Origin of the sequence: Arthrobacter sp. YAF17 (genome assembly GCF_052113365.1) — a bacterium.
GTDB lineage: Bacteria > Actinomycetota > Actinomycetes > Actinomycetales > Micrococcaceae > Arthrobacter.
In genome coordinates, this window is the sequence record NZ_JBFRDB010000006.1 from 57,672 (window position 1) to 149,159 (window position 91,488).

Genomic DNA, 91,488 nt, shown 5'->3' on the forward strand with positions numbered 1-91,488 from the left:
GGATCCGAATTCTCAGGCCCGGTTCGCCGCGGACTTCGTACGTCGCCACCGTTGCGCCGGCCAGGTCCGGACGGTCCGCAAGGGCGGCCCGGAGGGCCTGCTCGGCCACGCCGCTTCCGATCCTGACGTTTCCCGGGACGTCGCCCGGGTCCTCCTCGGACACCAGCAGGTTGGCACGGCCCTTGCCCTGCTGGGCGACCCACGCCACCATGGCGCCAATCACCAGGAGCAGTACCAGGACCACCGCGATCCAGAGCCAGCTCTCCGACCGCCCGGGGAAGCGCGTGCGTTCGAAGAGATCACGCCAGATGCTCCAGACGCCGGCGGACCAGTCCTGCCACCACACCCCGACCGCCGGCACAGTGGCAAGCAGGATCAGCATGGCACCGATGGCGAGGAGCTTGATGCCGAGGACGCCGATCAGTACCCGGTTGAGGATCCTGGGGGTGCCGTTCATGCCCCGACCACCCCGGTCGGCGCCACATTGATGCGCACATCCGGCGACGGGGATAGCGCCATGTCCCGGAGCTCCTCCTGCACGGCGGCGAGGACGGCATCCGGGCGCAGCGGCACGCCGGAGGTCGGCCGGACGTTGACCTGCACCTGCTGCCGGGACACCGTCACCATCACCTGTTCCTGGCTTACGTTGGCGGCCACCCGCGCCCGGCGTGCCAGGGCGGAGGCAATCACTTCGTCGTCCACGACGACGGCGGCGCGGCGGTCCCGCAAAATGTGGCGGGCGCGGCGTCCGGGCAGCACCGCGTTCAGGAAGAAGAACAGCCCTGCCATCACGACCACCGCGCCGGTGACGCCGAGAAGGAGCGGCGGCACCCCGGCCGGGAGCGCCACCGCACGCTCTGCCGCGGTCTGCGGATCCACGAGCCAGGGCGGCTGTCCGACGGCCCGGACCGCGGTTTCCAGGAGCGCATAACCGCACAGCCCCACCACGAGTACGGCGGCGATAATGGAGGCGACGGCCCGTGAAGAGTGGGTCTCTCGTTTGAGGATCTGCTCCATGCCGGCAGCGCCGCCCCCGGCAGGGGCTTCATTGCCGGCCGAAGGCGCGGCACTGGGAGCTGGCGGGGCGTAGCTTCCAGGGCTGGAATCGTGCTCGGTGTTGTGGCTCAATGGACGCGCCCTCCTTCACTCATGCTGGCGCCGCCAATCCGGATGTCCACCCTGCTCAGCCGGGCACCGCTCAGCTCGGTCACGCGGCGCAGGATGACCGCCTTGGCGGCCACTGCCCGGTCCCAGATGGAGCCGCCGAGGCCCGCGACCCGTCCGGCGTCCCGCACGACCGTGGTCAGCGGCGGCACGGTGATGGGCGCGACAAGGGACAAAGCCAGCAGCCCGTCGTCGTCGGACCATTCTGCCCGGACCTCCTGCGGCGGAACACCGAGGGCTTCTGCCGCGGCCGCCTGCGCCACGCTGGTCAGCGCCTGGGTGCTGACCCGGGTGTGTCCGGCCATCGCGGCGGCGTGGGCAGCACCTGCCGGGCCGCTCATGAGGAGGAACGCCGGCCCGTGAGGGCGTCAAGCACACTGCGCAGGTCCAGTTTCCCTTCCGCGGCGCGCCCCAGCAGGGCTCCGATCCCCATGAACAGCAGGGCGCCGAGGAATCCCCAGACGCCGAACTGGAACGACATAAACGCCACGAAGGCGCCCACTGCGATCCCCACCACGGTCAGGTTCACTGGATTGCCTCCCTCGCGGGCCGGGCCTCGGCCGCGGTACCGGGCTTCGCCGGGCCGGGGACGTAGACATCGTTGATCTCAATGTTGACTTCGATGACCTGGAGGCCGACGAGCTCCTCGACTGCCGCATACACGGCGGCACGAATCTGGTCTGCCAGGGCGTGAAGGGGTGTGCCGTAGAGCGCCACCAGGTCAATGTCGACGGCGACCTGCGTTTCACCGACCTCGGCCCGGACGCCGGCGGCGTGGTCCGAGCTGCCCACCGCATCACGGAACGCGCCGAGAGCGCGGGACGGGCCCGATCCCAGGGAGTAGACGCCGGGGACCGAACGGGCAGCGATGCCCGCAACCTTCGCGACGGCGTTTTCGGAAATGACGGTGCGGCCGCCGCCGGGCACGGGCAAAGCTGTGGCGGGCTCGGGCACCTGGGCCGCTCCGGGCTGAGGATCCTGGTATTCCATGAGGCTCTCCCCCTTCTCTTTGTGACCACCCTAGTACCTGTGCCGGGCAAGGTGGCCGCTTGGCCCGGGAAGGCCGTGCCCTGTCAGGGAAATTGCGCCGGCACCCGGCCCGCCTAGGCTATCTTCCGGGGAAGCGGGCTGAACGGGCCCGCTATCCGCAGTTGGTGGCGAGCCAGGTCTGCACCGGAGCCATGGCGTCCTGGAGTTTTCCGCTGGAGAAGACCGTCTGGTCCTTGATGCCGGCGATGGCCACCTGGCTGAGGGTGGTGAAGTCTGCCTTGACGCTGTCCGGGGCGCGTTCCGCCGTGCGGGTCAGCTCGGCCTTGGTCTGCTCCAATTCGGCCGCCGATCCCTTCGCCGCCGAGAGGGGAAGCAGGGTGGAACCGGTGGCCTGTTCGGAAATCGTGGTGCAGGCCTCCGCAGCCGTGGCGAAGTCACCCCACGGGCCGGAAGATTTGCTGGGACTCGCGGTCGCGGACGACGGCGCGGGGCTGGCTGCCGCGGACGACGGCGCGCTGCCGGCTTCCGGTGCGGAGCAGGCGGTGAGTGCAAGGGCCGCCAGAAGGGCGCTTACGGTCAGCGGACGCGCAACATTCTTCAAAATCACGTTCTTGGAATCACTTTTCGGTTGAGATTGCACCGTCGGCCCGACACGCTGCCGGCGGTCTTGGCGTTCTTTCCCCAGCGTGTGAGTCTAGCCCGGCCGGTTGGCCAGCCCCCAAAACGACCGCCGCCGTCGAACCTTCCATCGGCTGCTCCGTACCCGCCCTTTTGGCCGCCTGAAGGGCAACTACGGAGCAGCCGATGGGGTTAAAAGAAGAAAAGCACCAGTTCCGAAGAACTGATGCTTCCCAGTGGTGGCTCCGACCGGCGTCGATCCGGTGACCTTTCGATTTTCAGTCGAACGCTCTACCAACTGAGCTACAGAGCCTAGGTGACATGTCACCATGAGAGCCGGAATTTCTTCTGGCAATCAGAGCGACCCTGACGGGACTTGAACCCGCGACCTCCGCCGTGACAGGGCGGCGCGCTAACCAACTGCGCTACAGGGCCTTGCTATTTATTTCTTGTCTGCAGTATCGCTACCGCAATTTTTCAAGGCCTTTAGCCTACCAGACTTTCACACCCGGTTTGACCAGTTCCTTGCGTACCCCCAACGGGATTCGAACCCGTGCCGCCGCCGTGAAAGGGCGGTGTCCTAGGCCGCTAGACGATGGGGGCCAGGATGCCATCCGGTTGAACAAAGGCAAAAATTAAGGGCCGAGGCCTTCCGTTTTTGTCCTTTCGGGTTCCTCCGAACTGGACTATAAAACTATAAGGGCAGATTCCGGATTATCCAAAATCAGCGGCTGCCGCCCATTTGGCGGCGACTAGCCCCGCCGGGCGGCGTCCTGCCGGGCCCGCTCCACATCGGCCGCCGACTCCAGGTCTCCCCTGGCCCGCAAACCCGCGATGACGCCGTCAATGTCGGCAGCCGACCGGTTCTGGCTGAGCTTGCGTTTCGCCTCGACCCTCGTGATGACAAGCTCGACGCCGACAATCGCCCGGAGCTGTCCGGCGATGAAACGCGCAGGCGCGTCGTCCACGGCCCAGGGCCGTTCCCAGGCTGCTTCGTGCTGTGTGGTCAGCCGCCGGACCAGGTATTCAACCCAGGCCGGGTCGTCGTGGATGACCAGCCTGCCGTAGGCGTGGGCCGTGGTGTAGTTCCACGTCGGCACCACCCGGCCGTGTTCGGCCTTGGTGGGGTACCAGTTCGGGGAGATGTAGGCATCGGAGCGCTGGATGATGGCCAGGGATTCACCCAGCGCCGGCAGCCGCCACTGATCGTTGTTGCGGGCAACGTGGCCCAGCAGCGCGCCATGCTCGCCAGCCTCCGGGTCATAGACGAACGGCAGCAGGGTGGCGAGCAGGCCCTGCGCCGTCGCCGTCACCAGGTTGGCCGCCCCGGGGTTCTCGAGCAGGTCCCTGACGGCGTCCGGGTCAGCGGCGAAATGCGAGGGAATGTACATGGACGGTTCCTTTGTCGGGTGTGTATCGCGCGATGAACGGGGCAGCTGACCCTCTCAGGCTACGAGCATGACAGCCAGGGTGACCATGACCAAGGCGATGCCGGCGTCGAGCACGCGCCAACTGCCCGGGCGGGCGAACAACGGGGCAAGGTACCGGGCGCCGGTGCCCAGGGCGGCGAACCACGCCACGCTGCCCAGCCCGGCTCCGGCGGCAAACCACCACCGCCCGTCCGCGCCGTGGGCGCCGGCCAGGGACCCCAGCAGCAGCACGGTGTCGAGGTAGACGTGCGGGTTCAGCCAGGTCAGCGCCAGGCAGGTTCCCAGGGCGGCTGCCCACGTTCCCTTGTGACCGGCCGCCGGCTGGGATGCCTGCGTGCCGCGGATGGCCCGCACCGCAGCCATTGCCCCGTACGCCAGGAGGAAGGCAGCACCCGCCCAGCGCACCACCTCGAGGACCTCTGGCGCCCGCTCGATGAGGACGCCCACGCCGGCCACCCCCAGCACAATCAGTACCAGGTCCGAGACGGCGCACACCGCAACAACCAGAAGGACATGCGAGCGCTGGACGCCCTGGCGGAGCACAAAGGCGTTCTGCGCACCGATGGCGACGATGAGGGCCAGCCCGCTGGCCAGACCGGAGACGAGGGAAGGGATCACGGGATCCACGGTACGGGCGACCAGAACATGAAACCAGTTAACAAATGTTGGCCAACATAAGATGAGCTAATGATTGATATTCAGCCGGACCAGGCCCGGACCCTGGCCGCCATCGTGGCGCACGGAAGCTTCGAGGCCGCCGCCAGCCACCTCCGGGTCACGGCGTCGGCGGTGAGCCAGCGTGTCCGCGCCCTTGAGGTGGCGGTCGGCCGGCCGGTGCTGACACGGACCCGGCCCGTCGGGCTCACGCCGTCCGGGCAGGCGGTGGTGCGCTTCGCCCGGCAACTGGAAATGCTCTCCGCCGATCTGGCCGAAGAGTTGCAGCCCGGCACGCAGCCCGCCAGCATCCGGCTGACCCTCGTGATCAACAGCGACTCCCTGCACACCTGGGCCCTGCCCGGACTGGCCTCGGTGGCGGACAAGGTCCAGTTGGAGATCCTGCGCGAGGACCAGGACTATTCGCTGGAACTCCTCCGCAGCGGCGCTGCAGCCGCTGCCATCACCACCACGGCCAAGGCGGCGCCGGGCTGCTCGTCCCGGCGCCTGGGCGTCATGCGCTACCTGCCGGTCTGCACGCCGGACTTCGCCGCACGGTGGTTTCCCGTCGGCGCGACGGCGGACGCGCTCGCCGTCGCGCCCGTCATCGTCTTCGACCGCAAGGACGACCTGCAGGACCGCTACCTGCGCGGCGTGAGCCGCAAGACCCTCCAGCCGCCACGGCACTATGTCCCGGCCGCCCATGAGTTCGGGGAAGCCATCCGCTGGGGCATGGGGTGGGGACTCCTCCCCGAAATCGAGGTCTCGGAGGAGCTGAAGCGCCAAACCTTGGCGTCCATGGACGCCGCCGCGCACGTGGATGTGCCGCTCCACTGGCAGCAGTGGCGGCACGGCTCGGCGGCCCTCGACGAGGTTGCGGCGGCCATCCAGGCGGCCGCCCGCCCGCTGCGGTGAACCCTCCTTAGACGGCAGCCCCGCTGTTGGCAGGAACTCGCCTAGACGTGACCGATTTCCGCCAGTCACCGGGCCCCTGCACCGGCTAGATTGGCAGCATGGCAACAACCGCCCAGACGGGCTCCCCCCAACCGGACAGCGCGCGCCCGGACGGCACCCACGAAGTGCCGCCGCACGCGCCCGCCTCCCAGCCCGCCCACCCGGCGGACCCCGCAAACCCCGCAAACTCCGCGAAGCAGCTCCTCCCGCCGGGCCAGATCAGCAGGCTCGGCATCGCCGCCGTCGTGGTCACCGTGGTGTTGTGGGCCTCCGCTTTCGTGGGCATCCGGGCCGTGGGACCCAGCTTCTCCCCCGGCTCCCTGACCCTCGGCCGGCTGGCGATCGCCGCCGTCGTCCTGGGCCTGGTGGTGCTGCCGCAACTGCTGAAGAACCCCAACCTCCCCCGGGGCCGCGAGTGGTGGCCCATCCTGGCTTACGGCGTGATGTGGTTCGGCGGCTACAACCTCGCCCTGAACGCCGCCGAACACCTCCTCGACGCCGGCACGGCCGCGCTGCTGATCAACGTCAACCCGATCCTGGTGGCCATCATGGCCGGGGTGATCCTCAAGGAGGGCTTCCCCCGCTGGCTGATCATCGGCAGCCTCGTCGCGTTCGGCGGCGTCGCGGTGATAGCGCTGGGGTCCGGGCAGCGGTCCACGGCCGACGTCGCCGGGGTGCTGTTGTGCCTGCTGGCGGCGGCTCTCGCCGCGGTCAGTGTGATCGTGCAAAAACCGGTCCTCCGGAAGTTGCCCGCGGCCCAGGCCACCTGGTTCGGGATCCTGGTCGGCGCGGTCTGCTGCCTCCCCTTCAGCGGCCAGCTGATCGCCGAACTGCAGGCGGCCCCGCTGCCGGCGACGCTGGGGCTGGTCTATCTCGGCATCTTCCCCACCGCAATCGCGTTCACCACCTGGGCCTATGCGTTGTCCCTGATCGACGCCGGCCGGCTCGCGGCCACCACCTACCTCGTGCCCGGCACCACGATCCTGATCTCCTGGCTGGTGCTCGGCGAGATCCCCACGGTCTGGGGCCTGGTGGGAGGCGTCATCTGCCTCGTGGGGGTGGGGCTGACCCGGCGCCGGTCCCGCTGATTCGGCGCTAGAGTTTCAGCTATGCCCGCTTCCCTGCCGCCCGGCCTGCCAATCGTTCCGGACGGCCCGGAGAACCCCGAGAACCCCGACGACGGCGGGAACGGCGCCAACCACGATCACGCCCCGTTCCCGATGTCCCAAGACGACTTCGAAGCCGCCGTGAGCGACGCCCTGGACCAGATCCCGCCGGAGCTGGCGAAGACCATGAACAACGTGGCCATCTTCATCGAGGACGACTACACCCCGCAGCCGGGCGAGGATCCTGACACCGTGCTGCTGGGCCTTTACGAGGGTGTGCCGCTCACCGAACGGGACTCCTGGTGGGACGCCGGTTCCCTGCCGGACCGCATCACCATCTACCGGCAGCCGATCCTCGAGATCTGCGAGTCGCGTGAGGACGTGATCGAGGAAGTGACGGTCACCGTGGTCCATGAGATCGCGCACCACTTCGGCATCAGCGACGAGCGCCTGCACGAGCTCGGCTGGGGCTAGCCTTGTAGGCATGGGACACGACCACAGCCACACACACGGGATTAGGGCCTCTGGCACAGGCACAGCCAAGCACCGGAAGCGCCTGGTCGCCGTCCTGGCCATCACCCTCGCCGTCGTCCTGATCCAGATCGCCGGCGCGCTGATTTCCGGCTCGCTCGCCCTGCTGGCCGACGCCGGCCACATGCTTTCCGACGCGGCCGGCGTCTCCATCGCCCTCCTGGCCGCCTGGATCGCCGGCCGGCCGGCCAGCGACCAGCGTACCTACGGCTACCAGCGCGCCGAGGTGCTGGCCGCCCTGGCCAACGCGCTGGTGCTGATCGTCATCTCGGTGGTCATCTTCACGGAGGCGATTCGCCGCTTCGGCTCCACCCCCGAGGTGCAGACCGACGTCATGCTTTACGCGGCCGTCCTGGGCGCCGTCGCCAACCTCGTCTCCCTGCTGATCCTCCGCGGCGCCCAGAAGGAGAGCCTCAACGTCCGGGGCGCCTACCTCGAGGTCCTGGGCGACCTGCTGGGCTCCTTCGCCGTCATCGCCGCCGCCGTGGTCATTATGGTCACGGGATACCAGGCGGCGGACACCATCGCCTCGATCGTCATTGCGTTGATGATTCTGCCGCGGGCCTGGCACCTGCTCCGCGATGTGGTGGATGTGCTGCTGGAGGCGACCCCCAAGGGCGTGGACGTGCAGCTGATCCGCGAGCACATCCTCTCCGTGGAGGGTGTGGTGTCCGTGCACGACATCCACATCTGGACCATCACCTCCGGTGTGCCGGTGTTTTCCGCCCACGTGGTGGTGGAGGACGCGGCACTGGGAGCCCGCGGCGCGGACCAGGTCCTGGACAAGCTGGTCAGCTGCCTGGGCTCGCACTTCGACACCGAGCACTGCACCTTCCAGCTGGAACCGGCCTCCCACGCGGAGCACGAATCCCACCAGCACGCCTAAGTCCGGAATTCAAAGCACCGGGCGGCGGCACCCTCCGACACGCTCTGCCCAAATGTGACCAAATGACATAGTTGTTGTTTATGTTATTGATGTGACCCGTGTTGCCAAAGTGGCCATTGGCACGTAGCCTCGACCGTGCTGGGGGATCAGCCGGGCGTTTCTCGCGCCGGAATCCGCGCTCGCCCGCTCCAGCCCGACACTGCAGCGAGGTTTGCCCATGACTTGGACCGGTTCCGGCCGAAAGACGGCCGCGCTATGCGCCGCCGTCGCACTCCTGGGAACGCTTGCGATTCCCGCACACGCCGCACCGCCCGCATCTGTCCAGATTCCGGCTGTCCAGATTCCGGCTGTCCAGATTCCGGCTGCGCCGGAGATCCCATCGCCGGATGAGATTGCCGCGGCCAAGGCCAGTGAAAGTGCGACGGCGGCACAGGTCGCCACGATCGACCGGCTCCTGGCGGACGCCTCCACGGCGCAGGACGCCAGCCTCGAAGCCTCCCTGCAGGCCAATAACGCCTATGGCGAAGCGCTCGTGGAACTGCAGCTCCGGCGCGACGCCGCCGCGGTTGCCGCCGCCAGGGCCTCGGCAGCCGGCGAGGAGCAGGCGAAGACGCGCAAGCAGATCGGCCAGCTCGCCGGCGATCTCTACCGCAGCGGCGGGCTGAATCCGGCTCTGAGCAGCTTTGTCACCGGGACCGGCAACGCCCTGCAGCAGGCCGCCACCCTTGAGGCAGTGACGGCCGGCCGCACCCGGGCCTTCCAATCGGCGGAAACCGCGGCCGTCGCCGCCGAATCGCTGACGGCTGCCGCCGCCGACGCCAACCGTGCCGCCGACGAGGCGGCCCGGACGGCGGAGGCCCGCAAGCTCGACGCCGAACGTGCCAGCGACGCCCAGCGCCAGGCCGTGTCCGAGGCCAGCGCACAGCGGACCGTCCTGGTGGACCAGCTCGCGAACCTCAGGGACACGACCGTTGCACTGGAATCAGAGCGCGTGGATGCCCTGGAACGGCAGCGCCAGCAGGACCGGCTGGCCGCAGTGACCGGTACCGCCGGGCAGGGCCAGGGGACCGGTGCCGATAGCGGCTCCGGCAACCCGGCTCCGGTGCTTCCGGGTCCGCAGGCACCGGCCGCACCCGCCCCGGGTTCACAGGCACCAGCCGCACCCGCGCCGGTTCCACCGGCACCGTCCACGCCGGCCCTACCCGTTCCGGCACCGCCGGCTCCGGCGTTGCCTGCGCCCGCGCCGGTTTTGCCACCCGCGCCTGCACCCGCGCCTCCGCCGGCGCCGGCGCCGGGCGGTTCCAACCAGACGGCGATCTCGGTGGCTCTCGGCAAGGTCGGCGCGCCCTATTTCTACCAGTACGGCGGAACCGGCGCCCACGGGTTCGACTGCTCCGGCCTCGTGCAGAACGCGTTCGCCGCGGCCGGAAAGTACCTGCCCCGCACGGCGTCCCAGCAGTTCGCCCAGGCCCCCGTCCATGTTCCGCTCGCCCAGGCCCAGCCGGGCGACCTGCTGGTCTGGGGTTCGGCACCGGGTTTCTACCATGTGGCGATCTACCTCGGCGGCGGGCGGGTGGTCCAGGCGCTGAACGAGGACGCCGGGATTACCGTGACGGACCTGGCCTCCATGTCCGGGATGCAGCTCCACCCCGTGGCCGCCCGGTACTGAGGTTTCCCGCCGCCGTCGGGATCCTGCCGGATCCGGACGTTAGGAGAGCACGTCCTTTGTGATGAACCTGCCGTAGGCGAGCGCACCGAAAACGGCGACGTAGCCGCCCTGCAGCAACGCGTTTGTGAGGAAGGAATCCCAGGCGACGGGCTGGCGGAGCAGGTCCGCGAAGTCCAGCCAGTAGTGGCTGAAGAGCCACGGGTGCAGCCATTCCAGCTGCGGCAGCGCGTCGAGGACCTGTGAGACGACCGACAGCACGACGGTGGATGCCATCGCACCCACGGGCACGTCCGTGAGCGTGGACATAAAGAGACCGATCGCCGAGAGGCCCATCAGCGAGACGGCAAGGTAGGCGGCGATCAGCAGCAGCCGCCGCATTGCCTCGGCGGCGCCGATGGCATCCCCGGACAGCAGCGTGACCGGCCCCACCGGGAAGAGAGCCGCTCCGATTCCGGCACCGACCAGGGCCACCACGAGCGGCGCCGCGACGGCGAAGACCACTGCCCCGGCGTATTTCACCAGCAGCAGCCGGACGCGGCCCGCGGGCGCCACCAGCAGGTACCGCAGTGTCCCCAGCCCGGCCTCTCCGGCGACGGTGTCCCCCGCCACCACGCCCACGGTCAGCGGCAGGAACAGCGGAACGGACACGAGCATCGCGGTCACGCCAACGAACAGACCGTTCTGGGAAATCCGGTCCAGGAACGCCGGACCCCGGCCGGCCGGCACCGCGGAGGACACGCGGACCGCCACGGCGATCAGGATCGGAATGGCCGCCAGCGCACAGAGCATGGCCCAGGTACGGCGCCGGCGGAAGAGGACCCCGAGTTCGGAGGCGAGCAGGCCGCTGCCCCGGTTGCCCTGTTGTCGCCGCCGGGTGGTCACCGCGGCCGGGCCGGGGCGGGCTCCTTCACTGGAACGAAGATCTTCACTGGACAACGTCGAAGCCCTCCCCCGTCAGCGCCACGAAGCGATCTTCCAGGCTGACCTGTTCGGTCGCGAAGCCCCGGACCCGGACTCCGGCCGCCACCAGGGCGGCCACCACGGCCTCGGGTGCCACTGCGCCATCGCCCGCCGCACCGGGGAGCGGGGCGTAGAGCACGCCGCCGTCACTGTTGGATTCGGTCCTGCCCGGGCCCGCACTGAGGCTGGCCCTGCCCGGTGTCTCACCGGCGCCCGGCCCGTCCACGGCCGCGCTCAGGCCCAGCCGGGCCAGCACGTCGGCCGCAGCCCCCGTATCCGGCGTGAGTACGCGGATCCGGGCCTGCCCGCCCTGGCGCAGCTCGGCGAGGGTCCCCTGTGCCACCAGCCGGCCCGCGCTCATGATGGCCGCGTGCGTGCAGATCTGTTCCACCTCGGCGAGCAGATGGCTGGAGACGAACACGGTGGCGCCGTCCGCGGCGAGCGAGCGCACCAGGCTGCGGACCTCCCTGGTACCCTGCGGATCGAGCCCATTGGTGGGTTCGTCCAGGACCAGGAGTTCCCGGGGCGCCAGCAGGGCGTTGGCGATCCCCAGCCTCTGCTTCATGCCCAGCGAATAGGCCCGGACCTTCTTGTCCGCGGCATGCGTCAGCCCCACCCGCTCCAGCGCCGACTGGACCCGGGCTTTCCGGGTGGCGGCGGGAACATGCGGGTCCGCGGCGTCGAACCGGTGCAAGTTGGCCGCGCCGGAGAGGAAGGGGTAGAAGGCGGGCCCCTCGACCAGGGCACCTACTCGGGGCAGCACCTCGCGCAGTTGCCCCGGCATCTCCTGGCCGAGGAGCCGGACGGAGCCGCTGCTGGCCGCGGCGAGGCCCAGCATGAGCCGGATGGTGGTGGTCTTGCCGGAGCCGTTGGGCCCCAAGAAGCCGAACACCGAGCCTTTCGGCACGGCCAGGTCGACGCCGTCGACGGCCAGCTGGCGGCCAAAGCGCTTGCTGAGGCCGGCGGTCTCGATGCTCAGTTCCGTACCGTAGGGTTCCGTCGCCGGCCCGACGGCGGTCACGCGGCGGTCACCGGGCGGTCACCGCTGAGTGGCGGCAGCCTGCAGCCGCTCCAACGGCACGGAACCGGCGAGGATACGCCCGTCGTCGAGGATCAGTACATTCACCAGCGATGTGGACACCAGCCGGCCGCCCGGAACGGCTACCGCGGCCTGCTCCAGCACCGCGGCGGCGCCGGACCGGCTTCCCTCCGGGGCTGCGGGGTCAGGCCGGAGCGGGTTGGCGGTGGCGGGGTCCGGCGCTCCGGCCTGGGGCGGGGTCCCGCCCGGAAGAGCGATGGCTCCGGCGGGGAATTCGAGCACCGATTCCCAGCCGGTTCCGGTGACGGCAGGCCGCTTCGCAGCCTTCGCTTGGGCGGGGTCCGACGGCGGAGTGGCGGCGCTGGCGTTGTGGTCCGGCAGAGGGATCTCTTTGACGGTGGCCCCTGGCGGCGGGGTGAACGTGAAGACGGAGGAATCCGGAGAGTCAAGATTGAGGCTCGTGAAGGCGACGCTGAACGCCGGCTCCGCCTGTCCCCGCGCCCGGAGTTCGACGCCCAGCGGGAGTCCGGTTCCGCCGTCGACCGCAATGGCGATGGACCCCACCAGGGTGGCGCCCGACTGCGGCGTGAGCACGAGGTTGTAGGCTGCCCGTCCGGCAACTTGGGTATCCGGGCCCACGGTCACGTCGGTGCTTGCATCGACTTTGGCGAGCAGTTTGTCAGCCAGTTCCGCCGGGGTCGGCACGGTTCCGGGCTGGGCGCTGTGGCGGCTGGCCGCATCGGCAGGGAGCTGGGCGTGGGCGGCCGTGTTGTCCTTGGAGTTATAGAACCAGAGTTCCGTGCCGTTCTTGATCGCGTCGCGCTCCGCCATCCGGTCCATGATTTGCACGCGGGCTTTCTCCGGCCCGTCGAGGTAGACCCGCGCGGTGTGGGGTCCGGTCAGCAGCTCCAGCCACGCCGTCTCCGGGGAGCCCGCGCCGGGACCGGATTTCGGAAGTTCCGGCAGACCGATCGCGGAGGTTTGTTCCAGCGTCCCGGACAGGGATTTCTCGTCATGCTGGGCGATCATGAGCAGCACCTGCTGCGGCGTTTTCTCCGGCAGGGGGTCTCCGGCGCTCGCGGGAAGGGATCCGGACAGGACGCCGGCGGCGATCACGGCAGGCACCGCCACTGCGGGCATCCAACGCAGCCATTTGCGCGTCATTGTGACCGCGCTCCAACCTTGCAGCTCATGATTCAACAGTACGCCTGGAAGTGGCCGACTTCACCCTCTCCGGCGGACGTCGCAAGCAGGGGCATCCGGGCCGCCGGGGACGCGGCCCGGTGGAGGGCTAAGCAAAAACATTCAGCGTCATTTCGACCGCCCCGAGCAGGAGCGCGAGCACCGACGTGCCCAGCCCGGCGACGAGCAGCAGCCCCGGGTGGGCGAGCCCGATGACGACGCGACGGAGCCGCGGCCTACCGCGCAGAAATTTCTTCGGCAAGCGGGCCCGCACGGGGTCCTGTTTCCAGCCGCGGAGCCGGCGCAGGAACCACGCGCACCGGATGATGAAGGCCAGCCAAAGCACGGACACCACGAGGGGAACCGCAGCCAGCAGGAGGTTGAACCCCAGGGCAGTGACCTCTCGCTCCGAAGCGCCGACGAGGGACTGGATGGTGGTGGAGATCGAGGCGCTCATGACCACCGAGACACCCCACACGAGGAACGCGGCCGTCAGGGCGAGGAAGCGGACGAAAAAGTGGCCCAGCACGGAGTCCTTCCGCGGCTTGAGGTGCCGGCGGGGAGTGGCCTGCAGCAGTGCGATGGTGGCCAGCAGGGTGGGCAGGGCGGCCATCCCGACCATCACGTACCAGGACCATCCCGCGAAGTCGAAGAAATCGTCTGCGACGATCAGGGCGGCCCAGAACCCCGTCCAGGCCCAGCCGGTGGTGAGCGGACGGCTGACCAGCCATGCGGGGAGCCAGGGATCGTCGACGCCGGCCGCTGCCGATTGGGGCTCCGCCGATTGGGTCTTCGACGATTGGGTCTCCGCCGACTGGGGCTCCGCCGGGTGTTCGGCCGCCGGCCCGTCGCCCGTCACCGGCATCGGACCCGGCACGTCACTCATGGGCCGGCTGCTGCTGCGGCCCCGAAGCCCCGGCGTCCAGCACCACGGTGCCGGCGGCGCCGTCGACCGTGATGCTGTGCCCGGTGGCGATCAGCGAGGTGGCGTCGGGGACTCCGACCACGGCGGGAATCCCGTACTCCCGGGCGACGACGGCGCCGTGCGAGTTGGGTCCGCCCATTTCCATCACCAGAGCGCCGGCGGTGAGGAACAAGGGCGTCCAGCCCGGATCTGTGGAGGGCGCCACCAGGATCTCGCCGGGTTCCAGCCGCGCTCCGTGCGGGTCCAGGATGACGCGGGCCGTGGCGGTAACGGTGCCTGCCGACGCGGGAGTTCCCGTCAGGAGTCCCGGGGTTCCGGCCTTCGCCCCCGCATCGCCGGTCTGGAGCGCTTCGGGTTCCGTCCCGTCCGAGAGCAGCACCCGCGGGATGTGCCGCCGGCCCAGTTCCTGCTCGTAGTCCTCGCGGCGCTGCGCCACAAGGTGCTGCAGCGGCCTCCCGGCGAGACCTTCGCGGACCTCGGCCAGGTCCAGGAAGAAGACGTCGTCTGCCTCGCCGATGCGGCCGGCGGAGGCCAGTTCCGTCCCGATGGCCTGGAGCTGCCTCCGCACCGCGGCCAGGGCTTCGACGATGTGGTACTTCGGCAGTTCGCGCAGGCCGGCAAACATCCGGGTGCGTTTCAGCGCCGCCCGCACCAGCGCCGCGTGCAGTCTGCTCCGCTCCCCCGCGGCGGCGGCAAGCCGTTCCACCTGCGCCTCGGCCTCCCGAGCCGCCTTGCTGAACTGCCGGTCCGGCGCCTGGCCGGGGTCCTCCAGCCGCAGGTAGTTGGCCAGGACCCCGAGGATGTGGGACGGGTCGTCGGCCCAGCGGGGCATGCCAAGGTCGATTTCCGCCACTGCCCGGTGCCCGTAGCGGCCCAGGAAGCCGGCGAGACCGGACTGCACGACGGCGGGAAGCTCGCGGGCACGGTAGCGGCGGACCAGCTCCGGCACCCCAGCGCCGTCGAACGCAGCGTCATCGAACACCGCTACCGCTGCGGCGTCGGCCCGGATAGCTGCGGCGAGCTGCCAGAGGGCCAGGTCCATCTCGGTGGTGACGTTGTTGGGGAGTCCCCGCAGCACCGGTTGCAAGGCCCCCTGCCCGGCGTCGTCTCCCAGCAGCCTCCCGGCGGCCGCCAGCGAGGCAAAGCCAAGGGCCGGCAGCGGCAGGATGTTCGGCACCACCGGGAAGAGCTCGTGCCCCAGGATGCGCTCCACGTGGTCCAACCGCTGCACGGGGGTGGACCCGGCCGGGACCACCAGGGCGGCCCGGAACCGTTCACCGAACCGCTCCGCCCGGCGCAGCGCGGCCTCGGGCCGGAACAGTGCGCGCAGCAGCGTCTCCGGAACCCTTGCGCGGGCCGCCACAGGGCCGACGTGGCGCAGCACCCGCCAGGGGGACCTGCTGGTGACGGAAAAGCGGGGGTCCGTGAACAGCCGCCGCAGCACGGCCGCGGAGCGGGACTCCATGACGTCGAACACCCGCGGCACGATGGCCCGTCCAACGGCGCTGCGCACTACCGGGGTCAGGTCGAAGAAGAGGCGCTGGCCGGCCTGGACGTAGGGCGTGGGCCCGTCGTGTGGCTCCGGGACGTCGAACTGCGCCGCGCGCGCCACGGAAGAGGCAATCAGCCGGAAGCCTGCCAGTCCCATTGGGGTCAGCGGGCGGGTCAGGCCCTGGGCCAGGCTGAAGCACAGGTAGACCCGTGTACCCTCCCGGACGCGCCGCCGCTCCGGCAAGGGGTAGAGGGTGGTGACGGGCCGCGACTGCGTCAGCCACAGCACGCCGCCGCCGTCGATGGCCCATTCGAGGTCCTGCGGCGCGCCGAAGTGCAGCTCCGCGCGGCGGCCAAGGCGCTCCAGGGCCAGCAGCTGGGCGTCGTCGACGCAGGGCTGCGAGCCGGCGTCGGACTGTTCTACCCGTTCAGTTCCGCCGCCCGGCAGCGGCCGGATGGCCACACCCTTGCTCCCGATCCGGCGCTCCAGAATTTTCTGCGTGGCGCTGTCGACGACGAAGTGGTCCGGGTTGACCGCCCCGGAAACCACCGCCTCGCCGAGGCCAGGGCTGGCGTCAATGACCGCCTCGTGCCGCCTTCCGGTCACGGGGTTCGCGGTGAACAGGACCCCGGCCACGGCCGCGTCCACCATCCGCTGGACCACGACGGCGAGCGACACCGTCGAGGGGCTGATCCCGTGGGTGGCGCGGTAGCTCACCGCCCGGTCGGTCCAGAGGGAGGCCCAGCATTGCCGGACCGCCGTGAGGACCGCATCGACGCCGACGACGTTCAGGAGGGTGTCCTGCTGGCCGGCGAAGCTGGCGAACGGCAGGTCCTCGGCGGTGGCGGAGGACCGGACCGCCACGGCCGCGTCCGTGCCCAGCGCCGCATAGGCGGCCCGGACGGCGTCGGCAATGTCGGCAGGGATGTCCACGGCCAGGACCAGCCTGCGGGCGTCGGCGGCCAGCCGGGCGAGTCCCGGCAGGTCGTCCGGGGCGGTCGCGGCAAGAGCTGCGTGGACGTCGTCGAGCCCGGCGGGCGACGTGGCCCGCCGGTAGGCCTCCGTGGTCAGGCAGAACCCGGCCGGAACCGGCAGCCCCGACCGCATCAGTTCACCGAGGTTGGCCGCCTTGCCGCCGACGTCGGGAAGCAGCCCGGCGCTGACCCGCTCAAGCGCGAGCACCAGCCCGTGCAGCGGTTCCTGTTGGTCCTGCGCAGGCGCACCTGCGCCGGGGAGCTGCTCCACCCGGCCTCCCTTCAACGCCCGCCCGGGTCCGGTCCGGGCTACGAATCGCCGAGCATGGGCCCGAAGTTCACCCGGTCCGCCAGCCGGGGATCGTCCCGGTCCGGGACCACCATGACGGGTCCCTTGGCGTGGTGCAGGATGCCGTCCGAGGTGGACCCGAGCAGCATCCCGGCGAAGCCGCCGCGGCCGCGGGTGCCGACGACCACCAGTTCCACGTGCCGGCTGGCCCCGACGAGGATGTCCACGGGCGAGCCGTCCACGAGCTCGGTCTCCACCGTGAGGCGGGGAAAGTGGCTCCGGATCCAGGCGGAGCCGGCGTCGAGCTGGGTCCTGATGTCTGCGAAGAGCGCCTCACGGTCCATCGGCGCGGGAACCCAGGCCAGCGAGCCGTTGTACTGCGGGACGGCGCAGACCACCCGCAGCGGCGCCGAGAGCCGCTCGGCCTGGGCCGCCGCTTCCAGTACCGCCACACGGGCCTGTTCGGAGCCGTCGACGCCTACCACCACAACGTTTTCGACCGGGACGTGCCCGGACTTCGCCCGTTCCGCCAGGACGTGCTTGTCGTCGGTGGTTTCGCCCAGCCGGTCCGAGCAGATCAGGGGGACGGTGACTGTGGGGCATTTGGCGTGCGCGGGGAGAGCGCTGCTGACGGAGCCGAGCAGCCGGCCGACGAAGCCGCCCCGGCCCCGGGTGCCGAAGACCAGCAGTTCGGCGGTTTCGGACATTTCCAGCAGGACGCCGGAGGCGTCGCCGTTCTCGACGGAGGCGTCGACGTCAATCAGGTACCCGGCGACCTTGTTCACGGCCTGCTTAAGGATGGCTTCCGCGCCTTCGCGGATCACCGAGTCGTCAACGGTGGCGTACCCGCCGTCGAGCCCTGACGCAGCGAAGATCGGAACGGAGTAGGCGGTGACAACGTGCAGCGGACGACGGCGGCGCTCGGCTTCGCGGGCGGCCCACACCAGGGCGCACTTGCTGTGGTCTGAACCATCGACGCCGACCACGATCCCCCGGGGAGCTGCGGAGCCGGCCGGGACATCCCCTGCCGGATCCGGATGCACCTGTTCTCGGCCCATGGGGTCCGCCTCCTCGCGATTCTTGCCTGATGTTGCGGCTATTCTGCCAGACGTGCCCGCGTGCAGCGTCCATTGGCGACGCGGCCGAACAATCTGCGGCCGGAACCCCTGGTTTTCCCAACTATTCTCGGTTTGGCGGGAACAAGCAAGCACATCGGACGAAGGCCCGGACGGCGGACTTCATCCATGTTTTACGCAGTGTTTACACAACAACCCGCGGCCCGGGATGACGGCGGATCGGGACTGGCGTTCCGCCCAAAAGCCCGGGAAATCCCGGGATCTCCCAATGTTTCACCTGCTCTATCCAAGGCAGGAAATGTTAGGTATTCTTCGAGGCGTTGCTGAACCGAGACTCGTCTTTCAGAACGCGGCTCCTGCTGGTGCCGCGATCAGGACAGGCGTTCGGAACGCGCAACGGAAAGCTTCCGGGGCATCGGCCCCGCAACTGGCACCATCCGAGGAAGGACCCTGCAGTGTCGAGCATGCCTATGTCCGGGGGGATCGAGCGGACCGCCGCCCTCGTAATCGGCACGGGTCTGTCCGGGCTGGCGGTTGCCAGCGAGCTGCAGCGGCGAGGTGTCGACTCCATCATCGTGGACGGGCTCGACCTGCTGGGCGCCGGGAATCCGGCCAACACCTCCTCACTGCAACGCTGCGATGCGGCCGACGCCGCCAGCCTGCGGGAACGCAACGAGATCCTCCGGCACCTGCGGAACTACGCCACCAGCCACAAACTGGATGTGCGGAACAATATCCGGGCGCTCCAGCTGGACCACCTCGACGCCGGCATCACCGGGCCCACCCAGCAGTGGGCCGTCCGCACGCCCGGCGGCGTGCTCCTGGCGGACCACCTCGTCCTGACCCGCTGCGCCCACAGCCAGCTGCGCCGGATGCTCTCCGAGCTCGGCATGGCGGCGGGCCAGAACCTGATGGCAGCCATGCACGCGCTCGGGATGTACCTCGTGGGGGTGGGCGAGCTCATCACGCCGACGCCGAAGGAAGTGCTGCGCCAGGCCAAGGTCGTCGGCCAGGCAATCTCCGCCAAGGTCTACCCCGATGGTTTCCCCGCCGCGCTGCCCGGAGGTTATGCCCTCGCCGCACCGGCCTAACGGTACGCTCCGTCCTGGGGCCGGGCGGGTTTCCCGTGGCAACACGGGGTCAGACACGGCCCATCAGAGCGGGCCGAATGGGCGCGGAGTGACCCCGCGTCGGTTCAATTCAGTTGCCGGCGCCCGGGTGCTCGGCGTCCTGGCCGCCGTCGTCGGCCTGGTCGTCGCGGCCCGCGAGCCGACGCTTCGCCATCAGGCCCAGGACAACCACGATGCCGATGGCCGTGCCAACGAAGATCACGATGCTCCACGGGAACGGCTCCGCGGAGTTGGCGGGCCGGGACGGCTCCGGCGTACCCGGCTGCGCGGTTCCCATCGTGGGAACGGCGGCAGCCGCCGTCGAGCCTGCTGCTCCGGCGGTGGCCGTGAAGGTGAAGTTTCCTTCGATCGGGTGCGAGTCCGAACTGACCACCCGCCACACCACCGTGTAGGCGCCGGCCGGGGCCCCCGGCTTGAGTTTCTGGGAGACGACGTTGTCCACGATCTCCACCGCGCCGTCGGCCCAGTTGGCGCCGGCGGCATCGTTCACCAGCATCTGCGAACCGAGTGCCAGCGGGTTCTTGTTGAACGTGACCGACACCTTCTCCGGCGGCGCCGCCACGGTGGCGCCGGAGGCCGGGCTGGTGGACTCGGCGGCGTCGTGCGCCGAGGCCGGAGCAACAGCACCCAGCAGGGCGGCGGTGAGGATCGCGGTGCCCAGGAGGGCACTCTGAAGCTGTCGGATGAGGCGCATGGTCGGGCTACTCCTAGTGTTGTCTTCCTTACAGACTAGGCGAATTCGGCCGGACGCCCGGCGTGCGCCCAATAGGATTAAAGTAACCACCCACGTCTCCCGGAGGACTAATGCCTGACCTAATGCTCAAGCAAGGCTCTGCACTCGATCGGTATTTCAAGATTTCCGAGCGGGGGTCGAACTTCTCGCGGGAAATCCGGGGAGGCTTCGCCACGTTCTTCGCCATGAGCTACATCGTGGTGCTGAACCCGCTGATCCTCTCGGTTCCCGATTCCACGGGCGCCACCCTCGGTTTCCCGGCCGTCGCCGCCGTCACCGCGTTCGTGGCCGGCATCCTGACGATCCTGATGGGCGCGTGGGCCAAGCACCCGTTCGCGCTGGCAACGGGCCTCGGCGTCAACGCCTTCGTCGCCGTTACGGTGGCCACGAACCCCGGCCTGACCTGGCCGGACATGATGGGCCTGGTGATGCTCTCCGGCATCACCATGCTGATCCTGGTCCTCACCGGCTTCCGGACCGCTGTCTTCAAGGCCGTCCCGGAGGGTCTGAAAACCGCAATCGTGGTGGGCATCGGCCTGTTCATCGCCCTGATCGGCCTCGTCAACGCCGGCTTTGTCCGCCGCATCCCCGATGTCGCCGGGACCACCGTTCCGGTCGGCCTGGGCTTCGACGGCAAGCTGCTCGGCTGGCCCACGCTGGTCTTCGTCTTCGGCCTGGTCCTGACCATCGCCCTCGTGGTCCGCAAGGTCAAGGGCGCCATCCTGATCGGCATCGTCGCCTCGACCATCCTGTCGGTGATCCTGGAATTCACGCTGCACATCGGCCCCAGCTTCGACGGCAAGACCCACAACCCGCAGGGCTGGTCCCTCGTGGCCCCGACGTTCTCCGAATGGGCTGCCCCGGACCTGTCGCTGATAGGCAAGGCCAACCCGTTCGGCGCCTTTGAGCACCTCGGCTTTGTCGCCGCGACCCTGCTGGCGTTCGTGATCCTGCTGAGCATCTTCTTCGACGCCATGGGCACCATGGTGGGCCTGGCCACCGAGGCCGGCAGCATCGACAAGGACGGCAACATCCCCAACGTTGACCGCGTGCTGCAGGTGGACGCGCTCGGCGCGATCGTCGGCGGCGGCGCCTCGGTGTCCTCAAACCAGATCTACGTCGAATCCGGCGCCGGCATCGGTGAAGGCGCCCGGACCGGCCTGGCCTCCATCGTCACCGGCCTGCTGTTCCTCGTGGCCATGTTCTTCACCCCGCTGATCAACCTCGTCCCGTTCGAGGCAGTGGCTCCGGCGCTCGTCGTCGTCGGCTTCATGATGGTCTCCCAGGTCGGCAAGATCGACTGGCAGGACCTGGGCATCGCGATCCCGGCCTTCCTGACCTTCACGCTGATGCCGTTCACGTACTCGATCGCCAACGGCCTCGGTGCAGGCTTCATCATGTTCGTCCTGATCCGCACGTTCCAGGGGCGTGCCCGCGAGGTGCACCCGCTGATGTGGGCTGTGGCCGCGGCGTTCCTGCTGTTCTTCGCGATCGGCCCGATCGAGGCCGCGCTCGGGATGCACTAGTCACCCCCCTCCCCCGCCGAGTTCGCACTTCGCGGCGGCGTTTACAGGGCAGGTTCCGGGATTTCGGACAGCACGACGGCGGCGCTGCTGGTTTTCCGGCCCGGGCTGGGGTGAGCTAGGGGCATGGTTTCTCCCGCGCCCTCCGTTGATGTCCCGCCGCAGCCCTGGACCGGACGGTTCGACGGCGACGGACCCGAGCACCGCCGCTGGTGGCAGGCCGTCACCCCGTACCCCCCGCGCCGGGTCCCGTCCGGGCCATCCGGCTCCTCCCACCGGCCCGCCGTGATTCTCGGCTTCGGCAGCGACGCCGGGGTCCGCCGCAACAAGGGCCGCCCCGGCGCGGCCGCCGCCCCCGCCGCGCTCCGCGCCGCGCTTGGTCCGCTCGCGTTCCACCTGGGCCGGGACGTGCACGACGCCGGCGACGTCACCGTGGCCGGCGATGCCCTTGAGGCGGGGCAGGCGCGCGCCGGGCTCGCCATCACCGGCCTACTCGACGCCGGGCAGCTTCCCGTGGTGCTGGGCGGCGGGCATGAGACCGCGTTCGCGAGCTACCTGGGCGTGGCCGGTTCGTCGGCGGTCCGCGAGGGGCTGCGCGTGGGCGTGCTGAATCTGGACGCCCACTTCGACCTCCGCGACGAGGCCGTGCCCAGTTCCGGCACCCCGTTCCTGCAGATGGCCCGCGCGGAAGCCGCCGCTGGCCGCGAACTGAAGTACGCCGTCGTCGGCATCTCCGAGCCGAACAACACCCGGGCACTCTTCCGGACCGCGGAGGAACTCGGTGTCGACTACCTGCTGGATGAGGACTGCTCCGCGGAGGCCGCGCACGTTTTTGTCGCAGCCTTCCTGGCGCAGGTGGACGCCGTGTACCTGACCATCGACCTGGATGTGCTGCCGGCCTCGGTGGCCCCCGGCGTCAGCGCCCCGGCCGCCTACGGTGTGCCGCTGCCGGTGATCAGCGCCGTGTGCCGCCAGGTGGCCAGGAGCGGGAAGCTCCTGCACCTTGACGTGGCCGAGCTGAACCCGGAATTCGACGTCGATAGCCGGACCGCCAAGGTGGCCGCGCAGCTGATCAATACCCTGCTGGGGTAGGCGGCACGCGGCCCCGCGCCGCAGACGCTGCTCCTCAACCCCGCATCGAGGAAAGCTCCGGACATTGGCTCACCGTCCGGGGCGGCTTTGGACACGATTTCGGCCCTCGGGCCGGGCATTCGCGGCGCGTCCGTGGCAAAGTGCCCCCGGACCGCAGCCGCGCGACACTGACCCGTTGGCCGTGACCCATGGGGCAGGGACCCGGAAAACAGAAAATCCCCGCCCTTTCGGGTCCCGCTGGAGGCGGGGCCCAAAGGGCGGGGACTTTCCGGACGGGCTGCGGTTAGCTGCGCCGCACCTCCACGCCATCGGATTTTAAGAAGAGTTCGGTTTCAGACGGTACTGCCGGGACAAGCCACAGCACGTTGCCGCTCAGTGAGACTTCTTCGACCTCACCGGCCGCCAAAACCTGTGCGTGCTTGAGGATCTCGACCCGGTCGCCGGCCTTGAGGCCCCGCCAGTCGGAAACCGCCGCAGCCGAGGCCTGGCGCCTGGACACTACCGTCCCGCGTGCTTTCATGAACTTCTACCCCTTTGTATATGTTCTTCGTCACAACGTCGTTGGTGTGACTTTCCATTTGTACTACAGTTCCCGGGCCCCCGCTGGCCGTGTTGCCGACTATTTCGGGGGCACCGGAAATTGTTCACGCAAACTGCATTTTGTTCTTCTTTAGGCGAGATTTCCGACGGCGGATTCGGCCGCCGCCCGGACCTTGCCCGACGCCACCAGGGCGTCCGCGGCTTCCAGCTCCGGGGACAGGAACCTGTCCGTGCCGGGACCGTCGACGACGTCGCGCAGGGCGGCGATCACGGCGGTGCCCGCAGGACCCGGGGTGAGTTCGCCGCCGGAGAGCTGGGTGCGGATGTCGAGCGCCCGGGCCGAGGTCACCAGTTCGATCGCCAGGACGCGGCGCAGGTTCTCCACCGCGCGGCGGAGCTTGCGGGCTGCGTGCCAGCCCATGGAGACGTGGTCCTCCTGCATCGCGGAGCTCGGGATCGAGTCCACCGACGCCGGGACGGCCAGCCGCTTGTTGTCCGAGACCAGCCCGGCCTGCGTGTACTGGGCGATCATGAGGCCCGAGTCGACGCCGGGGTCCGAGGCAAGGAAGGCCGGCAGCCCGTGCGAGCGGGCCGGGTCCAGCATCCGGTCGCTCCGGCGCTCGGAGATGGAGCTCAGGTCCGCGACGGCGATGGCCAGGAAATCCAGCACGTAGGCCACCGGGGCGCCGTGGAAGTTGCCGTTGGAGCTGACCCGGCCGTCGGGCAGGACCACCGGGTTGTCGATCGCGGCGGCCAGTTCGCGGGAGGCCACCAGGGCTGCGTGGTCGACGGTGTCGCGGACGGCGCCGGCCACCTGGGGTGCGCAGCGCAGCGAGTAGGCGTCCTGGACCTTGGTGTCGTTGATCCGGTGCGAGGCCACGATCGGGGAGTCGGACAGGACCCGCAGCATGTTGTCCGCGGAGGCGGCCTGGCCCGGGTGCGGCCGGAGCGCTGCGTGCAGCTCGGGCAGGAACACCTGGTCGGTGCCGAGCAGCGCCTCGACGCTGAGCGCGGCGGTGATGTCCGCCGTCGTGAGCAGCTGGCGGATGTCCGCGATGGCCATCAGGAGCATGCCGAGCATTCCCTCGGTGCCGTTGACGAGCGCCAGGCCCTCCTTTTCGGCCAGGGTGACGGGTTCGATCCCATGCGCGGCCAGGAGCTCGGCGACGGTGCGGCCGCCCTTGGCGCCATACTGCTCACCGTCGGGGCCCGTGGCTTCGCCTTCGCCCATGAGGACCAGGGCACAGTGCGAGAGCGGCGCGAGGTCGCCGGAACAGCCGAGCGAGCCGAATTCGCGGACCACCGGAGTGATGCCGGCGTTGAGCACGTCCACCATGGTCTGCAGGACAACGGGGCGGACGCCGGTGCGGCCGGAGGCGAGGGTCTTGGCGCGCAGGAACATGATGCCGCGGACCACTTCGCGTTCGACGGCCGGGCCCATCCCGGCGGCGTGGCTGCGGATCAGGGATTTCTGCAGCTGGGTGCGCAGCTCGTTGGGGATGTGCCGGTTGGCCAGCGCCCCGAAGCCCGTGGAGATGCCGTAGGCGGGGGTCTCACTGTGGGCAAGGTCGTCGATGTGGGCGCGGACCTTGGCGACGGCGTCGAGCGCGTCCTGGGCGATGGTCACCTGCGCGTCGTGGCGGGCGACGGCGACGACGTCCTCTGGGGTGACGCCGCTGGAGCCGAGGGTGACGGTGAGAGGTGAGTGGGTGGTGATTGTCACTTTGTGGTTCCTTCGTTCATGACTGGGGCCCCATGGACAGGGTTCCCTGGGCGAGCTTGCGAGCCGAGGGAGTCCATGGGGATGCGGACGCCGCGTTCGTTGGCGACCTCGACGGCGCGGTCGTAGCCGGCGTCGACGTGGCGGATGACACCCATGCCGGGGTCGTTGGTGAGCAGGCGTTCGAGCTTCTGCGCTGCGAGGTCGGTGCCGTCGGCGACGGAGACCTGGCCGGCGTGGATGGAGCGGCCGATGCCGACGCCGCCGCCGTGGTGGATGGAGACCCAGGTGGCGCCGGAGGCGGTGTTGAGCAGGGCGTTGAGCAGCGGCCAGTCGGCGACGGCGTCGGAGCCGTCGGCCATGGCCTCAGTTTCGCGGTACGGGGAGGCGACGGAGCCGGAGTCCAGGTGGTCGCGGCCGATGACGATTGGCGCCTTGACCTTGCCCTCCTTGACCAGCTGGTTGAACAGCAGCCCGGCCTTGGCGCGTTCGCCGTATCCAAGCCAGCAAATGCGGGCCGGCAGGCCTTCAAACTCGACCCGTTCCTGCGCGGCGTCGATCCAGCGGTGCAGGTGCTTGTTCTCGGGGAAGAGCTCCTTGATGGCCTTGTCCGTAACCGCGATGTCCTCGGGGTCACCGGAGAGGGCCACCCAGCGGAACGGCCCGAGGCCCTCGCAGAACAGCGGGCGGATGTAGGCCGGGACGAAGCCGGGGAACTCAAACGCCCGGTTGTAGCCGCCAATGCGGGCCTCGTCGCGGATGGAGTTGCCGTAGTCGAAGACCTCGGCGCCGGCATCCTGGAACTCGACCATGGCCTGCACGTGCTTGGCCATGGAGGCCTGGGCCTTCTTGGTGAAGCCTTCGGGATCGGCGGCGGCCTCGTGGTGCCATTCCTCGACCGTGATGCCCTCGGGGAGGTAGCTCAGGGGGTCGTGCGCGGAGGTCTGGTCCGTGACGATGTCCACGGTGAGCTCGCCGGCGTTGTGGCGGCGCAGGATCTCGGGGAAGACCTCGGCGGCGTTGCCCACGTAGCCCACGGACCAGCCCCGACGCTCTTCCTTGGCCGTCAAGACCTTGGCGATCGCGGTGTCGAGGTCGGTCTCCACCTCGTCGAGGTAGCGCTTGCCGGCGCGGCGGCGGAGGCGAGTCTCGTCGACGTCGACAATCAGGCAGGCGCCGTCGTTCAGGGTGACAGCGAGGGGCTGGGCGCCGCCCATGCCGCCGCAGCCGCCGGTGAGGGTCAGGGTGCCGGCGAGCGTGCCGTTCTCGTCCCCGGTGAGTTTGCGGGCGATCGCGGCGAAGGTCTCGAAGGTGCCCTGCAGGATGCCCTGGGTGCCGATGTAGATCCAGGATCCGGCGGTCATCTGGCCGTACATCATCAGGCCCTCGGCCTCGAGCCGGCGGAATTCGGGCCAGGTGGCCCAGTCGCCGACGAGGTTGGAGTTGGCCAGTAGCACGCGCGGCGCCCATTCGTTGGTGCGGAAGACGCCGACCGGTTTGCCGGACTGGACCAGGAGGGTCTCGTCCTTCTCCATGGTTTCCAGGGTGCGGGTGATCGCGTCGAACGCGGCCCAGGACCGGACGGCGCGGCCGGTGCCGCCGTAGACCACCAGGTCATCGGGGCGCTCGGCGACCTCGGGGTCCAGGTTGTTCATGAGCATGCGCAGCGGGGCTTCCGTCTGCCAGCTCTTGGCGGTGAGCTCGGTGCCGCGGGCTGCTTTGACCGGGCGGGCACCGGTGGTGAAATCGGCGGGTGCCATGAGGGGCTCCTTTGTTATCTCGGGTGGTTCGGGGAAATGAGGTTCTGTATCAACTAAAGCCTGTCCGCAGCCGCGGAAACAGTGCCCGCGGGCTGGTCCTGTCCGGGATTCCAGACGCTCGCACTGGCTTCCCGCCCCGGCGTTGCGCTATCACTTTTGGTGCCTAAACCGCGGGTATAAGCACCAAAGGTGACAGCGCAACGGGGTGTGGGCTGGGGTCAGGCGGAGGGGCGGCCGTGGATTCGGATGGAGAGATCGTCCGCGACTTTTCGCACCCGGGCGGCCAGGGCCGGCCACTCCTCGGGCGGCAGCTTGTCCTCGAGGAAGGTCACTGCGACGGCGGCCGTCGGCCAGCCGACGTGGTCCGTGACGGCGGCGGCGATCGAGCCGAAGCCCGGCGTCACCTCCCCGTGTTCGGTCGCATAACCGCGCTGCCGGACCTGGTCCAGGTGCGAGGACAGCGCCGAGTACTTCATGATGGGCGACTCCGTCTCGTGACGGGCGGTGAAGGCGGCCGCGTTGGGGTACAGCGCCCGGACCTGCGACTTCGGCAGTGCCGCGAGGATCGCCCGCCCGCTGGCCGTGAGGTGGCTCGGCAGCCGGACGCCGACGTCGGTCACGAGGGAGGGCCGGTTCTTCGCCCGCTCCTCCACGATGTAAAGCACATCGCGGCCGTGCAGCACCGCGAGGTGCGCGCTTTCGCCAATCACGTCCACGAGCGAGGCGAGCAGCGGCCGGCCCAGGCGCGAGAGGGGCTCCTGCCGCGAGTAGGCCGAACTGAGCTCGAAGGCACTGATCCCGAGCCCGTAGCGCTGCTCCTCGTGGAGATGCAGCACAAAGCCGTTCGCCTCCATCACCCCGAGCAGGTGGTAAACGCTGGAGCGCGGCAGCCCCAGCGCCGTGGCAATGTTCGACGCCGCCATCGGCCCGCGTTTGGAGGCCAGCAGTTTGAGGATGCGCAGGGTATTTTCCGCCGCCGGCACCTTGGAGGCCATCTTTGCCGGGGCGGCTTTTGGTGCCTCAGTGGTGGCTGGCGGGGTGATGGTGGTGCCTGGCATGAATCCTCTTCAAATAGCTCGGTGTCCGGTATCCCGTACTTAAGCATGCGCTCTTCCAAGGGACCATAACAGGAACCGCTCCGTCAGCATGTCTGGAATTCCAGACTTTGCCCGCGTGCCGGCGGGACTTCCGCCCCTATCCGTCCGGCTCCAGGGGGTGTTTCGCTGGACGCCAGACTGTGCGCGCGCAGGGACACGGCGGTTCCGCCGTGAACAAATCGCGGCTGACGGGCGGCGGGACGGGGAGGCATGAAACCGGATCTCTCGGGCCGCGTGGCCCTGGTGGCCGGCGCCACGCGCGGCGCGGGCCGCGGCACCGCCGTCGCTCTCGGTGAGGCCGGCGCGACGGTGTACTGCACCGGCCGGTCGACACTGGGCCGCCGCTCGGACTACGACCGGCCCGAGACCATCGAGGAAACGGCGGCCCTCGTAAGCGCGGCCGGAGGCAAGGGGATCGCCGCCGCCGTAGACCACCTCCAGCCTTCGGAGGTGGAAGCGCTGGTGCGGCGGATCGACGCCGAGCAGGGCCGGCTGGACATCCTGGTCAACGACATCTGGGGCGGTGAGCGGCGGATTGAATGGAATACGCCGGTCTGGGCCCACGATCTGGACGCCGGGCTGCGGATGCTCCACACGGGCGTCGACACGCACCTGATCACGAGCCATTTTGCCCTGCCGCTGTTGATCCGCCGGCCCGGCGGCCTCGTTGTGGAGATGACCGACGGGACACGCGAATACAACACCGGGCATTACCGGGTCTCGGTGTTCTACGACCTCGTCAAGGCCGCAGTACTCCGGCTGGCCTACAGCCAGGCGGAGGAGCTGAGGAAGTACGGATGCACGGCGGTGGCCCTCACGCCGGGCTGGATGCGGTCCGAAATGATGCTCGAAGCGTTTGGCGTCACGGAGGCGACCTGGCGTGATGCCGCCGCTGTCCAGCCGCACTTCGCCGCGATTTCAGAAAGCCCGCGCTTCGTCGGCCGCGCAGTGGCGGCGCTCGCGGCCGACCCCGGCGCGCTGGACCGCAGCGGCGGCTCCTTTTCCTCCGGCGGCCTGGCTCGCGAGTACGGCTTCACCGACGTCGACGGCTCCCAGCCCGACTGCTGGCGGTATCTGGTCGAAGTGCAGGACGCCGGCCTGCCGGCGGCTGCCGCCGGGTACCGCTGACCCGCCGCTCGCACCGCCGGAAGATGGCCACGGCGCCAGGGATGTCTGAAATCGAAGACACCGCCTGCCCGTGAGGCTCATCACAGCCACCCTCAACATGGTCTGCTGGTTAGCGATCCCCCTCCCAATGACGAGAAGGTATTCGCATGCAACAAGCCACCACGGACATCAAGCCAACGCCTCCCCCGGGACCGGCCGGTACGCCGGGCACCGCCGGACGCGCAGTCGGCGCCGCCGTCGAAACCGTCTTGAACCGGGGACTCAACGTCCGCCATATCCGCTTCATGGCACTGGGTTCGGCGATCGGTACCGGGCTCTTCTACGGTTCCGCGTCGGCCATCCAGAAGGCCGGCCCTGCCGTGCTGCTGGCGTACATGATCGGCGGCGCCGCCGTGTTTATGGTGATGCGCGCCCTGGGTGAAATGGCCGTGCGCCACCCGGTGTCCGGTTCCTTCGGCCAGTACGCCAGCCGCTACCTCGGCCCGCTGGCAGGCTTCGTGACGGGGTGGACCTACGTGTTCGAGATGGCGATTGTGGCCATCGCGGACGTCACCGCGTTCAGTATCTACATGGGCTTCTGGTTCCCCGAGGTCGAGCGCTGGATCTGGGTCCTGGCGATCATCTTCTTCCTCGCCGCGCTGAACCTGCTCAGCGTCAAGGTCTTCGGGGAACTCGAGTTCTGGTTCTCACTCATCAAGGTGGTGGCCATCATCGCCATGATCGCGGGCGGCGCCGCCATCATCGTGTTCGGCTTCCAGGCCGGCGGGGCGACGGTTGCGCCCGGCGTCGGCAACCTCGTGGAACACGGCGGGCTGTTCCCCAACGGCTTCGAAGGCCTCCTGGCCTCGTTCGCCGTCGTGATGTTCGCGTTTGGCGGCATTGAAACCCTGGGCATCACCGCCGGCGAGGCCGCGGATCCGAAGAAGGTCATCCCGAAGGCCGTCAATACGGTCCCGGTGCGCGTCCTGCTCTTCTACGTGCTGACCCTCGGTGTCCTGATGAGCCTGTTCCCTTGGGACGAAATTGGCACCAACGGCAGCCCGTTCGTCCAGATCTTCAGCGGGCTGGGCATCCCGGCGGCGCCCCACATCCTCAACGCCGTGGTCATCACCGCGGCGCTGTCCGCGATCAACAGCGACATCTTCGGCGCCGGCCGGATCCTCTTCGGCCTGTCCCGGCAGGGGCATGCCCCCGCGAGCTTCGGCAAGGTCTCCCGCCACGGCGTGCCCTGGATGACCGTGGTGATGATGGCGGGCATCCTGCTGGTGGGCGTGGTCCTGAACGCCGTCATCCCGGAGGACGTCTTCCTGCTGATCGCCTCGATCGCGACCTTCGCCACCGTCTGGGTCTGGGTGATGATCCTCGCCTCCCACGTGGCTATGAAGCGCGAGATCGCCCGCAAGGGGCTGCCGGCGTCGGAATTCCCGTCGCCGTGGTGGCCGGCCGCCTCGGTGGCGACGATCGTTTTTATGGCCCTGGTCATCGGAATCCTCGGCGCGTTCGAGGACACCCGCGTGGCACTGTATGTGGGTGCCGCCTGGCTCGGACTGCTCGTGATCGGATACCGGCTCTGGGTCCGCGGACACGGCCGGGTCCGGGCCGAGCTCGCGGACGAAACCGCGCAGCTCCCGCAGGTTCCGGCGCAAAGCTAGGGACGACGGCGGGGCGGCCGGGGCGCCCTGCGCCGGCCGCCCCGCGGGGCTAAAATCAGTCATGGTCCCCGCCACCAACCTGCTGACGTTTGCCCTCGCGGCCCTCCTCCTTATCGCCGTGCCGGGGCCCAGCGTGTTGTTCGTCATCGGTCGCACGCTGGCGCTGGGCCGCCGGGGCGGGCTCCTGAGCGTGCTGGGCAACGCCGCCGGGGAGCTGCTGCAGATCGCCGCGGTGGCCCTGGGCGTGGGAGTGGTGCTGGCCCAGTCCGTCCTGCTCTTCAGCGCGGTCAAGTTCGCCGGCGCGGCCTACCTCATCTACCTCGGGATCCAGGCCATCCGCCACCGCGGCGGAAGCCCGACGGCGGCGGACCCGTCGCGTCCGGCGTCGACCTTCCGGATCCTCCGGGAGGGATTCATCGTGGGCGCCACCAACCCCAAGTCGATTGTTTTCTTCGTGGCCGTGCTGCCCCAGTTTGTGGACTATTCGGCGGGCGCCATTCCGTTGCAGCTCGCGACCCTGGGGGCGCTGTTCCTCGCGATTGCGCTGGTCTCGGACAGCGGCTGGGCGCTGATCGCGGGCACGGCGCGGCGCTGGTTTGCCAGCTCGCCGCGGCGGATCGCCGCTCTGGGCACCACCGGCGGGGCGATGATGATCGGGCTGGGCGGAACGCTTGTCCTCGTCGGCAACGGGGCGGAGCCCCAGCCCGGCAAGTAGTCCGTGCTGTGGCCCAAGTGGTGCCCGGCCTGACCGGGGTAGAAGTTACTCGTGTGACGAGAGGTGCCCGGGGCTACAGTTGCTTCACGGCGGTACCGGACCGGCCGGGACACACGCTGGGGAGCCTGCCTCAACTGGTCCGGACCCGCCGATATTCCGAATGGCGCTCGTCCCTAAGGAGTGGTTTCGATGGGGTTTCCAGCATCTTCGCAGGCCCAGCGCCAACGACGCCGCGTGGCCACTCTGCTGTCGGAAAAGGTGACCCGCGCCAAGGCATCGCGGATTCCGTTCCAGGTGGGGCAGGTCTTGGTGGGCGATGACCCGTTCAACGGCCGCCGCCTGGGCACAGTGGCGGTGATCGAGGCCCCCTACGTGGGCCTCCGGACGGCCGACATCGCACCCCAGGACATCGTCTTCTACGACTACCGGCAACTCCGGTACCCCGACTAGTGGACGGGCCAGAAGACATGAGCTCAGCGAACTTCTCCTCACACTTCCTGACCATCGCGGAAGTCGCTGCGGCCATGCGGGTATCCAAAATGACTGTCTACCGGCTGGTGAAATCACACGCCATCGCCGCCGTGCGGGTGGGACGCTCGTTCCGGGTGCCCGAGGAAGCCGTCAACGACTACATCCGCCGTTCCACCGAACCGGCCACGCAGGACAAGGACAAGGACGACGACACAGCTGACTGACCGGCCGCCGATCCGCGAATGACGGGCCAATGACCTGCCGCCGGCCGGCTAGCGCGCGGACCAGCCGCCGTCCATCGTGTAACTGGCGCCGGTGACCATCCCGGCGTCGTCGGAGGCCAGCCAGGCCACAAGGGAGGCGACCTCCTCCGGTTCGACGAGGCGCTTCACGGCGGCCTCCGTCAGCATGATCTTGGCGAGGACCTCGGCTTCCGGGATCCCGTGCACCTTGGCCTGATCCGCGATCTGGGACTCGACCAGCGGGGTCCGGACGTAGCCGGGGTTGATGCAGTTGGAGGTCACGCCGTGCGCTCCGCCCTCCAGCGCAGTGACCTTGCTCAGGCCTTCCAGCCCGTGCTTGGCCGACACATAGGCGCTCTTGAACGGCGAGGCGCGGAGCCCGTGGACGGATGACAGGTTGATGATCCGGCCGAAGTTGTTCGCGTACATGTGCGGCAGAGCGGCGCGGATGAGCAGGAACGGCGCTTCGAGCATCAGCGTGATGAGGCGGCGGAAGTCCGCCGGGTCAAAGTCCTCGATGGGGCTGATCCGCTGGATGCCGGCGTTGTTGACGAGGATGTCGCAGTCCAGGCTGACGGACTGCAGGGCCTCGACGTCGAGCAGGTTGACCGCCCAGGCGGTGCCGCCGACCTCGTCGGCGAGGGTTGCGGCCGCGGCCTCGTCGACGTCGGCAATCACCACCTTGGCACCCCGTGCCGCGAGGGCGCGGACGCTGGCAGCACCGATTCCGCCGGCTCCGCCGGTCACCAGGGCCTTGCGCCCGTTCAAGCTGCTCTCCATGTCTGCACTCCTCAGTTCGCGGTCTTTGACGGCCCAGAGGAGGTGCGATGCACAGCACTGAGCAGCTTCACTGAGTATTGCCGCACAAAGTGGGTGTTTCAATGGTCAAACCAGCACCCCTTATGTGCAGAATTGCAGATATGAATGCAAACCCCGATGACCTGCTCGTACTCCTGGCGGTCTCCCGCTCCGCGAAGTTCACGACGGCGGCGCAGTCCCTGGGGCTGAACCACACCACCGTGTCCCGCCGGATTGCCGCGCTGGAAAAGGCGCTGGGCGGGCGGGTGCTGTCGCGCGCGTCCGGCGGCTGGGAGCTCACGGACCTGGGCGCCGAGGCGGTCCAGGTGGCCGAGCGGGTGGAGGCGGCGATCCGGAGCCTCGAACAGCCCGGCCGGACCCCGGACCCGATCACCGGCGTCGTCCGGATGACCGCCACGGACGGCTTCAGCGCCTATATCGCGGCTCCCGCGGTGGCCAGGCTGCGCCGCGACCACCCCGGGCTCAGCGTCGAGATCATCACTGTGACCCGGCGCGCGCTCCAGCAGCGTTCCGGGCTGGACATCGAGGTGGTGGTGGGTGAACCGCAGGTGCACCGGGCCGCGGCCGCCCGGCTCGGCGAATACATGCTGGGCATGTACGCCTCACGCAATTACCTGGCTGAGTACGGCACCCCCAAGACCATCGAGGAACTGACCACCCATTCGCTGGTCTACTTCGTCGATTCCATGCTGCAGGTGGACGATCTGGACGCCCCGCGGCGGCTGGTCCCCACCATGCGGGACGGACTGAGTTCCACCAACGTCTTCGTCCATGTGGAGGCGACGCGCGCCGGGGCCGGAATCGGGTTCCTGCCCTGCTTCGCGGCGGACCTGCATCCGGACCTCGTACGCCTGATGCCGGACGAGTTTGCCGAGCTGTTGCCGTATTGGATGGTGCTGCGGCCCGACTCCATGCGCCGCCCGGCCGTCGCAGCGGTGGTGCAGGCGCTGCGCGAACAGACCAAAGCGCACCGTGAGGCGCTCATGGGGCGGGGCGGAACTGCAGCGGCTGCTCCCTAAACGCCGTTTTGGGGCGCCAAAAGGTCCGTTACGGAGCAGTCGACGGCGCCGCGTCCACCGATTTCAGGTTCACGGTTTTCGGGTCGTGGCGAACCGGGGCGCCGGCGGCAAAGGCCCGGACCTTGGCGTCGTCCCAGATGTGCGCGGGCACCGCCCCGCCCAGCAGCCGCCGCGCGAGCCCGGGGTCGTCGTCGAACGGGACATCGCTGCCGGCCATGATCATGTTCCCGAAGCGCCGGCCCTTGAGCATGGCAGGGTCCGCAATGATCACCGTGTGCTTGAAGGTCTCCGCGATGGTCGCGGCGTCCTCGCGGGCGTTCCTCAGGTCCGGCGCGTCGCCGGAGTTCACCACGTAGATCCCGCCGGGAGCGAGGACGCGCCGTGCGTGCTCGTTGAACTCCCTGGTGGTGAGCGGCCTCGGTGTCAGCGAGCCGGCAAAAACATCGCGGACGATCAGGTCCCGGGTCTGCGGCGTAAGGCTTTCGGTGACCTCGCGGGCCTCACCCACACGCAGGCGCATGAGCGGCGCCTTCGGCAGGTCGAACCAGCCGCGGACGTATTCCGCCAGCTTGCCGTCGAGTTCCACCACCACCTGGCGGGCATCAGGGTAAGCGGCGTGGAAGTAGCGCGCCAGTGAGCATGCCCCGCCGCCAAGGTGCAGGGCGCGCAGCTTCGGCCGTGATTCCCGCGGCCAGCGCGATTCCACCAGGGCCGAGATCCAGCGCATGTACTCGAAGTCGAGGAACAACGGATCCGCCAGGTCGATATGCGAACTCATCACACCGTTGATCCGCAGCAGCCACCCGGTGGAGTTGTCCTGGTCGGCGATCAGCTCGCAGTCGCCGGTATCGATGTAGTAAACGCCCTCCACCGGACCCTCGGGGCGGCTGCCCTTGGGGACGTCGACCACTCCGGCCGTCTTTTCGGTGCTGTTCCGGCCGGCCGCCCTGCCCCGCTTCGCCATCAGCCGTCCACCGTTTTCCTCATGATTCAAGCCTAGTTCACCGGCCGGGCGGGGCTTCACCGTGGACATACGGGGGCCGCGGCGCCCGCGCACCGGCGTCGTCCGCGGGGCGCGGGCAGATCGCACCGGCGTCGTCCGCGGGGCGCGGGCAGATCAGGGCGGATCGGCGTCGTCCATCCACCCCGATCTGCCCGCGGCCGAAGAAATAAAACCAAGGGTACTTACTATTCATTAGTAATCATGCTTACTATTATTTCTCCAGTTATTGCTGGTTCGTGATCAGCAGCCGATCTTGAAAGAGAGCGAAGATGACAGAGAACCAATGGCCCCAGGACGGTAGCTACCGCGCACCCACGGCCACCCAGGAGACTCCGCTCCGGCCGGAAACCACCTTCCCGCCGGGTCCAAACGGCAGCAACTACGGCACGTCCGCCGACACCGGCGCATCCAAAACCGACGCGGCCAAGGACGAGGCCGCGGAGCTGAAGCGCACGGCCGCTGATTCCGCCCAGACCGTGGCAGAGACGGCCAAAACCGAAGCGTCCAATGTCGCCGCCGAAGTGAAGACCAACGCCCGGGATCTCCTGCACCAGGCCAAGTCGGACCTGACCGACCAGGCCGGCGCGCAGCAGCAGAAGGTCGCCGAAGGGCTGCGCTCCGTTTCCACTGAACTTCACAGCATGGCCTCCGCTTCCGACCAGCCCGGCGTGGCCACCGACCTTGTGCGCCAGGCCGCCGAGCGGTCTTCCGCCGTGGCGTCCTGGCTCGACGGCCGCGACCCGGGGTCGCTGCTGACCGAGGTGAAGTCCTTTGCCCGCCAGCGGCCCGGCACCTTCCTGCTGCTCGCGGCCGGCGCCGGTGTGCTGGCCGGACGGCTCAGCCGCAGCCTGAGTGCCGGAGCGCCGGAAGCCGCCGCCCCAGTCACCCGGGTCCCCGACACCGGGGCGGCCGTGCCGCCGCCGCCTGTGCAGATGCCGGCCCCGGAAACCACGACGGCGGGCTTCGCGGACACCTACCCGCCCAGTCCGCTCGACGCCGATCCGTTGGGCGACGGCGCCCGGCAGGACCGCTGGGCCGCCGAGCCCGTGGCGACGGACCCCCTGCAGCAGGATCCGCTCCGCGATGACCCCTTTGACGGTGGTCGTCGATGACCAGCGAAATGCCTCCCACCGCCGCGCACGTGAAGGCTGAGACGTCGTCGCTGGGTGATCTCCTGGGTGAGGTCACGCGGGACATGTCCACCCTGATGCGGCAGGAAGTCGAGCTGGCCAAGGTCGAACTCAAGCAGTCCGCGACCCGCGCCGGCAAGGGCAGCGGGATGCTGGCCGGTGCCGGCGTCGCTGGCCACTTCGTCCTCCTGTTTCTGTCCCTGGCGCTCTGGTGGGCGCTCGGTACCGTCATGGGGCTGGGCTGGGCCGCCGTCGTCGTCGCCGTCATCTGGGGAATTGTCGCCGCAGTCCTGGCAGCCATGGGCCGAAAGGAACTCAACGCGATCAAGGGCCTGCCCCAGACCGCTGCGACGCTGCAGGAGATCCCGCCCACGCTCAAGCCCACTACCTAAGTTCAGCGAGGAAACACGATGAGTGAAAACCCGGATGTCATCCGAGCAGATATTGAAGCAACCCGCGCGCGGCTGGGCACGAACGTCGATGCCGTCGCGGACAAGGTCACCCCGTCCCACATAGTCCAGCGGCAAACCGACAGAGTCAAAGAAAATGTACGGGACGCCGTCTTTGGAGCGAAGGAGAAAGTTATGGGAGCCGCCGACCACACTGCCGGCAATGTCCACTCCGCCACCGGAACCGCCGGGGCGCATCTGGGCGACGCCGGCGCAGCGATCGGGGACGCGCCCGCCCAGGTCAAGGCCAAAACCCAGGGCAACCCGCTCGCCGCCGGCCTGATCGCGTTCGGCGCCGGCCTGCTGGTGTCCTCCCTCATCCCGGCCAGCACCAAGGAACGGGAGGCGGCGGATGCGCTGAAGACCGCTGCTGAACCGCTCACCGCGGAACTGACCGAGGCCGCGAAGCACGTCGCGGAGGGGCTCAAGGAACCGGCGCAGGAAGCCATGGAGAACGTCAAGGCAACGGTCGCCGATGCCACCGAGCACGTCAAGGCCGAGGGCCAGGGCGCCGTGGCGGACGTCAAGGACCGGACTGCGGAGGCCAAGGACAACGTCCAGCAGCACTAGTCCCGTTTGAACCCGGCCGGCCGCCCAGCGCACACGCGCCCGGGCGGCCGGCCGATGTGCTTAACCCCGATGAAAGAAGACTCCCATGGCCCAGAATCCTGCCAAGGCAGACAATGACTCCATGACCGACGCCGAAACCCAGGAGAGCAGCACCGCCAAGGCCCGCACGGCGCCCGCTCCGGACGATTCGCGCAAACCGGACAGCCCCACCGACGTCACCAAACCCTCGTGGAAGTACATTGCCAAGAAGACGCTGCGCGAATTCACCAAGGACCAGTGCCCGGACCTGGCAGCGGCCCTGACCTACTACTCGGTCCTCTCCATTTTCCCGGCGCTGCTGGCCCTGGTGTCCCTGCTGGGCATCTTTGGGCAGGCCGAGAAGACCACCTCCGCGCTCCTGGAGATCGTTGCCGGGTTCGCGCCCGCTGAAACGGTCGAAGCCATCAAAGGGCCCGTCGAGCAGCTCAGCAGCTCGTCCGCCGCCGGCTTTACCCTGATCTTCGGAATCCTCACCGCCCTCTGGTCCGCCTCCGGCTATGTCGGGGCGTTTGGCCGGGCCATGAACCGGGTCTACGAAGTCGACGAGGGCCGGCCGTTCATCAAACTTCGGGGCACCATGCTCGCCGTCACCATTGCCACCGTGCTGATCGTGCTGGTGCTCTCGGCCATGCTCGTCCTGAGCGGTCCGGTGGCCGAGTCCGTCGGTAACGCGATCGGCCTGGGCGGGGCCTTCCTGACGGCCTGGAACATCCTCAAGTGGCCGGTCATCCTGCTGCTCGTGATCCTCGCAATCGCCATCCTCTATTACGCCACCCCAAACGTGAAACAGCCCAAGTTCCGCTGGATGAGCCTGGGCTCCGCGATCGCACTGGTGATCTTCCTGCTGGCCTCCCTGGCGTTCGGGTTCTACGTGGCCAACTTCAACAGCTACGACAAGACCTACGGCGCGATCGGCGGCGTGATCGTCTCGCTGCTGTGGCTGTGGATCCTCAACATGTCACTGCTCTTCGGCGCCGAGTTCGACGCCGAGATGGAACGGGGCCGCCAGCTCCAGGCCGGCATCGAAGCCGAGGAAACGATCCAGCTGCCGCCCCGCGATACGAAGCAGAGCGACAAGCTGCAGGCGCGTGAAGAGGAAGACATCCAACGCGGCCGCGAACTGCGCGAACGGAGCAGTGCTGCCGAGGCGGAGTCCGGTCCGGATACCGGGCACACCCCCGGCACGGAGCCGCGCAACCCGCGGGACCAAAGCCCCTAGCCCTTTCCGGCCCCACGGGTTCTACTGGGGCAAAGTGCCGCCCAGAGGCGGACACTGCTGACCGGGAGGACGCATGACGGCACCCGCCGCAGGGCACCACCGCACCACCGTGGCAGTGGGCTATGACGGGTCGGAGGCCGCGCAGGACGCCGTCCGCTGGGCTGCGGAGTATGCCTCCGCCGGAAATTACAGGATCAGGGTCGTCCACGCCTGGGTCTGGCCCATTTTCACCAAGAAACTCGGCCCGGTCCGGGGCGTGGAGGGCAGCGGGCTGCGGCACTCCGCCGAGGCCATCCTTGCGGAGGGCGTTGACGTGGCACGCACTGCCTTCGCCGCAGCCCGAACCGCCGCAGCCCGAACCGCCGCGCCGGCTCCGGCTGCGGCTCCGGCTGCGGGCAATAAGACCGAAGCCGGTTCCGACGTCGAAGGTGTCATGGAGACAGGGCTCCCGGCAACGGTGCTGCGCGACGCGGCCCGTGACGCCCGACTGCTGGTGGTCAGCAGCCGTGGACTCGGCGGAGTGCTGGGGCATGTTGCGGGATCGGTCTGCCTCGACCTGGCCGGGTCCTCCCCCTGTCCTTTGATGGTCATCCGCCGCAGGCGCGGCCCCGGCGAGGCCGCGGCCGCCGTCGTCGTCGGCGTCGACGGGACGTCCCGAAGCTCAGCGGCGCTGGCCGGCGCCGTCCGGCTGGCGGGCATCCTCGGGGCCACCCTGCAGGTCGTCCACATCGACCAGACCCGCAGCCGGGCCCGCGAAGGTCACGGCAGGCATGCCAGGCACGGCCAGGAACTGCTGGACCATGCCCTTGAGGAGGCCCGGGGCCTTGCCCCGGAACTGTCGATCTCCGGCGTCCTGCGGGAAGGGCACGCGGCCTCCAAGGAGCTGCTCGCGGCCTCCGCTGACGCCGAAGTCCTGGTGATCGGAACCCACAATCGCGAGGGCGGCCCCGGCAACACGGTCACGGCCGTCCTGAACAAGGCGCGGTGCAACGTCCTCATCACGCGCTGACCCGCTCCACCGGACCACCGCCTTCGGAGGGGAGCTGAAGGTTTTAACAGAGGAGGACGCCTTTGCGAGCCTGGCGGGTAGGACAGCCCGGGCCGATGAGCAGCGGCCCGCTCGTGGCGGATGAGTGCCCCGATCCCCGGGCGGGCCCCGGGGAGGTGCTGGTGCGGGTCCGGGCCTGCGGAGTGTGCCGCACGGACCTGCATCTGGCCGAGGGAGACCTCGCCCCGCGGCGCTCCGGCGTCATTCCGGGCCACGAGGTCGTCGGCGAAGTAGTGGCGTGCGGGCCCCGCGCCACGAGATTCTCCCCCGGCGACCGGGTGGGGGTGGCCTGGCTCGGGAGGACCTGCGGATCCTGCCGCTTCTGCCTGCGCGGAGAAGAAAACCTTTGTCTCTCCCCCGTGTTCACGGGCTGGGACCGCGACGGCGGCTACGCGGAGCTCATCACCGTGGCCGAGAACTTCGCCTACCGGCTCCCGTCGGGCTTCTCGGACGAGGAGACGGCGCCCCTGCTGTGCGCAGGGATCATCGGCTTCCGGGCGCTCTGCCGCGCCGAGCTGCCCATCGGCGGCCGGCTGGGAATCTACGGCTTCGGCGGATCCGCGCATCTGGCGGCGCAGATCGCGCTCTACCGTGGCGCGCGCGTGTACGTGATGACGCGGTCGGCGAAAGCGCGCAGCCTTGCCCTTGAGCTGGGCGCGACTTTCGCCGGCGGCGCCGAGGAGCAGCCGCCGGATCCGCTGGATTCCGCGATCCTCTTCGCTCCGGCCGGCAGCCTGGTTCCGGTGGCCCTGCGCGCCCTGGACCGGGGAGGCACTCTCGCCGTGGCCGGCATCCACCTGAGTGACATTCCCCCGCTGCACTACGCCGCCGAGCTGTTCCAGGAACGCCAGCTGCGCAGCGTCACGGCCAACACCCGGGCCGATGGCGAGGAGTTCTTCCGCATCGCCGCAGAGATCCCACTACGCCCCACCACGGTGTCATATCCGTTCTCGGCCGCGGACCAGGCCCTGCTGGACCTGTCGGAGGACCGGATCACGGGTGCGGCCGTGATCCGGATGGACTCCCCTTAGCCGGTACCGGCGCGAAGTAAAGGGCGTCCCGGGTGACCCGCAGCCCGGCGGAACTGCGCTGGACGACGTCGACCGTCCCGGCCATCGCATCCAGGTGGATGCCGGACCTGGTGGTTCCGCCCGCCCTGTCTGGCCAGGGTCTCGGCCACGGCCATCAGCCCAGCAGCGCGTCGAGCGTGGTGAAGGAGTAGCCGGCCTGCCGGATCCGCCCGATCATCCCGGGCAGGGCGTCGGCGTCGAGGGTGGTTCCGTCGTCGGGGTTGGAGCCGATGTGCATAAGCACGATCTCCCCGGGCTGCAGCCGGGCGAGGACGCGGTCGGCCACGATCTGTGCCGTAACCCCGCCGTTGCTGCCCTTCCAGCCCAGGGTGTCCACGGTCCAGCGGACGGGCAGGTAGCCGTAGGCGTTGACCGTAGCGATGGTCCGGGCGTCGCGGTCGCCGAGGGGGAAGCGGAACAGCGGCCGCGGGTCTCCGCCACCGGCCTGGATGGCGCGCTCGGCTGCCGACAGTTGCTGCCCGATAGCGGCGTCGGTGAGCTCGGTGAAGCCCGGATGGGTCATGGAATGGTTGCCCAGCCGGTGGCCGCCCGCCACAATCGCGGCGATTCCGGCCGGGTTGGCTGCGGCCCAGTTGCCGGTGAGGAAGAAGGTGCTGCGCACGCCGGCGGCGGCGAGGGTCTGCAGGATGTCTGGCAGCCCGGCCGAGTTGGCTCCGGCGTCGAACGTCAACGCAACCACCGCTCCGGCCCCCGGGATCACCTCGACGTCGTGGCCGGCCAACGCGGCGGGGAACGGGGCGGGAGCGGACGCCGGGGGCGGGGCAGGAGGTGGCACAGGCGACGCCGGCGGCGCGGGCGGTTCGGACGCGGGAGCGGCCGGCGCGGGCACGGCCGGGACAGTCTCGCCGGGGGTGGGGGCCGATGGGCTCGCCGTCCCGTCGGCCGGCGGCGACGGCGACGGCGACGGACTCACCGGCGGGCTGTCAGTGGCCGACGGCGACGACGTCGGGCCCGCTGAGGGCGGAACCGATGAGAAGATCACCGCCAGAACCACCGCGGCGGCCAGCAGAAGCACCGCAGTCGCGGCCGCGACCCAGCGGCGCCGCTCGCCCCGGAAGATCGCCCACATGTTTCACTGTGGCGCCACCGGCCACAGCCGGGCTAGGGCTGAAGTGCCCGGGACAGGCCGAAAGTCCCAAGCAACGCGGGGATCCTTGGCGCCCATGTTGGCCCCTCGGATGGACGCAATCTGACCCCGCGTTGCTAGGTAGAGCCGTGCGGCGCGTTGGGAATCAGGCGGTCGGCACGGCACCGGTCGAACAGCCGGAGGAAGGAGTCTTCCGTGCGGCGGTATCCAGTGAAGCCCGCCAGGCGGCTCTTGCTCATGTCGGTGACGACTTCGAGGTTCCGGCCCAGATCACCGTCTGTGTGCCACCAGGAGGCGAGCCGTGCGAGGTCGGGCTCGGCCAGCCCATGGCTTGCGGCAATCTCTGCCCAGACGCTCTCTTTGCCGAGCATCTGTTGTTCGAGCGGACGGGGTTGCCCTGCGTAGCCTACGGGTTCGACGCCGAAATAGGCGGCCAGCGCGGGCCACATGCGCCGCCAGCGGAAGATGTCGCCGTTGACGATGTTATAGGCCTCGTCGCCTGCGCCGTCCGCGGTGGCCGCCCAGATCATGTGTTCTGCCAGCAGCCCGCTGTCCGTCATGTCCGTAAGGCTGTTCCACTGCGTCTCGGAGCCAGGGAAGATGAACGGTTGCCCGAGTTCCCGGCAGATGGATGCCTGGACGGCGAGCGTGAGACCCATGTTCATCGCGTTGCCGACCGCATGCCCGATCACCGTGTGCGCCCGGTGCACGGACCAGCCAAAGCCCTGCTTCCCGGCGGCAGCCCACAGCTCGTCTTCCTGGGCGTAGTAGAAGTTGGGGGTCGGCAGCCTCGGCTCGCTTTCGCGGAAGGGAGTGTCCGGCATCTCCCCCGCCGCGTACGCTTCAAACGGGCCCAGATAGTGCTTCAGCCCGGTCATGAGAGCCACGTGCTTCACCGGATGACCACTGAGGCTGGCGAGCAGGTTCCGCAGCATGGCCGCGTTGGTCTCGATGTTTTCCTGCTCCGTGTTCATCCGCGCCCACGCGGTGTAAAACACGTGGGTCGGCCGTTCGCCGGCCAGGGCTTCACGCAAGCTCTCCACGGAACGCAGGTCCGCATTCACATGGCGGACATCGCCGCGCTGGATCCGGCTGCGGGACAGTGCCACCACGTCCCAGCCCTCATCCGTCAGCCTGTCGACCAGGGCGGATCCGGCAATCCCCGTGGCCCCAACCACCAGGGCAGTCTTGGTCTCAACGGGGTCTGAATTGCTTCGCATGCCATTCCTCCTGGTGCTGTCCCGCTGCCTGGTTCTCTGGCTGCGCGGTGGCCGGCCCCCTTCGTCCGGGCTTGCCTGGGCGGGCGGGTCTCCCCCGCCCCGGTCCAGCGTCTCATGCCGGTGCGATGACGGCCCGCCGGCGCTTCGTAACCTGTGCCTGCAGAGGCCTTCCACGGCGGGGTCCGCAGTAGGATGCAAGTAGTCGAAGAGGCTAAACCCGATGCGATATCAAGGCAGGATATCCGTGAAACTCTTGCTCCGGTATCCGCTGGTTGCGGGCACGGTAGCTGCGCTGCTCGCGGTGCTTGTCCTGCTCCTGTCCGGGCAGCCGCTGATCGCGCAGATCTTGGCCAGCGTCTATGCCCTGGCCGTGGCCGTGTACCTGGCCGTCGGCATGGTCCGCCGGGTAATGCGCGGCCAGTGGGGTATCGACATCCTGGCGGTCACCGCGATCGTCAGCACGGTCCTCGTGGGCGAGTACATCGCCTCCATGATCATTGTCCTCATGATGGCCGGCGGCACGGCACTTGAGGACTACGCCGCCGGCCGGGCCAAGAAGGAACTGACCTCCCTGTTGGAGCGCGTCCCGCAGACGGCCCACCGCGAACGCAACGGCGGCCGCTCCGCAGGAACCAGTACAGGAACCAATACAGCCGGTCCCGCCGCCGGAAGCTCCGCCGCCGGAACCCATACAGGCGGAACTGACGACGGCGGAACCCACACGGACAACACCAACCCGGACAACACCAACGCGGGCAGCCAGCACGAGGATGTTGCCGCCACCGACGTCCAGGTCGGCGACATCCTGCTGGTCCGGCCGGGTGAAGTGGTGCCGCTGGACGGCGTCCTGCTCTCCGAATCCGGCACCTTCGACGAGTCCTCACTCACCGGGGAAAGCCTTCCGGTGGAACGGGTCGCCGGCGACGCACTGATGAGCGGTTCCCTCAACGGCGAGGCCGCGGTCCGGATGCAGGTGTCGGCCATGATGGAGGATTCCCAGTACAGCCGCATCGTTGCCCTGGTCAAAGAGGCCTCGGAGAGCAAAGCACCCATGGTGCGGCTGGCTGACCGGTATGCCGTACCGTTCACGGCGCTCGCCTACATCCTCGGCGCCGTCGGCTGGATCATCAGCGGAGACCCCGCCCGGTTCGCCGAGGTGCTGGTGGTGGCCACCCCCTGCCCGCTGCTGATCGCCGCCCCCGTGGCGTTCCTCGGCGGAATGAGCCGCGCCGCGCATTCCGGCATCATCGTTAAGTACGCCGGCGTCCTGGAGCAACTGAGCCGCATCAAGACGGCCGCCTTCGACAAGACGGGCACCCTGACGTACGGCCGGCCCGCGCTGGTCGCCGTACGGACGTCCGGGTCCCTGACCGAGGACCAGGTCCTGGGCCTTGCGGCCTCCGCCGAACAGTATTCCTCCCATGTCCTCGCCGCCTCGGTGATGGACGCGGCTCGGAACCGGGGCCTGGTCTTCGAATCCGCAACGGAAGCCACCGAATTCGCCACGCACGGCGTCCGGGCGCGCTTCGACGGCCGTGACGTGGTGGTCGGCAAGCCCAAGTTTGTCGCCGAATCGGCCGGCGCCGTCGTGGAGGCGGAGCTGGCCAGCGGCGAACTCGCCATCTACGTGGGTGTGGCCGGGGAGTTCGCCGGCGCCCTGGTGATGCGCGACCCGATCCGCAGGGAAGCCCGCCGCACGCTGACCGAACTGGCGGCGATGGGCGTCACCCGGACGGTCATGCTGACCGGCGACGCCCTCGCCACCGCCGAGCACATCGCGGACGAGGCTGGACTCACCGATGTCCGGGCCGAGTGCCTGCCGCCGGACAAGGTCGAAGCCGTGCGGTCCCTGCCCCTGCGCCCGGTGATGATGGTCGGCGACGGCGTCAACGACGCCCCGGTCCTGGCCGTCGCCGACGTCGGAATCGCCATGGGCGCGCGCGGCTCGACGGCGGCCGGCGAGTCAGCCGACGTCGTGATCATCCTCGACGACCTGTTCAAGGTGGCGTCCGCCGTGCGGATCGGCCAGCGCACCGTGAAGGTGGCGCTGCAGAGCATCTGGATCGGCATCGCCCTGAGCGTCGCGCTAATGGTCGCGGCGGCGGCCGGGTACGTCCCGGCCATCGCCGGGGCCCTGTCCCAGGAACTGGTGGACCTGGCCACGATCCTCAATGCATTGCGCGCCCTCAGCGCCGGCAAGAGGGGTGCCGGGACCAGGGGGCCGGACACCGGGACCACGGGGCAGAAGGCTGCCGGCGGCACTACCGGAGCGCTGGCTGCTTCCCGGCCTCCGCGATCCGCGGAACAGTCCTGAGTCCCCGTGGTTGGCTCCGAATTCAGGAGACTAGACTCAGGGCATGTCAGATCATGGGGGGATCCGGACTCAGCGCAGGCGAGTCCTGTTCATCTTGGCCGCTCTTCTTATCCCGCTGGCCGGGTGCGAGTATGACGGCCCGGATGAGGGGCCAGCTCAATCGTCCCAGCAAGCTACGGAGCCAGCCCGCACACTCGCAGAAAACATCGGTGAAGTGGCCCGCTTGCTGGCTGCATCCTCAACGGACCCCGGCATGCCGTCGGAAGCGGAGCCCGCTGGAAAACTGTCCTTGGTTCTTGCCCCCGGGGACTATACGGTCACCGGCGCCTGCGCCGGCGTGTACGGCGCCAAGATGACGCTTGTCAGAGGCGACGAGGGGGTTCCGGAGGCTACGGACTTCAAGTGCGACGCCACGCTGGAGCGATACCTCAGGCATACCGGCGGCCCCATCACCATCAGCGCGGTCCCGGCATCGGGGAGGCCAGCCGCAGCCGGTCTTACTCTGGGACCCAACACTGACCCGCAGATGTCAGCGCTGGAAGATCTGGGCGAGTGGGCCTCGCAGCAGCTGAAGTCCGAGCTGCCGGGAGAGGTGCGCGGCTTCACTGCGTCGGACTCTCCCACCGGATTCGGGACCTCAGCCGAACCTGGCACCTACGAACTGCAATTCATTTGCGATGGACCGCCTAGGGCAGGGCTGTCCGTATCCACCTGGGCGGGCGCCGAAGTTCTCGCCCCGGTGCAGGTTGACTGCAACGGGGACACCTTTAAAGCGACCGTGCAGCTGGCCACCGAGGGAGCAGATTTCAAGATGGACCCCGGCAGCGGCCCGGCCGCCCGCTACGCCTTCAGGCTCGTTCCATCTTAGTAACTTGTTCCGGGCCGGAATGGCCGCGATCAGACGTTTTGGTCGGAGGTTGCCACCCATACGGTCCGGGTGGCACGGGGTTCCAGCTCGACGTCGTCGGGGAATCGCTCCAGCAGTTCCGCCACGGCGTTGCGTTCTTCAGCGGTCAGAGCCGCCAGGTGCGCAAAACGCGCGAACCACTGCCGGGCGTACTCCCGCGCAGCCGGAGTCACGGGCGCGACGGCTGTCACCTCGGACCGGGTGACGCGGAACCCGGCGGCCTCGATGACCGGCGTCCAGTCCGGGTGGTGGTTCCACCCCTCGGCCGCCGCGGCGGCGTGGCATCGCTGCTCCAGCAGCGCTCCACGCGGGTGGCTTAGGAAGCGCGGCAGGGCGGCGAGTTCGACGACGGTCAGGACCCCGCCCGGGGCCAGCGCCCGGCGGACCCCCGAGAGGAGCCGGGCGGGGTCGGTGACGTGGTGCAGCGAGGACGAAGCCCACACCAGGTCGACTGGCGCCCCGGCCAGCGCATCCGCCGTCGTCAAGGGGCCGGCGAGCGCAGGGAAGCCGTCGTCGAGGTCGGCCTCGACCACAGCGAAGCCCTGCCCGCGGAGCAGCTCGAGCATCTGCGGGTCGTTGTCGACGCAGGTGACCGTTGCGTCCGGGTACCGTCCGCGCAGCAGCCGGCTGCCTGCTCCGGTGCCGGCGCCGAGGTCAACAACACTGCGCGCAGCCGGCACCCCGGCCAAGTCCAGGACGGCTGCGAGGTGCTCGCCGAACACCCCGGCATCGAGGTCGAGGACGAGGTGCTGGTCATGACTGCCGGACTGCTGGTGGGTCTGCTGGTGGTCGTGATCCGGCGTCCGGTGGGCGTGGTGATTCTTGTTCATGACCCTTCCATCTTGGCCGCAGGGCCGGTGCCGGCAGCAGTCAGCTCATCATCAAAGCCATAGCGTCGTCGGTCCAGCACGATGTTGGAGACGGCTGCCTCCGCGGCGGCCGAGAAGGGGCCGAAGTGCCCCTCAACAGCCCACCGGGTTTCCTCGTCGATGAGGTCGGCGTTGATCCTTGCGCCGGCCATGACCCCCTCGGCCGCCGCGGTGATCACCTGCGCCATCAGGTTGGAGACATTGCCCCCGGCATACACGCCGGGGACGGCAGTCGCACCCATGGCGTCGGTCTCGATGAAGTGTCCGGCCCCCGACGGGTGCACCTGGGGACGCAGCCCAAGGGACTCGAGAAGCGCGGACCTGGCCTCCATCCGTGTTCCGACAGCCAGGGCCTCGACGTCGAACGAGGCGCCCTGGCGGAGCGTGAGCCCCGTGAGGACGCCGTCGACAGCGTCGACGGACGCCACAGCGCCGTCGACGACCGTGATGGACCGGGCCGCGAGCTTCTCCCACTCCTCGTCCGCGGGTTCCACGGTGTCGTTGAGGAAAAGGGTGACATCCGGGGACCACTGCCTGAACAACAGTGCCTGATGGACGGACAGCGGGCCGGTGCCCAGCACGCCGATCCGTTGCCCGCGGATTTCCCACCCGTGGCAGTAGGGGCAGTGCACAACGCCCTTTCCCCACTGCTCCCGCAGCCCGTCAATGGGAGGCAGGCCGTCGGTCAGGCCGGTGGTGACGAGGAGCCGCCTGCCGATGAACGGGCGGGCATCTTCGAGAATCACCTCGAATCCATCGGAGGCCCGACGTGCCGAAACGGCTTCGCCGTCAATGACCGTCCCTCCGTAGGCAAGCACTTCGCTGCGTCCGATGGCCAGGAGTTCCCGGGGGTTCATTCCGTCCCTTGACAGGAATCCATGCACACCCGCTGCGGGTGCGTTGCGCGGGGTTCCGGAATCGATGACCAGCACCGAGCGCAGCGCCCGGCCCAGCGTCGTGGCCGCGCTGAGTCCCGCAGCGCCGCCGCCAACGATTACAACGTCATACCGTGTGGGGTCCATTTTATTTGTCCTTCATCGCGTCCTGAAAGTTCGCCGCCGGCGTCCTGGGGCGGTTACACCAGCTTTCCCTGCCCGTGCGAATTTTGACAAACATGATTGCCGTTATGGCAAAGTGGGGGCATGGAAAATGAACTGGACGATGTTCTCGGGGCCGTCGGCCCCCGGCTTCGGGCGCTCCGTTCGGAACGGAACCTCACCCTCGGGGATGTGTCCTCCGCCTCCGGAGTGTCGGTGAGCACCCTGTCCCGGCTGGAATCCGGCCAACGCCGGCCCAATCTCGAACTCCTGCTGCCCTTAGCGAGGATGTACGGGGTTCCGCTCGATGATCTGGTGGGCGCTCCGCCTACCGGGGATCCGAGAATTCACCTGCAGCCCATCACCCACGCCGGCATGACGGCTGTTCCTCTCACGCGCCGCCCCGGCGGATTGCAGGCCTTCAAGATGGTGCTCGACGGCGGTGCGCGCGGGGCAGAGCCTGACCCGCGCGTCCACGAAGGCTACGAATGGCTGTACATCCTCAACGGACGGCTCCGGCTGGTCCTGGGCGACAAGGACTTTGAACTTCGCCCCGGCGAAGCCGCGGAATTCGACACCCGCACACCACATTGGTTCGCCAGCGCTGACGGCAGACCCGTCGAGTTCATCAGTCTGTTCGGGCAGCAGGGCGAGCGGATGCACGTACGCGCGCGGCCCAAGCCCTCATAGCGAAGAGGTCCGGCGGGTTCTGCGATGAATTGCAGGAGACGACCCTTCGCTTAGGATCCCGTGAGGCCAGAGATGGTGGGGGCAACTGTGCCCCCTATTCGGATCGCCTGTGCAATTGCTGTGCGAACTGGGTGGAACGGTATTCGGTAGGCTGAGGCCGACATTTGTCTTCGACACAAGCGCGGCCGGTCCTTGAACTGGAAGTGGCTGCCCGAAGAATTCCGTCGAGATGCCGGCAGGGACTACTGATGCTTGGGTTGATGCGGTGACGCCCTGGGTTGGGTGGGGGCGCGCCTATTTCGCCATGCAGGCGCTTGCCGGTCTCGCGTGGTGGATCGCGGTTTTCGCGTCGCTCCTGGTGCGCGAGGCGACCCTCGGCAGTCTCGACCCGGTCGCAGTGGCGGTCTTCGACATTCCACTGTTCGTTATGGCCTCGGCCGTGGCGGCGTTCGGCGTCAGGGCTGCCGCGGCAGTGGCTACCGGCTGGACGGGCGTCGTCGCCGTCGCACTGGCGGTTTTCGCCACGGTCACAACCGAGGTGGGCTGGGGCGTCCTGGCCATGGGTGCCGCCACCGCAGGTTCGCTGATCGCTCTTTGCCTTGTCTTGCTGGGGCGCGTGCCCACCGCGTGGATTATCGGCGGACCATTCGGGTTCCGTCCCGCGAGCAGCCGCCCGAAAGCCGCAACCCATGTGGCTTCAACATTCGGTCAGATCGTCCTCTTCTGGGGGTTCTTCCTGGCCGTGGTTCCTTGGGCCATTGTGTTTTTCGAACAGCGGTGGGGCGTGGCCCTCCCGTTTCCAATGTTTGCCGGTTATTTCGGTGCCGCGCTGCTTCTACTCGCCAGCGCTCTTGGCATCTGGTCGGCAGTAGTGATGTCGACGCTTGGGGATGGCACGCCGCTTCCAGCGGCGATGCCCAACCGTCTGGTTATCGCAGGTCCGTACCGCTGGATTCGTAATCCGATGGCGGTTGCGGGAATCGTTCAGGGCGCCGCGGTCGGCATCATCCTCCAGTCATGGCTCGTCGTCGCCTACGCCGTCGTGGGCTCGCTGGTGTGGAACTTCGCCGTCAGGCCGCTGGAGGAATCTGACCTTCAGAAACGGTTCGGCGAAGAATTCCAGAGGTACCGCGACACGGTGCGCTGCTGGATTCCCCAGGTACCGGATTCACTTCGCTCTGTGAGGCGATGACCGTCGGATCTTCACGAGCCCTCCGCCCGGGCAGCCATGATGCCGTCAAGGTCGGGTTGTCGCGTAGAGCAGCATGTCGCGCCGGGTGCCACCAATCTCCTGGTGGCTGCGGAGCAGGCCCTCACGCCGGAAACCAGACGCCTCGGCGACGCGACTTGAGTTGCTGTTCCACGGCTCGATGTACAGTTCGATCCGGTGCAGGGTAGGGATGGTCCACGTGAACGCGGTCAGTGCCTTCAACGCGCTGCTGGCGATCCCGCGGCCACGGTGTGCCGGGGCAACCGAGTAGCCGACCGTCGCGCGGCCGGCCGACATGTTCTGAAGCCACAGTCCGATGGCACCGACGGCGTTGTCGGACTCGGCGTCGGCGACGGCGAAGGACAGCCCTTGCCCTTCGGCCAACCGGCCGCGCTGCCGGTAGATCCATTCCTGGGCCTGCTGTGCCGTGGGGTTTGCGGGAAGGCTGCCAATGAGAGGGATGTAAGGATCGTCCCCCAGTTCGAAGACGAGATGTACGTCGTCGTCGGTGAACTCGCGCAGAACGACTGAACCGTAGGTCGGTGGTGCGGTCGGCCACGACGGCAAGTGTTCAGTCATACGTCGATTATCGCCGCGGTCGTCGTCCGTGTTGCTCAAGATTCAGCCGATTCTGCCGGACATGCTCGGTCCGCCGGGCCGGAACGCGGCTGAGTTCAAGCGGACGGCGGAAGCTGAAAGATGAAGCGGTCGTCGGGGGACCACATGTGCTCGTCGTCGCATCGGTAGCCACGCAGCCACGCCTGGCCGTCTACGACGCGGAGATAGAAACCCTTCGGATACTCGTCGTCGTGACTAAGGACTTCGGCGGCCACTGTGAGGCCGCCGTCAGGTGCCCGCCCCGAAGACATCACGGAGTCGCGAGACTCCATCTGCCCGTTCAAACCAAGGCGCAGATAGGGCCCGGTATCCACCGGGCACAACAACAAGCCCTGTTGCTGTGCAACCTCGAAGATCTGAGGAAGCGTCGCCCCGCCTGGAAGTCCTAGTTCGGCGACCGTACGCTCAGTGACCACCACGGGACGAGGGGAACGGTCCCGGAATGCGACGTCCTCGAGCAGGGTTTCTGCATTACCGTTAACCAGGATTCCACGCGAAGTCAGGCTGGTCATGAGCTGACGCCGGGAAAGCCCTCCGACGCTCACTTCGAGGCGTTCGACGCGCATTCTGTCTGCCACGGGTCTCCTTTGGGTCAGTTTCTGCTAAGGGCTGGTGCATCGCTCCTGGAGGGGCAAGATTCCCATGTATCAGCTTGGGCCGACGAGGTGTCTATATCTCCAAGATTCGTCCGGCGAGCCACTCGGGTTGGCTGATGAAGGGCGAATGGCTTGAGTTCAAACTGACGATGTTCGTACATCGGCCGGCCATTCGTTCCTGAAGGGCAGGGCTAAGTGCCCTGTCCTGTTCACAGTGAATGTAGGTGCTCTCGGTGGTTTTCCAGGCGATGCGGCCGGGTACACCGCGACCGTGACCGGGTTGTTGAGGGACCAGGAGCGAAGTGGCCCATGCGCTGTCGGCGGCGGAGCAATCTGCGTACAAAACCTCGCGAGCCCGTTCCGGCTGAATACTGTAGACCCGTCGTCGTTGTGCCGGATGGCGTCGTTGACCAGTGCTGCTGGACCACCCAACGTGGAGCCGCTCTCACCAGCTGCCGGAACGAAAGCCGCAACGTACATGAGATGGCGGACCCGCTCCAGGCCAGTGATAACAGATCCGCCGTAAGAATGGCCGAGGACAACTGGCGGTAGCAAACAGCGATCGACCATCCCTTGTACTTCCGCAGTGTCCGCAGCTAGCGAACCCCTATGCAGACGAGGAACATAGACGCTGGCGCCCAGGCTGCGCAGATTGGCCGCCAACTGATCGAAGTGGGCCGGCTGGTGCCACAAACCATGGACGATCACCACCTCAGTCTGCTGATTCATCCAACGAGCCGGGGCGCGAGGCCAGGGCGATCAACTGTAAGCGGATGGCGCGAGACCGGCTCAGCGCCCATCGGGAAGCTTTGATCTAAGTTCTTCCGCATGGGAAGCGATGGCCTGTCGCTGGTCCCGTGTGAATCTTCGGACCTGCAGGTCCAGGACTACACGGCTGCCCAGTTCCCCCACGCCCAATAGTTGTCCCACTCGGCGGATTGCTTCGTCCGCGTCCTCTGAATCGTCTATCACCTGGAAGACCTCGTCGCGCCGGCCCATCGCCTGCTCCATGGCCTCGAAGACCATCAATTCATCCCTCGTCCGCCGCTCATCCTCATCCATGCCGCGATTCTTGCACGACCGGCAGTCTTTGGGGCATTTCCGTCCAGTTTGGGGATTCTTCGCCGGGCGCTGCGGTCACACTGCGCGTTAGGTGATCGAGCTAACTAAGACCAGAGGTAGTCCCGATTCAGTTTCACCACAGCCCTGCGATGGAGTTGTTGCCGTGCGACTATGACGGGTCAGGTCTCTTCATAGTGAGGCCTTCCGTTCGCATCAGGGACGACAGCTCCGGAGATGAACCCAACCCACTCCGATTGACCGTTCCTAAACAGATCCGAGGCTCGATGCATGCAAAGGTACGCATCCTGACGCCCCAATTTAGAGTCAAGCGCATCCAGCACTTCACTTGTACTATGCAGCCTTCGCTCCTGCCCTAGGGCATCGACAAGCACATACGTCCAACGGTGCTTCAGTCCGAACGGGCCAGACCGCGTGTGCTCCACTACCCTGAGATACTGCTTGACCAGCTCAGCCATGCGAATCACCAAACTCCAAGAAGGTTGCGGATCCTGATGATCCGGTGGGCGTGACGGTTTTCGCTCACTGTACCGAACAAACTGGGAGCGGTTGTTCTTGGCCGGATGAGCGATGCCTGTAAGCCGGCGCACCGTCGAACTGCCAAGCGCCAGAGGTGACTGCCCCCCCAACCAGGAAACTAAAACGACCGCCCACTGATGCCCGTAAGCCCGTCCCTCACTGCGACACGAATCGAGTCAGACAGCGGATGCGGTCGCTTCTCGGCCGACGATCATGGCTAAGAGGTCGTCGAGAGTGCCGTGGCACGTCTCCAACTCAGGTAGGTGGTAGAACGCGCTGGTGGTCTCCAAGTTGTTGATGACTTCGTCCGGCGCATGCAGGATTGTCCTTCTGCCCTGAGCGATCGCTATGCCAAGCTCAACATGCGTGCCCTTCCCGCCTGGAAGCAGGATTACGACGACGTCGGCACCCATCACTGCATCTTTCTCATGCTGCCCGATGGACCGCAGATCACCGAGGGTGGCTGTGCCCGCATCGCGCGCCGACGCGTTCTGGGTCCAGTCGTACGTGTTGACGTAGCCCTTGCTTTCCAAGGTTTGCACGACGTACCGGACGTTGACGATATTCCTGAAGCTCGACGCGACATAGAACCTTTTCAAAGCTTCTGCCTCCTGATTGGAACTGCGACCATTGTTCCTCACTGAGCCGGCCCGGTGCGTCACGTTCGCCCCCTAAAGGCATCCCCTATCTGGCATCAGGGTGGTCCGTTGAACCACCGTCTCCAGTGGTCCAAATGCTGCAGAATCACACTTCATCGGGCGCCCGCAATCGGGTCCCCCACTGGACAGATCCGTCACCAGGGCGTGCCCCGAAGATCGATGTCACCCGTCAGCCACTCGCTCGCGTCGCGCCTGGCGGAGCAGATCAGGATCGGGCCACCCTGAGACACGACCACGGACTTCTGATCCAACCGGGACAAACATCGTTCCGTGGCAGAGACCGGCACCCACCCAGCTGACTCATAAAACGGCACGACTTCCCTTCGACATCCGAGAAAGCCAAAGTCGACTCCGGCCCCACGCATCGCCTTTTGGGCATATCGCATTACTCGCCGACCAAGACCCGTACCGCGTGAACGTTCATCGACCAGGACACCTCCCGTGCCAGCCACCAGGACCTCATCGGGGCCCACTGCGATCCGGCGACGTTGAAAGCCCACATGAGCAGCCAAAGCCTGTCCGTGGAACGCCAAGACGTGAGTATCTGCAAGTGAATAGCCGTAGGGCGCGTCGGGGTTCCACCGGCCAAATTCGTTAAAGTACTCGCTATCGAAAAGGCTCTGGAGCGCACCAAGTTCCGTTGCAGCGAGGTCGACGTGTCTTCGTACGCGAATGACTTCAGTCATGGTTTCAGCATATGTCTCCGCATCAGCGCTAATCTCGGGTGATCATGTGCACGGCGGGCACAGCCTCCGACTGTGGTGGTGGTGCCTGGACGAATCGCAACATGGATGCGGAACAGCGGAGGCGTGCTCATGACGCGCTGAGAGTCGTTTTCCGTCGAAGACCCCCGAGTGAATAAGTCATCGTGATTCACGACCAGCCGGTCGCATTTAGGGCCAACCCAGGGACGGCAGGTGAGCAACTCCAGCAGTTCCTTCCAGCCTGATCTCGCGGCAACTGGCACGCCGGCGAGAAACCACGCTGCGTGGCCGAACTGCGGTGAACAGACCTTTGTCCGGCGCCGTCCGCGCGCAGGCGTACCGGCGCGGTGACCCATCCGCCGTCGGCCGTTCCCGTCAGCCGGCCACGTCCGGTCGGTGCCGGCCCAGCGTGCGGAGGTAGGAGCCGAAGCCGTGCGGTGCCCGGGCGTGGATGCGGCCCGACGTGAGCACACGCATGCTGTCCGTGGCCGTCACCGTGAAGGCGCGGCTCCGGAGGCTTTGCACCAGCGTCCGGTCCTCGTGCGAGGCGAGCCTCGGGAAGCCTCCGGCGGCCAGGTAGGCAGAGGCCCTGACCCCGAAATTGGCCCCGTAGATGTGCGGGTGGTTTTCCTCGAAAGGATGGTGCTCCAGCCAGCGCCTGCGCAGTTCCGGGTCCATCCCGTCCGGGTCCGGTTCCACGGAGCCCAGCACGGCGTCGGCTCCGGCCTCGGCGAATTCCAGCTGGCGGACGAGCCAGTTGTCCGGAACCTGTGAGTCAGCGTCCGTGTTCGCCAGCCACGTCCGTCCCGCCCACGGCTGGGGTGTCCAACGCCTGCCGGGCGGCCTCCGCCGGGCCGCGCCGATGCCGGCGGCACGGATGCCGGCCGCTCGGCTTGCCCCGGCGCTGCGGAAGCCAACCGCGAGGGCACAGAAGCGCCGGTCCGCCGCAACGAACTCGGCCGCGATGCCGGCGGAGCCGTCGGTGCAGCTGTCCAACACCACGGTCACCCGGACCTCGACGTCGGGCCGGAACCGGTACAGGGCGTCGGCGGCACGCTGCACGGCCAGCAGCGCGCGGCCAAGGTGCTCCTCCTCGTTGTGGGCGGGCAGCACCACGCAGATCCGGTCGATACTGTGTCCGCGGGGCAGCGGCAGGGCAAGGGCGGCCATCTAGGAGCCCGTGCCCGGCACGACGGCGGCTGCCGTCCGCTGATCCTCGCCGGGTCCGGGCGCGATCAGGACCTCCAGGATGAAATCGCGTTCCCGGTACAGTCCTGCGTCTGCCCAGCCGAGCTGGCGGCGGGCGGCGGCGTGGACGGAGTCGCCGTCGAGCTCCCAGCCGGAGATGGGGTGGCGCCAGTGGCACAGTGCCAGGGTGCCGCCGGGCAGGAGGGAGGCCTCGACCCGCTTGAACAGCTCAGCCAGCTCTCCGGGCGAGAGGTAGTAGCCCACCTCGGAGACCACGATCAGGTCGAAGCGGCCGTCCGGCCAGTCCTGCGGGACCGTGAGGTGGCGGGTCCGGGCGGCGGGCATGTGTTCGAGGCGCCGGGCGGCATGGGCCAGCGCCGCGCTGCTCGCGTCGACGGCCAGGAAGCTGGTGCAGCGTTGCGCGAGTTCCACGCTGAGTGTCCCGATCGAGCAGCCGATCTCGAGCCCTGCCGTGTAGGTCAGGCTGGGCAGGGCCGCGAGGGTGAGGCTGCGTTTGCGCTGTTCGTACCAGCTGGTGGTGTACTGCCACGGGTCGTCGTTTCCGCTGTGGACAACGTCAAAAACGCCTTCCGCGTCGGCGGCGGCGTAGGAGCCGTTGGCGCCGGCGGCCGGGCGCTGCCACGCGAACGTCTCGAACGGCCGCTCGAAATGCTCCAGGAACGCCGGCGGGAGCAGCACCCCGTCGCCCGGCTGCCCGGACAGGGGCCTGACCTGCGAGGTGTGGGCGGTCATGGCCGCCGCCTTGGCTTGCCGTTCGGCACGATCCAGCGGCAGGCGCAGCCAGGACTGCCAGGCCCGGTCCGTGGCGTCCGCCCAGAGCCAGTACCAGATGGGGTATTCCAGCAGCCCGTGGCCGCCCGCCCCGGCAGCTTCGGCGGCGGCGGAGCCGAGTGCATCGTGGTCCGTGTGGCCGTCGTGCCGGTAGGGAGCCACGAGCGTGATCCGCTCCGCCGGCAGTCCCGACCCGGCCGTCACATCGGCGATGGCCTGCTGCAGCGCGGACATCAGCTCTGCCCGGTGTCCCGCGAGCTGGCCGTCCGGCAGGGCCAGGAAGCGCCAGTCCGGGTCCGGCAGCAAATGTGTGAGCGCGCCGCCGAATTCCCGGAGCCGGACGGCGGCGAGCTGTTCCGGCGTCGTGGTGGGTGAGTCCGGGTGGGAGGCCTCCCCCGCCGTGCACAGCAGCACCATCACCCGGCCGCCGAGCCCCCGAATCCGGGCCATCAGCCCGCCGGCGCCCAGGGATTCGTCGTCCGGGTGCGCAGCCAAAACGATGAACGCCTGGCCGGCGAGCTCCCCGGCGTCGAGCGGCAGCTCCGGGAGTGCGGCCAGTCCGCTGGCTGCCCAGGCGTCCTCGCTGGTTCCGGCGTCCTGGTGCGTGAAGCTCACCATGGGTGGTCGCCCTTGAGTGTGAGGGCACCGAGCTGGGCGTCGTCGCGCATGCCGTGGTACTGGCGGATGTAGAGGGCGAGGTCGGCCATGCGTTTTCCGTAGACCGGGTCGAAGGCGAGCGGGCCGGGGCCGAGGTTCTGGCTGACCAGCGTCTGGATGCGTTCGACGGCGGTGGCGACGTTGCCGCGGACGCGCAGGGCCTCGCTCCACGCGCCGGCGCCCGAGAGTCCCCCGGCGTCGATTTCTGCGGCGGTCCGGGCGAGGTACCCGGCCAGGGCGGTGAGGGTACGGTCGATCTCGCCGAGATGGGCCAGCGCGAGCTGGTCCGGTTCGCGGCCGCCGTCGGCCGCCTCGGCCAGGGATTCCTTGAAGCCGCGGGCCACCGCGACGGCGCCGCCCAGCCAGCAGGCGGCCACGCCCATGCCGCCCCACGCGAAGCCGGGCCGGCGGTAGTACCAGCCGGCGTCGCCCAGCGGCACGGCCGGAACGGCGTCGAAGTGCACGGTGCCGCTGGGGATTTCCCGGAGTCCCCGGCTGGTCCATTCCGGGTCCGCGAAGCTCACGCCGGGGGCATGGAGGTCGACCGCGAAGGCGGCCCGGCCGATGTCGTCCAGATGGGCGGTCACGACGGCGTGGTCCAGCTGGGCGGCGAGGGAGCACCAGGGTTTGGAGCCCTGCAGCAGGAAACAGCCGTCCGCCGGTTTGGCCTCGAGCCGCAGGCCCGCGGCTTCGGCGGCGAAGACACCCCAGGCGCCGTCGAAGTGGACGCCGTCGAAGTCCGGGCATTCCCAGCCTTCCACCGCCGCGTGGCCGGCGGCCTGGGCGAGAATCGCGGAGGCGTCCAGATGCGGTTCGATGGCCCGGCCGGCTGCGACGTCGACGGCGGTGACGGAGGCCAGGATCTCCCACAGGAAGGCCGTCCGGCCTTCACCGGGGTTCGGGGCGGTTTCCGCCGCGGTTTTGGCCAGCTCCAGCAGGGCAGGGACGTCGCCGACGGCCGACCGGGCGTCGTCCAGCAAGGGGCTGAGCCCGGCCAGGTTCTCCGGCGCGGAACTGATCCTTACAGCGCGGGGCCGCCAGGAATCGGGGATCCGGTTCATTCGGGCCTGTTCTCCTTTGAAGTGCGTCGGGTGCCGGCGGCGTCCACGCCAGCCAGCCGGGCTACCGCTCAGTAACTACAGCCCGCACCTTAAATATAAGCACACTTAGCACTTGGGCATTTCCGACCCCAGACCCCGGGCCGGCGGGACGCTCCCGCGGCTACAGCACCCTCGCCAGGGCGAAGCCGTCCCAGCCTTTGGAGCCCACGGTCTGGATGACGGTGCCGTCCAGCCGCGGGTCCTCGCCCAGCATTTTCAAGGCGCTGATGATGCCCGGGGCGTTGACCGGGTCCAGGGAGGGCTCCAGCACGGCGCCCTCCCAGACCACGTTGTCCATGACGATGGCGGTGCCGGGCCGGCCAAGGCGGACGGCCCAGTCCAGGTAGTGCGGGTTGTTTTCCTTGTCCGCATCGATGAACACGAAATCGAACGGCTCGGCCCCCTCGTCGGCGAGCGCCTGCAGCGTGTCCAGCGCGGCCCCGACCCGGATCTCCACGAGGTGGCCCAGCCCGGCGGAGTCCACGTTGGCGCGGGCCACGTCGGCATGCTTGGGGAGGTATTCGCACGTGAGCAGCCGGCCGCCGTCGGGCAGTCCCTGCGCCATCCAGAGGGTGCTGAATCCGGCGAGCGTCCCGATCTCCAGCACGCGGTGGGCGCCGGAGAGCTGTACAAGAAGCTTCAGCAGTTTGCCGGCATTCGGGGCGACTTCGATGGGAGGCATGCCCGCCTCGAGGGCGGTGGTTACAGCACGCTTCAGGGAGTCGTCAGGCCGGACCACGGCCTCGGAGAGGAAGTCCTCGACGGCGATCCAGCGGGCGGTGGGCTGATGCTCGAACATGCCCCTCAGTCTTCCAGCTGGCCGGTCCCCGCGATAGGGCGCCGGACGGGCCAGAATTCTGGGCGCCGGGCCGCCCGGAATCCTGGGCGGCGGCCGGCATGGGGCACTGCGCGGCTAGTCCCCGAGGGCCTGTTCCAGCCGGTCCAGCTTGCCGGTGAGTTCGCCCGTGTAGCCGGGCCGAATGTCCGCCTTGATGACGAGCGAGACCCTGCTGCCGTAGCGGCCCACGGCCTCGGTGGCGCGCTTGACGACGTCGAACACCTCATCCCACTCCCCCTCGATCGTGGTGAACATCGAGTCGGTGCGGTTCGGCAGGCCGGATTCCCGGACGATCCTCACCGCTTCGGCGACGGCATCGTGGACCGAAGCCTCGTCCGCCGGAACGGCAGCGGAACCGGCAGCGGAGCCGGCGGGTGAGTCAACGCCCGAATGCGCCGGACGGCCGGAGGGTGCGACAGAAAATGCAAGCAACATGGCACCAGTCTGTCACGTGCTCCGGCCGCGGAAACCGTCACATTAGTCACTACCCGGGAGTAATCTCCCGGGCCCGGCCCCGCGTTGCTAACCTAAGCAAATGAACCGGGTAGCAGACCGCAGGCCTCTTCGCGCCGATGCCGCGCGGAACGTGGACAAGATCATCACCGCCGCCCGCCAGTGCTTCCGCGAGCACGGCCCGGAGGTCCCGCTGCAGACCATCGCCGCGACCGCCGGTGTAGGTCCTGCCACGCTGTTCAGGAACTTCGCCGACAAGGAAGATCTGGTCCTCGCGGCACTCCACCGGCAGCTCGGACTGCTGGTCGACCCCGTCATCGAGGAGGCCCTCGCAGGGCCGGATGCCGCCGACGGTCTCTTCCGGGTCATCGACGCGCTGATGGGCGTGGCCAGCGAGGAAGCCAACCTGCTGGGAGCCGTCGCAGGCCGGCGCGGACTGCTCACCGGCATCACGGGCGACCTGATCGAATCCGTGGCCGTGCTCCTGGGCCGCGGACAGGGCCAGGGCACCCTGCGCAGCGACATTTCGATGACGGACCTGATCCGCCTGCTGGCCATGCTGATCGGCGTCGTGGACACCATGGAGGCGGGTTCGGACGCCTGGCGCCGCCCCGTCGCCCTCGTCGAGGACGCCATCCGCACGGAACGCCCGGACCGGCCGCTTCCGCCGCAGGCGCCGCTGCCGGGCACCGCGTTCGACTTTGTCCTCGGCTAGGACCCGCGTCAGGGGTAGCCGTGGCGGCGCCTGAAGATCGGCAGAGTGGAACTTAGCCTTTCACGGCGCTGTCGAGGCCCCCGCGGATCTTGTCCATCGTCTTGTTGAAGGCGTCGGTCATGTCGATGTCCAGACGATCGGCAAGAACGAAAATCCACCAGAGCGATTCCGACAGCTTGTGCTCCAACTCCGCGGTGGGGTCACCGTCAATGTCCCAGGTTCCTTCGCGGGCCAGCAGGAGCCGGCCGATGTACCCGACGTCGTTCGAGAACCCGATCATGAGCTCGTGGTCCGACCAGACCTTTCCGTTCAGGCGCTGCTCGAGAATCTCATAGAGCGCGCGTACCTCAAGGGCACGGTCACGGGCATCAGCGAGTGCAGCATGTTTGGGGGCAGGCATTGGGCGTCCTTCTTCCAGTCGGTAACCTGTGGAACGCATCCGACCCCGGAAATATTCTGACGATCGGGCGTAAGGAGCTCAGGCGCTGAAGGCCGTCCCGGCCGAGGCGCCGTCGAACCTCCGGAGGATTTCCTCGGCCACAACCCGGAGCTTGACGTTCCGGGTGTTGGAGACCTTGGCCAGCAGCTCGAAGGCTTCCGACTGCGAGCACCGGCTCTGGGCCATCAGGATGCCGGTAGCCACGTTGATCACCGTCCGCGACCGCATGGCCTGCAGCAGGTCACGGTTCACACCCTGGGCGGACTCGAACCGGAGAGCCAGCCGGACCACCTTGGAGGCGCGGACGGCGAGCGCCTCACAAGCTGCCACAGCGCCGTCATCAAACGCCTCGGGTGACGTCGAAAAGTAGGTCAGGGTGGCCGCCGCATCCCGGTCCTCCAGCAGGGGCATGGCAAGAACGCTGCGGTACCCGCGCTGGGCAGCTGCCCGCTGGTAGCGCCTCCATCTCGGATCCATCGTTGTGTCCGGCACCAGCACGGACTGCCGGGTCTTCCGGGTCTCCAGCCCCGGGCCCTCCGCGATGCCGTCCTGCAATCCGTCCAGCATCATGGCCTCGGGGTTGCTGGCGGCCAGGACCAGCGGCCGGCGAAGCCGGACCACCCGCACCGAGCACAGCACCGTCCGTCCGGTTTCGGCCGCGGCGAACCCGGCGGCGAGCACGGAGAGTTGGCGGAGAAAATCCTCCAGCACGTCATTTTCGAGCAACAGATCCTGCAGACGCTCCGCGAGCCGCGTTTTAGGCATTAATCCTCCGCCGGCTTCTCTTTGGCCTCCTGCAGGTGGTGCTGCAGCTTTTCCTCGGCCTCCCGGCGCCGGCGTGACACATCGCGCAGTTCCCTGGTGGACTCGGCTCCGGGCGGAACGAACGGCTCGTGCGGCTTGGGATGCTGGTCTTTGCCGGGCTCAGCAGCCTCCGGGTCGTCGTTGTCGCTCATGTTCGAATGCTTTCACGGGGCCCCGGCTGCAAGTAGGGACTAAAGACCGTTGTGGACCGGCTAGCTCCAGCCCAGCAGCCGGAGTCCTGCGGCCGCGCCGGCTCCGGCGATCACGACCACGAGGAACGGCGCCCGGAACAAGAGGGCGATGCCGGCAGCGGCCAGCGCCCCCAGACGCGCATCCAGCGCCAGCGCCTGGCCCGAGGCCACCGTGTTCACGATCGTCAGGGACGCGAGCAGGCCAATGGTCATGGTCCCGGCGATCCTCGACATCCGGGGGTCGCGGAGCACACTGGCCGGGACCAGATAGCCCAGGAGTTTCCAGGCATACGCCAGCACGCAGGACAGCAGCAGCCACATCCATAAGGTCATGCCGTTTCCCCCGATGGACGCGGGTGCGGGTGTTCGGCGTAGGGGTCGACGTCCGGTTCCAGGCCCTCGTCACTGCGGCCATGGCTGAACCAGCCGATTGCTGCAGCGACCACGGCCGCGACCAGGATGGGCACCCCCGCGGGCACGAACGGTACGGCCAGGACGGTGGCCAGCGCGCAGACGACGGCGATCGCCACCGGCTCGCGGCCCTTGAGCCGGGGCCAAAGCAGGCCCAGGAACGCGGCCACGGCGGCGCCGTCGAGGCCCCACTGTTTGGGGTCCCCGAGGGCCGCTCCGGCCAGCGCGCCCACGGCGGTGAACAGGTTCCAGAGGACGAAGATGCCCAGGCCGGCAGTCCAGAAGCCGCGCTTCTGCTCGAGCGGGTCCGTCTGTCCGGTGCTTGTGGCGGTGGATTCGTCAATGGTGACGTGGGCGGCGGCGAACCGCTGCCAGCCGCGCGGCTGCAGCAGGGCGTTGATCTGCATGCCGTAGATTCCGTTGCGCATCCCCAGCAGAGTGGCCGCCCCCATCGCCGCGACGCCGGAGCCGCCCCCGGCCACCACCCCGATGAAGGCGAACTGAGAGCCGCCGCTGAACAGCAGCAGGCTCAGGGCCATGGTCTGCCAGAAGTCGAGTCCGGAGGTGACGGACAGGGCACCGAAGGACACCCCATAGAGCCCCGTGGCGATGCTGATGGACAGCCCGACCCGCACCGCCGGGGACTGCAGGAGTTTCACGCTCGGACCGGATTCCGCAGCGCAGGCTTCGTCAGGCTCCAGGCCCAGGCAATGAGCGGAGCCTGCAGCGGCAGCCGCAGGGAGTGTATCCGGCGCTGCCGGGGCGTCCCGTCCGGGCCGCAGGCCCTGCGCAGCGCGTCAATATGTCCGGCCAGGAAGAGGGTGAACATCGCCGTGACGCAGCCGGCGGCGGCGCGCCGGGTCACCGGGAGCAGGAGCCCGACGGCGGCGGCCGCCTCGAGCAGGCCGCTGACCGCCACCCATTCCTCCCGGGACAACACCGCAGCCGGGCTGTTGGCCTGCCCGGCGGAGTCGTCACGGCAGAGGAAGTCCGGCACCACGGGGCCGAAGAAACCGGGGTCCTCGAAGTGCTTCCCGGCGCTGGCCAGCAGCAGGGCACTCATCGCCACGGCGGAAAGCGTCTGGGTGTCCCGGCCGGACCAGCGAGATGGCATGGAACAACTCAATCACAGCCAGGGACCCCCCGCGAACCGCGTCCGCTCGCGCCAAAAACGGGACTTTCCGCAGGGGTCCCTGCCCGTTAATCCGGCGTAGCTTGTTGACTATGAGCAGTGTCGTGGAAATGACCGGTGTCGTGAAGCGTTTCGGGGCCGTGACGGCCCTGGACGGACTGGATTTCGAAGTGGCCGCCGGCGAGGTGCACGGCTTCCTGGGCCCCAACGGTGCCGGCAAGTCCACCACCTTGCGGCTCCTGCTGGGCCTCTTGCGTTCCAACGCCGGCTCGATCCGGGTGCTGGGGCTGGACCCCTGGCGCGATGTGGCGACGCTGCACCGCAGGCTGGCCTACGTTCCCGGGGACGTGGCCCTGTGGCCCAACCTGACAGGCGGCGAGGTGATCGACCTGCTGGGGCGCCTGCAGGGTGGCCAGGACCGCGCCCGGCGGGAACGGTTCCTGGAACTGTTTGAGCTGGACCCCAGCAAGAAGGCCCGCACGTACTCCAAGGGAAACCGGCAGAAGGTGGCCCTCGTCGCCGCCCTGGCCACCGACGCCGAGCTGTTCCTGCTGGACGAACCGACCAGCGGGCTGGACCCGCTGATGGAGGACGCGTTCCGCGGCTGTGTCCGCGAACTGCGCGCCGAGGGGCGAACCGTGGTGCTGAGCAGCCATATCCTCAGCGAGGCCGAGGCGCTCTCCGACCGGGTCAGCATTATCCGCGCCGGGAAGGTCGTGGAGACCGGCCCGCTGGAGCAGTTGCGTCACCTGACCCGCACCTCGGTCACGGCCGACGTCGCCGCGGTGCCGCAAGGGCTGGACCTCCTGCCCGGCGTCCACGACGTCCTGGTGACGAACCACCGGGTCAGCGCCCAGGTTGAGCCCGCCGGTCTGGGACCGTTCCTGCACGCACTGACCTCCGCCGGCCTGCACGCCCTGACCAGCAAGCCGCCGACCCTGGAAGACCTGTTCCTGCGCCACTACGGCTCCGGGAACAGCGTCGATGCCGGCGAGGGCACTGGCGCGGGGGCCGGCGTCGCCTCAGTCCCGCGGCGGTCCGGCGATGCCTGAGACCCTGGCCGGAACGGGCGTCCTGATCCGGCTCGGACTGCGCCGGGACCGCTGGCTGCTGCCGTTATGGATCATCGGCTTTGCCCTGATCGCGTACTCGACGGCGCTGGCCGGCGCCGAGCTGTACCCGGACATGGCGAGCCGGGTGGAAGCCGCCACCGCGTTGAACGCGACTGCCTCGATGGTGGCCCTGTTCGGACGGATCTACGATCCCACGTCCATCGGCGCCCTCTCGCTGATCAAATACACCGCATTCATGACCGCCATCCTCGCCGTCCTCATGGTGATCCTCGCCATCCGGCACACCCGCGCCGACGAGGAGAGCGGACGCCTGGAGCTCCTCGGCGGCGGAAGGCTGGGCCGCGACGCCCCGCTGGCGTCCGCGCTCACCATTTGCCTTGGCGCCAACGTGGCACTCGGGATGCTTGCGGCGGCCGCGCTGGCTGCCGGCGGGTTACCGGCGGCAGGGTCCCTCGCGTTCGGTCTGGGCTGGGCCGCGACGGGGATGGCGTTCAGTTCCGTGGCCGGGCTGGCTGCCCAGCTGACCGCAAGCGCAAGGGCCGCCACCGGGCTCAGTATCGGATTCGTCGCCGTCACCTATGCGCTGCGCGCGGTCGGGGACTTGGCCGAGCCGGGGCCCTCGGTGTTGTCCTGGCTGTCTCCCATCGGGTGGAACCAGCAGATCCGGGCCTTCGCCGGGGACCGCTGGTGGGTGCTGGCGCTCCCCGTTGCCCTGTCCCTGGTGCTTGTCCCGGCGGCTTTTGCGTTCCGCGCCAGGCGCGACCTCGGCGCGGGCCTCCGGGCGGAGCGTCCCGGGCCGTCCGCCGGTTCGCTCTCCGGCGTCTGGGACCTGGCGGTGCGGCTGCAGTACCGCGTGCTGCTGGCCTGGGCCGTGGCATTCCTCCTGTTCGGCGTGGTGATCGGTTCCCTCGTCAGCAACGTGGGGGAACTGCTGAATTCACCGAACGCCCAGGATCTGATCAAACTGCTGGGCGGCCGCGAGGCCCTGACGGACGCCTTCCTGGCCGCGGAGATCAGCATCATGGGGGTGCTGGCGGCCGCCTTCGGTTTGTCCGCGGCGAACCACCTGCGCAGCGAGGAGTCCGCGGGCCACACCGAAGCCCTGCTGGGCACGGCCACCACCCGCATCCGCTGGGCGAGCAGCCACTTCGGCTTTGCCCTGGCCGGGGTCACTGTGCTGCTCCTGCTGGCGGGGGTGTCGATCGGCGTCGGCGCTGCTGCCGCCGTCGACGATGCCGCGCTGGTGGGCCGCAGCACCGTGGCCGCACTGGCCCAGGTCCCTGCCGCGTGGGTGGTGACCAGTGTGGCGCTGGCGGTGTTTGGCTGGGCACCCCGGCTGGCCGGGGCGGTCTGGGGCGTGCTGCTGGCGCTGGTCGCCCTGGGCGAATTCGGGGTGCTCTGGAAAGCCCCCGAATGGCTCATGGAGCTCTCCCCGTTCCGGCATTCCCCGTTGCTGCCGGTGGACTCCGGGGGTGTGCCGGCGCTTGCGGCGCTCGTCGTCGCGGCGGCAGCTCTCGCGGCACTGGGCTACGCCGGCTGGCGGCGCCGCGATCTCGCGGCTTAGGTGCAGTCGGGCCCGGAGCCGGGGGCTGGGCCCGGAGCTAGGGGCTCGTCATCCCCTGCCACTCCACGGTGGAGTCACTCAAGTTGGCCCTGCAGTATTTCCGCAGAGACCGTGCATCGTCGTTGCCCATCTTGAACGCGAATTCGATGCCCAGCTCATAACCGGTTGCGCTTCCCGGAAGTGAGATCTCTTTGATCTCTCCCAGGAAGGCGACGTTGACCAGCCTGATCTTTTGCGGGCGCAACTGTTTGGGCCCGGGGACCGCACCGGAGGCCTGCGCCTGGAGTTGTTCAACGCAAATATTCTTCACGCGTTGTTGCACCGCGGGATCGACGTCAGCCGCCGACGGTACGGGCGCCTCAAGATGCAGTGCAGTCTCCGGCGATCCAGACGAACCCGCGGCCGCGGGAGGATCCAGCGGCTGGTTGCACGAGACCAGGAGCGGGCCCGCCAACAGCGCGCAGATCAGGGTTATACCGGTTCGATGCATAGCTCCCCCAAAAGTTTGTCGCCGCTCCGGACGTCGTCCGAGTACGTCGCATACTCCCGGAGAATACCTTGGAAAAACTGGAAGGAACGGTTCCGGACGGCCGTGACGCCGCCCGCTTAGAGGCTCCGGGCCCCGGCCGACAGCTGGGCGAGGACCTGCGCGGGCCGGTTCGTGGTGATCTCGTGGATCCCGAGCGCCTGGCAGAGTGCGACGTCGTTTTCCGAGTCCACGGTCCACACGCGGAAACGGCGGCCGGAGCCGAGCCAGCGCCGGATGGTCCGGGAATGCTCGCGGACGTAGTTGATGCCCGGCCCGGCGAGCCCGGTTTCGCAGTCGTCGAGGATCCGCTCGGCCTCGGTTTGCGCGGCCTTCATCACGTTCGCCAGTGCCCCGCCGGTGATCGCCCCCAGGCCGAGCTCCTCCCGGATTTCCTCGACGTTGATGTCGTCCACGAGCTGGCACACGGCGGACGCCGGGACCGACTTCAGCAGGTGCTTGACCGAATCCGGGCTGAAGCTCATGAAGGACACGTTGACGTTGTCCAGCCGGGACGTGGCCGGGTCCCAGCCCGCGGACAAGAGGACGTCCAGGACCCGGTCCTCCAGCTTGAGCTGGAAGGGGCTGGGGTGTTTGAACTCAATCGCCAGGCCGATCTCCCGGCCCGCGTTCCGCAGCAGCTCCAGCAATTCCGGGAGCGTCAGGAACTGGTTGGATCTGGCGCCGTAGTCGTCCGGAATCCTGGCGCCTTTCCAGGAGGAGAAGTCCAGCTGCCGGAGCTCGTGGAGGGTCCGGTCCGCCACGGGGCCGGTACCGTCCGAGGTGCGGTCAAGGTTGGCATCGTGCAGCAGGACCGCATGCTGGTCGCGGGTGAGGTGGATGTCGCACTCCACGCCGTCGGCGCCGTCGGCGATTGCCTGCAGATACGCGGCCCGGGTGTGCTCGGCGAAGGCTTCGCTCGCGCCGCGGTGGGCGTAGACCAGCGGACGGGCTGCGGTGGACTCGTCAGTCGTCATGCTGACACGTTAGCGGACAGCCCCGGCCAAAGCGGGGCTAGGCTGGGCACATGCAGGTGAACACTGAGCCAAGTACCCGCCCGGAAGGCCCCGCCGGCACCGGAGATGCCGTGGCCGGCGGCACCGCCCGCCGCCAGACCCTGGCCGCCATGGACGCCGAGAAGGCGTCCGCGCTGCGGAAAATGAAGCTGCTGGCGCTCTCGCTGCTGATCCTGATGGCCATCATCTTTGTGGTCGCCTTCGCCTTGCAGAAGCAGTACCCCTGGCTCGAGTACGTCCGGGCCGCGGCCGAGGGCGGCATGGTGGGCGCCCTCGCCGACTGGTTCGCCGTGACGGCCCTGTTCAAGTACCCGATGGGCCTCAAGATCCCGCACACCGCCATCATTCCGCAGCGCAAGGACCAGATCGGCGCCTCGCTGGGTGAATTCGTGGAAACGAATTTCCTCTCCGAGCAGGTGGTCCACGAAAAGCTGGCCTCCGTCGACATCGCGCGCAAGGCCGGGGCGTGGCTCTCCGGTCCCGGCGGCGCCGAGCGGGTCGCCAAGGAGGGCGCCGCCGTCATCCGCGGCGCGTTCACGGTCCTCAACGACGACGACGTCCAGGCCGTGATCGAGGGCATGGTCCGCAAGCACCTGCTCACCCCGCCGTGGGGTCCCCCGGTGGGCCGGGTGGCCCAGCGGATCTTCGAGGACGGGCACCACCACGCACTGGTGGACGTCCTCGTGGACCGGACGGTGGACTGGGTGCGGGACAACCAGGAGACGGTCAACCGTCTGGTCACCGACCGTTCCCCGACTTGGGTGCCGTCGTTCGTGGACGGGCTCGTGGGCGACAAGGTCTACGTGGAAATCCTGAAGTTCACCCGGGCCGTGCAGTCCGACCCGCAGCACCAGGTCCGCCTGTCGATCGACAAGTACCTCAAGGACCTCGCACAGGACCTGCAGCATGATCCGGTGATGATCGCCCGCGCCGAGGGCATCAAGGCACAGGTCCTGGGCGATCCCGAGATCCGGGAACTCGCCTCCCGCACCTGGGGCACCATCAAGGCCGCCCTGCTCTCCGCCGTCGACGACCCGGACAGCGAACTCACTGTCCGGTTCAAGGCCGCCGTGCGTGACTTCGGCTCCCGCCTGGTGGTTGACCCCGAGCTGGCCGGCAAGGTGAACAAGTGGATCGGCGACGCCGCCGGGTACCTCGTGAGGACGTACCGCTCGGACATCGCCGGCGTGATCACCGATACCGTGGCCCGCTGGGATGCCGAGGAGACCTCGCAGAAGATCGAGCTCCAGATCGGCAAGGACCTGCAGTTCATCCGGATCAACGGCACCGTGGTGGGAGCCCTCGCCGGGCTCGCGATCTTCACGGTGGCGCATCTGGCCTTCGGCTGACAACCCGGCGCCCTGGCTAGGCGGCCGCCCTGGCCTTCACGGTCTTTGCCCGGCCGGGCACGGCAAAGATCGTAAAGGCCAGCGCGGCCAGCGCCGTGACCACCAGGAGTGTCAGCCCGATCGAGTAGCTGTGGGTCGCGGCGTGGTAGGTTGCTCCCATGATCAGCGGCGGGAAGTAGCCGCCCAGTCCCCCGGCAGCGCTGACCACGCCGCTGATGCTGCCGACTTTGCCCGGCGGGGCGAGCACCCCCACCCAGGCGAACACGCCGCCCGTCCCGAGGCCCAGGGCCGCGGCCATGGCGACGAACGTGAGGCCGGCGGGAACTTCGCCGTCGGGCTGGAGGTTCACCACCCAGGCAAGGACCGCGACGCCGGTCAGCGAGGTGATCACGATCGGCTTGGGGCCGAACTTGTCCGCGAGCACGCCGCCCAGCGGCCGTGCCAGCACGGCTGCCAGCGCGAAACCGGCGGTGCGCGCCCCGGCACCGCTCGGGTCGAAACTGTAGACGTCCCGGAGGTAGGTGGGCAGGTAGGTGGCGAAGGAGACGAAGCCGCCGAAGACTACGGCGTAGAGGAAGCACATCTTCCACGTGAGCGGGGTCTTCGCGGCGTCCAGCAACTTGGGCATGACGGGGAGGTTGTTGCGGGTCCAGCCCGGGGCTTCCTTCATCACGAACCAGACCAGAGCCGCCATGACCGCGAGGACCGCCGCGATCAGCAGGTGCGTGGGGAGGTAGCCGATCCCGGCGACCAGCCGGGGGTTCAGGAACGCCGCCAGCGCCGTGCCGCCCATGCCCGCGCCGAAGACGCCGGTGGCGAAGCCGCGCCGGGAAGGCTCGTACCAGGCGCTGACAAAGGGGATCCCGACGGCGAAGACCGTTCCGGCGACGCCCAGCAGCAGTGCGGCCCCCAGCACCAGGGCAAAGGAGCTCAGCAGCCCGCCGACCGCCACGAGCAGGATCGGCAGGATGGAGGCCAGCAGCACGAAGGTGAACATCGCCCGGCCGCCGTACTTGTCCGTCAGGGCGCCGACGACGATCCGGCCCAGCGAACCGACGAACACCGGCATGGCAACCAGCACGCCGGTGGTGGCCGGGGTCAGCTGAAGGTTCACGGTGTAGAAGGCGCCGAGGGTGGCCACCGAGTTCCAGGCCCAGAAGCCGGCGACCGACGCCGAGGTGGCGAGCACCAGGTTGAGCGTCCGCCCGGCGGGGGCGTTCGAAGAAACGGGCACGGATCCGGCCACTGGTCTTCCTCTCAGTTCGACGTCAGGTCAACAGGGCGGCTTCAGCGCGGCTCAGCGGTTCCGGGTGTCGCGGTCGCGGGTTCCGACGGCGGACCAGCCGCGGCGGGCGGCGGCCGTCGAACTCCGCGCAGCTGCGGCGCCGGCTTTGCTGCCATCCCGGTCCCGGTCACGCGAGCGGTAGACGATGTAGGGGCGGAACAGATAGTGGAACGGGGCGGTGAAGGCATGGACCAGGCGGGTGAAGGGCCAGATCACGAAGAGCGCCATGCCCACCAGGGTGTGCAGGTGGAAGGAGAACGGCGCGGCGGCCATAGCCGCGAGGTCCGGCTGGAAGATGAACAGTGAGCGGAACCACGGGGCCACGGTTTCACGGTAGTTGTGCCCGTGCTCGCCCTCGAAGACGCTGGCCAGGGTGGTCCACAGGCCGAACACAATGGCCGCGGTGAGCACGACGTACATGGTCTTGTCGTTCTTCGTGGTGGCCATAAAGACCGGGCCCGTGGTGCGGCGGCGGTAGATCAGCAGGAGGATCCCGCCCAAGGTCCCCACCCCGGCGACGCCGCCGACGGCCAGGGCATTGAAGTGGTAGAACTCCTGGCTCATCCCCACGGCCTGGGTCCACGCCATCGGAATGACGAGGCCGAAGAAGTGGCCGGCGATCACGGCGAGCAGGCCGAAGTGGAACAGCGGTGAGGCGATCCGCAGCAGCCGGGATTCGTAGAGCTGGGAGGACCGTGTGGTCCAGCCGAACTGGTCGTATTTGTAGCGCCAGACCAGCCCGCCCACCAGCACAACGACCATGACGTAGGGCAGGACGCCCCAGAGCACGATGTCCAGTGCGGTGAGCCCTGCGGTGGCCCCGGGTTCGGCTTCGGATGCCGGCATGGTCAGGCCCCCTTCACGGGCAGCAGTCGCGGATCGTAGGGGTCCAGGCCCACCGCTTCGGTGGGCGGTCCGTAGCCTGCCATCCGCATGACGGCCTGCTCGTCGGCCGGGGATTTCCCCGGCAGCGTGGCGCAAACGGCCTGCAGGATCCGGGCGTGCGGAAGTTCGTCCCGGAGCAGCCCGAAGCGGAGCATCTCCAGGCTCGCCCGGAAGCGGGTCAGCAGCCCGCGGCCGGCCGCGAGGTCCACCAGTGCGGCGTACTCGAGGACCATCGGGAGGTAGTCGGGCAGTTCGCCGTGGGTGTCCACCAGGATGTCGCTCTGCCGGTACGTTTTTTTGAAGTTCCCCAGGACCTCGCCGCGGCGCCGGGTGTCCCCGTCCGTCCAGTAGGACAGGTGAAGGGCGTGGCGTTTTCCAAGGTCGAACTCGCGCACGTACCGGGCCTGGATTTCCATGGGCGGCGTGGACTCCAGCGAATCCAGGACCTCCTGGAAATCCGCGACGGCGCCGGGGAACTCGCCCAGCGCGGCGCGCATGAGCGGCACCCGGCCGATGAGGTCCTCATCCGGGTAGGACAGGCACCAGGCCGCCGAGAGGTAGACGACCTGCTGGCGCCGGGTCACGGCCGCTCCCCCGATTGGGTAGCGGAGCCCGCGGGATCCGCAGCGGGCTCCTTCTCCGGGAACAACCCGGAGGGGGCCCCCGTGCCGTCCCAGTTGAGCAGGTTCACCCGGCCGCGCAGGGTGGTGTCGCCGGGCGCGGAGCCGGAAGTCTGCCGGTCGCGGAGGGCATTGAAGGTCTCCACAGCCACCGGGACGGGCCGGCCGCTCGCTTCGCCGAACGGCGCGGAATCCTGCATTCCGGGTCCGCCGTCGAAATCCAGCGAGCAGCCCATCTCCTCTAGGTCATGGGCCTGCTCGACATGGGCCTTCGGAATGACGTAGCGCTCGTCGTACTTCGCGATCGCCATCAGCCGGTACATCTCGTACATGCTCTGGCTGTCCATGCCCACGGCTTCGGGGATGGAGTCGTCGGGGTCGTTGCCGAGGCTGATGCCGCGCATGTAGGAGCGCATGGCCGCGAGCTTCCTCAGCACCGCGGTGACCCGTTCCGCGTCGCCGGCGGTGAAGAGTTCGGCGAGGTATTCCACCGGGATGCGCAGCGCGTCGATGGCGCCGAAGAGGTTGCCGTGATCCTCGCCGTCATGCCCCTGGTCCCGCAGCAGGTCCACCACCGGGGACAGCGGCGGCACGTACCAGACCATTGGCATTGTCCGGTACTCGGGGTGCAGCGGCAGGGCCACCTTGTAGACCTTGGCCAGGGCGTAGACCGGCGAGCGCCGGGCCGCGTCGATCCAGTCCTCGGGGATGCCCTGGGCCCGCGCGTCGGCCTGCACCGCGGGATCGTTGGGGTCCAGCAGCACGTCCATCTGGGCGTCGTAGAGTTTCTGGGGATCGGTGACGGCGGCCGCCGCGGTGACGGCGTCGGCGTCGTAAAGGAACAGCCCCAGGTACCGCAGCCGCCCCACGCAGGTTTCCGAGCAGACCGTCGGCAGGCCCACCTCCACCCGCGGGTAGCAGAAGGTGCATTTCTCGGCTTTGCCGGTCTTGTGGTTGAAGTAGATCTTCTTGTACGGGCAGCCGGTGACGCACTGGCGCCAGCCGCGGCATTTGTCCTGGTCCACCAGGACAATCCCGTCCTCCACGCGCTTGTAGATCGCTCCCGAGGGGCAGGAGGCCATGCAGGAGGGGTTCAGGCAGTGCTCGCAGATCCGCGGGAGGTAGAACATGAAGGTCTGCTCGTAGGCGAACTTGATCTTGTCTTCGGATTCGCGCCGGACCTTTTCCACGATGGGGTCCAGGTGGCCGTTCTCGGCGGAGCCGCCCAGGTCGTCGTCCCAGTTCGCGGACCAGGTGACCTTGGTGTCCTCCCCGGTGATCAGGGACTTGGGCCGGGCTACCGGGAAGTCGTCCCCCAGCGGGGCGTCCACGAGGGTCTTGTAGTCGTAGGTCCAGGGCTCGTAGTAGTCCTTGAGCTCGGGCTGGACCGGGCTGGCGAAGATCCCGAACATTTTCTTGACCCGGCCGCCGGCCTTGAGCACCAGTTTGCCGCGCTTGTTCAGCTCCCAGCCGCCCCGCCATTTCTCCTGGTCCTCGTAGCGGCGCGGGTACCCCTGCCCGGGCCGCGTTTCGACGTTGTTGAACCAGACGTATTCGGTGCCCGCACGGTTGGTCCAGGCCTGCTTGCAGGTCACGGAACAGGTGTGGCAACCGATGCATTTGTCCAGGTTCATGACCATGCCCATTTGAGCCATCACACGCATCAGTACTGCACCTCCTGGGAACGGCGCCGGACGGTGGCCACCATGTCGCGCTGATTTCCGGTGGGGCCGAGGTAGTTGAATGCGTAGGCCAGCTGGGCGTAGCCGCCGATCAGGTGCGAGGGCTTGACCAGCAGCCGGGTCACGGAGTTGTGGATGCCGCCGCGCCGGCCGGTGGCCTCGGACTTCGGCACGTCGATGGTGCGTTCCTGCGCGTGGTGCACGTAGACCACGCCGGCCGGCATCCGGTGGCTGACGATCGCCCGGGCCACCAGGACACCGTTGATGTTGACGCATTCCACCCAGTCGTTGTCCTTGACCTGGATGGACTCGGCGTCGGCGGGGCTCATCCAGACCGTGGGCCCGCCGCGGGAGAGCGAGAGCATGAGCAGATTGTCCTGGTACTCGGAGTGGATGGACCACTTGGAGTGCGGCGTCAGGTAGCGGACCACCACCTCCATGGCCCCGTCCTGGCCGAGTCTGGGTTCGCCGAACAGCCGGTGCATGTCCAGCGGCGGCCGGTAGATCGGCAGCCCCTCGCCGATGTCCCGGATCCAGTCGTGATCGAGGAAGAAGTGCATCCGCCCGGTCAGGGTGTGGAAGGGCTTGAGCCGTTCGATGTTGATGGTGAACGGTGCGTAGCGCCGGCCGCCGGTCTCGGATCCGGACCATTCCGGTGAGGTGATCACCGGCACCGGGGCGGCCTGGGTCTGGGCGAAGGTGATGAATTTTTCCTCGGAGCCTTCGGAGAGGTCGGCCAGTTTCCTCCCGGTCCGGATCTCGAGGTCCTTGAAGCCCTGGAGTGACAGGGCGCCGTTGGTGGTGCCGGAGAAGGCAAGGATGGCCTCCGCCATTTTCGCGTCGGTGTCGATTGCGGGCCGGCCGTCCGCGGCGCCGCCGAGCATCACCCCGTTGGAGCGGCTGAGCCGGTCCAACGGTCCTGCGAGTTTGTACGTGACGTTCTTGACCGTGAAGCCGAGTTTGTCGGCCAGCGGCCCGACGGCGGCCAGCTTGTCCGCGATGGCGGTGTAATCCCGCTCCACCACGGAAAAGACGGGCATGTTCTGCCCCGGGACGGCGGGGATGGACGTGTCCCGCCAGTCCCGCACGATCCCGCCGGGCTGGGCGAGCTGGCCGGGGGTGTCGTGCTGCAGCGGCACGCTGACCAGGTCCCGGCGCACGCCCAGGTGGGTCTTGGCCATCCGGGAGAACTCCTGGGCCAGCAGGTGGAACATGTCGAAGTCCGTTTTGGTCTCCCACGGCGGGTCGATCGCCGGAGTGAAGGCGTGCACGAAGGGATGCATGTCGGTGGAGGACAGGTCGTGCTTCTCGTACCAGGTGGCGGCCGGGAACACGACGTCGGACAGCAGGGTGGTGGAGGTCATCCGGAAGTCCGCGGAGACCAGCAGGTCCAGTTTTCCTTCCGGCGCCTGCTCATGCCATTTCACGTCCTTGGGTTTGAGCCCCTCGGCGTGGTCCGGGCCCAGGACGTTGTTGTGGGTGCCCAGGAGGTTCCGCAGGAAGTACTCGTTGCCTTTGGCCGAGGAGCCGAACAGGTTGGAGCGCCACAGCACCAGGGTCCGCGGCCAGTTTTCCGGGGCGTCCACGTCCTCGATGGCCGGGTTCAGGGTGCGGTTCTTCAGCGCGTCAGCGATGTAGCCGGGGGTGTCCTGCGCGGTGCCGGCGGCGACGGCGGCCTCCGCCTCGTCCGCGAGGTCCAGCGGGTTGCGGTCGAACTGCGGGTAGAACGGCATCCAGCCGAGCCGGGCGGACTGGGCCAGCGCGTCGGCGGTGTGCATGCCGTCCAGCGCCCCGGTGGAGAGCGGGGATTTCAGCGCGTCGGCGGAGTAGCCGTCCTGCCGCCACTGGTCGGTGTGCATGTACCAGTAGCCGGTGCCGATCATGGTCCGCGGCGGCCGGGACCAGTCCAGCGCGTTCGCCAGCGACACCCAGCCGGTGACCGGCCGCGTCTTTTCCTGGCCCACGTAGTGCGCCCAGCCGCCGCCGTTGCGGCCCATGCAGCCGGTCAGCATCACCAGCGCCAGCACCGCCCGGTACGTGGTGTCGCCGTGGAACCATTGGCAGATCCCGGCGCCCATGATGATCATGGACCGGCCCTTGGACTGCTCGGCGTTGCGGGCGAATTCGCGGGCCACCCGGATGCAGGCCTGCGCCGGGACGGAGGTGATCTCCTCCTGCCAGGCCGGGGTGTAGGGCGTCTTGGCGTCGTCGTAGCCGGCGGCCCAGTCCCCCGGGAGCCCGTCGCGGCCGACGCCGTACTGGGCCAGCATGAGGTCGAACACGGTGGTGACCAGCTGGCCTTCCACTTCCAGGACCGGCACGCCGCGCCGGAGCACGCTGCCGTCCCCGCCCGCGTCCTCGAAGCAGGGCAGCAGGATCTCGGCACTTTCCCCGGAGACCTCGCGCAGCGACAGGGCGGGATCGATTCCCTCAAGGTCGAGGTTCCATTTGCCCTCGCCGCTGCCGGAATAGCGGAATCCCATTGACCCGTTGGGAACGGCCGGACGGCCCGTGGCTTTGTCGAAAAGGACGGTGCGGAAGGCCGCGTCCTCGGCCCCGGCCTCGGCCGGGAGGTCCTTGGCGGTGAGGAACTTGGCCGGGGTGAGGGTGCCGTCGTCGCGCCGTTCCAGCCGGACCAGGAACGGCAGGTCGGTGTACTGGCGGACGTAGTCGGCGAAGAACGGCACGTCGCGGTCGACGAAGAATTCCTTGAGCATGACGTGCCCCATCGCCATGGCCAGCGCGGCGTCGGTTCCGGCCTGCGCGGGGAGCCATTCGTCGGCGAACTTGGTGTTGTCCGCATAGTCCGGGCTAACGGTGACCACTTTGGTGCCGCGGTACCGCACCTCGGCCATCCAGTGCGCGTCGGGGGTGCGGGTGACGGGGACGTTGGAGCCCCACATCATGAGGTAGCGGGCGTCCCACCAGTCACCCGACTCCGGGACGTCGGTCTGGTCGCCGAAGACCTGAGGGCTGGCCACCGGGAGGTCCGCGTACCAGTCGTAGAAGGACGTCATCACCCCGCCGATCAGCTGGATGAAACGGGTCCCGACGGCGTGCGACACCATGGACATCGCGGGGATGGGCGAGAACCCGGCGCAGCGGTCCGGCCCGTAGTCCTTGATCGTGTTCACGTGCGCGGCGGCGGCGATCTCGATCGCTTCCTGCCAGGAGACGCGGACCAGGCCGCCCTTTCCGCGGGCCTGCTGGTAGCGGCGGCGCCGCTCCGGGTCCCCGACGACGTCGGCGAAGGCCAGCACCGGGTCCCCCAGCCGGGCCTTGGCCTCGCGGTACATCTCCACGAGGACGCCGCGGGCGTAGGGGAACCGGACCCGGGTGGGCGAGTAGGTGTACCAGGAGAAGGCCGCCCCGCGCGGGCAGCCCCTCGGCTCGTATTCCGGGCTGTCCGGTCCCACCGAGGGGTAGTCGGTCTGCTGGGATTCCCAGGTGATGATGCCGTCCTTGACGTACACCTTCCAGGAGCAGGAGCCGGTGCAGTTCACCCCGTGCGTGGAGCGGACCACCTTGTCGTGGCTCCAGCGGTCCCGGTAGAAGATGTCGCCCTTGCGGCCGCCCTCCCGGAACACCGCCCTGCCGTCCTCGGTCTGGTCCCATTTCGTGAAGAATCGGCCCAGCTTCAACATTGCATCCGAGGCGGGTCCGTCCAGCCCCGCGGCGCCTCCGGCAGTCATGCCTTCAAGCTAGGGTGCACGTCCTGCCCCGGATAGGGCCTTACGACACTGGGCGGGGCTGGACGGCGGGAGCCGCTGGGCCGCCTCTAGGCGAAGGACTCCAGTTCGACGCCTGCCTTCTCCAGCGCGGCGCGGACTGCGGCGGCCACTGCCACCGAGCCCGGGGTGTCGCCGTGCAGGCACAGGGAATGCGGCGTGAGCGTGATGACTGTGCCATCGACCGCCAGGACTTCGCCCTTGAGGGCCAGGCGAAGCGCCCGTTCGACGATCTCCTCAGGGTCTTCAATCACGGATTCCTGCTCCAGGCGCGGCACCAGCGTGCCGTCAGGCAGGTAGGCACGGTCGGCGAAGGCTTCATGGAACACCGGGTTGCCCGCGTCCCGAGCGATCCCAAGCAGGGCTGAACCCTCCAGGCCCAGGATGGGAAGTCCCGGATCGTAGGCCTGGATGGCGGCGACGACGGCGGAGGCCTGCTCGGCGTCGCGCATGGTCCGGTCGTAGAGCGCGCCGTGCAGCTTGACGTAGTCCACCGAGGCGCCGACGGCGTGCGCCACCCCGTCCAGAGCGCCGAGCTGGTACAGCACCGCGCCGAAGAGGTCATCGAAGGTGATGTCCATGGCCCTGAGGCCGAAGCCGGCCAAGTCCGGGTAGCCGAGGTGGGCGCCCACCCGGACGTCCAGCTCGTAGGCTGCCCGGCAGGTGTCCAGCATGGTCACGGGGTCCCCGGCGTGCAGCCCGCAGGCCACGCTGGCGCTGGTGACCAGCGGGAGCATCGCGGCGTCGTCGCCCATGTTCCAGGTCCCGAAGGACTCCCCCAGATCAGCGTTCAGATCCAAAACGTGCCGCCTTCCTGGGCCGGGTTGTTCTTTGTGTCATTGTCCTTCTTTTCCTGGTCCAGCGTGTCCCTGCCCAGCCTCGATTCCGGGCCGCCGGCCTGCGGCGGGCCGCCCAGCTCGCCGGGAATGACTAGCGGCATCGGGCCGAACGCTTCCTTGGCGTTCGCGACGACGGCGCGGCCCATCACCCGGTTGCCCACACCGCCCACGACGGCTCCGATCCCGAACGGCAGCGCGCGGCCCAGCCAGGCCGTGCCCTGCTGTTTCAGGAGCGTGCGGAGGAACATCGTCTGGATGCGTTCCCGTACCGTGCCGAAGCCGGCCAGCGGAACCCGGCGGGCGAACAGGGAGCCCCAGGCCTGGGTGGGGCCCTTGCCCTGCCCCGCGGCCTGCCCGCTCAGGGAGCTCAGCAGCGCGGTGCCCTCCTCGCCCAGCATGATCGCCATGACCAGGGTGCTGGCCTTCTCGGGGTCCACCAGCCGCACGCCGTGGAGCTCGGCGAGGGAGGTGGAGAAGAGCGCGGTGGCTTCGAGGAAACCGACGGTCGCGGCGGCGGAGAGGCCCAGTGCGGCGGCGGTCCCGACGCCGGGAATGACGGCGGCGCCGCCCACCAGCGCGCCGCCGCCGGTGACGGCCAGGAGGTAGTCGCGTTCCAGCGTCGCGGCGAGCTGCGCCGCGGAGGCGTGCGGGTGCCTGCGCTGGAGCCGGCGGAGGTTCGCCAGCACCAGCGGGCGCTGGACTTCAACGGCCCGCAGGAGCACGTTGTGGATGCCCGGCTTGGGCTTGCCGTCGGCGTCGAACATCGCGTTGTGTGCTGACTTCTGGGCAATCTTTACTGCCGGGTTGCTGCGCTTGGCCATCATCGCCTCTCCGTGAACCGTAAGGGTGCTGAGTTTTCGTCCGGTGTTAACACTAGGCCACCGGCCCTTCCGTCCGCGCCTCAGCGCCTCAGCCGCCGTCGGGCTAGCCAGCTAGAGAGCCCACGATTCAGCCACCGCCACGAAGGCGGACGACGCCGGGCCTACCGGCCCCGGGTACACGGTGGCGGCGCCGGGCCATTCGACCCCGAATTCCACGAGCCGGCCCGCGCTGCACGGCAGGTACACGTTGCTGAGCGCGGCGCTGGAGTCGCCGAGCTGGAAGTTGGGGGCGGCGAACTGCCGGCGGTCCAGGACACCGCCGATCTCCAGCGAGGCTTTCCGTCCGGTCGCGCGGAGGCCGTGCCCGGCGTCGAGCTCGACGTCGAACTCGTCGTGGGTGTGGCTGATGCCGCCAAGCGGGAACCGGGCGGCTTCCGGGAAGTGGCGCGTCAGTTCGGCGGCCAGGGAGGCGGCAAGGGACTCGTTGGAGCCGTAGCTCCGCCATCCCTGGAGGGTGGCGACCAGCAGGGCATGGCCGGCGCCCCAGCGTGACCAGTCGGCCATCCAGAAGGACGCGAAGCAGCTCGCCGGTTCGCCCGGCAACAGCATTCCGCGGGAATTCACGGGGTGGAGGGCGAGTCCCGCGTTGGTGCCGATGAAGGCCAGGCTTCGCCGCGAAGTCGCGGTGACGGATGCGGCCGATGTGTTCATGACAGGAGCCTATCCGGGGGCGGCCGCCCCGGCGGAAGCGCCCCGCCGGTCCGCGGGCGGGGTGCCGCGTTTAGACTGAATCCATGCGTTCACTGCGGGCCTTCCGGCCGTTCGTGCACCGGGAATACCGTGTGCTGATTGCGGCTTTGGCCATCTCCATTTTCGGCTCCGGGATGTGGGCGGTGGCGATGGTCTACGAGGTGATCCATCTGGGCGGGGGCCCGCTGGAGCTCTCCCTCGTGGCGGCGGCGGGCAGCGTGGGCCTCGTCGCGTTCCTGCTGGCGGGCGGCATCGCCGCGGACCGGTTCGCCCAGCGGCCCCTGATCATCGCGGTGGAGGGCATCAACCTCGCCGTCATCGCCGGCATCAGCGGGCTAGCCATGCTGGGCTGGCTGCAGCTCTGGCACCTGGCGCTCGGCGCGTTTGTGCTGGGCGTCGGGGCCGCGTTCTTCTTCCCGGCCTACTCCGCCATCCTCCCCCGGATCCTGCCGGCGGAGGACCTGCTGGCCGCCAACGGCATGGAAGGGACCATGCGGCCCATCCTGCAACAGGCCGCCGGACCCGCCGTCGCCGGCATCCTGGTTGCCGCCCTGTCTCCCGCGCACGCCGTGACGGGGGTGGCGGCCTGCCACTTGCTGGCGTTCTGCGTTCTCAACCTGCTCCGGCGCCAGCCCCTGCCGCACGCGGATGGCGCGCAGGCTGCGGAGGCCGGCGCCGATGCGGTCCCGCGCGCCAGGACGTCCGTGCTCCACGACCTCCGCGAGGGTGTCAGCTACACAGTCCGCACGCCCTGGCTGCTGTGGACCCTGCTGTGGGCCTGCATCTCGGTGCTGTTCCTGATCGGCCCCATCGAGGTGCTCCTGCCGTTCGTGGTCCGCGACCAGCTCGGCGGCGACTCACGCATGTTCGGCTTCCTGCTCGCGGTCATGGGCGTCGGCGGCGCCGCGGCGTCGCTGGCCACGGCCTCGTTCCCGCTTCCGCGCCGCTACCTCACCGTGATGATGGTGAGCTGGGGCGCCGGCACCCTGCCGCTCGCCGCCGTCGGCATCATGGACAGCTTCTGGGCGCTGGCGGCAGCCCTGTTCATCTTCGGCGCCACCGGCGGAATAGGCATGGTCATCTGGGGCACTCTGCTGCAGCGCCGTGTGCCCCCGCACCTGCTGGGCCGTGTTTCAAGCCTGGACTTCTTCGTGTCACTGGCCCTCATGCCGGTCTCCATGGCCCTCGCCGGCCCCGCCGCCGAGGTCGTTCCGGTCGGCCTGATCTTCCTGGCCGCCGGGACCGTGTGCCCGGTCATGGCCGTCGTCGCGATGATCGCCGCCCGGATGCGTGCCGATGAACACGCCCACCCTCTGGACGACGGCCGCGAGAGCCTCGATGGGGACGGGAGCACTAAGAGATCAGAAAGCACAGGCGCCGGAACCGGTTCCGCGGAACGGTCGGTCGACCGCCGCGCGGGCGGTTGAGGGCGGCCCGACGCCGCCCGGCCGCCCTGATCTGCCCGCTCCGAAGCAACTCGGGGTCACCTGGCGCCCATGCCGGCGGGGGTGACGGGCCGTAGCTGACCCCGCGTTGCTTTGGCGGTGAGTCAGACCGCCGCGCGCACGATCGGGATTGACGACGTCGGGAGTCCGCTCGGGAAGATCGTGGGCTCGGGCGCCGCGACCGGGGCCAGCGGAACCCGGACCGGGTCGCCGTCGACCGTCAGCAGTTCGCCGCGCACATCGATCTCGAGCGGTGCGCCGTCGCGGACGGTCAGGGTGATGGCACCCTGTTCCAGCTCGAGCTGCAGCAGCCGGCCCTGGATCTTCAGGTGGAAGGACAGCCCGTCCCATTCGGCGGGCAGCCGCGGGTCGAAGTACGGCACCGCGCCCTGGTCCCGCAGGCCCGCGAAGCCGCTGACCAGAGAGCTCCAGACCCCGCCGGTGGAGGCGATGTGGACGCCGTCGATCGTGTTGCCGTGCGTGTCGTCAAGGTCGATGAACAAGGCGTGGGTGAAGTGGTCCAGCGCTGCCCGGCCGTAGCCGACTTCGGCCGCCATGATGCCCTGCACGCAGGCGGACAGGGTGGAGTCGCCGGTGGTGATGGGGTCGTAGAAGTCAAAGGCGCGGCGCTTCTCCTCGGCGGTGAAGTCCTGCCACTGCAGGAACATGGCCAGCACACTGTCTGCCTGCTTGAGGACCTGGTGCCGGTAGATCACCAGCGGGTGGAAGTGCAGCAGCAGCGGGTACTTGGACCGCGGCGTGCTCCAGTCCCAGGGCTCCAGGGTCATAAAGTCGTTGTCCTGCGAGTGCACCTGGAGGTCCCCGTCGTAGGGCAGCTGCATCCGGTTGGCGGCCTGCACCCAGAACTCGCGTTCGGCGTCGTCGATCTCCGGGTGGTCCAGCTCGGCGGCGGCGCGCAGGTTAAACCGGGCCATCACGTTGGTGTACAGGTTGTCATTGACGACGGCGGTGTACTCGTCCGGGCCAGTGACGCCGTGGATGTGGAAGAGCCCGTCCTTGCCGAAGAAGCCCAGCGAGGCCCACATCCGGGCGGTCTCGATCAGCAGTTCGGAGCCGAGGGTTTCCTGGAACGCCGTGTCGCCGCTGGCCCAGATGTAGCGGTTGGTTGCGAAGGCGATCGCGGCGGCGATGTGGAACTGGGCGGTGCCGGCGGCGTAGTAGGCGCTGGCCTCCAGCCCGTTGATGGTGCGCCAAGGGAACAGGGCGCCGTCCACGCTCAGCTCCTTGGCGCGGATCTTGGCGTCGGGCAGCATCTCGTGGCGGAACTCGAGGACCTGGCGGGCGCTGCCCGGGCTCGTGTACGTCAGGTACGGCATCAGGTACACCTCCTGGTCCCAGAAGTAGTGCCCGTCGTAGCCCGAGCCGGACACGCCCTTGGCCGGGATGCCGGCGACGTTGGCGCAGGCCGTGGCCTGGGCCAGCTGGAAGAGGTTCCAGCGGACGGCCTGCTGGAGTTCTGTCTGGCCGGCGAGGACGATGTCGCTCGTGGCCCAGTAGCCGCGGTAATGCGCTGCGCTTTCGGCGAAGATGTCCGCGAGCGGCTTGAGGCCGGCTTCGGCGTCGTCGGCCAGGTCCGCGGAGGCCTGCCCGACGGCGTAGCTGACGCTCTTCTCCAGGACGAACGGCTCGTCCGCGCCGACGGCCAGGACGTAGCGGACGCTGCTGTCGTCCTCGTGCACCTGGGTGTCGAAGGGCTGCACGCCGGCGTTCGTCCAGTGGTCCACGGCCAGGCCGATGCGCTGCTTGGATTCGGCGGTCTCCCAGGACAGGCGAAGCGAGCCGTCGCCGCCGTCGAGCCGCACCGGCAGCAGCACCCGCCCGGCGTGGCGGCCGGCGCGGCGCGGGTCGTGGGCCGAGTGGTCCTCGACCGGCTGGTCCTGGCGGTTGATCACCGAGGAGGTCACGTCGGCGGAGACGTCCCGGTCCGCGGCGAGTTCCAGCGAGATGCCGAGCGCACCGCGGGACTCGTAGCCGACGGCGCGGCGTTCGGTGGTGGTCACGGTGGCACCGGAGCGGCACTGCCAGGTGATGCGGCATTCGTAGACGCCGGTGGCGAAGTCGACACTCCGCCGGTAGTCGAGCACGGTGGATTCGTCCAGGCTCAGGGTTTCGCCGTCGATGATCACCGTGAAGTTGTTGGCGTCCGGGATGTAGAGGATCCGCTGGCCGGTGCGCGCGAAGCCGTAGGCGTTCTCCGCGTGCTTGATGTCCCAGGTTTCGTGGAAACCGTTGATGAAGCTGCCCGGCAGGTCGGCGTCGGCGGCTGCCCAGTGGGCGCCGCGGATGCCGAGGTGGCCGTTGCCCAGGCTGAAGAGAGTCTCCAGCGTGCCGGCGTTGCCGGACAGGTGGACGGTTTCAACGAGCTGCCAGGGGTCGTTGGGGAACCGTGCGCGGTCCGAGGTGATGAGTGCCATGGTGGGGATTTCCTTAGGGCGGTGAAAGGTACTGCGCGGTGAACGTTGCTGCCGTGAACGTGTCTGCGGGCCCTGCCGGGCGGAAGCGGAGTGCTAGAGGAGCTCGTCGAGGTCGTTGACCACGAGGGTGGCTCCCGCGGCCAGCAGGGTCTGCCGGCCGGCGCCGCGGTCCACGCCGACCACCGAGTGGAAGCTTCCCGCATCTCCGGCCTGGACCCCGGAGACGGCGTCCTCGACGACGACGCAGTCCTCGCTGGGCAGGCCCAGCAGCCGGGCGGCGTACTCGTAGGTTGCCGGGCTGGGCTTGCCGGGCAGTCCTTCGGCGACGGCGACGACGCCGTCGACCACCACCGGGAAGTAGTCCGAGAGTCCGGCCGCCTTGAGCACGGCCGGGGCGTTACGGGAGGAGGAGACGACGGCGACCTTAAGACCGCGGGCCAGCACGGCGTCGATGAACCGCACGGAGCCTTCGTAGGGCTTGACGCCGCCGGCGTCGACGATGTCGTTGAAGACCTTGTTCTTGCGGTTGCCCAGGCCGTGGACGGTGTCGTGCGCCGGGTCGTCATCCAGCGGGCCCTCCGGCAGCACGATGCTGCGGGAGGCCAGGAAGTCGCGGACGCCGTCGAAGCGCGGCTTGCCGTCGATATGGTCGAAGTAGTCGCTTTCGCGGTAGCCGGGCGCCTCGGGAACGGTCGCGAGGAAACCGTCGAAGAGTTCCTGCCAGGCACGCTCGTGCACGATCGCGGTGGGCGTCAGGACGCCGTCGAGGTCAAAGAGGATGGCGGAGGCGCTGGTCCAGCTCGACGGGGTGCTGTTGGAAATCTCAGTCATGGATTGTCCTTTCAGGCGGCGGTATCTAAGTCGGTTTCTAAATCGGTGGGCGGCCGGATTGCCGGCAGCGTGGCGTGGGGACCCTCGGGGCCGCGGCAGTCCGGCGGCCGGGCCGGGTGCCGGGCCTGTCGCTGGCCCGATGCTGGCCGGTCGCTGGTCAACGACGGCGGCGGGTGCTCTTGCGCGCTATCAGCTTGGTCTCCAGCACGTGGCTGGACGGAGGATTTGGAAGTCCCGAGCGGTGGAGTCTGTCAATCAGCAGGTTGGCCGCGAATGCGCCCTGGTCGGCTACCGGCTGGGAGATGGTGCTCAAGCCCAGGAACCAGCTCATCTGATGATCGTCTATTCCTATGATGGACATGTTTTTGGGCGCAGACAAACCGTGATCCCTCAGGGCCATGAGGGCGCCGAAGGCTGTTTCATCGCAGCCGGCGACGATTGCGGAGGGCATCCGGCGGTTTTCGATCAGCTCGATCATGGCCAGCCGGCCGCCTTCAATGCTGGACCCGGCTTCCAGCACCAGGTCCGGATCGACCGTCACATGGTGCGCGCTCAGTGCCTGTTCGAAGCCGCGCAGCCGCTCGCTGGCGGTGATCAGGGAGGGCTCGCCGGTCTCGCGGCCGGAGAGCATGGCCACGTCCCAGTGGCCCAGGTCCAGCAGGTGTTCGGTCGCGGCGCGGGCCGCTGCGGCGTTGTCGATTCCGACGTTGTCCCAGGGCACGTCGTGCATGCCCACGCTGGCCACGGCCAGCCCGGAGGCGGCGACGGCGGCCAGTTCGGCTTCGCTGAGGGCGATATTGAGGAGCAGGATGCCGTCCACGCGTTGGGACAGCCCGGCGAGGTCGCCGAAGAGCTTGCTGTGCACGCTGGGCCGGTTCCGGAGGCTGATCAGAACGGTGTCGTAGCCGGCGCCGGCAAACACTTCCTCCGCCGCTTCCACGGCCTGCGCGAAGAACCATGCGGTGGCCGTGGGGGCGATGATGGCGACGGAACCGGTGGTGCCGCCGGCCAGCCGGGCAGCGGCCGGGGAGGCTTTGTACCCGAGTTTGGCGGCGGCGTCGCTGACTTTGGCCTGGGCGCCGGCGGAGACGTTCGGGAGATTCCGGAGTGCCCGGGAGACGGTGCAGATGGAGAGGCCGGAGAGTGCGGCGACGTCCTGGATGGTGGCGCGTGGCGCTATGGCCTGCAGCACGGGCTCAGCCCTTTCTTCCCCCTGAAGTAGTGGGCCGTGAACATGGCCACGTCGAGTGTAAACGCTTACAAAATTGGCGCGCAAGTGGAAAAACAAAGTTAGGGGACTTTTGGCCCTGCCGCGCCGGCCCAGCGGAGGCTATGCCGCTCCGCTGTCCGGCCGCAGCACGTAGTGGCGGAGGAACGCGCTGACGTCCACCAGTTCGGGGGCCGAGATGGAGTGGCCCATTCCGGGGTAGGTCCGCGCCGTGAGCTGCGTGTGCTCGTGGAGCCACTCTTCGGTGTGTTCCGTGGCGGCGTCGTTGATCACCACGTCGTCGCGGTCCCGGCCCCAGAAGAAGGGCGGGCGGGACTCGAACGATTCGCTCATCGCCAGGAGTTCGTTTTCCAGGACAAACCCGGAGAGCCCGACGACGGCCCGGAACTGTTCCGGCCGCAGCCGCAGCAGGGTGCTGGCCATGGCCATTCCCTGCGAGTAGCCGAACAGGCTGACGCTGCTGTGCTGGGCTTTGACGGATTCGATCCAGCCGAAGACGGCGTTGGTGGAGGCGATGACGTCGGCGAAGTCGTGGGTCAGGAAGTAGTCCAGCAGGAACCAGCCGTAGCCGTCCCCGATCACTTTGGGTCCGCGCAGCGCGGCGCAGGTGAAAGCGGGCGGCAGAGAGCCGAACAGTTGCGTCATCCGCGATTCATCCCGGCCGTAGCCGTGCATCATCACCAGCAGGGGCGTGCCCTCGCGTTCGTGTTCCGGCTTGGACCAGACGACTGTCTCCATCGGGACAGCCTAGCTTTCGGTGATCACCAGCGCGGTGCTGTGCCCGCCGAATCCGAATGCGTTGGCGATGCCTGCCTTGGCCTGCTGGCCCTCGAGCGTTCCCCGGATGAGGTTGAGGTCGATCCCGCCGTCGGGCTCGTCAAGGTTGCTGGTGCCGGGGAACGCCCCCGTCTTGAGGGCCTGGACCATAACGATGGCGCCGAGCGCACCGGCGCCGCCGAGCAGGTGCCCGGTGAGGGATTTCGTGGAGGTGACGGGGACCTGGGTTCCGAGCACGTCCTTGATGGCTTCCGCCTCCAGCCGGTCGCCAACGGGAGTGGACGTTGCGTGGGCGTGGACCAGACCGATGTCCTTCGGACCCAGCCCCGCGGCCGCGACCGCCCTTTCCATAACCCGGCGCTGCATGGCTGGATCAGCGGCGACGATGTCGACGGCGTCGGACGTCACCGCGGTTCCGGCCACGATGCCGAGGATGTCCGCCCCGCGGGCGCGGGCGTGGTCTTCCCGTTCCAGGACCAGGATCGCGGCGCCCTCGGCGAGAACAAAGCCGTCCCGGTCCTTGTCGAAGGGCCGGGATGCGGCCTGCGGGTCCCCGTTGCGGGTGGAGAGGGCACGGATTTGCGCGAACCCGCTGAGGATCAGTCCGTTGATGCAGGAATCCACGCCGCCGGCGATCACCACGTCCGCCGCGCCGGCGCGGATCATGTCGGCCGCCTGGGAGATGGCCTCGGCCCCGGAGGCGCAGGCGCTCACCGGGGTCCTTGCGCCGCCTTTGGCGCCGACGTCGATGGATACCCAGGCCGCGGGGGCGTTGGTCATGATGCGGGTGAGGGTGTGCGGGGATACCCTGCGCGGGCCGCTGGCATCCAGCGTCCGGGCCTGGTCAAGGGTGGTGTCCAGGCCGCCGTAGCCGGAGCCGATCACCACGGCCAGGCGCTCCGGGTCAGTCTCCGGACGGCCGGCCTGCGCCCATGCCTCCCGGGCTGCAATCAGCGCCAGGTGTCCGCACCGGTCCATCCTCTTGAATTCGTGGGTGGTGAGCCGGGATGCGACGTCGATGTCCGCCCGGCCAGCCATGCGGACGGGGAGGCCCTGCGCCCAGTCCTCCTCGAGCGCCACGATTCCGGAGCGACCGGCCAGCAGCGAGGCCCAGGTCTCGGGGGCGGTCCCGCCGACAGGGGTCACCGCGCCTAGTCCGGTGACAACGACTCTGGGGGCTTCAGGCATGGGTACCGGTATCTCTGTGAGGCCCCTCGGGTAACCCGCGGGATGGCGGGGCCGGACGTGCGGGGCGGGGTCGGGGTGAGTGCAGTGGCGGGTCGGGCGTGCGTGCGGTGGTGCGAGCGGCGTCGGGCGGGCGTGCGTGCGGTCGGGCGGTGGCTGGGTCGGGCGTGCCTGCGGTGGTGTGGTGGCGTGCGGGAGTGAGGAGCGGCGTCGGGCGTGCGTGCAGGCGGCGAGCATGGCGTCCGCCCTATGCACCCTTTAAGAGTACGTGCGATCCCCCGCGCCGAGCCGCCCGCGCTCCCCGGCGGAGTTCCGCTGCGGAATCAGACAAGCGCACGCCGGATTCGCGCCGCGACTGTCCGGAACCGCCGCGGAAAACACTTTGACGTGCGAAAACTGGCCGGAGTGGCGCCGCCCAGATCGTTGAAACAACCCGCATCGGGATGTAGCGTGACGCTGGACAGCATGCTTAGCAATACCTATCCGTCCCACCGGACACAAGGAGCAAGTCATGAGAATCGGTTCCTCCATCTTCCTTATCGCCCTCGGCGCCATCCTTGCCTGGGCCATCGCCCCCGGACTGATTCCGAACGTGGACCAGACCATGGTCGGCTACATCCTGATGGTGGTGGGCGTGATCGGCCTGATCGCCTCCCTGGTCCTGGCCTCCCCGGGCCGCAGCCGCACCCGCCGGGTCAGCGAAACCCGCTCCGTCGTGGACCCGAACACCGGCGAGACCATCACCCGCAACGAGAGCCGCGACGCCGGCATCTAGCCCCATGGCGCACCACGCACCACGCGCCGGCCGAACGACCCGCACGCCGGGCCGGACTTCACGTCTGGCCCGGCGTGCGGCATTTCCGCGCTCCCCGCCCTGCCCGACCACCCCCGGCCCGCGCCCGGCACACGCCCAGCGTGCATGGCCGCGGATGAACATAGTGCCAATATGCCCACTCCCCGCCGCGAAAACTGGACATGTCCCGTGGTTCACCAACCCCAGGCCCGCCCACCCCCGGGCCGCGCCCGGCACATGCCCAGCGTGCATGGCCACGGATGGACATAGTGCCAATTTGCCCACTCCCCGCCGCGAAAACTGGACATGTCCCACGGGAGGCGAGATGAGCTTTCTGCGTTCATGTTGTTTTTCATTGACAAAGCCACAGATTCAAAGATAAAGTCAATCAACTCCACTCGCTGTGATGGCTATCACTGAAAGTGGCAGGAAGGCCAGCAGTACTGACGCAAGGGAGAGCCAGTGTTCGCCGAGGAACGCCAACAGTTGATTGTTGGGCTCATTACTGCCAGCGGCCGTGCCAGCGTCACGGACCTCGCCGAGCGTTTCAGCATCACCACCGAAACTGTCCGCAGGGACCTCGCCGCCCTCGAAGCCGCCGGCAGTGTGCGCCGGGTCCACGGCGGCGCGGTGTCCCCGGACCGCTTCAGCACCAATGAGGAAAGCATCCTCGTGCGGACCGACCAGCGGCAGCCGGAAAAGACCCGGATCGCCGAAGCCGCCCTGGCACTCATCCCGCAGGACGGCACCGGCAGCATCCTGATCGACGCCGGATCCACCACCGAGTCCCTCGCGGAACTCCTGGCCGCCCGGACGGCAGCAGCCACGTCCATTTCAGGCCCGGCCGCGGAACTTGTGGTCATCACCCACTCCCTTCCCATCGCGGCCAGGCTGTCCGCCGAACCCGGCATCGCCCTGCATCTGCTGGGCGGGAAGGTCCGCGGGCTGACCCAGGCCGCCGTTGGCCAGTCCACCGTCGAAGCCGCCCGCCGGATCCGCCCGGACATCGCCTTCATCGGCACCAACGGCATCCACGCAGCCTTCGGGCTGAGCACTCCCGATCCTGAAGAAGCCGCTGTCAAGGCTGCCTTCGTCCAATCAGCGCGCCGCATTGTGGTGCTGGCTGATGCCTCCAAGCTGGACGCCGAGACCCTGGTCCAGTTCGCCTCGTTGAAAGATCTGGACACCTTGATCACTGACACGAAACCCAGCCAGGACCTGGCCGATGCACTGGCGGACGCCGGAGTGGAGGTGGTGGTCGCATGATTGTCACCCTGACCGCCAACCCGAGCCTGGACCGCACCGTGGCGCTGCCGGGCCCCCTGCTCCGCGGGGAAGTCCAGCGGGCCGTCTCCGTCCGGCAGGAATCCGGCGGCAAAGGAGTCAACGTCTCCCGGGCGCTCGTCGCCTCGGGACTCAAAACGGTCGCCGTGCTGCCCGGGGCCGAGGCGGACCCCGTCCTCGCCGGACTCCGGGCAGGCGACGTCCCGTTCTCCGCCCTCCCGATCGGCGAGCCGCTGCGCAGCAACGTGGCACTCACCGAGCCCGGCGGCGTCACCACCAAGATCAACGAACCCGGCCCGGTGCTGAGCGCGGACCAGCAGGAGGCCCTGATCGGACTGCTGCTGGACCGCTCCCGCGGCGCCAGTTGGGTTGTGCTGGCCGGATCGCTCCCACCCGGGGTCCCGGCCGACTTCTACGCCACCGTCACCCGGCGGCTGCGTTCCCTGGATCACGGCAACGAGGCTCCCCTCATCGCCGTCGACTCCTCCGGCGAACCGCTCGCCGCCGCGATCTCCGGCGATGCGCTGGGGAAACCGGATCTCCTCAAACCCAACGCCGAGGAACTGGTGGAACTGGCTGCCGCAGCCGGATTCGCCACGCACAAGTCCGCCGAGGAACTCGAAGCGGATCCGGAGGCTGCCGCGGTGGCCGCCGCCGCCGTCGTGCGTTCCGGGGTGGGTGCCGTGCTGGCAACGCTCGGCTCCAAGGGTGCGGTGCTTGTGACGGCCGACGGCGCGTGGCTGGCCACGCACCCGCCGGTCACTGCGGTGAGCACGGTAGGCGCCGGCGATTCCTCGCTGGCCGGCTACCTGCTCGCCTCCAGCCAGGGCGCCGCCCCGGCCGATTGCCTCCGTCAGGCGGTGGCCCACGGTGCCGCCGCCGCCTCCCTGCCGGGCTCCACAGTCCCGGCAGTCCACCAAACCACCCCCGATGCCGTAACCATCACGGCCCTCCGGAAGGATTGACAGTGACTCAGCTCATTACTACCGAACTGGTCGAGCTCGACCAGAACCTGGGCAGCTCGCCCGAGGACGTGATCCGGCACCTGGCAGGCAGAGTTGCAGCCAACGGACGCGCCACCGAAGTCGAAGGCCTCTTCACCGACGCCTTCGCCCGGGAGTCCAAGACCGCCACCGGCGTCCCGGGCGGGATCGCGATCCCGCACTGCCGCTCGACGGCGGTCACCGAGCCCACGCTGGCGATGGCACGGCTGTCCCAGCCGGTGGACTTCGGCGCCAAGGACGGCCCCGCGGACCTGATCTTCTTCATCGCGGCCCCCGAAGGCGCGGACCAGGAGCACCTCAAGCTGCTCTCCAAGCTCGCCCGCTCGCTGATCAAAAAGGACTTCACCGCGGCCCTCCGCGCCGCCGGCTCACAGGCCGAGGTCGTCGAGCTCGTCGAAGGCGCCCTCGCCGACAAGCCCGCCGCGGAGGCCCCGGCAGCGGCCGCAGCAACCGCGGCCGGCGCAACCGCAGCAGCCGCATCCGCCGAGCCCGAAACGGCCGGGGCGCCGCGTCCCAAGCGCCTCGTTGCGGTCACCGCTTGCCCCACCGGCATCGCCCACACGTACATGGCCGCCGACTCGCTCGTCGCCGCGGCCAAGGAAGTCGGCGTGGATTTGCAGGTGGAAACCCAGGGGTCCTCCGGTGCCAAGGCACTGGACCCCGCCGTGATCGCCGCCGCCGACGCAGTGATCTTCGCCGTGGACGTGGACGTGCGCGGCAAGGAGCGCTTCGCCGGCAAGCCGGTCATCAACGCTCCCGTCAAGCGCGGCATCGACGAGCCGGACAAGATGGTCGCGGAAGCTCTCGCCGCCGCGGACAACCCGCACGCCCGCCGCGTCCCGCACTTCGCGGAGGACCAGGCCGAACACAACGCCGAGGAAAAGGGCGAGCACATCGGCACGAAGCTGAAGAAGGCGCTCCTGACGGGTGTCAGCTACATGATCCCGTTCGTCGCGGGCGGCGGTCTGCTGATCGCCCTCGGCTTCCTGCTGGGCGGCTACGACATCACGGCTTTCGCGGACAAGATCCTTGCGGACAACAGCCTCTTCAACCTGCCCACCGAATACCCGGAACTCGCCTGGGGCCCGCTGGGCGCCTTCCTCGGTGCCGTGTTCTTCAAGATCGGCGCCCTGTCCCTCGGCTTCCTCGTGCCCGCGCTGGCCGGCTACATCGCCTACGCCATCGCCGACCGGCCGGGCATCGCCCCGGGCTTCGTCTCCGGCGCCGTGGCCGTCTTTATGGGAGCAGGGTTCCTCGGCGGCATCGTGGGTGGCCTGATCGCCGGCTACGTGGCACATTCGATCGGCAAGCTCACCGTTCCCCGCTGGCTGCGCGGCCTGATGCCGGTGGTCATTATCCCGCTCGTGGCGTCCATCGCTGCCTCAGGCCTGCTCTTCGTGTTCCTGGGCAGGTACGTCGCGGCGGTCACTGTCGGGCTCAACGAGTTCCTGTCCAGCCTCACCGGTGCCAGCGCCATCGCCCTTGGCATCATCCTCGGCCTGATGATGTGCTTCGACCTCGGCGGCCCGGTCAACAAGGTTGCCTACGCCTTCGCCGTCGCCGGCCTCGGCGCAGCATCCATCGAAAACCAGGCCCCGTGGCAGATCATGGCAGCCGTCATGGCTTCCGGCATGGTTCCGCCGCTGGCCATGGCATTGGCTGCTACCGTGCTGAACAAGAAGCTCTTCAGCCTCGCGGAACAGGAAAACGGCAAAGCCGCCTGGCTGCTGGGAGCCTCCTTCATCTCCGAAGGCGCCATTCCCTTCGCCGCGGCCGACCCGCTGCGGGTCATCCCCGCCAGCATGCTCGGCGGCGCGGTGACCGGCGCCATCTCGATGGCGGCGGGCGTGGGGTCGAAGGCCCCGCACGGCGGAATCTTCGTCTTCTTCGCGATCGACAACTTCCTGATGTTCGTCGTCGCCATCGCGGCCGGAACCGTCGTGAGTGCCTTCGCAGTGATCGGGCTCAAGCGCTACGCGGTTAAGAAGCCGGTTGATACGGTGGAGCAG

At 68.7% G+C, this 91,488-nt stretch carries 89 protein-coding genes, 3 tRNA genes and 1 pseudogene (1 of these 93 cut by a window edge); 33 read left to right on the forward strand and 60 right to left on the reverse strand.

The window, feature by feature from the left end; translation table 11 throughout:
• The 11 genes from AB4Y67_RS07010 to AB4Y67_RS07060 all read right to left on the reverse strand — a co-directional run.
• Positions 1-457 carry the 5' portion of a hypothetical protein gene (locus AB4Y67_RS07010; protein ID WP_441405065.1) on the reverse strand. The gene continues 155 nt to the left of window position 1, outside the view, so 457 of the gene's 612 nt are visible here — the first part of the coding sequence; it begins with the start codon at positions 455-457; its stop codon lies off the left edge, out of view.
• Entirely contained in the window at positions 454-1,017 is a 564-nt protein-coding gene (locus tag AB4Y67_RS07015) for a DUF6286 domain-containing protein (protein WP_441405149.1), read from the reverse strand. Before AB4Y67_RS07015 ends, AB4Y67_RS07010 begins: the two co-directional genes overlap by 4 nt.
• Positions 1,018-1,124: 107 nt before the next feature.
• Complete coding sequence (locus AB4Y67_RS07020) at positions 1,125-1,505, reverse strand: hypothetical protein (protein WP_441405066.1); 381 nt, start codon at positions 1,503-1,505, stop codon at positions 1,125-1,127.
• Entirely contained in the window at positions 1,502-1,693 is a 192-nt protein-coding gene (locus AB4Y67_RS07025; protein WP_069950472.1) for a hypothetical protein, read from the reverse strand. Before AB4Y67_RS07025 ends, AB4Y67_RS07020 begins: the two co-directional genes overlap by 4 nt.
• Entirely contained in the window at positions 1,690-2,154 is a 465-nt protein-coding gene (locus AB4Y67_RS07030; RefSeq protein WP_441405067.1) for an Asp23/Gls24 family envelope stress response protein, read from the reverse strand. The genes AB4Y67_RS07025 and AB4Y67_RS07030 overlap by 4 nt, the downstream gene beginning before the upstream one ends.
• Positions 2,155-2,305: 151 nt before the next feature.
• Positions 2,306-2,761 (reverse strand): hypothetical protein, encoded by a 456-nt coding sequence (locus AB4Y67_RS07035; RefSeq protein ID WP_441405068.1) that lies wholly within the window; start codon positions 2,759-2,761, stop codon positions 2,306-2,308.
• A gap of 248 nt (positions 2,762-3,009) precedes the next feature.
• Positions 3,010-3,085: transfer RNA gene (locus AB4Y67_RS07040), tRNA-Phe, on the reverse strand.
• Between the two features lie 48 nt (positions 3,086-3,133).
• A tRNA-Asp gene (locus AB4Y67_RS07045) sits at positions 3,134-3,207 on the reverse strand.
• Between the two features lie 95 nt (positions 3,208-3,302).
• Positions 3,303-3,375 (reverse strand) — tRNA-Glu (locus tag AB4Y67_RS07050).
• 149 nt (positions 3,376-3,524) lie between these two features.
• Positions 3,525-4,163 (reverse strand): FMN-binding negative transcriptional regulator, encoded by a 639-nt coding sequence (locus tag AB4Y67_RS07055; RefSeq protein ID WP_441405069.1) that lies wholly within the window; start codon positions 4,161-4,163, stop codon positions 3,525-3,527.
• 54 nt (positions 4,164-4,217) lie between these two features.
• The gene (locus tag AB4Y67_RS07060) at positions 4,218-4,820 is read right to left on the reverse strand and encodes a LysE/ArgO family amino acid transporter (RefSeq protein ID WP_441405070.1); all 603 of its coding nucleotides are present in this window, start codon (positions 4,818-4,820) and stop codon (positions 4,218-4,220) included.
• 69 nt (positions 4,821-4,889) lie between these two features.
• Here AB4Y67_RS07060 and AB4Y67_RS07065 point away from each other — a divergent pair, with 69 nt between their 5' ends.
• The 5 genes from AB4Y67_RS07065 (at position 4,890) to AB4Y67_RS07085 (ending at position 10,002) form a co-directional block, all read left to right on the forward strand.
• Complete coding sequence (locus AB4Y67_RS07065) at positions 4,890-5,771, forward strand: ArgP/LysG family DNA-binding transcriptional regulator (protein ID WP_441405071.1); 882 nt, start codon at positions 4,890-4,892, stop codon at positions 5,769-5,771.
• 98 nt (positions 5,772-5,869) lie between these two features.
• On the forward strand, positions 5,870-6,898 hold the full coding sequence (locus tag AB4Y67_RS07070; protein WP_441405072.1) for a DMT family transporter: 1,029 nt from the start codon (positions 5,870-5,872) through the stop codon (positions 6,896-6,898).
• Between the two features lie 21 nt (positions 6,899-6,919).
• A complete protein-coding gene (locus tag AB4Y67_RS07075; protein ID WP_441405073.1) occupies positions 6,920-7,390 on the forward strand; it encodes a metallopeptidase family protein in 471 nt (156 codons plus the stop codon).
• Between the two features lie 10 nt (positions 7,391-7,400).
• A complete protein-coding gene (locus tag AB4Y67_RS07080; RefSeq protein ID WP_441405074.1) occupies positions 7,401-8,333 on the forward strand; it encodes a cation diffusion facilitator family transporter in 933 nt (310 codons plus the stop codon).
• Between the two features lie 217 nt (positions 8,334-8,550).
• Complete coding sequence (locus AB4Y67_RS07085) at positions 8,551-10,002, forward strand: NlpC/P60 family protein (RefSeq protein WP_441405075.1); 1,452 nt, start codon at positions 8,551-8,553, stop codon at positions 10,000-10,002.
• A 39-nt stretch (positions 10,003-10,041) separates the two neighbouring features.
• Here AB4Y67_RS07085 and AB4Y67_RS07090 read toward each other — a convergent pair whose 3' ends face one another.
• From AB4Y67_RS07090 to AB4Y67_RS07115, 6 genes are all read right to left on the reverse strand, one after another.
• A complete protein-coding gene (locus AB4Y67_RS07090) occupies positions 10,042-10,884 on the reverse strand; it encodes an ABC transporter permease (protein ID WP_441405150.1) in 843 nt (280 codons plus the stop codon).
• Positions 10,885-10,927: 43 nt separating this feature from the next.
• On the reverse strand, positions 10,928-11,983 hold the full coding sequence (locus tag AB4Y67_RS07095; protein WP_441405076.1) for an ABC transporter ATP-binding protein: 1,056 nt from the start codon (positions 11,981-11,983) through the stop codon (positions 10,928-10,930).
• A gap of 18 nt (positions 11,984-12,001) precedes the next feature.
• Complete coding sequence (locus AB4Y67_RS07100; protein ID WP_441405077.1) at positions 12,002-13,165, reverse strand: hypothetical protein; 1,164 nt, start codon at positions 13,163-13,165, stop codon at positions 12,002-12,004.
• Between the two features lie 127 nt (positions 13,166-13,292).
• On the reverse strand, positions 13,293-14,069 hold the full coding sequence (locus AB4Y67_RS07105) for a hypothetical protein (RefSeq protein WP_441405078.1): 777 nt from the start codon (positions 14,067-14,069) through the stop codon (positions 13,293-13,295).
• Positions 14,062-16,845, reverse strand: coding sequence for a PEP/pyruvate-binding domain-containing protein (locus AB4Y67_RS07110; RefSeq protein WP_441405079.1), 2,784 nt, complete (start codon positions 16,843-16,845; stop codon positions 14,062-14,064). The genes AB4Y67_RS07105 and AB4Y67_RS07110 overlap by 8 nt, the downstream gene beginning before the upstream one ends.
• Positions 16,846-16,883: 38 nt before the next feature.
• Positions 16,884-17,921 (reverse strand): universal stress protein, encoded by a 1,038-nt coding sequence (locus AB4Y67_RS07115; protein ID WP_441405080.1) that lies wholly within the window; start codon positions 17,919-17,921, stop codon positions 16,884-16,886.
• A gap of 482 nt (positions 17,922-18,403) precedes the next feature.
• On the opposite strand from AB4Y67_RS07115, the gene AB4Y67_RS07120 reads away from it, so the two are divergent.
• Positions 18,404-19,030 (forward strand): FAD-binding protein, encoded by a 627-nt coding sequence (locus AB4Y67_RS07120; protein ID WP_441405151.1) that lies wholly within the window; start codon positions 18,404-18,406, stop codon positions 19,028-19,030.
• Positions 19,031-19,139: 109 nt separating this feature from the next.
• Here the strand turns inward: AB4Y67_RS07120 and AB4Y67_RS07125 are convergent, their stop codons facing one another.
• Positions 19,140-19,763 (reverse strand): copper resistance CopC family protein, encoded by a 624-nt coding sequence (locus AB4Y67_RS07125; RefSeq protein WP_441405081.1) that lies wholly within the window; start codon positions 19,761-19,763, stop codon positions 19,140-19,142.
• Positions 19,764-19,885: 122 nt separating this feature from the next.
• Between AB4Y67_RS07125 and AB4Y67_RS07130 the strand changes: the two genes are divergently transcribed.
• Both AB4Y67_RS07130 and hutG read left to right on the forward strand, forming a co-directional pair.
• Complete coding sequence (locus tag AB4Y67_RS07130; RefSeq protein WP_441405152.1) at positions 19,886-21,328, forward strand: NCS2 family permease; 1,443 nt, start codon at positions 19,886-19,888, stop codon at positions 21,326-21,328.
• A 123-nt stretch (positions 21,329-21,451) separates the two neighbouring features.
• A complete protein-coding gene (gene hutG / locus AB4Y67_RS07135) occupies positions 21,452-22,417 on the forward strand; it encodes a formimidoylglutamase (RefSeq protein WP_441405082.1) in 966 nt (321 codons plus the stop codon).
• A gap of 283 nt (positions 22,418-22,700) precedes the next feature.
• Here hutG and AB4Y67_RS07140 read toward each other — a convergent pair whose 3' ends face one another.
• The 4 genes from AB4Y67_RS07140 to AB4Y67_RS07155 form a co-directional block, all read right to left on the reverse strand.
• Positions 22,701-22,937, reverse strand: a complete 237-nt coding sequence (locus AB4Y67_RS07140) for a hypothetical protein (protein WP_441405083.1) — start codon at positions 22,935-22,937, stop codon at positions 22,701-22,703.
• Positions 22,938-23,087: 150 nt separating this feature from the next.
• Positions 23,088-24,680: a histidine ammonia-lyase gene (gene hutH, locus AB4Y67_RS07145; protein WP_441405084.1), complete on the reverse strand. Its 1,593-nt coding sequence runs from the start codon at positions 24,678-24,680 to the stop codon at positions 23,088-23,090.
• Positions 24,677-26,437 carry a urocanate hydratase gene (locus AB4Y67_RS07150; RefSeq protein ID WP_441405085.1) on the reverse strand — a complete coding sequence of 587 codons (1,761 nt, stop codon included), beginning with the start codon at positions 26,435-26,437 and terminating at the stop codon, positions 24,677-24,679. Before AB4Y67_RS07150 ends, hutH begins: the two co-directional genes overlap by 4 nt.
• Before the next feature lie 218 nt (positions 26,438-26,655).
• Positions 26,656-27,495: an IclR family transcriptional regulator gene (locus tag AB4Y67_RS07155; RefSeq protein WP_441405086.1), complete on the reverse strand. Its 840-nt coding sequence runs from the start codon at positions 27,493-27,495 to the stop codon at positions 26,656-26,658.
• Positions 27,496-27,744: 249 nt separating this feature from the next.
• Here AB4Y67_RS07155 and AB4Y67_RS07160 point away from each other — a divergent pair, with 249 nt between their 5' ends.
• The 5 genes from AB4Y67_RS07160 to AB4Y67_RS07180 all read left to right on the forward strand — a co-directional run bounded on the left by AB4Y67_RS07160 (position 27,745) and on the right by AB4Y67_RS07180 (position 31,724).
• Complete coding sequence (locus AB4Y67_RS07160) at positions 27,745-28,662, forward strand: SDR family oxidoreductase (RefSeq protein WP_441405087.1); 918 nt, start codon at positions 27,745-27,747, stop codon at positions 28,660-28,662.
• A 146-nt stretch (positions 28,663-28,808) separates the two neighbouring features.
• Positions 28,809-30,314: an amino acid permease gene (locus AB4Y67_RS07165; protein ID WP_441405088.1), complete on the forward strand. Its 1,506-nt coding sequence runs from the start codon at positions 28,809-28,811 to the stop codon at positions 30,312-30,314.
• Between the two features lie 61 nt (positions 30,315-30,375).
• Positions 30,376-31,029, forward strand: a complete 654-nt coding sequence (locus AB4Y67_RS07170; RefSeq protein ID WP_441405089.1) for a LysE family translocator — start codon at positions 30,376-30,378, stop codon at positions 31,027-31,029.
• Positions 31,030-31,218: 189 nt separating this feature from the next.
• The gene (locus tag AB4Y67_RS07175; protein ID WP_441405090.1) at positions 31,219-31,479 is read left to right on the forward strand and encodes a hypothetical protein; all 261 of its coding nucleotides are present in this window, start codon (positions 31,219-31,221) and stop codon (positions 31,477-31,479) included.
• Positions 31,480-31,496: 17 nt separating this feature from the next.
• The gene (locus tag AB4Y67_RS07180; protein ID WP_441405091.1) at positions 31,497-31,724 is read left to right on the forward strand and encodes a helix-turn-helix domain-containing protein; all 228 of its coding nucleotides are present in this window, start codon (positions 31,497-31,499) and stop codon (positions 31,722-31,724) included.
• A 48-nt stretch (positions 31,725-31,772) separates the two neighbouring features.
• Here AB4Y67_RS07180 and AB4Y67_RS07185 read toward each other — a convergent pair whose 3' ends face one another.
• Positions 31,773-32,522 (reverse strand): 3-hydroxybutyrate dehydrogenase, encoded by a 750-nt coding sequence (locus tag AB4Y67_RS07185; protein ID WP_441405092.1) that lies wholly within the window; start codon positions 32,520-32,522, stop codon positions 31,773-31,775.
• A 140-nt stretch (positions 32,523-32,662) separates the two neighbouring features.
• Here AB4Y67_RS07185 and AB4Y67_RS07190 point away from each other — a divergent pair, with 140 nt between their 5' ends.
• Positions 32,663-33,580, forward strand: a complete 918-nt coding sequence (locus AB4Y67_RS07190) for a LysR family transcriptional regulator (RefSeq protein WP_441405093.1) — start codon at positions 32,663-32,665, stop codon at positions 33,578-33,580.
• 28 nt (positions 33,581-33,608) lie between these two features.
• Here AB4Y67_RS07190 and AB4Y67_RS07195 read toward each other — a convergent pair whose 3' ends face one another.
• The gene (locus AB4Y67_RS07195) at positions 33,609-34,544 is read right to left on the reverse strand and encodes a spermidine synthase (protein ID WP_441405094.1); all 936 of its coding nucleotides are present in this window, start codon (positions 34,542-34,544) and stop codon (positions 33,609-33,611) included.
• Between the two features lie 308 nt (positions 34,545-34,852).
• On the opposite strand from AB4Y67_RS07195, the gene AB4Y67_RS07200 reads away from it, so the two are divergent.
• From AB4Y67_RS07200 to AB4Y67_RS07225, 6 genes are all read left to right on the forward strand, one after another.
• Positions 34,853-35,695 (forward strand): hypothetical protein, encoded by an 843-nt coding sequence (locus AB4Y67_RS07200; RefSeq protein ID WP_441405095.1) that lies wholly within the window; start codon positions 34,853-34,855, stop codon positions 35,693-35,695.
• Entirely contained in the window at positions 35,692-36,105 is a 414-nt protein-coding gene (locus AB4Y67_RS07205) for a phage holin family protein (RefSeq protein ID WP_441405096.1), read from the forward strand. The genes AB4Y67_RS07200 and AB4Y67_RS07205 overlap by 4 nt, the downstream gene beginning before the upstream one ends.
• Positions 36,106-36,123: 18 nt before the next feature.
• Positions 36,124-36,732 carry a DUF3618 domain-containing protein gene (locus tag AB4Y67_RS07210; protein WP_441405097.1) on the forward strand — a complete coding sequence of 203 codons (609 nt, stop codon included), beginning with the start codon at positions 36,124-36,126 and terminating at the stop codon, positions 36,730-36,732.
• Positions 36,733-36,817: 85 nt separating this feature from the next.
• The gene (locus tag AB4Y67_RS07215) at positions 36,818-37,990 is read left to right on the forward strand and encodes a YihY/virulence factor BrkB family protein (protein ID WP_441405098.1); all 1,173 of its coding nucleotides are present in this window, start codon (positions 36,818-36,820) and stop codon (positions 37,988-37,990) included.
• Positions 37,991-38,063: 73 nt separating this feature from the next.
• Positions 38,064-38,999, forward strand: coding sequence for a universal stress protein (locus AB4Y67_RS07220; protein ID WP_441405099.1), 936 nt, complete (start codon positions 38,064-38,066; stop codon positions 38,997-38,999).
• Positions 39,000-39,061: 62 nt separating this feature from the next.
• Positions 39,062-40,069 carry a zinc-dependent alcohol dehydrogenase family protein gene (locus AB4Y67_RS07225; RefSeq protein WP_441405100.1) on the forward strand — a complete coding sequence of 336 codons (1,008 nt, stop codon included), beginning with the start codon at positions 39,062-39,064 and terminating at the stop codon, positions 40,067-40,069.
• A gap of 154 nt (positions 40,070-40,223) precedes the next feature.
• On the opposite strand, the gene AB4Y67_RS07230 is transcribed toward AB4Y67_RS07225, so the two are convergent.
• Positions 40,224-41,198: a polysaccharide deacetylase family protein gene (locus AB4Y67_RS07230; RefSeq protein WP_441405101.1), complete on the reverse strand. Its 975-nt coding sequence runs from the start codon at positions 41,196-41,198 to the stop codon at positions 40,224-40,226.
• A 134-nt stretch (positions 41,199-41,332) separates the two neighbouring features.
• Complete coding sequence (locus AB4Y67_RS07235) at positions 41,333-42,436, reverse strand: SDR family oxidoreductase (protein WP_441405102.1); 1,104 nt, start codon at positions 42,434-42,436, stop codon at positions 41,333-41,335.
• A gap of 220 nt (positions 42,437-42,656) precedes the next feature.
• Here AB4Y67_RS07235 and AB4Y67_RS07240 point away from each other — a divergent pair, with 220 nt between their 5' ends.
• Positions 42,657-44,750 (forward strand): heavy metal translocating P-type ATPase, encoded by a 2,094-nt coding sequence (locus AB4Y67_RS07240; RefSeq protein ID WP_441405103.1) that lies wholly within the window; start codon positions 42,657-42,659, stop codon positions 44,748-44,750.
• A 214-nt stretch (positions 44,751-44,964) separates the two neighbouring features.
• Positions 44,965-45,618: a hypothetical protein gene (locus AB4Y67_RS07245; RefSeq protein ID WP_441405104.1), complete on the forward strand. Its 654-nt coding sequence runs from the start codon at positions 44,965-44,967 to the stop codon at positions 45,616-45,618.
• Positions 45,619-45,647: 29 nt separating this feature from the next.
• Here the strand turns inward: AB4Y67_RS07245 and AB4Y67_RS07250 are convergent, their stop codons facing one another.
• Positions 45,648-46,487 carry a class I SAM-dependent methyltransferase gene (locus AB4Y67_RS07250; protein WP_441405105.1) on the reverse strand — a complete coding sequence of 280 codons (840 nt, stop codon included), beginning with the start codon at positions 46,485-46,487 and terminating at the stop codon, positions 45,648-45,650.
• Complete coding sequence (locus AB4Y67_RS07255; RefSeq protein WP_441405106.1) at positions 46,484-47,548, reverse strand: NAD(P)/FAD-dependent oxidoreductase; 1,065 nt, start codon at positions 47,546-47,548, stop codon at positions 46,484-46,486. The genes AB4Y67_RS07250 and AB4Y67_RS07255 overlap by 4 nt, the downstream gene beginning before the upstream one ends.
• A gap of 120 nt (positions 47,549-47,668) precedes the next feature.
• On the opposite strand from AB4Y67_RS07255, the gene AB4Y67_RS07260 reads away from it, so the two are divergent.
• A complete protein-coding gene (locus tag AB4Y67_RS07260; RefSeq protein ID WP_441405107.1) occupies positions 47,669-48,253 on the forward strand; it encodes a helix-turn-helix domain-containing protein in 585 nt (194 codons plus the stop codon).
• Between the two features lie 229 nt (positions 48,254-48,482).
• Entirely contained in the window at positions 48,483-49,445 is a 963-nt protein-coding gene (locus AB4Y67_RS07265) for a methyltransferase family protein (protein ID WP_441405108.1), read from the forward strand.
• A gap of 45 nt (positions 49,446-49,490) precedes the next feature.
• Here the strand turns inward: AB4Y67_RS07265 and AB4Y67_RS07270 are convergent, their stop codons facing one another.
• The 11 genes and pseudogenes from AB4Y67_RS07270 to AB4Y67_RS07320 all read right to left on the reverse strand — a co-directional run bounded on the left by AB4Y67_RS07270 (position 49,491) and on the right by AB4Y67_RS07320 (position 58,649).
• Complete coding sequence (locus AB4Y67_RS07270) at positions 49,491-50,042, reverse strand: GNAT family N-acetyltransferase (RefSeq protein WP_441405109.1); 552 nt, start codon at positions 50,040-50,042, stop codon at positions 49,491-49,493.
• Between the two features lie 95 nt (positions 50,043-50,137).
• Complete coding sequence (locus AB4Y67_RS07275; RefSeq protein WP_441405110.1) at positions 50,138-50,659, reverse strand: hypothetical protein; 522 nt, start codon at positions 50,657-50,659, stop codon at positions 50,138-50,140.
• A 91-nt stretch (positions 50,660-50,750) separates the two neighbouring features.
• Positions 50,751-51,406: pseudogene (locus tag AB4Y67_RS07280) on the reverse strand (alpha/beta hydrolase).
• Between the two features lie 60 nt (positions 51,407-51,466).
• Positions 51,467-51,739 (reverse strand): DNA gyrase subunit A, encoded by a 273-nt coding sequence (locus AB4Y67_RS07285; RefSeq protein ID WP_441405111.1) that lies wholly within the window; start codon positions 51,737-51,739, stop codon positions 51,467-51,469.
• 713 nt (positions 51,740-52,452) lie between these two features.
• Positions 52,453-52,875, reverse strand: coding sequence for a hypothetical protein (locus AB4Y67_RS07290; protein WP_441405112.1), 423 nt, complete (start codon positions 52,873-52,875; stop codon positions 52,453-52,455).
• Positions 52,876-53,069: 194 nt separating this feature from the next.
• Positions 53,070-53,621: a GNAT family N-acetyltransferase gene (locus AB4Y67_RS07295; RefSeq protein WP_441405113.1), complete on the reverse strand. Its 552-nt coding sequence runs from the start codon at positions 53,619-53,621 to the stop codon at positions 53,070-53,072.
• A gap of 393 nt (positions 53,622-54,014) precedes the next feature.
• Complete coding sequence (locus AB4Y67_RS07300; RefSeq protein ID WP_441405114.1) at positions 54,015-54,809, reverse strand: glycosyltransferase; 795 nt, start codon at positions 54,807-54,809, stop codon at positions 54,015-54,017.
• Positions 54,810-56,237, reverse strand: coding sequence for a PIG-L family deacetylase (locus AB4Y67_RS07305; protein ID WP_441405115.1), 1,428 nt, complete (start codon positions 56,235-56,237; stop codon positions 54,810-54,812).
• Positions 56,231-57,337, reverse strand: a complete 1,107-nt coding sequence (locus AB4Y67_RS07310) for an acyl-CoA dehydrogenase family protein (protein WP_441405116.1) — start codon at positions 57,335-57,337, stop codon at positions 56,231-56,233. Before AB4Y67_RS07310 ends, AB4Y67_RS07305 begins: the two co-directional genes overlap by 7 nt.
• 160 nt (positions 57,338-57,497) lie before the next feature.
• Entirely contained in the window at positions 57,498-58,175 is a 678-nt protein-coding gene (locus AB4Y67_RS07315; RefSeq protein WP_441405117.1) for an O-methyltransferase, read from the reverse strand.
• A gap of 114 nt (positions 58,176-58,289) precedes the next feature.
• Positions 58,290-58,649 carry a thiamine-binding protein gene (locus AB4Y67_RS07320; RefSeq protein WP_441405118.1) on the reverse strand — a complete coding sequence of 120 codons (360 nt, stop codon included), beginning with the start codon at positions 58,647-58,649 and terminating at the stop codon, positions 58,290-58,292.
• Positions 58,650-58,749: 100 nt separating this feature from the next.
• Between AB4Y67_RS07320 and AB4Y67_RS07325 the strand changes: the two genes are divergently transcribed.
• The gene (locus AB4Y67_RS07325) at positions 58,750-59,382 is read left to right on the forward strand and encodes a TetR/AcrR family transcriptional regulator (protein WP_441405119.1); all 633 of its coding nucleotides are present in this window, start codon (positions 58,750-58,752) and stop codon (positions 59,380-59,382) included.
• A 52-nt stretch (positions 59,383-59,434) separates the two neighbouring features.
• On the opposite strand, the gene AB4Y67_RS07330 is transcribed toward AB4Y67_RS07325, so the two are convergent.
• The 6 genes from AB4Y67_RS07330 to AB4Y67_RS07355 all read right to left on the reverse strand — a co-directional run bounded on the left by AB4Y67_RS07330 (position 59,435) and on the right by AB4Y67_RS07355 (position 62,341).
• Positions 59,435-59,782, reverse strand: a complete 348-nt coding sequence (locus AB4Y67_RS07330) for a hypothetical protein (protein ID WP_441405120.1) — start codon at positions 59,780-59,782, stop codon at positions 59,435-59,437.
• A 78-nt stretch (positions 59,783-59,860) separates the two neighbouring features.
• On the reverse strand, positions 59,861-60,586 hold the full coding sequence (locus tag AB4Y67_RS07335) for a GAF and ANTAR domain-containing protein (protein ID WP_441405121.1): 726 nt from the start codon (positions 60,584-60,586) through the stop codon (positions 59,861-59,863).
• On the reverse strand, positions 60,586-60,777 hold the full coding sequence (locus AB4Y67_RS07340) for a hypothetical protein (protein ID WP_441405122.1): 192 nt from the start codon (positions 60,775-60,777) through the stop codon (positions 60,586-60,588). Before AB4Y67_RS07340 ends, AB4Y67_RS07335 begins: the two co-directional genes overlap by 1 nt.
• Positions 60,778-60,837: 60 nt before the next feature.
• Entirely contained in the window at positions 60,838-61,149 is a 312-nt protein-coding gene (locus tag AB4Y67_RS07345) for an AzlD domain-containing protein (RefSeq protein ID WP_441405123.1), read from the reverse strand.
• Complete coding sequence (locus tag AB4Y67_RS07350) at positions 61,146-61,886, reverse strand: AzlC family ABC transporter permease (RefSeq protein WP_441405124.1); 741 nt, start codon at positions 61,884-61,886, stop codon at positions 61,146-61,148. Before AB4Y67_RS07350 ends, AB4Y67_RS07345 begins: the two co-directional genes overlap by 4 nt.
• Entirely contained in the window at positions 61,883-62,341 is a 459-nt protein-coding gene (locus AB4Y67_RS07355) for a DoxX family protein (protein ID WP_441405125.1), read from the reverse strand. The genes AB4Y67_RS07350 and AB4Y67_RS07355 overlap by 4 nt, the downstream gene beginning before the upstream one ends.
• A gap of 110 nt (positions 62,342-62,451) precedes the next feature.
• Between AB4Y67_RS07355 and AB4Y67_RS07360 the strand changes: the two genes are divergently transcribed.
• Together AB4Y67_RS07360 and AB4Y67_RS07365 are read left to right on the forward strand one after the other, a co-directional pair.
• Entirely contained in the window at positions 62,452-63,411 is a 960-nt protein-coding gene (locus AB4Y67_RS07360; RefSeq protein ID WP_441405126.1) for an ATP-binding cassette domain-containing protein, read from the forward strand.
• Entirely contained in the window at positions 63,404-64,996 is a 1,593-nt protein-coding gene (locus tag AB4Y67_RS07365; RefSeq protein WP_441405127.1) for an ABC transporter permease, read from the forward strand. The genes AB4Y67_RS07360 and AB4Y67_RS07365 overlap by 8 nt, the downstream gene beginning before the upstream one ends.
• A 37-nt stretch (positions 64,997-65,033) precedes the next feature.
• On the opposite strand, the gene AB4Y67_RS07370 is transcribed toward AB4Y67_RS07365, so the two are convergent.
• On the reverse strand, positions 65,034-65,486 hold the full coding sequence (locus AB4Y67_RS07370) for a hypothetical protein (RefSeq protein ID WP_441405128.1): 453 nt from the start codon (positions 65,484-65,486) through the stop codon (positions 65,034-65,036).
• Positions 65,487-65,602: 116 nt separating this feature from the next.
• Positions 65,603-66,499, reverse strand: coding sequence for a glycerophosphodiester phosphodiesterase (locus AB4Y67_RS07375; RefSeq protein ID WP_441405129.1), 897 nt, complete (start codon positions 66,497-66,499; stop codon positions 65,603-65,605).
• A 50-nt stretch (positions 66,500-66,549) separates the two neighbouring features.
• Here AB4Y67_RS07375 and AB4Y67_RS07380 point away from each other — a divergent pair, with 50 nt between their 5' ends.
• Entirely contained in the window at positions 66,550-67,887 is a 1,338-nt protein-coding gene (locus tag AB4Y67_RS07380) for a DUF445 domain-containing protein (RefSeq protein ID WP_441405130.1), read from the forward strand.
• A gap of 16 nt (positions 67,888-67,903) precedes the next feature.
• On the opposite strand, the gene AB4Y67_RS07385 is transcribed toward AB4Y67_RS07380, so the two are convergent.
• The 8 genes from AB4Y67_RS07385 to AB4Y67_RS07420 form a co-directional block, all read right to left on the reverse strand.
• Positions 67,904-69,121: an MFS transporter gene (locus AB4Y67_RS07385; RefSeq protein WP_441405131.1), complete on the reverse strand. Its 1,218-nt coding sequence runs from the start codon at positions 69,119-69,121 to the stop codon at positions 67,904-67,906.
• Positions 69,122-69,184: 63 nt separating this feature from the next.
• Complete coding sequence (narI, locus tag AB4Y67_RS07390) at positions 69,185-70,018, reverse strand: respiratory nitrate reductase subunit gamma (RefSeq protein ID WP_441405132.1); 834 nt, start codon at positions 70,016-70,018, stop codon at positions 69,185-69,187.
• A gap of 2 nt (positions 70,019-70,020) precedes the next feature.
• The gene (gene narJ, locus AB4Y67_RS07395; protein WP_441405133.1) at positions 70,021-70,641 is read right to left on the reverse strand and encodes a nitrate reductase molybdenum cofactor assembly chaperone; all 621 of its coding nucleotides are present in this window, start codon (positions 70,639-70,641) and stop codon (positions 70,021-70,023) included.
• Positions 70,638-72,341 (reverse strand): nitrate reductase subunit beta, encoded by a 1,704-nt coding sequence (narH, locus tag AB4Y67_RS07400; protein WP_441405134.1) that lies wholly within the window; start codon positions 72,339-72,341, stop codon positions 70,638-70,640. The genes narJ and narH overlap by 4 nt, the downstream gene beginning before the upstream one ends.
• Positions 72,341-76,051 carry a nitrate reductase subunit alpha gene (locus tag AB4Y67_RS07405; RefSeq protein WP_441405135.1) on the reverse strand — a complete coding sequence of 1,237 codons (3,711 nt, stop codon included), beginning with the start codon at positions 76,049-76,051 and terminating at the stop codon, positions 72,341-72,343. The genes narH and AB4Y67_RS07405 overlap by 1 nt, the downstream gene beginning before the upstream one ends.
• A gap of 86 nt (positions 76,052-76,137) precedes the next feature.
• Positions 76,138-76,887: a LamB/YcsF family protein gene (locus tag AB4Y67_RS07410; protein ID WP_441405136.1), complete on the reverse strand. Its 750-nt coding sequence runs from the start codon at positions 76,885-76,887 to the stop codon at positions 76,138-76,140.
• Entirely contained in the window at positions 76,878-77,747 is an 870-nt protein-coding gene (locus tag AB4Y67_RS07415) for a hypothetical protein (protein WP_441405153.1), read from the reverse strand. The genes AB4Y67_RS07410 and AB4Y67_RS07415 overlap by 10 nt, the downstream gene beginning before the upstream one ends.
• Positions 77,748-77,858: 111 nt before the next feature.
• Positions 77,859-78,458 (reverse strand): hypothetical protein, encoded by a 600-nt coding sequence (locus tag AB4Y67_RS07420; RefSeq protein WP_441405137.1) that lies wholly within the window; start codon positions 78,456-78,458, stop codon positions 77,859-77,861.
• A gap of 83 nt (positions 78,459-78,541) precedes the next feature.
• On the opposite strand from AB4Y67_RS07420, the gene AB4Y67_RS07425 reads away from it, so the two are divergent.
• A complete protein-coding gene (locus AB4Y67_RS07425) occupies positions 78,542-79,924 on the forward strand; it encodes an MFS transporter (protein ID WP_441405138.1) in 1,383 nt (460 codons plus the stop codon).
• Positions 79,925-80,046: 122 nt separating this feature from the next.
• On the opposite strand, the gene AB4Y67_RS07430 is transcribed toward AB4Y67_RS07425, so the two are convergent.
• The 5 genes from AB4Y67_RS07430 to AB4Y67_RS07450 all read right to left on the reverse strand — a co-directional run bounded on the left by AB4Y67_RS07430 (position 80,047) and on the right by AB4Y67_RS07450 (position 86,401).
• Positions 80,047-82,377, reverse strand: coding sequence for a glycoside hydrolase family 65 protein (locus AB4Y67_RS07430; protein WP_441405139.1), 2,331 nt, complete (start codon positions 82,375-82,377; stop codon positions 80,047-80,049).
• Positions 82,378-82,470: 93 nt separating this feature from the next.
• A complete protein-coding gene (locus tag AB4Y67_RS07435; protein ID WP_441405140.1) occupies positions 82,471-83,208 on the reverse strand; it encodes an HAD family hydrolase in 738 nt (245 codons plus the stop codon).
• 157 nt (positions 83,209-83,365) lie between these two features.
• A complete protein-coding gene (locus AB4Y67_RS07440; protein WP_441405141.1) occupies positions 83,366-84,400 on the reverse strand; it encodes a LacI family DNA-binding transcriptional regulator in 1,035 nt (344 codons plus the stop codon).
• 138 nt (positions 84,401-84,538) lie between these two features.
• Positions 84,539-85,174 carry an alpha/beta hydrolase gene (locus AB4Y67_RS07445; RefSeq protein ID WP_441405142.1) on the reverse strand — a complete coding sequence of 212 codons (636 nt, stop codon included), beginning with the start codon at positions 85,172-85,174 and terminating at the stop codon, positions 84,539-84,541.
• A gap of 9 nt (positions 85,175-85,183) precedes the next feature.
• Positions 85,184-86,401: a beta-ketoacyl-[acyl-carrier-protein] synthase family protein gene (locus AB4Y67_RS07450; protein ID WP_441405143.1), complete on the reverse strand. Its 1,218-nt coding sequence runs from the start codon at positions 86,399-86,401 to the stop codon at positions 85,184-85,186.
• 508 nt (positions 86,402-86,909) lie between these two features.
• On the opposite strand from AB4Y67_RS07450, the gene AB4Y67_RS07455 reads away from it, so the two are divergent.
• The 4 genes from AB4Y67_RS07455 to AB4Y67_RS07470 form a co-directional block, all read left to right on the forward strand.
• A complete protein-coding gene (locus AB4Y67_RS07455; RefSeq protein WP_066433102.1) occupies positions 86,910-87,173 on the forward strand; it encodes a DUF6458 family protein in 264 nt (87 codons plus the stop codon).
• A gap of 480 nt (positions 87,174-87,653) precedes the next feature.
• Positions 87,654-88,457, forward strand: coding sequence for a DeoR/GlpR family DNA-binding transcription regulator (locus AB4Y67_RS07460; protein ID WP_441405144.1), 804 nt, complete (start codon positions 87,654-87,656; stop codon positions 88,455-88,457).
• Entirely contained in the window at positions 88,454-89,440 is a 987-nt protein-coding gene (locus tag AB4Y67_RS07465; protein ID WP_441405145.1) for a 1-phosphofructokinase family hexose kinase, read from the forward strand. The genes AB4Y67_RS07460 and AB4Y67_RS07465 overlap by 4 nt, the downstream gene beginning before the upstream one ends.
• Before the next feature lie 2 nt (positions 89,441-89,442).
• Positions 89,443-91,488, forward strand: a 2,046-nt coding sequence (locus AB4Y67_RS07470; protein ID WP_441405146.1) for a PTS fructose transporter subunit IIABC, incomplete at its 3' end; no start/stop codon positions are given.

What these genes read in the sequence shown, in the direction of transcription:
- AB4Y67_RS07015 (WP_441405149.1), bottom strand. Translation starts at nt 1,017, where the DNA reads ATGGAGCAGATCCTCAAACGAGAGACCCACTCTTCACGGGCCGTCGCC.
- AB4Y67_RS07020 (WP_441405066.1), bottom strand. Translation starts at nt 1,505, where the DNA reads ATGAGCGGCCCGGCAGGTGCTGCCCACGCCGCCGCGATGGCCGGACAC.
- AB4Y67_RS07030 (WP_441405067.1), bottom strand. Translation starts at nt 2,154, where the DNA reads ATGGAATACCAGGATCCTCAGCCCGGAGCGGCCCAGGTGCCCGAGCCC.
- AB4Y67_RS07055 (WP_441405069.1), bottom strand. Translation starts at nt 4,163, where the DNA reads ATGTACATTCCCTCGCATTTCGCCGCTGACCCGGACGCCGTCAGGGAC.
- AB4Y67_RS07065 (WP_441405071.1), top strand. Translation starts at nt 4,890, where the DNA reads ATGATTGATATTCAGCCGGACCAGGCCCGGACCCTGGCCGCCATCGTG.
- AB4Y67_RS07070 (WP_441405072.1), top strand. Translation starts at nt 5,870, where the DNA reads ATGGCAACAACCGCCCAGACGGGCTCCCCCCAACCGGACAGCGCGCGC.
- AB4Y67_RS07075 (WP_441405073.1), top strand. Translation starts at nt 6,920, where the DNA reads ATGCCCGCTTCCCTGCCGCCCGGCCTGCCAATCGTTCCGGACGGCCCG.
- AB4Y67_RS07080 (WP_441405074.1), top strand. Translation starts at nt 7,401, where the DNA reads ATGGGACACGACCACAGCCACACACACGGGATTAGGGCCTCTGGCACA.
- AB4Y67_RS07085 (WP_441405075.1), top strand. Translation starts at nt 8,551, where the DNA reads ATGACTTGGACCGGTTCCGGCCGAAAGACGGCCGCGCTATGCGCCGCC.
- AB4Y67_RS07100 (WP_441405077.1), bottom strand. Translation starts at nt 13,165, where the DNA reads ATGACGCGCAAATGGCTGCGTTGGATGCCCGCAGTGGCGGTGCCTGCC.
- AB4Y67_RS07105 (WP_441405078.1), bottom strand. Translation starts at nt 14,069, where the DNA reads ATGAGTGACGTGCCGGGTCCGATGCCGGTGACGGGCGACGGGCCGGCG.
- AB4Y67_RS07115 (WP_441405080.1), bottom strand. Translation starts at nt 17,921, where the DNA reads ATGGGCCGAGAACAGGTGCATCCGGATCCGGCAGGGGATGTCCCGGCC.
- AB4Y67_RS07120 (WP_441405151.1), top strand. Translation starts at nt 18,404, where the DNA reads ATGCCTATGTCCGGGGGGATCGAGCGGACCGCCGCCCTCGTAATCGGC.
- AB4Y67_RS07125 (WP_441405081.1), bottom strand. Translation starts at nt 19,763, where the DNA reads ATGCGCCTCATCCGACAGCTTCAGAGTGCCCTCCTGGGCACCGCGATC.
- AB4Y67_RS07130 (WP_441405152.1), top strand. Translation starts at nt 19,886, where the DNA reads ATGCTCAAGCAAGGCTCTGCACTCGATCGGTATTTCAAGATTTCCGAG.
- hutG (WP_441405082.1), top strand. Translation starts at nt 21,452, where the DNA reads ATGGTTTCTCCCGCGCCCTCCGTTGATGTCCCGCCGCAGCCCTGGACC.
- AB4Y67_RS07140 (WP_441405083.1), bottom strand. Translation starts at nt 22,937, where the DNA reads ATGAAAGCACGCGGGACGGTAGTGTCCAGGCGCCAGGCCTCGGCTGCG.
- AB4Y67_RS07150 (WP_441405085.1), bottom strand. Translation starts at nt 26,437, where the DNA reads ATGGCACCCGCCGATTTCACCACCGGTGCCCGCCCGGTCAAAGCAGCC.
- AB4Y67_RS07155 (WP_441405086.1), bottom strand. Translation starts at nt 27,495, where the DNA reads ATGCCAGGCACCACCATCACCCCGCCAGCCACCACTGAGGCACCAAAA.
- AB4Y67_RS07160 (WP_441405087.1), top strand. Translation starts at nt 27,745, where the DNA reads ATGAAACCGGATCTCTCGGGCCGCGTGGCCCTGGTGGCCGGCGCCACG.
- AB4Y67_RS07165 (WP_441405088.1), top strand. Translation starts at nt 28,809, where the DNA reads ATGCAACAAGCCACCACGGACATCAAGCCAACGCCTCCCCCGGGACCG.
- AB4Y67_RS07170 (WP_441405089.1), top strand. Translation starts at nt 30,376, where the DNA reads ATGGTCCCCGCCACCAACCTGCTGACGTTTGCCCTCGCGGCCCTCCTC.
- AB4Y67_RS07175 (WP_441405090.1), top strand. Translation starts at nt 31,219, where the DNA reads ATGGGGTTTCCAGCATCTTCGCAGGCCCAGCGCCAACGACGCCGCGTG.
- AB4Y67_RS07180 (WP_441405091.1), top strand. Translation starts at nt 31,497, where the DNA reads ATGAGCTCAGCGAACTTCTCCTCACACTTCCTGACCATCGCGGAAGTC.
- AB4Y67_RS07185 (WP_441405092.1), bottom strand. Translation starts at nt 32,522, where the DNA reads ATGGAGAGCAGCTTGAACGGGCGCAAGGCCCTGGTGACCGGCGGAGCC.
- AB4Y67_RS07190 (WP_441405093.1), top strand. Translation starts at nt 32,663, where the DNA reads ATGAATGCAAACCCCGATGACCTGCTCGTACTCCTGGCGGTCTCCCGC.
- AB4Y67_RS07195 (WP_441405094.1), bottom strand. Translation starts at nt 34,544, where the DNA reads ATGGCGAAGCGGGGCAGGGCGGCCGGCCGGAACAGCACCGAAAAGACG.
- AB4Y67_RS07200 (WP_441405095.1), top strand. Translation starts at nt 34,853, where the DNA reads ATGACAGAGAACCAATGGCCCCAGGACGGTAGCTACCGCGCACCCACG.
- AB4Y67_RS07205 (WP_441405096.1), top strand. Translation starts at nt 35,692, where the DNA reads ATGACCAGCGAAATGCCTCCCACCGCCGCGCACGTGAAGGCTGAGACG.
- AB4Y67_RS07210 (WP_441405097.1), top strand. Translation starts at nt 36,124, where the DNA reads ATGAGTGAAAACCCGGATGTCATCCGAGCAGATATTGAAGCAACCCGC.
- AB4Y67_RS07215 (WP_441405098.1), top strand. Translation starts at nt 36,818, where the DNA reads ATGGCCCAGAATCCTGCCAAGGCAGACAATGACTCCATGACCGACGCC.
- AB4Y67_RS07220 (WP_441405099.1), top strand. Translation starts at nt 38,064, where the DNA reads ATGACGGCACCCGCCGCAGGGCACCACCGCACCACCGTGGCAGTGGGC.
- AB4Y67_RS07230 (WP_441405101.1), bottom strand. Translation starts at nt 41,198, where the DNA reads ATGTGGGCGATCTTCCGGGGCGAGCGGCGCCGCTGGGTCGCGGCCGCG.
- AB4Y67_RS07235 (WP_441405102.1), bottom strand. Translation starts at nt 42,436, where the DNA reads ATGCGAAGCAATTCAGACCCCGTTGAGACCAAGACTGCCCTGGTGGTT.
- AB4Y67_RS07240 (WP_441405103.1), top strand. Translation starts at nt 42,657, where the DNA reads ATGCGATATCAAGGCAGGATATCCGTGAAACTCTTGCTCCGGTATCCG.
- AB4Y67_RS07250 (WP_441405105.1), bottom strand. Translation starts at nt 46,487, where the DNA reads ATGAACAAGAATCACCACGCCCACCGGACGCCGGATCACGACCACCAG.
- AB4Y67_RS07255 (WP_441405106.1), bottom strand. Translation starts at nt 47,548, where the DNA reads ATGGACCCCACACGGTATGACGTTGTAATCGTTGGCGGCGGCGCTGCG.
- AB4Y67_RS07260 (WP_441405107.1), top strand. Translation starts at nt 47,669, where the DNA reads ATGGAAAATGAACTGGACGATGTTCTCGGGGCCGTCGGCCCCCGGCTT.
- AB4Y67_RS07265 (WP_441405108.1), top strand. Translation starts at nt 48,483, where the DNA reads ATGCCGGCAGGGACTACTGATGCTTGGGTTGATGCGGTGACGCCCTGG.
- AB4Y67_RS07270 (WP_441405109.1), bottom strand. Translation starts at nt 50,042, where the DNA reads ATGACTGAACACTTGCCGTCGTGGCCGACCGCACCACCGACCTACGGT.
- AB4Y67_RS07285 (WP_441405111.1), bottom strand. Translation starts at nt 51,739, where the DNA reads ATGGATGAGGATGAGCGGCGGACGAGGGATGAATTGATGGTCTTCGAG.
- AB4Y67_RS07295 (WP_441405113.1), bottom strand. Translation starts at nt 53,621, where the DNA reads ATGACTGAAGTCATTCGCGTACGAAGACACGTCGACCTCGCTGCAACG.
- AB4Y67_RS07300 (WP_441405114.1), bottom strand. Translation starts at nt 54,809, where the DNA reads ATGGCCGCCCTTGCCCTGCCGCTGCCCCGCGGACACAGTATCGACCGG.
- AB4Y67_RS07305 (WP_441405115.1), bottom strand. Translation starts at nt 56,237, where the DNA reads ATGGTGAGCTTCACGCACCAGGACGCCGGAACCAGCGAGGACGCCTGG.
- AB4Y67_RS07310 (WP_441405116.1), bottom strand. Translation starts at nt 57,337, where the DNA reads ATGAACCGGATCCCCGATTCCTGGCGGCCCCGCGCTGTAAGGATCAGT.
- AB4Y67_RS07315 (WP_441405117.1), bottom strand. Translation starts at nt 58,175, where the DNA reads ATGTTCGAGCATCAGCCCACCGCCCGCTGGATCGCCGTCGAGGACTTC.
- AB4Y67_RS07320 (WP_441405118.1), bottom strand. Translation starts at nt 58,649, where the DNA reads ATGTTGCTTGCATTTTCTGTCGCACCCTCCGGCCGTCCGGCGCATTCG.
- AB4Y67_RS07325 (WP_441405119.1), top strand. Translation starts at nt 58,750, where the DNA reads ATGAACCGGGTAGCAGACCGCAGGCCTCTTCGCGCCGATGCCGCGCGG.
- AB4Y67_RS07330 (WP_441405120.1), bottom strand. Translation starts at nt 59,782, where the DNA reads ATGCCTGCCCCCAAACATGCTGCACTCGCTGATGCCCGTGACCGTGCC.
- AB4Y67_RS07335 (WP_441405121.1), bottom strand. Translation starts at nt 60,586, where the DNA reads ATGCCTAAAACGCGGCTCGCGGAGCGTCTGCAGGATCTGTTGCTCGAA.
- AB4Y67_RS07340 (WP_441405122.1), bottom strand. Translation starts at nt 60,777, where the DNA reads ATGAGCGACAACGACGACCCGGAGGCTGCTGAGCCCGGCAAAGACCAG.
- AB4Y67_RS07345 (WP_441405123.1), bottom strand. Translation starts at nt 61,149, where the DNA reads ATGACCTTATGGATGTGGCTGCTGCTGTCCTGCGTGCTGGCGTATGCC.
- AB4Y67_RS07355 (WP_441405125.1), bottom strand. Translation starts at nt 62,341, where the DNA reads ATGCCATCTCGCTGGTCCGGCCGGGACACCCAGACGCTTTCCGCCGTG.
- AB4Y67_RS07360 (WP_441405126.1), top strand. Translation starts at nt 62,452, where the DNA reads ATGAGCAGTGTCGTGGAAATGACCGGTGTCGTGAAGCGTTTCGGGGCC.
- AB4Y67_RS07365 (WP_441405127.1), top strand. Translation starts at nt 63,404, where the DNA reads ATGCCTGAGACCCTGGCCGGAACGGGCGTCCTGATCCGGCTCGGACTG.
- AB4Y67_RS07370 (WP_441405128.1), bottom strand. Translation starts at nt 65,486, where the DNA reads ATGCATCGAACCGGTATAACCCTGATCTGCGCGCTGTTGGCGGGCCCG.
- AB4Y67_RS07375 (WP_441405129.1), bottom strand. Translation starts at nt 66,499, where the DNA reads ATGACGACTGACGAGTCCACCGCAGCCCGTCCGCTGGTCTACGCCCAC.
- AB4Y67_RS07380 (WP_441405130.1), top strand. Translation starts at nt 66,550, where the DNA reads ATGCAGGTGAACACTGAGCCAAGTACCCGCCCGGAAGGCCCCGCCGGC.
- narI (WP_441405132.1), bottom strand. Translation starts at nt 70,018, where the DNA reads ATGCCGGCATCCGAAGCCGAACCCGGGGCCACCGCAGGGCTCACCGCA.
- narH (WP_441405134.1), bottom strand. Translation starts at nt 72,341, where the DNA reads ATGCGTGTGATGGCTCAAATGGGCATGGTCATGAACCTGGACAAATGC.
- AB4Y67_RS07405 (WP_441405135.1), bottom strand. Translation starts at nt 76,051, where the DNA reads ATGACTGCCGGAGGCGCCGCGGGGCTGGACGGACCCGCCTCGGATGCA.
- AB4Y67_RS07415 (WP_441405153.1), bottom strand. Translation starts at nt 77,747, where the DNA reads ATGGCCAAGCGCAGCAACCCGGCAGTAAAGATTGCCCAGAAGTCAGCA.
- AB4Y67_RS07420 (WP_441405137.1), bottom strand. Translation starts at nt 78,458, where the DNA reads ATGAACACATCGGCCGCATCCGTCACCGCGACTTCGCGGCGAAGCCTG.
- AB4Y67_RS07425 (WP_441405138.1), top strand. Translation starts at nt 78,542, where the DNA reads ATGCGTTCACTGCGGGCCTTCCGGCCGTTCGTGCACCGGGAATACCGT.
- AB4Y67_RS07430 (WP_441405139.1), bottom strand. Translation starts at nt 82,377, where the DNA reads ATGGCACTCATCACCTCGGACCGCGCACGGTTCCCCAACGACCCCTGG.
- AB4Y67_RS07435 (WP_441405140.1), bottom strand. Translation starts at nt 83,208, where the DNA reads ATGACTGAGATTTCCAACAGCACCCCGTCGAGCTGGACCAGCGCCTCC.
- AB4Y67_RS07445 (WP_441405142.1), bottom strand. Translation starts at nt 85,174, where the DNA reads ATGGAGACAGTCGTCTGGTCCAAGCCGGAACACGAACGCGAGGGCACG.
- AB4Y67_RS07450 (WP_441405143.1), bottom strand. Translation starts at nt 86,401, where the DNA reads ATGCCTGAAGCCCCCAGAGTCGTTGTCACCGGACTAGGCGCGGTGACC.
- AB4Y67_RS07455 (WP_066433102.1), top strand. Translation starts at nt 86,910, where the DNA reads ATGAGAATCGGTTCCTCCATCTTCCTTATCGCCCTCGGCGCCATCCTT.
- AB4Y67_RS07465 (WP_441405145.1), top strand. Translation starts at nt 88,454, where the DNA reads ATGATTGTCACCCTGACCGCCAACCCGAGCCTGGACCGCACCGTGGCG.